This is a genomic window from Streptomyces sp. NPDC007856, assembly GCF_042868225.1.
GTDB lineage: Bacteria > Actinomycetota > Actinomycetes > Streptomycetales > Streptomycetaceae > Streptomyces.
In genome coordinates, this window is record NZ_JBIAEC010000010.1 from 55305 (window position 1) to 166745 (window position 111441).

The 111441-nt window shown below is 70.6% G+C and carries 97 protein-coding genes and 16 pseudogenes (2 of these 113 running past the window's edge); 53 read left to right on the forward strand and 60 right to left on the reverse strand.

What is annotated here, in order from left to right; translation table 11 throughout:
- Positions 1 to 1046 carry the 3' portion of an NAD(+)/NADH kinase gene (locus ACFYOH_RS23535; protein ID WP_388628604.1) on the forward strand. Its footprint begins 28 nt before the window's first position, so only the last 1046 of its 1074 coding nucleotides appear in the window; its start codon lies beyond the left edge, outside the window; its stop codon occupies positions 1044 to 1046.
- Between the two features lie 35 nt (positions 1047 to 1081).
- On the opposite strand, the gene msrA is transcribed toward ACFYOH_RS23535, so the two are convergent.
- Positions 1082 to 1603, reverse strand: coding sequence for a peptide-methionine (S)-S-oxide reductase MsrA (gene msrA / locus ACFYOH_RS23540; protein ID WP_388628607.1), 522 nt, complete (start codon positions 1601 to 1603; stop codon positions 1082 to 1084).
- Positions 1604 to 1859: 256 nt separating this feature from the next.
- Here msrA and ACFYOH_RS23545 point away from each other — a divergent pair, with 256 nt between their 5' ends.
- A complete protein-coding gene (locus ACFYOH_RS23545) occupies positions 1860 to 3566 on the forward strand; it encodes a carbohydrate binding domain-containing protein (RefSeq protein WP_388628610.1) in 1707 nt (568 codons plus the stop codon).
- Between the two features lie 223 nt (positions 3567 to 3789).
- On the opposite strand, the gene ACFYOH_RS23550 is transcribed toward ACFYOH_RS23545, so the two are convergent.
- Both ACFYOH_RS23550 and ACFYOH_RS23555 read right to left on the reverse strand, forming a co-directional pair.
- Positions 3790 to 4701 (reverse strand): SDR family oxidoreductase, encoded by a 912-nt coding sequence (locus tag ACFYOH_RS23550; RefSeq protein ID WP_388628613.1) that lies wholly within the window; start codon positions 4699 to 4701, stop codon positions 3790 to 3792.
- A 36-nt stretch (positions 4702 to 4737) separates the two neighbouring features.
- Complete coding sequence (locus ACFYOH_RS23555) at positions 4738 to 5514, reverse strand: SDR family oxidoreductase (protein ID WP_388628616.1); 777 nt, start codon at positions 5512 to 5514, stop codon at positions 4738 to 4740.
- A gap of 79 nt (positions 5515 to 5593) precedes the next feature.
- Here ACFYOH_RS23555 and ACFYOH_RS23560 point away from each other — a divergent pair, with 79 nt between their 5' ends.
- The 4 genes from ACFYOH_RS23560 to ACFYOH_RS23575 are packed head-to-tail and all read left to right on the forward strand — an operon-like array spanning position 5594 to position 9090.
- Positions 5594 to 6391, forward strand: a complete 798-nt coding sequence (locus tag ACFYOH_RS23560) for an enoyl-CoA hydratase family protein (RefSeq protein ID WP_388628619.1) — start codon at positions 5594 to 5596, stop codon at positions 6389 to 6391.
- A gap of 14 nt (positions 6392 to 6405) precedes the next feature.
- The gene (locus tag ACFYOH_RS23565; protein WP_388629244.1) at positions 6406 to 7263 is read left to right on the forward strand and encodes a CoA transferase subunit A; all 858 of its coding nucleotides are present in this window, start codon (positions 6406 to 6408) and stop codon (positions 7261 to 7263) included.
- Positions 7256 to 8029 (forward strand): CoA-transferase subunit beta, encoded by a 774-nt coding sequence (locus ACFYOH_RS23570; RefSeq protein WP_388628622.1) that lies wholly within the window; start codon positions 7256 to 7258, stop codon positions 8027 to 8029. Before ACFYOH_RS23565 ends, ACFYOH_RS23570 begins: the two co-directional genes overlap by 8 nt.
- An 11-nt stretch (positions 8030 to 8040) precedes the next feature.
- Positions 8041 to 9090 (forward strand): NAD(P)H-dependent flavin oxidoreductase, encoded by a 1050-nt coding sequence (locus tag ACFYOH_RS23575; RefSeq protein ID WP_388629247.1) that lies wholly within the window; start codon positions 8041 to 8043, stop codon positions 9088 to 9090.
- Positions 9091 to 9104: 14 nt separating this feature from the next.
- On the opposite strand, the gene ACFYOH_RS23580 is transcribed toward ACFYOH_RS23575, so the two are convergent.
- Positions 9105 to 10262 carry an acetyl-CoA C-acetyltransferase gene (locus ACFYOH_RS23580; protein WP_388628624.1) on the reverse strand — a complete coding sequence of 386 codons (1158 nt, stop codon included), beginning with the start codon at positions 10260 to 10262 and terminating at the stop codon, positions 9105 to 9107.
- 99 nt (positions 10263 to 10361) lie between these two features.
- Complete coding sequence (locus tag ACFYOH_RS23585; RefSeq protein ID WP_388628627.1) at positions 10362 to 11150, reverse strand: SDR family oxidoreductase; 789 nt, start codon at positions 11148 to 11150, stop codon at positions 10362 to 10364.
- 221 nt (positions 11151 to 11371) lie between these two features.
- Between ACFYOH_RS23585 and ACFYOH_RS23590 the strand changes: the two genes are divergently transcribed.
- Both ACFYOH_RS23590 and ACFYOH_RS23595 read left to right on the forward strand, forming a co-directional pair.
- Entirely contained in the window at positions 11372 to 12541 is a 1170-nt protein-coding gene (locus tag ACFYOH_RS23590; protein ID WP_388628630.1) for an acyl-CoA dehydrogenase family protein, read from the forward strand.
- Positions 12541 to 13530 (forward strand): acyl-CoA dehydrogenase family protein, encoded by a 990-nt coding sequence (locus ACFYOH_RS23595; RefSeq protein WP_388628633.1) that lies wholly within the window; start codon positions 12541 to 12543, stop codon positions 13528 to 13530. Before ACFYOH_RS23590 ends, ACFYOH_RS23595 begins: the two co-directional genes overlap by 1 nt.
- Positions 13531 to 13608: 78 nt before the next feature.
- Here ACFYOH_RS23595 and ACFYOH_RS23600 read toward each other — a convergent pair whose 3' ends face one another.
- Positions 13609 to 14034: a CBS domain-containing protein gene (locus tag ACFYOH_RS23600; protein WP_388628636.1), complete on the reverse strand. Its 426-nt coding sequence runs from the start codon at positions 14032 to 14034 to the stop codon at positions 13609 to 13611.
- Positions 14035 to 14207: 173 nt separating this feature from the next.
- Between ACFYOH_RS23600 and ACFYOH_RS23605 the strand changes: the two genes are divergently transcribed.
- Positions 14208 to 14666 (forward strand): archease, encoded by a 459-nt coding sequence (locus ACFYOH_RS23605; protein WP_388628639.1) that lies wholly within the window; start codon positions 14208 to 14210, stop codon positions 14664 to 14666.
- A 46-nt stretch (positions 14667 to 14712) separates the two neighbouring features.
- Here ACFYOH_RS23605 and ACFYOH_RS23610 read toward each other — a convergent pair whose 3' ends face one another.
- Together ACFYOH_RS23610 and ACFYOH_RS23615 are read right to left on the reverse strand one after the other, a co-directional pair.
- A complete protein-coding gene (locus ACFYOH_RS23610) occupies positions 14713 to 16125 on the reverse strand; it encodes an RtcB family protein (RefSeq protein WP_388628642.1) in 1413 nt (470 codons plus the stop codon).
- Positions 16126 to 16158: 33 nt separating this feature from the next.
- Entirely contained in the window at positions 16159 to 16800 is a 642-nt protein-coding gene (locus tag ACFYOH_RS23615; RefSeq protein WP_388628645.1) for a phosphoribosyltransferase, read from the reverse strand.
- Between the two features lie 284 nt (positions 16801 to 17084).
- On the opposite strand from ACFYOH_RS23615, the gene ACFYOH_RS23620 reads away from it, so the two are divergent.
- On the forward strand, positions 17085 to 17570 hold the full coding sequence (locus ACFYOH_RS23620; protein ID WP_388628648.1) for a hypothetical protein: 486 nt from the start codon (positions 17085 to 17087) through the stop codon (positions 17568 to 17570).
- Positions 17571 to 17696: 126 nt separating this feature from the next.
- Here the strand turns inward: ACFYOH_RS23620 and ACFYOH_RS23625 are convergent, their stop codons facing one another.
- Together ACFYOH_RS23625 and ACFYOH_RS23630 are read right to left on the reverse strand one after the other, a co-directional pair.
- Entirely contained in the window at positions 17697 to 18917 is a 1221-nt protein-coding gene (locus ACFYOH_RS23625; protein WP_388628650.1) for an acyl-CoA dehydrogenase family protein, read from the reverse strand.
- 41 nt (positions 18918 to 18958) lie between these two features.
- Positions 18959 to 19615 carry an HAD family hydrolase gene (locus ACFYOH_RS23630; protein WP_388628653.1) on the reverse strand — a complete coding sequence of 219 codons (657 nt, stop codon included), beginning with the start codon at positions 19613 to 19615 and terminating at the stop codon, positions 18959 to 18961.
- A gap of 143 nt (positions 19616 to 19758) precedes the next feature.
- Between ACFYOH_RS23630 and ACFYOH_RS23635 the strand changes: the two genes are divergently transcribed.
- Both ACFYOH_RS23635 and ACFYOH_RS23640 read left to right on the forward strand, forming a co-directional pair.
- A complete protein-coding gene (locus ACFYOH_RS23635; protein ID WP_388628656.1) occupies positions 19759 to 20709 on the forward strand; it encodes an alpha/beta fold hydrolase in 951 nt (316 codons plus the stop codon).
- 84 nt (positions 20710 to 20793) lie between these two features.
- Positions 20794 to 21444, forward strand: a complete 651-nt coding sequence (locus tag ACFYOH_RS23640) for a TetR/AcrR family transcriptional regulator (protein ID WP_388628659.1) — start codon at positions 20794 to 20796, stop codon at positions 21442 to 21444.
- A gap of 49 nt (positions 21445 to 21493) precedes the next feature.
- On the opposite strand, the gene ACFYOH_RS23645 is transcribed toward ACFYOH_RS23640, so the two are convergent.
- Together ACFYOH_RS23645 and ACFYOH_RS23650 are read right to left on the reverse strand one after the other, a co-directional pair.
- Positions 21494 to 21970: a (2Fe-2S)-binding protein gene (locus ACFYOH_RS23645; protein WP_388628662.1), complete on the reverse strand. Its 477-nt coding sequence runs from the start codon at positions 21968 to 21970 to the stop codon at positions 21494 to 21496.
- A 9-nt stretch (positions 21971 to 21979) separates the two neighbouring features.
- Positions 21980 to 24298, reverse strand: a complete 2319-nt coding sequence (locus ACFYOH_RS23650) for a molybdopterin cofactor-binding domain-containing protein (RefSeq protein ID WP_388628665.1) — start codon at positions 24296 to 24298, stop codon at positions 21980 to 21982.
- 173 nt (positions 24299 to 24471) lie between these two features.
- On the opposite strand from ACFYOH_RS23650, the gene ACFYOH_RS23655 reads away from it, so the two are divergent.
- From ACFYOH_RS23655 to ACFYOH_RS23670, 4 genes are all read left to right on the forward strand, one after another.
- Complete coding sequence (locus tag ACFYOH_RS23655; RefSeq protein WP_388628668.1) at positions 24472 to 25686, forward strand: PucR family transcriptional regulator; 1215 nt, start codon at positions 24472 to 24474, stop codon at positions 25684 to 25686.
- Between the two features lie 703 nt (positions 25687 to 26389).
- Positions 26390 to 26599: a ferredoxin gene (locus tag ACFYOH_RS23660; protein ID WP_388628671.1), complete on the forward strand. Its 210-nt coding sequence runs from the start codon at positions 26390 to 26392 to the stop codon at positions 26597 to 26599.
- Complete coding sequence (locus ACFYOH_RS23665; RefSeq protein WP_388628674.1) at positions 26589 to 27944, forward strand: NAD(P)/FAD-dependent oxidoreductase; 1356 nt, start codon at positions 26589 to 26591, stop codon at positions 27942 to 27944. Before ACFYOH_RS23660 ends, ACFYOH_RS23665 begins: the two co-directional genes overlap by 11 nt.
- 42 nt (positions 27945 to 27986) lie before the next feature.
- On the forward strand, positions 27987 to 29168 hold the full coding sequence (locus tag ACFYOH_RS23670; protein WP_388628677.1) for a cytochrome P450: 1182 nt from the start codon (positions 27987 to 27989) through the stop codon (positions 29166 to 29168).
- A gap of 79 nt (positions 29169 to 29247) precedes the next feature.
- Here the strand turns inward: ACFYOH_RS23670 and ACFYOH_RS23675 are convergent, their stop codons facing one another.
- The 3 genes and pseudogenes from ACFYOH_RS23675 to ACFYOH_RS23685 form a co-directional block, all read right to left on the reverse strand.
- Complete coding sequence (locus ACFYOH_RS23675; protein WP_388628680.1) at positions 29248 to 30117, reverse strand: NAD(P)H-binding protein; 870 nt, start codon at positions 30115 to 30117, stop codon at positions 29248 to 29250.
- 3 nt (positions 30118 to 30120) lie between these two features.
- Complete coding sequence (locus ACFYOH_RS23680; protein ID WP_388628683.1) at positions 30121 to 30552, reverse strand: hypothetical protein; 432 nt, start codon at positions 30550 to 30552, stop codon at positions 30121 to 30123.
- A 140-nt stretch (positions 30553 to 30692) separates the two neighbouring features.
- Positions 30693 to 31010: pseudogene (locus ACFYOH_RS23685) on the reverse strand (BTAD domain-containing putative transcriptional regulator); the annotation flags it as partial.
- A gap of 288 nt (positions 31011 to 31298) precedes the next feature.
- Between ACFYOH_RS23685 and ACFYOH_RS23690 the strand changes: the two are divergent.
- From ACFYOH_RS23690 to ACFYOH_RS23710, 5 genes are read left to right on the forward strand one after another with little or no spacing between them, the layout of a single operon-like run.
- Positions 31299 to 32315, forward strand: coding sequence for a GlxA family transcriptional regulator (locus ACFYOH_RS23690; protein ID WP_388628686.1), 1017 nt, complete (start codon positions 31299 to 31301; stop codon positions 32313 to 32315).
- A complete protein-coding gene (locus ACFYOH_RS23695) occupies positions 32312 to 34063 on the forward strand; it encodes a thiamine pyrophosphate-binding protein (RefSeq protein WP_388628689.1) in 1752 nt (583 codons plus the stop codon). Before ACFYOH_RS23690 ends, ACFYOH_RS23695 begins: the two co-directional genes overlap by 4 nt.
- Positions 34035 to 34688: an SRPBCC family protein gene (locus ACFYOH_RS23700; RefSeq protein ID WP_388628692.1), complete on the forward strand. Its 654-nt coding sequence runs from the start codon at positions 34035 to 34037 to the stop codon at positions 34686 to 34688. Before ACFYOH_RS23695 ends, ACFYOH_RS23700 begins: the two co-directional genes overlap by 29 nt.
- On the forward strand, positions 34685 to 35704 hold the full coding sequence (locus ACFYOH_RS23705) for a ketoacyl-ACP synthase III family protein (protein WP_388628695.1): 1020 nt from the start codon (positions 34685 to 34687) through the stop codon (positions 35702 to 35704). The genes ACFYOH_RS23700 and ACFYOH_RS23705 overlap by 4 nt, the downstream gene beginning before the upstream one ends.
- Before the next feature lie 3 nt (positions 35705 to 35707).
- A complete protein-coding gene (locus ACFYOH_RS23710) occupies positions 35708 to 36721 on the forward strand; it encodes a histidinol-phosphate transaminase (protein ID WP_388628698.1) in 1014 nt (337 codons plus the stop codon).
- 27 nt (positions 36722 to 36748) lie between these two features.
- Here ACFYOH_RS23710 and ACFYOH_RS23715 read toward each other — a convergent pair whose 3' ends face one another.
- Together ACFYOH_RS23715 and ACFYOH_RS23720 are read right to left on the reverse strand one after the other, a co-directional pair.
- Positions 36749 to 37552, reverse strand: coding sequence for an SDR family NAD(P)-dependent oxidoreductase (locus ACFYOH_RS23715; RefSeq protein ID WP_388628701.1), 804 nt, complete (start codon positions 37550 to 37552; stop codon positions 36749 to 36751).
- On the reverse strand, positions 37549 to 38556 hold the full coding sequence (locus tag ACFYOH_RS23720; RefSeq protein WP_388628704.1) for an NADP-dependent oxidoreductase: 1008 nt from the start codon (positions 38554 to 38556) through the stop codon (positions 37549 to 37551). Before ACFYOH_RS23720 ends, ACFYOH_RS23715 begins: the two co-directional genes overlap by 4 nt.
- Before the next feature lie 226 nt (positions 38557 to 38782).
- Between ACFYOH_RS23720 and ACFYOH_RS23725 the strand changes: the two genes are divergently transcribed.
- Both ACFYOH_RS23725 and ACFYOH_RS23730 read left to right on the forward strand, forming a co-directional pair.
- Positions 38783 to 40483 (forward strand): GAF domain-containing protein, encoded by a 1701-nt coding sequence (locus ACFYOH_RS23725; RefSeq protein ID WP_388629250.1) that lies wholly within the window; start codon positions 38783 to 38785, stop codon positions 40481 to 40483.
- 307 nt (positions 40484 to 40790) lie between these two features.
- The gene (locus ACFYOH_RS23730; protein WP_388628706.1) at positions 40791 to 42032 is read left to right on the forward strand and encodes a SpoIIE family protein phosphatase; all 1242 of its coding nucleotides are present in this window, start codon (positions 40791 to 40793) and stop codon (positions 42030 to 42032) included.
- A gap of 64 nt (positions 42033 to 42096) precedes the next feature.
- Here the strand turns inward: ACFYOH_RS23730 and ACFYOH_RS23735 are convergent, their stop codons facing one another.
- From ACFYOH_RS23735 to ACFYOH_RS23745, 3 genes are all read right to left on the reverse strand, one after another.
- Positions 42097 to 43830 (reverse strand): SpoIIE family protein phosphatase, encoded by a 1734-nt coding sequence (locus ACFYOH_RS23735; protein ID WP_388628709.1) that lies wholly within the window; start codon positions 43828 to 43830, stop codon positions 42097 to 42099.
- Between the two features lie 105 nt (positions 43831 to 43935).
- Positions 43936 to 44598 (reverse strand): hemerythrin domain-containing protein, encoded by a 663-nt coding sequence (locus ACFYOH_RS23740; protein ID WP_388628711.1) that lies wholly within the window; start codon positions 44596 to 44598, stop codon positions 43936 to 43938.
- Between the two features lie 104 nt (positions 44599 to 44702).
- Positions 44703 to 45461 carry a YqjF family protein gene (locus ACFYOH_RS23745; protein ID WP_388628714.1) on the reverse strand — a complete coding sequence of 253 codons (759 nt, stop codon included), beginning with the start codon at positions 45459 to 45461 and terminating at the stop codon, positions 44703 to 44705.
- Positions 45462 to 45560: 99 nt separating this feature from the next.
- Here ACFYOH_RS23745 and ACFYOH_RS23750 point away from each other — a divergent pair.
- Positions 45561 to 45689: pseudogene (locus tag ACFYOH_RS23750) on the forward strand (pyridoxamine 5'-phosphate oxidase family protein); the annotation flags it as partial.
- Between the two features lie 278 nt (positions 45690 to 45967).
- On the opposite strand, the pseudogene ACFYOH_RS23755 reads toward ACFYOH_RS23750, so the two are convergent.
- The 3 genes and pseudogenes from ACFYOH_RS23755 to ACFYOH_RS23765 form a co-directional block, all read right to left on the reverse strand.
- Positions 45968 to 46305 (reverse strand): annotated as a pseudogene (locus tag ACFYOH_RS23755) (MepB family protein); the annotation flags it as partial.
- Positions 46306 to 46348: 43 nt separating this feature from the next.
- On the reverse strand, positions 46349 to 46849 hold the full coding sequence (locus ACFYOH_RS23760) for a DUF3291 domain-containing protein (RefSeq protein WP_388628717.1): 501 nt from the start codon (positions 46847 to 46849) through the stop codon (positions 46349 to 46351).
- A gap of 31 nt (positions 46850 to 46880) precedes the next feature.
- Complete coding sequence (locus tag ACFYOH_RS23765; RefSeq protein ID WP_388628720.1) at positions 46881 to 47597, reverse strand: helix-turn-helix transcriptional regulator; 717 nt, start codon at positions 47595 to 47597, stop codon at positions 46881 to 46883.
- 157 nt (positions 47598 to 47754) lie between these two features.
- On the opposite strand from ACFYOH_RS23765, the pseudogene ACFYOH_RS23770 reads away from it, so the two are divergent.
- The 3 genes and pseudogenes from ACFYOH_RS23770 to ACFYOH_RS23780 form a co-directional block, all read left to right on the forward strand.
- A pseudogene (locus ACFYOH_RS23770) lies at positions 47755 to 47841 on the forward strand (regulator); the annotation flags it as partial.
- Between the two features lie 39 nt (positions 47842 to 47880).
- A pseudogene (locus tag ACFYOH_RS23775) lies at positions 47881 to 47974 on the forward strand (CBS domain-containing protein); the annotation flags it as partial.
- 396 nt (positions 47975 to 48370) lie between these two features.
- Positions 48371 to 48835: a pyridoxamine 5'-phosphate oxidase family protein gene (locus ACFYOH_RS23780; protein ID WP_388628723.1), complete on the forward strand. Its 465-nt coding sequence runs from the start codon at positions 48371 to 48373 to the stop codon at positions 48833 to 48835.
- 186 nt (positions 48836 to 49021) lie between these two features.
- Here ACFYOH_RS23780 and ACFYOH_RS23785 read toward each other — a convergent pair.
- Positions 49022 to 49123, reverse strand: a pseudogene (locus ACFYOH_RS23785) (universal stress protein); the annotation flags it as partial.
- A gap of 63 nt (positions 49124 to 49186) precedes the next feature.
- On the opposite strand from ACFYOH_RS23785, the gene ACFYOH_RS23790 reads away from it, so the two are divergent.
- From ACFYOH_RS23790 to ACFYOH_RS23810, 5 genes and pseudogenes are all read left to right on the forward strand, one after another.
- Positions 49187 to 49768 carry a TetR/AcrR family transcriptional regulator gene (locus ACFYOH_RS23790; RefSeq protein ID WP_388628726.1) on the forward strand — a complete coding sequence of 194 codons (582 nt, stop codon included), beginning with the start codon at positions 49187 to 49189 and terminating at the stop codon, positions 49766 to 49768.
- A gap of 125 nt (positions 49769 to 49893) precedes the next feature.
- Positions 49894 to 50193, forward strand: a pseudogene (locus ACFYOH_RS23795) (glycoside hydrolase family 15 protein); the annotation flags it as partial.
- A complete protein-coding gene (locus ACFYOH_RS23800; RefSeq protein ID WP_388628729.1) occupies positions 50159 to 50329 on the forward strand; it encodes a ferredoxin in 171 nt (56 codons plus the stop codon). The pseudogene ACFYOH_RS23795 and the gene ACFYOH_RS23800, both read left to right, overlap by 35 nt.
- Positions 50314 to 50664: pseudogene (locus ACFYOH_RS23805) on the forward strand (FAD-dependent oxidoreductase); the annotation flags it as partial. The gene ACFYOH_RS23800 and the pseudogene ACFYOH_RS23805, both read left to right, overlap by 16 nt.
- Before the next feature lie 53 nt (positions 50665 to 50717).
- Positions 50718 to 51061 (forward strand): annotated as a pseudogene (locus ACFYOH_RS23810) (cytochrome P450); the annotation flags it as partial.
- 89 nt (positions 51062 to 51150) lie between these two features.
- Here ACFYOH_RS23810 and ACFYOH_RS23815 read toward each other — a convergent pair.
- Complete coding sequence (locus tag ACFYOH_RS23815) at positions 51151 to 51783, reverse strand: TetR family transcriptional regulator (RefSeq protein ID WP_388629253.1); 633 nt, start codon at positions 51781 to 51783, stop codon at positions 51151 to 51153.
- A gap of 209 nt (positions 51784 to 51992) precedes the next feature.
- Between ACFYOH_RS23815 and ACFYOH_RS23820 the strand changes: the two genes are divergently transcribed.
- From ACFYOH_RS23820 to ACFYOH_RS23830, 3 genes are all read left to right on the forward strand, one after another.
- Entirely contained in the window at positions 51993 to 54461 is a 2469-nt protein-coding gene (locus ACFYOH_RS23820) for a SpoIIE family protein phosphatase (RefSeq protein WP_388628732.1), read from the forward strand.
- Positions 54462 to 54581: 120 nt separating this feature from the next.
- The gene (locus ACFYOH_RS23825) at positions 54582 to 54941 is read left to right on the forward strand and encodes a PAS domain-containing protein (protein ID WP_388628735.1); all 360 of its coding nucleotides are present in this window, start codon (positions 54582 to 54584) and stop codon (positions 54939 to 54941) included.
- A gap of 1 nt (position 54942) precedes the next feature.
- Complete coding sequence (locus tag ACFYOH_RS23830) at positions 54943 to 55620, forward strand: CBS domain-containing protein (protein WP_388628738.1); 678 nt, start codon at positions 54943 to 54945, stop codon at positions 55618 to 55620.
- A gap of 23 nt (positions 55621 to 55643) precedes the next feature.
- Here ACFYOH_RS23830 and ACFYOH_RS23835 read toward each other — a convergent pair whose 3' ends face one another.
- The 4 genes from ACFYOH_RS23835 to ACFYOH_RS23850 all read right to left on the reverse strand — a co-directional run bounded on the left by ACFYOH_RS23835 (position 55644) and on the right by ACFYOH_RS23850 (position 61447).
- Positions 55644 to 56561 carry a DUF1918 domain-containing protein gene (locus tag ACFYOH_RS23835; protein ID WP_388628741.1) on the reverse strand — a complete coding sequence of 306 codons (918 nt, stop codon included), beginning with the start codon at positions 56559 to 56561 and terminating at the stop codon, positions 55644 to 55646.
- Positions 56562 to 56734: 173 nt separating this feature from the next.
- Positions 56735 to 57034, reverse strand: coding sequence for an SHOCT domain-containing protein (locus tag ACFYOH_RS23840; protein ID WP_388628744.1), 300 nt, complete (start codon positions 57032 to 57034; stop codon positions 56735 to 56737).
- A 440-nt stretch (positions 57035 to 57474) separates the two neighbouring features.
- A complete protein-coding gene (locus tag ACFYOH_RS23845) occupies positions 57475 to 59859 on the reverse strand; it encodes a phosphoketolase (RefSeq protein ID WP_388628747.1) in 2385 nt (794 codons plus the stop codon).
- Between the two features lie 472 nt (positions 59860 to 60331).
- Entirely contained in the window at positions 60332 to 61447 is a 1116-nt protein-coding gene (locus ACFYOH_RS23850; RefSeq protein ID WP_388628750.1) for an MFS transporter, read from the reverse strand.
- Positions 61448 to 61763: 316 nt separating this feature from the next.
- Here ACFYOH_RS23850 and ACFYOH_RS23855 point away from each other — a divergent pair, with 316 nt between their 5' ends.
- From ACFYOH_RS23855 to ACFYOH_RS23865, 3 genes and pseudogenes are all read left to right on the forward strand, one after another.
- A complete protein-coding gene (locus tag ACFYOH_RS23855) occupies positions 61764 to 62195 on the forward strand; it encodes a phage holin family protein (protein WP_388628753.1) in 432 nt (143 codons plus the stop codon).
- On the forward strand, positions 62192 to 62671 hold the full coding sequence (locus ACFYOH_RS23860) for a DUF3618 domain-containing protein (RefSeq protein ID WP_388628756.1): 480 nt from the start codon (positions 62192 to 62194) through the stop codon (positions 62669 to 62671). Before ACFYOH_RS23855 ends, ACFYOH_RS23860 begins: the two co-directional genes overlap by 4 nt.
- A 4-nt stretch (positions 62672 to 62675) precedes the next feature.
- Positions 62676 to 62945 (forward strand): annotated as a pseudogene (locus tag ACFYOH_RS23865) (DUF4235 domain-containing protein).
- Positions 62946 to 63073: 128 nt separating this feature from the next.
- Here the strand turns inward: ACFYOH_RS23865 and ACFYOH_RS23870 are convergent.
- A complete protein-coding gene (locus tag ACFYOH_RS23870; RefSeq protein WP_388628759.1) occupies positions 63074 to 63454 on the reverse strand; it encodes a hypothetical protein in 381 nt (126 codons plus the stop codon).
- Between the two features lie 65 nt (positions 63455 to 63519).
- Positions 63520 to 63774 carry a hypothetical protein gene (locus ACFYOH_RS23875; protein ID WP_388628762.1) on the reverse strand — a complete coding sequence of 85 codons (255 nt, stop codon included), beginning with the start codon at positions 63772 to 63774 and terminating at the stop codon, positions 63520 to 63522.
- Between the two features lie 102 nt (positions 63775 to 63876).
- Between ACFYOH_RS23875 and ACFYOH_RS23880 the strand changes: the two genes are divergently transcribed.
- Complete coding sequence (locus ACFYOH_RS23880) at positions 63877 to 64047, forward strand: sigma factor-like helix-turn-helix DNA-binding protein (protein ID WP_388628765.1); 171 nt, start codon at positions 63877 to 63879, stop codon at positions 64045 to 64047.
- A gap of 14 nt (positions 64048 to 64061) precedes the next feature.
- Here the strand turns inward: ACFYOH_RS23880 and ACFYOH_RS23885 are convergent, their stop codons facing one another.
- The 5 genes and pseudogenes from ACFYOH_RS23885 to ACFYOH_RS23905 form a co-directional block, all read right to left on the reverse strand.
- Positions 64062 to 66605, reverse strand: coding sequence for an ABC transporter substrate-binding protein (locus ACFYOH_RS23885; protein ID WP_388628768.1), 2544 nt, complete (start codon positions 66603 to 66605; stop codon positions 64062 to 64064).
- 564 nt (positions 66606 to 67169) lie between these two features.
- Positions 67170 to 67277, reverse strand: a pseudogene (locus tag ACFYOH_RS23890) (DUF2267 domain-containing protein); the annotation flags it as partial.
- Between the two features lie 7 nt (positions 67278 to 67284).
- Positions 67285 to 67830: a nucleotide exchange factor GrpE gene (gene grpE / locus ACFYOH_RS23895; RefSeq protein WP_388628771.1), complete on the reverse strand. Its 546-nt coding sequence runs from the start codon at positions 67828 to 67830 to the stop codon at positions 67285 to 67287.
- 2 nt (positions 67831 to 67832) lie between these two features.
- Positions 67833 to 69701 carry a molecular chaperone DnaK gene (gene dnaK / locus ACFYOH_RS23900; protein WP_388628774.1) on the reverse strand — a complete coding sequence of 623 codons (1869 nt, stop codon included), beginning with the start codon at positions 69699 to 69701 and terminating at the stop codon, positions 67833 to 67835.
- Between the two features lie 38 nt (positions 69702 to 69739).
- Positions 69740 to 70102: a J domain-containing protein gene (locus tag ACFYOH_RS23905; RefSeq protein ID WP_388628776.1), complete on the reverse strand. Its 363-nt coding sequence runs from the start codon at positions 70100 to 70102 to the stop codon at positions 69740 to 69742.
- 246 nt (positions 70103 to 70348) lie between these two features.
- Here ACFYOH_RS23905 and ACFYOH_RS23910 point away from each other — a divergent pair, with 246 nt between their 5' ends.
- The 4 genes from ACFYOH_RS23910 (at position 70349) to ACFYOH_RS23925 (ending at position 71650) form a co-directional block, all read left to right on the forward strand.
- Complete coding sequence (locus ACFYOH_RS23910; RefSeq protein WP_388628778.1) at positions 70349 to 70654, forward strand: STAS domain-containing protein; 306 nt, start codon at positions 70349 to 70351, stop codon at positions 70652 to 70654.
- Positions 70651 to 71040: a hypothetical protein gene (locus tag ACFYOH_RS23915; protein WP_388628781.1), complete on the forward strand. Its 390-nt coding sequence runs from the start codon at positions 70651 to 70653 to the stop codon at positions 71038 to 71040. The genes ACFYOH_RS23910 and ACFYOH_RS23915 overlap by 4 nt, the downstream gene beginning before the upstream one ends.
- Before the next feature lie 199 nt (positions 71041 to 71239).
- Positions 71240 to 71392 (forward strand): hypothetical protein, encoded by a 153-nt coding sequence (locus ACFYOH_RS23920; protein ID WP_388628783.1) that lies wholly within the window; start codon positions 71240 to 71242, stop codon positions 71390 to 71392.
- Between the two features lie 48 nt (positions 71393 to 71440).
- Positions 71441 to 71650, forward strand: coding sequence for a hypothetical protein (locus ACFYOH_RS23925; protein ID WP_388629295.1), 210 nt, complete (start codon positions 71441 to 71443; stop codon positions 71648 to 71650).
- Between the two features lie 182 nt (positions 71651 to 71832).
- Here ACFYOH_RS23925 and ACFYOH_RS23930 read toward each other — a convergent pair.
- The 5 genes and pseudogenes from ACFYOH_RS23930 to ACFYOH_RS23950 form a co-directional block, all read right to left on the reverse strand.
- Positions 71833 to 72202, reverse strand: a pseudogene (locus ACFYOH_RS23930) (AAA family ATPase); the annotation flags it as partial.
- Positions 72203 to 72281: 79 nt separating this feature from the next.
- Entirely contained in the window at positions 72282 to 72704 is a 423-nt protein-coding gene (locus tag ACFYOH_RS23935) for an Hsp20/alpha crystallin family protein (protein ID WP_388628786.1), read from the reverse strand.
- 478 nt (positions 72705 to 73182) lie between these two features.
- Entirely contained in the window at positions 73183 to 73611 is a 429-nt protein-coding gene (locus ACFYOH_RS23940) for a Tn3 family transposase (protein WP_388629255.1), read from the reverse strand.
- A gap of 62 nt (positions 73612 to 73673) precedes the next feature.
- A complete protein-coding gene (locus ACFYOH_RS23945) occupies positions 73674 to 74651 on the reverse strand; it encodes an L-threonylcarbamoyladenylate synthase (RefSeq protein ID WP_388628788.1) in 978 nt (325 codons plus the stop codon).
- 215 nt (positions 74652 to 74866) lie between these two features.
- Positions 74867 to 75862: an Acg family FMN-binding oxidoreductase gene (locus ACFYOH_RS23950; RefSeq protein ID WP_388628791.1), complete on the reverse strand. Its 996-nt coding sequence runs from the start codon at positions 75860 to 75862 to the stop codon at positions 74867 to 74869.
- 200 nt (positions 75863 to 76062) lie between these two features.
- Here ACFYOH_RS23950 and ACFYOH_RS23955 point away from each other — a divergent pair, with 200 nt between their 5' ends.
- Positions 76063 to 76380 (forward strand): ATP-binding protein, encoded by a 318-nt coding sequence (locus ACFYOH_RS23955; RefSeq protein ID WP_388629258.1) that lies wholly within the window; start codon positions 76063 to 76065, stop codon positions 76378 to 76380.
- Between the two features lie 78 nt (positions 76381 to 76458).
- Here the strand turns inward: ACFYOH_RS23955 and ACFYOH_RS23960 are convergent, their stop codons facing one another.
- The 3 genes from ACFYOH_RS23960 to ACFYOH_RS23970 form a co-directional block, all read right to left on the reverse strand.
- Entirely contained in the window at positions 76459 to 77472 is a 1014-nt protein-coding gene (locus ACFYOH_RS23960) for a 2-hydroxyacid dehydrogenase (RefSeq protein ID WP_388628794.1), read from the reverse strand.
- A gap of 294 nt (positions 77473 to 77766) precedes the next feature.
- On the reverse strand, positions 77767 to 80451 hold the full coding sequence (ppdK, locus tag ACFYOH_RS23965; RefSeq protein WP_388628797.1) for a pyruvate, phosphate dikinase: 2685 nt from the start codon (positions 80449 to 80451) through the stop codon (positions 77767 to 77769).
- A gap of 16 nt (positions 80452 to 80467) precedes the next feature.
- Complete coding sequence (locus tag ACFYOH_RS23970; protein ID WP_388628799.1) at positions 80468 to 81370, reverse strand: universal stress protein; 903 nt, start codon at positions 81368 to 81370, stop codon at positions 80468 to 80470.
- A gap of 323 nt (positions 81371 to 81693) precedes the next feature.
- Here ACFYOH_RS23970 and ACFYOH_RS23975 point away from each other — a divergent pair.
- Positions 81694 to 82170, forward strand: a pseudogene (locus ACFYOH_RS23975) (universal stress protein); the annotation flags it as partial.
- A 121-nt stretch (positions 82171 to 82291) separates the two neighbouring features.
- On the opposite strand, the gene ACFYOH_RS23980 reads toward ACFYOH_RS23975, so the two are convergent.
- Genes ACFYOH_RS23980 through ACFYOH_RS23990 form a run of 3 tightly spaced genes read right to left on the reverse strand, consistent with a single transcriptional unit; the run spans position 82292 to position 86255 of the window.
- On the reverse strand, positions 82292 to 82789 hold the full coding sequence (locus tag ACFYOH_RS23980) for a flavodoxin domain-containing protein (protein WP_388628801.1): 498 nt from the start codon (positions 82787 to 82789) through the stop codon (positions 82292 to 82294).
- A 16-nt stretch (positions 82790 to 82805) separates the two neighbouring features.
- Positions 82806 to 83537, reverse strand: a complete 732-nt coding sequence (locus tag ACFYOH_RS23985) for a CBS domain-containing protein (RefSeq protein ID WP_388628803.1) — start codon at positions 83535 to 83537, stop codon at positions 82806 to 82808.
- A 24-nt stretch (positions 83538 to 83561) separates the two neighbouring features.
- Entirely contained in the window at positions 83562 to 86255 is a 2694-nt protein-coding gene (locus tag ACFYOH_RS23990) for a GNAT family N-acetyltransferase (protein ID WP_388628806.1), read from the reverse strand.
- Positions 86256 to 86600: 345 nt separating this feature from the next.
- Between ACFYOH_RS23990 and ACFYOH_RS23995 the strand changes: the two genes are divergently transcribed.
- On the forward strand, positions 86601 to 88508 hold the full coding sequence (locus ACFYOH_RS23995; protein ID WP_388628808.1) for a PAS domain S-box protein: 1908 nt from the start codon (positions 86601 to 86603) through the stop codon (positions 88506 to 88508).
- 40 nt (positions 88509 to 88548) lie between these two features.
- Here ACFYOH_RS23995 and gap read toward each other — a convergent pair whose 3' ends face one another.
- Entirely contained in the window at positions 88549 to 89562 is a 1014-nt protein-coding gene (gap, locus tag ACFYOH_RS24000) for a type I glyceraldehyde-3-phosphate dehydrogenase (RefSeq protein WP_388628811.1), read from the reverse strand.
- A 76-nt stretch (positions 89563 to 89638) separates the two neighbouring features.
- Here gap and ACFYOH_RS24005 point away from each other — a divergent pair.
- Positions 89639 to 90366: pseudogene (locus tag ACFYOH_RS24005) on the forward strand (polyphosphate kinase 2).
- Between the two features lie 17 nt (positions 90367 to 90383).
- Here ACFYOH_RS24005 and ACFYOH_RS24010 read toward each other — a convergent pair.
- From ACFYOH_RS24010 to ACFYOH_RS24025, 4 genes are all read right to left on the reverse strand, one after another.
- Entirely contained in the window at positions 90384 to 91256 is an 873-nt protein-coding gene (locus ACFYOH_RS24010) for a universal stress protein (protein ID WP_388628815.1), read from the reverse strand.
- A 5-nt stretch (positions 91257 to 91261) separates the two neighbouring features.
- Positions 91262 to 92284, reverse strand: a complete 1023-nt coding sequence (gene adhP, locus ACFYOH_RS24015; protein WP_388628818.1) for an alcohol dehydrogenase AdhP — start codon at positions 92282 to 92284, stop codon at positions 91262 to 91264.
- 28 nt (positions 92285 to 92312) lie between these two features.
- Positions 92313 to 93257 carry a universal stress protein gene (locus ACFYOH_RS24020; RefSeq protein ID WP_388628821.1) on the reverse strand — a complete coding sequence of 315 codons (945 nt, stop codon included), beginning with the start codon at positions 93255 to 93257 and terminating at the stop codon, positions 92313 to 92315.
- A gap of 161 nt (positions 93258 to 93418) precedes the next feature.
- Complete coding sequence (locus tag ACFYOH_RS24025; RefSeq protein ID WP_388628823.1) at positions 93419 to 94045, reverse strand: hypothetical protein; 627 nt, start codon at positions 94043 to 94045, stop codon at positions 93419 to 93421.
- Between the two features lie 232 nt (positions 94046 to 94277).
- On the opposite strand from ACFYOH_RS24025, the gene ACFYOH_RS24030 reads away from it, so the two are divergent.
- The gene (locus tag ACFYOH_RS24030) at positions 94278 to 95990 is read left to right on the forward strand and encodes a SulP family inorganic anion transporter (RefSeq protein ID WP_388628826.1); all 1713 of its coding nucleotides are present in this window, start codon (positions 94278 to 94280) and stop codon (positions 95988 to 95990) included.
- A 49-nt stretch (positions 95991 to 96039) separates the two neighbouring features.
- On the opposite strand, the gene ACFYOH_RS24035 is transcribed toward ACFYOH_RS24030, so the two are convergent.
- From ACFYOH_RS24035 to ACFYOH_RS24050, 4 genes are read right to left on the reverse strand one after another with little or no spacing between them, the layout of a single operon-like run.
- Positions 96040 to 96963: a carbamate kinase gene (locus tag ACFYOH_RS24035; protein WP_388628828.1), complete on the reverse strand. Its 924-nt coding sequence runs from the start codon at positions 96961 to 96963 to the stop codon at positions 96040 to 96042.
- 3 nt (positions 96964 to 96966) lie between these two features.
- Entirely contained in the window at positions 96967 to 97968 is a 1002-nt protein-coding gene (gene argF, locus ACFYOH_RS24040) for an ornithine carbamoyltransferase (protein ID WP_388628830.1), read from the reverse strand.
- Positions 97969 to 97987: 19 nt separating this feature from the next.
- On the reverse strand, positions 97988 to 99202 hold the full coding sequence (locus ACFYOH_RS24045) for an arginine deiminase (RefSeq protein ID WP_388628833.1): 1215 nt from the start codon (positions 99200 to 99202) through the stop codon (positions 97988 to 97990).
- 28 nt (positions 99203 to 99230) lie between these two features.
- A complete protein-coding gene (locus ACFYOH_RS24050; RefSeq protein ID WP_388628836.1) occupies positions 99231 to 100721 on the reverse strand; it encodes an APC family permease in 1491 nt (496 codons plus the stop codon).
- Between the two features lie 553 nt (positions 100722 to 101274).
- Here ACFYOH_RS24050 and ACFYOH_RS24055 point away from each other — a divergent pair.
- Together ACFYOH_RS24055 and ACFYOH_RS24060 are read left to right on the forward strand one after the other, a co-directional pair.
- Positions 101275 to 101730: a cyclic nucleotide-binding domain-containing protein gene (locus ACFYOH_RS24055; protein WP_388628839.1), complete on the forward strand. Its 456-nt coding sequence runs from the start codon at positions 101275 to 101277 to the stop codon at positions 101728 to 101730.
- Positions 101731 to 101790: 60 nt separating this feature from the next.
- Positions 101791 to 102463: pseudogene (locus tag ACFYOH_RS24060) on the forward strand (CBS domain-containing protein).
- A 185-nt stretch (positions 102464 to 102648) separates the two neighbouring features.
- Here the strand turns inward: ACFYOH_RS24060 and ACFYOH_RS24065 are convergent.
- Positions 102649 to 103341: a response regulator gene (locus ACFYOH_RS24065; protein WP_388628842.1), complete on the reverse strand. Its 693-nt coding sequence runs from the start codon at positions 103339 to 103341 to the stop codon at positions 102649 to 102651.
- Positions 103342 to 103755: 414 nt separating this feature from the next.
- Between ACFYOH_RS24065 and ACFYOH_RS24070 the strand changes: the two genes are divergently transcribed.
- The 3 genes and pseudogenes from ACFYOH_RS24070 to ACFYOH_RS24080 all read left to right on the forward strand — a co-directional run.
- Entirely contained in the window at positions 103756 to 104154 is a 399-nt protein-coding gene (locus ACFYOH_RS24070; protein WP_388628845.1) for a hypothetical protein, read from the forward strand.
- 268 nt (positions 104155 to 104422) lie between these two features.
- On the forward strand, positions 104423 to 107110 hold the full coding sequence (gene adhE, locus ACFYOH_RS24075) for a bifunctional acetaldehyde-CoA/alcohol dehydrogenase (protein ID WP_388628848.1): 2688 nt from the start codon (positions 104423 to 104425) through the stop codon (positions 107108 to 107110).
- Between the two features lie 110 nt (positions 107111 to 107220).
- Positions 107221 to 107388 (forward strand): annotated as a pseudogene (locus ACFYOH_RS24080) (pyridoxamine 5'-phosphate oxidase family protein); the annotation flags it as partial.
- A gap of 95 nt (positions 107389 to 107483) precedes the next feature.
- Here ACFYOH_RS24080 and ACFYOH_RS24085 read toward each other — a convergent pair.
- From ACFYOH_RS24085 to pflB, 3 genes are all read right to left on the reverse strand, one after another.
- Positions 107484 to 108395, reverse strand: a complete 912-nt coding sequence (locus ACFYOH_RS24085) for a universal stress protein (protein ID WP_388629261.1) — start codon at positions 108393 to 108395, stop codon at positions 107484 to 107486.
- 127 nt (positions 108396 to 108522) lie between these two features.
- Complete coding sequence (pflA, locus tag ACFYOH_RS24090; protein ID WP_388628851.1) at positions 108523 to 109302, reverse strand: pyruvate formate-lyase-activating protein; 780 nt, start codon at positions 109300 to 109302, stop codon at positions 108523 to 108525.
- Positions 109299 to 111441 carry the 3' portion of a formate C-acetyltransferase gene (pflB, locus tag ACFYOH_RS24095; protein ID WP_388628853.1) on the reverse strand. It continues 146 nt past the right edge of the window, so 2143 of the gene's 2289 nt are visible here — the last part of the coding sequence; its start codon lies off the right edge, out of view — the gene reads right to left on this strand; it ends in the stop codon at positions 109299 to 109301. Before pflB ends, pflA begins: the two co-directional genes overlap by 4 nt.

A 111441-nucleotide genomic window follows, 5' to 3' on the forward strand; every position in this document is an offset into this window, starting at 1 on the left:
TGCACGGCGGCCGTGCCGAGGCCGTGGCCGCCGCGCGAGTGGTGCGCGAGTGGTGCGCGGAGCACGCCGTGGGGTGCGCGGACATCGACGTGTGGCGGGAAGGGGCGCGGCACAGTGCCCGGGAGGAGGTCGACTCGGCGGGCGATCCCGACCTCATCCTCACCCTCGGCGGGGACGGCACCTTTCTGCGCGGCGCACGGCTGGCGGCCGAGAACGACGCCCTGGTCCTCGGCGTCGACCTCGGCCGCGTCGGCTTTCTCACCGAGGTCCCGGCCTCGGGGGTGCGGGAGGCGCTGGACGCGGTCCGGTCCGAGCGGATCACCGTGGAGAGCCGGATGCTCCTCACCATGCGGGCGTCCTGCCGGCTGGAGGTGCCCGCACAGATGGAGGCGCTGTTGCGGTACGGCCGCGGGCCGATGCTGCCGCCGCCCCGGGTGCGTGGGGAGTGCGAGGCGGGCGGCGAGTGGGGCGTCGCGCTGGACGTCACCGCGCTCAACGACGTCGTCGTGGAGAAGCTCGCCAGGGACCGGCAGGTGTCGGTCGGTGTCTATCTGGCCGGCCGGCTCCTGGCCAGCTACTCCGCCGACGCGCTGCTGGTGGCCACGCCCACGGGCTCCACCGCGTACAGCTTCGCCGCCGGCGGGCCGGTGGTCTCGCCGCGCGCGGAGGGCCTGATCTTCACGCCGGTGGCCCCGCACATGGTGTTCAACCGCTCGGTGGTGGCCGCCCCCGACGAGCCCGTCGCGCTGCGGATCCTCGATCGGTCGGGCCAGGCGGCCGTCAGTATCGACGGCCAGTTGCGCGGTGTGCTGAGCCCCGGGGACTGGATCGGCGTGTACGCCGCACCGCGCCGGCTGAAGGCGGTCCGGCTGGGCCCGATGGACTTCTACGGCCGGCTGCGCGAGCGGATGAACCTCACCGACGCGCCTGCCGCGCTCGCCGACGGGGAAGCCGCTCCGCTGTGGCCGGTGACCACACCCCGGCCGGGCGACCTGGCCCACCTCGCGCTGCCGCCGGGTCCCGAGGACGGACGTCGGCTGTCCTGAGATCCGGCGGTGTACGGCGCTGCCGTGACGCCGTGTCAGTCCGTCGAGGACGCCTCTCGCTTGGGCAGCTTCCAGTTCGGTCGCGGGAAGTGGCAGGTGTAGCCGTTGGGGTAGCGCTCCAGATAGTCCTGGTGCTCGGGCTCCGCCTCCCAGAAGTCGCCCACGGGCTCCACCTCCGTGACCACCTTGCCCGGCCACAGCCCGCTCGCCTCCACGTCCGCGATCGTGTCCACGGCGACGCGGTGCTGCTCCTCGTCGCCGTAGAAGATGGCGGACCGGTAGCTGCGCCCGATGTCGTTGCCCTGGCGGTCCCGCGTGGTCGGGTCGTGGATCTGGAAGAAGAACTCCAGGATGTCGCGGTAGCTCGTCACCGTGGGATCGAAGACGATCTCGATGGCCTCGGCGTGGTCGCCGTGGTCGCGGTACGTGGCGTTCGGCGTGTCACCGCCGCTGTAGCCGACGCGTGTGGACACCACGCCGGGCTGCTTGCGGACCAGATCCTGCATGCCCCAGAAACAACCGCCCGCCAGGACGGCCCGCTCGGTTCCCACGGTCATCGGTCACTCCCTGAAGCTCCAGCCCGGCGCGGTCGTCGACACGCCGGTTCGATGGTCACCCAGCCTAATACGGCCCGCGCGCGACCGACTTTCACCGCCCTGGGCACGCAGTCCCCGGCAACGGGAGTCCAGATGGACGAGTTGGTCTAGTCCTCTTGACGGGGCGACTCACCGGCGCTTTGGTATGTACCAACTCGGCTCGCACGGCACCATCCCACCACTCCACGCCCGAGGCATCCCCAGAAGGGGCACTGTCATGCACCTGGCAAAATTTGCGGCTTCCGCCTGCGCGCTCGCGCTCGCCGCCACCGGCGCCGCCGTGGCTCTGGCACCGGCCGGCAGCGCCGCGGCGGCGAGCAGCGTCTACTCCGTGGCTCCCTACGTCGACATGTCCAACAGTCAGGAAGGACTCCTCGACACCGCCATCACCGGACACCAACTCAAGGCCTACACCGCGGCGTTCGTCCTCGGCGAGGGCTGCAACCAGATCTGGGGCGACACGCTCCCGATCGGCAACGACTCCTACACCGACCCCGAGTTGGCCAAGGCGAAGTCCGAGGGCGCCTCGGTCATCATCTCCTCCGGCGGGGCGAGCGGCGAACCGCTCGCCTGGACCTGCTCCACCCAGAGCAGCATCGACGCCGGGTACCAGGCCCTCATCAACGACTACGGCGTCACCCGGCTCGACTTCGACGTCGAGGGCGCCGCCGTCGCGGACACCTCGGCCGCGGCCCGCCAGATGCAGGCGATGAAGGACCTCAAGGCGTCCAACCCCGGCCTGCAGTTCTCCATGACCCTGCCGGTCCTGACCAGCGGCCTCACCAACGACGGCGTCAACATCCTCAAGGCCGCGAAGAACGCGGGCATCAGGATCGACGTGGTCAACATCATGGCGATGGACTACTACGCCGGCACGGGCACCGAGATGGGCCAGGGCGCGATCGACGCGGCCAGGGCCACACTGGCGCAGATGCAGTCCGTCGACTCCGGTTACACCTACGCCAACCTCGGCATCACCCCGATGATCGGCAAGAACGACGACGGCTCCACGTTCACCCTGGCCGACGCCCGGACCGTGGAGAACTTCGCCGCGCAGAACGGCGTCGGGCGGCTCGCCTTCTGGTCCGTCAACCGGGACCAGCCGTGCGGCGGAAGCGCCAACTCGCTGCCCACGTGCAGCGAGATCAGCCAGAACAGCCTGGCGTTCACGGACGCGTTCGTGCCCTACGAAGGCAGCTCGGGCGGCGGCGGAGGCACGACGAGTGACTTCTCCCTGTCCCTGTCGCCGGGCTCCGCCTCGGTTGCCCAGGGCGGCTCGGCGACCGCGACCGTCGCCACGGCCGTCACCTCGGGCAGCTCCGAATCCGTCAGCCTCTCCGCCTCCGGCGCGCCCTCCGGCGTCAGCATCTCCTTCAGCCCCGCGTCCGTGACATCCGGCGGCACCTCGACGCTGACGGCGACGGCCGGCTCGTCCGCGGCCGCGGGCACCTACCCCATCACCGTCACCGGCAGCGCGGCCGGCGGCAGCCACAGCGCCACCTACACGCTCACCGTCACCTCCAGCGGCGGTGGGGGCGGAGGCGGCGGGGGCTCCCTGACCAACGCCGGTTTCGAAACCGGCAGCCTGAGCCCCTGGACCTGCACGGGCGGCAGCACGGTGGTGACCGGCCCGGTCCACAGCGGCAGCCACGCCCTCCAGGTCACGCCGAGCTCCAGCAGCACCGGCGAATGCGACCAGACCGTCATCCTGTCCCCCAACCACAGCTACACGCTCACCGGTTGGGTCCAGGGCCCCTACGCATACATCGGGGTCAGCGGCGGCGCCAGCACCTGGTCCAGCAACACGAGTTGGAACCAGCTGACGGTCAACTTCACCACGGGCAGCAGCGGAACCGTCACCGTCTACGTCCACGGCTGGTACGGCCAGGGCAACGTCCACGCCGACGACTTCACCCTCGGCTAGGCATCACCCACCCCACCACACATGCGGCGCACCTCCTCCAGGGGCGGTGCGCCGCAGCCGACTGCCACTTGTGGCGGCCGCCGACGTGCCCGAATCCCGCCGTGTCCTTGGACGGCGGCCGGGTCTCCGGAACTGGTCGCGGCGATGGCGGACTTCCTCGCCGAGCACCGGTGAGTACCCAGAATTTCCATGCTCGGGGCGGTCGCTGACGACCCGTCCAAGGCTACTGTGCGCCGTACACCGGCTGCGGGGGCCTCGTCTCGGCGAGTAGCTTCAGGGTTGCCTCGCCCGCCTCCGTCGGGGTCCAGCGGGCACCCTTGTCGGTCGTGGGCCCCCGGCGCCAGCCCTCCATGACGGTGATGCGGCCGCCCTCTGACTCGAAGACCCGGCCCGTGACCCCGGCGGAGGCGGCGGAGCCGAGCCAGACCACGAGCGGGGAGACGTTCTCCGGAGCCATGGTGTCGAAACCGCCGTCCTGCGGGGCGGCCATGGTCTCGGCGAAGGTCCGCTCCGTCATCCGGGTCCGCGCGGCCGGGGCGATGGCGTTGACCTGGACGCCGTAGCGGCCCAGTTCGGCGGCGGCGACCAGGGTCAGGCCGACGATCCCGGCCTTGGCGGCGGAGTAGTTGCCCTGGCCGACGCTGCCCAGCAGCCCCGCTCCGGAGCTGGTGTTGATCACCCGGGCCTCGGGCATGCGGCCCGCCTTGGCCTCGGCGCGCCAGTGTGCGGCGGCGTGCCTGAGCGACAGGAAGTGACCCTTGAGATGGACCCGGACAACCGCGTCCCAGGCGTCCTCGTCGAGGTTGACGAGCATGCGGTCCCGCAGGAATCCGGCGTTGTTGACCAGCGTGTCCAGGCGGCCGTAGGTCTCCAGGGCGGTGGCCACGAGGGAGGCCGCGCCCTCAGTGGTGGTGATGTCGCCTCCGTGCGCGACCGCCTCGCCGCCGAGCGCGCGGATCTCGTCCACGACCTGCTGAGCCGGTCCGCCGGTCCCGCCCGTGCCGTCGAGACCGACACCGAGGTCGTTGACGACCACCTTGGCTCCCTCGGCGGCGAAGGCGAGGGCATGGGCGCGGCCCAGGCCGCGGCCCGCACCGGTGATCACGGCCACGCGGCCGGTGCACAGTCCGGTCATAGGGGACAGTCCTTTCGTCGAATCCGGCAGGATGCGCTACTTGTTGACGCCGGCCGCGTCGAGGAACGCCGGGCGCTCCCCTCCACCGTGGACGTGCAGGCTCGCCCCGCTGATGTAGCCGGCCCGGTCGCAGGCGAGGAAGACGCAGGCGTCGCCGATGTCGGCGGGCGCGGCCAGGCGGCCGAGCGGGACGGTGCGGCCGACGGCGGCGATGCCGTCCTCGTCCCCGTAGTGCAGGTGCGACAGTTCGGTGCGGACCATGCCGGGGACGACCGTGTTGACCCGCACCCGCGGCGCCCATTCCACGGCCATGGAGCGGGCGAGGCTGTCCAGGCCGGCCTTGGCCGCGCCGTACGCCGCGGTGCCCGGTGACGGGCGGGTTCCGCTGACGCTGCCGATCATCACGATGGAGCCGCCGCTCCGCTGCTCGCGCATCACCTCGTACGCGGCGAGCGACGCGGCGAGGGGGGCGAGGAGGTTCAGCTCCACGACCCGGGCGTGCCGTACGGCTCCGCCCTCGCCGAGCATCCGGAAGGGGGTGCCCCCGGCGTTGTTGACGAGGGTGTCGAGGCGGCCGTACTCGCCTCGCACCTGCTCGAAGAAGGCGCCGACCGCGTCCTCGTCGCGCAGGTCGACGGGGAGGAAGCGAGCCGTGCGGCCGGCCGCCTCGACCGGCTCGTCCGGGGGCCGGCGCGCGCAGGTCACGACGTCGGCGCCGGCCTCCAGGAACGCCCGGGCGATGCCGGCGCCGACGCCCCGGGTTCCGCCGGTGACGACCGTGACGCGTCCGGTGAGATCGATGACCGCCGCCAAAGGACACCTCCCGCAGCACGCGCTCCGCTGCTACCTTCTCGCCTAACAAACGTTTGGTGGAAAGGTAGCTGATCTGCTCATGGGTGTCTCCACCTCCGTCCCCGAAGAAGGCGTCGCCGTCGTCACCGTGGACTTCCCGCCGGTCAACGCCCTTCCCGTGCAGGGCTGGTACGAACTGGCCGCCTGCGTGCGCGCCGTCGGCGCCGATCCGAAGGTCCGGTGCGCTGTACTCACCGCCGAGGGCCGCGGCTTCAACGCCGGTGTCGACATCAAGGAGATGCAGCGCACGGCCGGGCACGAGGCCCTCGTCGGCGCCAACCGGGGCTGCTACGAGGCGTTCGCCGCCGTGTACGACTGCGAGGTCCCGGTGATCGCCGCCGTACAGGGCTTCTGTCTGGGCGGCGGCATCGGGCTGGCCGGAAACGCCGACGCGATCGTGGCCGCCGACGACGCGGTGTTCGGCCTGCCCGAGCTGGACCGTGGCGCTCTCGGCGCGGCCACCCATCTCGCCCGGCTGGTGCCCCAGCACCTGATGCGGGCCCTGTACTACACCTCCCGCACCGTCACCGCCGAGGAGCTGCACCGGCACGGCTCGGTGTGGCGGGTGGTCCCGCGCGCGCAACTCTACGCCGCCACCCTGGAGTTGGCCCGGGAGATCGCCGCCAAGGACGGGTCCCTGATCCGGCTGGCCAAGGCTGCGATCAACGGCATCGACCCGGTCGACGTGCGCCGCAGCTACCGGTTCGAGCAGGGCTTCACCTTCGAGGCCAATCTCAGCGGCGTCGCCGACCGCGTCCGCGACACCTTCGGCAAGGACGGGGAATCCGTCGGCAAGGGCCGCGAATCCGTCGGCACGGACCGGGAGCAGCGGTCGTGAGCAGGGACAAGACGATGACCGCCGAAGAGGTCGTCGGCCGGCTGGACAGCGGCATGACGATCGGCATCGGCGGCTGGGGTTCGCGACGCAAGCCGATGGCGCTGGTGCGGGCGCTGCTGCGCTCGGACGTCACCGATCTGACCGTCGTCTCCTACGGCGGCCCCGACGTAGGTCTGCTGGCCGCCGCGGGCAGGATCCGCACACTGGTCGCGGCCTTCGCCACCCTCGACTCCATCCCCCTGGAGCCGCACTTCACTGCGGCCCGGCAGCGGGGCGCGCTGGAACTGGTGGAGCTGGACGAGGCCATGTTCATGTGGGGGCTGACGGCCGCCGCGCACCGGCTGCCCTTCATGCCGGTCCGGGCCGGTCTCGGATCCGATGTGATGAGGGTCAACCCCCGCCTGCGGACGGTGCGTTCGCCGTACGAGGACGGCGAGGAGCTCGTCGCCGTCCCGGCCCTGCGCCTGGACGCCGCGCTGGTGCACCTCAACCGGGCGGACGTACACGGCAACGCGCAGTACCTCGGTCCCGACCCGTACTTCGACGACCTGTTCTGCGAGGCCGCCGACGCCGCGTACGTCTCCTGCGAGCGGATCGTGGACAGCTCCGATCTGCTCAAGGCCGCCGGGCCACAGACGCTGCTGGTCAAGCGCGCGTTCGTGAACGGCGTCGTGGAGACACCGCACGGCGCCCACTTCACCTCCTGCGTCCCCGACCACGACCGTGACGAGGCGTTCCAGCGGGCCTACGCGCGGGCCGCCCGCGACCCGGAGGCCTGGCGGGCCTTCGGCGAGCGGTTCCTGTCCGGCGACGAGGCCGCGTACCAGGCCGCGGTGGCGGCGTTCCACGAGGAGGTCGCGGCAGATGAGTGAGGCCCGTACGGCGACGACGGCGACGCGCGCCGAGTACTGCGTCCTGGCCTGCGCCGAGGTCTGGCGCGGTGCGGGGGAGGTTCTGGCCAGCCCGATGGGCACCGTCCCGACGATCGGGGCCCGGCTGGCGAAGCTGACCTTCTCCCCCGACCTGCTGCTGACCGACGGCGAGGCGCTGCTGATCGGTGACGTCCCGGCGGTCGGTGCCAGGGCCGGGGTGGTCGAGGGCTGGCTTCCGTTCCGGCAGCACCTGGCGCTGGTGGCGACCGGGCGGCGGCACGTGATGATGGGCGCGAGCCAGCTCGACCCGTACGGCAACCAGAACATCTCCTGCATCGGCGACTGGGCGAGGCCCACCAGGCAGCTGCTGGGCGTACGTGGTGCCCCCGCCAACACCCTCAACCATCCGACCAGTTACTGGGTGCCGCGACACTCGAAGCGGGTGTTCGTCGAGCGGGTGGACATGGTCTGCGGCGTCGGCCACGACCGTGCCGCCGCGGCCGGTCCCTCCGCGTCCCGCCACCACCGCATCGCCGATGTCGTCACCGACCTGGGCGTCCTCGACTTCCGGACGCCCGACCGGACGATGCGGCTGCGCTCCCTGCACCCCGGGGTCACGGTCGAGCAGGTGGCCGAGGCCACCGGCTTCGCGCTCACGGTCCCGGACGAGGTGCCGTACACCCGGGACCCCACCTCCGCAGAGCTGCGGCTGATCCGCGAGGTCATCGACCCGAGGGCGCTGCGCGACCGCGAGGTGCCGGCGTGAGCGACTTCGCGATCGCCACCCCACTGACCGAGCTCGTCGGTGTGCGGCACCCCATCGTGCAGACCGGCATGGGCTGGGTGGCCGGTCCGCGGCTGGTGTCGGCCACCGCCGACGCGGGCGCGCTCGGGATCCTCGCCTCGGCCACCATGACGACCGACCAGCTGCGCGCGGCCGTCCGCGAGGTCAAGTCCCGTACCGACGCGCCCTTCGGGGTCAATCTGCGGGCGGACGCCTCGAACGCGGCCGAACGGGTGCGGATCGTCATCGAGGAGGGGGTGCGGGTCGCCTCGTTCGCGCTCGCGCCCTCACGGGAACTGATCGCCCGGCTCAAGGACGCGGGAGTGGTGGTCATCCCGTCCATCGGCGCGCGGCGGCACGCGGAGAAGGTGGCCGCGTGGGGCGCCGACGCGGTGGTGGTGCAGGGCGGGGAGGGCGGCGGGCACACCGGGAAGGTCGCCACCAGCGTTCTGCTCCCGCAGGTGGTGGACGCGGTCGGTATCCCGGTCGTCGCGGCCGGCGGCTTCCACGACGGACGCGGCCTGGTCGCCGCGCTCGCCTACGGTGCCGCCGGGATCGCCATGGGCACCCGCTTCCTGCTCACGTCCGACAGCACGGTGCCCGACGCGGTCAAGGCCCGGTATCTGGCGGCCACGGTGGACGACATCATCGTCACGACCAAGGTCGACGGACTCCCCCACCGGATGCTGCGCACCCAGCTGGTCGACTCCCTCGAACGGTCGGGCCGGGCGACCGCGCTGCTGCGCGCCGTACGTCACGCGGCGTCCTTCAAGGCGCTGTCCGGCATGAGCTGGGCGCGGATGGTCCGCGACGGTATGGCGATGAGGCACGGCAAGGACCTGACGTGGAGCCAGGTCCTGCTGGCCGCCAACACCCCCATGCTGCTCAGGGCGTCGATGGTCGAGGGCCGGACCGACCTCGGTGTGATGGCCTCCGGCCAGGTCGCCGGTCTGATCGACGATCTGCCGTCCTGTGTCGAGCTCGTCGACCGGATCATGGCGGAGGCCCGGGCCGCGCTCCGCGGACTGCCGCCGGCCGAGTAGCGGACTCCCTGGTGTCAGAGCCGCTCGATGATGGTGACGTTGGCCTGGCCGCCGCCCTCGCACATGGTCTGCAGGCCGTAGCGTCCGCCGGTGCGTTCCAGTTCGTGCAGCAGCGTGGTCATGAGCTTGGTACCGGTGGCGCCCAGCGGGTGGCCGAGGGCGATGGCACCGCCGTTGACGTTGACCCTCTCCGGGTCGGCGCCGGTCTCCTTCAGCCAGGCGAGCACCACCGGGGCGAAGGCCTCGTTGATCTCCACGAGGTCGATCTCGTCGAGGGTCATCCCGGCCTTCTTCAGCGCGTACGCCGTGGCCGGGATCGGCGCGGACAGCATCCGGATGGGGTCCTCGCCGCGCACCGACAGGTGGTGGACACGGGCGCGGGGCGTCAGACCGTGTTCCCGTACGGCCCGTTCGCTCGCGATCAGCAGGGCCGAGGCGCCGTCGGAGACCTGGGAGGAGACGGCGGCGGTCAGCCGGCCGCCGTCGACCACCGGCTTCAGGGCCGCCATCTTCTCCAGTGTGGTGTCGCGACGGGGGCCCTCGTCCCGGGTCACCTCGCCATAGGGGACGAGTTCGCGGTCGAAGCGGCCCTCGTCGATGGCGCGGACGGCCCGCCGATGGGAGCGCAACGCGAACTCCTCCATGTCCCGGCGGGAGATGCCCCACTTCTCGGCGATCATCTCGGCGCCGGCGAACTGGTTGACCGGCCGGTCGCCGTAGCGGGCCCGCCAGCCCTCGGAGCCGGCGTAGGGGCCCTGGGTGAGCCCGAGGGGTTCGGCGGCCTGGCGGGTGGCGAAGGCGATCGGGATCATCGACATGTTCTGCACACCGCCGGCGACCACCAGGTCCTGGGTGCCCGAGAGCACCCCCTGTGCGGCGAAGTGCAGGGCCTGCTGGGAGGAGCCGCACTGGCGGTCCACCGTCACCCCCGGCACCTCCTCGGGCAGCCCGGCGGCCAGCCAGCAGGTGCGGGCGATGTCGCCGGCCTGCGGGCCGACGGTGTCCACGCAGCCGAGGACGACGTCCTCGACGGCGGCCGGGTCGACGCCCGAGCGCTCCATCAGCGCCGTCAGCGCATGGGCGCCGAGATCGGCCGGGTGGACGCACGCGAGCCCGCCGCCGCGCCTGCCGACCGGCGTGCGGACCGCTTCGACGATGTATGCCTCCGTCATGGCCACTCCTTGGGTGATCGGTGGTGTCTGCGGTGTCAGTGGAAACGCGGTCGGCTCACCTGGTACCCGGACCCTTCCGGCACACGGCGCCCGCAGGGTTCAGGCGTGCTGACTGCTGACGGACAGGACCTCGCCGGTCAGGTACGAGGAGTAGCCGCTGGCCAGGAAGACGATGACGTTGGCCACCTCCCACGGCTCGGCCCAGCGGCCGAACGCCTCGCGGGTGGTCAGTTCCTCCAGCAGTTCCGGCGTGGTGACCTTCGCCAGGTGCGGGTGCATGGCGAGGCTGGGCGAGACGGCGTTGACCCGCACGCCGTACTCCGCGGCCTCCACGGCGGCGCAGCGGGTGAGGGCCATGACCCCGGCCTTGGCGGCGGCGTAGTGCGCCTGGCCCCGCTGCGCCCGCCAGCCGATCACCGAGGCGTTGTTGACGACGACGCCCCCGGCGCCCGCCGCCCTCATCCGGCGCAGCGCGGCGCGGGTGCAGCGGAAGGTGCCGGTGAGGGTGACGTCGAGGACCTTGGCCCACTGCTCGTCGGTCATCTCGACCAGGTCGGCGGTGCCGCCGAGTCCGGCGTTGTTGACGACGACGTCCAGGCGCCCGTGCCGCTCCGCCACGAAGTCGAAGAGCGCGGCGACCTGCTCCTCGTCGGTGACGTCGCAGGGCAGTGCGGCGACGCGGTCCGCGCCGAACTCCGCGGCCAGCGCCGCCTCCGACTCCTTGAGCCTGCGGGCGTGGGCGTCGGAGAGCACGATCTGGGCGCCTTCCTCCAGCAGCCGGCGGGCGGTCGCCCCGCCGATACCGGCGCCCGCGGCGGCGGTGACCACGGCGGTACGGCCGTGCAGGAGGGCGTGCGCGGGGACGTAGGACGGTGGGGGCGTGGTCACGGGCGGGCCTCCTTCGACAGGCCGAGGACGCACTCGGCGATGAGGGCGAACTCGCCGGTCGCAGCTCATGGGCGGCTCCGGACACCCCTCGACGGCTGACGGGACGTCAGGTTAATCTACCAAACACTTGTTAGGGAAGGAGAGCGAATGCCCGCCCCCCGCACCGCGCCCATGGAGCCCGTCCGCCGCCTACGCCCCGGACCAGTCGCCGTGGGCCGCTGATGGACCTCGACTTCTCCGCCGCGGACGACGCCTTCCGCGCCGAGGCCCGCGCCTGGCTCGCCGACCATGTGCCCTCCACCCCGCTGCCCTCGCTGGAGACGGCGGAGGGGTTCGCGGCCCACCGGGAGTGGGAGCGGGCCCTGTTCGCCGACCGCTGGTCGGTGGTCTCCTGGCCCGAGGAGTACGGCGGCCGGGCTGTCTCGATCCTGCAGTGGCTGATCTTCGAGGAGGAGTACTACGCGGCCGGTGCGCCCGGCCGGGTCGGCCAGAACGGCATCAACCTCCTCGCGCCCACCCTCTTCGAGCACGGCACACCGGAGCAGTGCGCGCGCGTCCTGCCGTCCATGGCGAGCGGCGAGGTCGTCTGGGCCCAGGCCTGGTCCGAGCCGGAAGCCGGCTCCGACCTCGCCTCGCTGCGCTCCACAGCCGTACGCACCGCCGGCGGCTGGCGCGTGAGCGGCCAGAAGACCTGGTCGTCGCGGGCGGCGTTCGCCGACCGCGCCTTCGGACTGTTCCGCAGCGACCCGGACGCCGAGCGGCCGCACCGGGGCCTGACGTACCTGATGTTCCCGCTGGACGCGGACGGGGTGACGGTGCGGCCGATCGGGCGGCTCGACGGCAAGCCCGCCTTCGCCGAACTCTTCCTGGACGAGGTGTACGTGCCCGACGGGGACGTCATCGGCGAGCCCGGACAGGGCTGGCGGGTGGCGATGAGCACGGCGGGCAACGAGCGCGGCCTCACCCTGCGCAGCCCCGGCCGCTTCATGGCCGCCGCCGACCGGCTGACCCGGCTGTGGCACGAGCACGCCGACCCTTCCGACACCGCGCTGCGCGACCGGGTCGCCGACGCGGTGATCGGCGCCCGCGCCTACCAGCTGTTCGCCTACGCCGCCGCCTCACGTCTGGCGGCGGGAGGTTCCATCGGAGCGGAGTCGAGCCTCAACAAGGTGTTCTGGTCCGAACTGGACATCGCCCTGCACGAGACCGCCCTCGACCTCCTCGGCCCCTACGGCGATCTCGCCGACGACGCCGCGGACGCCCCCGCGCACGGCGGCTGGGCCGAGGGATACGTCTTCTCGCTGGCCGGTCCCATCTACGCGGGCACCAACGAGATCCAGCGCGACATCATCGCCGAGCGGCTGCTCGGCCTGCCGAAGGGACGCCGGTGATGCGCTTCCTCCTCGACGCCGAGCAGCGCGACTTCGCTCGCTCGCTGGACGCCATGCTGACGGCGGCGGCCACGCCGGACGTCGTACGGTCCTGGGCCGCCGGGGACACAGAGCCGGGCCGCGCGCTGTGGTCCAGGCTGGCCGAGGCGGGGCTGTTCGCGCTCGGGATACCGGAGCGGTACGACGGCCTGGGCCCACTTCCGGTCGAACTGGCTGTGGCCTTCGTGGAGTTGGGCCGCCACGCGGTGCCGGGCCCGCTGGCGGAGACAATCGCGGCGGCGGCCCTCCTGGACCGTCTGGGCGACGCGACGACGGCCGCCGCATGGCTGCCGGGGATCGCCGCCGGCAAGGTCGTCGCCTCGGTGTGCCTGCTCTCCCCCGACAGTCCCTACGCCCTGGACGCGGACACCGCCGACGCGGTGTTCGTCGTCGAGGGCCACATCCTGCGCCGGGCCGAGGCGCACGGTCCCGTTCAGCACTCGCTCGACCCGTCCCGGCGGCCGGCCCGCCCGCTCGGCGGCACCGTGCTGGCCCAGGGGCCGGCCGTCGCCGCCGCGGCCGCGCACGCCGCCGAGGTAGCGGCGCTCACCACGGCGGCGCAGGCCCTCGGACTGGGCCGTGCCCTGCTGGACCGGACCGTCGAACACGCCCGGCAGCGCAGGCAGTTCGGGGTCACCATCGGCTCGTTCCAGGCGGTCAAGCACCGGCTGGCCGACTCGCTGATCGCCCTGGAGTTCGCCCAACCGCTGCTCCACGCCGCCGCGTTGGCGATGGAGCGGGGCGACGCCGGGTGCGGGCGCGAGATCGCCGCGGCGAAGGTCTCCGCCTGCGAGGCCGCGTACGCCGCGGCGCGCACCGCCCTGCAGTTGCACGGCGCCCTCGGCTACACCGAGGAACTGGACCTGTCCCTGTGGATCCGCAAGGCCCACGCGCTACGGACCTCCTGGGGCACGCCGTCGGCCTGCCGGGCCCGGGCACTCGCGCCCTGACCGGCCTGTCACCCGCTCGACACCCACGGTCACCCGACCCCGTCACGGGGGCCCCTCCGCGAAGGCCACCGCGACGGTTCAGTGGTTCGGTGCCGCCGTGCTGATCTCCGCCAGCGCCGAGTGCGGATCCTCGACGGCCGCCAGGTCACCGAGGCTGACGAAGCCGACCGGGCAGCCGCCGTGTTCCACGACGGGGAGTCGGCGCAGGCCGTGCCGGCGCATCAGCTCGACCGCGTGGTCCGTGGTGTCCTCGGGGGTCAGGGTCAGCAACGGCGGCCGGCTGCACACCCTGCCGACCGTGGTGGAGTGCGGGTCCAGTCCCGCGGCGAGCGTCCGCACCACGATGTCGCGGTCGGTGAGGACACCGAACAGATCGCAGTCGTAGGCGACCAGGACGTCACCGATGTCGTGCTCCCGCATGAGACGCGCCGCCCGTTCCACCGTGGTCATGGGCTCCACCGCCACCGCGCCGGGCGACATGACCTCACATATCCGCCGTGTCATCGGGCACCTCCGGGATCCGAAATGGTGAGGCGTACGGCCTCGCCCGCCCGCGTAGCCAGGGACGGCTCGGGCAAACCGGATTTTCCGTCGTCCGCCGCGCACGGCGTGGCGCCGCCGGTCCCGGCGAGTGACGATGGAAGCCGAGGGGGGTCGCAGAAGGGATCACGGCGGCCATGGTGGGTGACATCAGCGACGAGCTGCGGGCACGGCGTGAGGGCGAGAACGGTCACCGCTCGATGCCGCACACCGCCGACACCCGTCTGCAGGCCTGGGGCACGACCCGGGAACAGTGCCTGGCGGAGGCGGTACGCGCCATGGTCGAGGCCTTCGCCGATGTGTCCGAGGCACACCCCGCCACCATGGAACGGGTCCGTCTCGCCCCCGGCGACGACGCGGATCTGCTGGTCGCGCTGCTGGAGGAGGTGGTCTACCGGCTGGAGGTGGCGGGCCGGATCCCCGTCGACGTGGAAGCGGAGCCCACCTACGACGGTGGACTGGCGGTACGGCTGTCCCTCGCCGACCTCGCGGACGTCACCGTCATCGGTGCCGCACCCAAGGGTGTCTCCTGGCAGGAGTTGCACATCGGTCCGGACGCGTACGGGTGGTCCTGCACGGTGATCGTGGACGTGTGATCGCACGGGCGCACCCTGCCGCACGGGCACCCGCAGGCCACCGGCGTCAGCCCTTCACCACCCCGAGCGGCACCAGCCGGGCGACCTTCCGGCACAGTCCCGCCCCCTCGCTCGCGGCGACGACCGCGTCGACGTCCTTGTACGCCTCCGGCGTCTCCTCCGTCAGGCCGCGCCAGGACTTCGGGCGCGCGGCGATGCCGGCGTTGCGCAGCCGCGCCCGCAGCTCGCTGCCGGTGATGCTGCGCGCGGCCTGATGACGGCTCATGGTGCGGCCCGCACCATGGCAGGTGGAGTGGAAGGCGTCGCCCCCGGACACGCCGGTCAGCACGTACGACGCCGTCCCGAGGGTGCCGGGGATCAGCACCGGCTGTCCGAACTCCCTTATGTCCTCCGGCAGTTCGGGATGCCCGGGCGGGAAGGCGCGGGTGGCGCCCTTGCGGTGCACGCACAGCCGTCGTCGCCGGCCGTCCACCGGATGGGTCTCGATCTTGGCGAGGTTGTGGGAGACGTCGTACACCAGCGTCAGTCCGGTGCCGGCGGTGCGCCGGAACACGCCGCGTGCCGCGTCGGACAGCAACTGCCGGTTCGCCCGGCCGTAGTTGGCGGCAGCGGCCATGGCCCCGAGATAGTCCTGCCCCTCGGGCGAGTCGACCGGTGTACAGGCCAGTTGCCGGTCGGGCACGGAGATGCCGTAGCGGGCCATGGCGCGGTCCATGAGCCGCACATGGTCGGTGCATATCTGGTGTCCGAGCCCGCGCGAGCCACAGTGGATCATGACGCACACCTGGCCCGGCCCGATCCCGAAGGCGGCAGCGGCCTGGGCGTCGTACACCTCGGCGACCCGCTGCACCTCCAGGAAATGGTTGGCGGAGCCCAGGCTGCCCACCTGGCCGAGGCCACGCTCCCGGGCCCGCTGCCCGACCTGGGTCACGTCCGCGTCGGCGACCGCGCCGGCGTCCTCACAGCGCAACAGGTCGCGCTCCTCCCCGTGGCCCTGCTCCACGGCGTAGCGGGAGCCGCCGTCCAGCAGCCGCTCCAGTTCTCCGGGGCCGGTGAGGTGCCACACACCGCCGGGACCGGCCCCGCGCGGAATCGCCCGGTCCAGGCCGTCCATCACGGCGGTCAGCGCGGGCCGGAGCGTATCGGCGTCGCAGTCGGCGGCCAGCAGCCGCACCCCGCAGGAGATGTCGAAGCCGACGCCGCCCGGCGAGACCACCCCGCCGGCGTCCACGTCGGTGGCGGCGACACCGCCGATGGGAAAGCCGTACCCCCAGTGGATGTCCGGCATGGCGTACGAGGCGGCGACGATGCCGGGCAGCGTGGCCACGTGCGCGACCTGCTCCAGGGACTGCTCGGCATCCCCGAGCAGCTCCCGGGACGCGAAGACGACCCCGGGCACCCGCATGCCCGCGTGCGGCTCGATGCGATAGCGGAAGGAACGTTCCTCGACCAACTCCATCGCGGTCTCCGCCCCGGCTCGGCGCGCACTGGGTCACTGCCCCTGCAGCGCGGCGAGCACGTCGTCGTCGGTCAGCTGCTCGAAGTCCTCGTACCACTCCCCCACGGCCAGGAAGACGGTCGGCCGCTGCAGGCAGAGCACCTCGTCGGCCTCGCCGCGCAGCAGGTCCGCCGCCTGCGGCGAGCACACCGGCACCGCCAGCACGACCCGCTCCGGCGACTGGCGGCGCAGCCAGCGCAGCGCCGCCCGTGCGGTCGCCCCGGTGGCGACCCCATCGTCCACCAGGATCACGGTGCGGTCCCGCAGCTCGGGCGCGGGACGGCCCTGCCGGTACCGCTCCTCCCGGCGGTGCAGCTCCGCCCGCTCCCGCTCCACCACGTCGTCCAGGGCCGCCTCGTCCAGGCCGAGGTCGTCCAGGGTCCGCTCGTCGAACAGCGGAGGGTCGTCACCCGCGAGCGCCCCGACGCCCAGCTCCTCCTGGAACGGCGCGCCGATCTTGCGTGCGACCAGCACGTCGAGCGGTGCCTCCAGCGCCCGCGCCACCTCCCGGGCCACCGTCACCCCGCCACGCGGCAGGGCCAGCACGACCGGATGCGTCAGCGCCCCCGCCTCCTGCCGGATGCGCAGCCGCTCGGCCAGCTCCCGGCCGGCATGGACGCGATCATGAAACCGCATGCCCAGTCGACTCCTTCCACGCCTGCGCCGTGCTCGTCACCGGGCCACGGCGTGCGGTCGTACGACGGCTCGCGCCCGGCGGGTGCGCCCGCTCGCACTCGGACCACCGGACCGGCACGACGGCACGTCCCTCCGGCGCCCCGGCCGGGTACCCGGACCGGGCCGCGACGACACGGGACACGCCGAGGTCCGCGCTCCGGGCCCGGGTGACGAGCGGCGGCGCCCGCAGCGGTGTCCGGCGGCCGCCCGGAGAAGCGACGAGTATGGAACGGAGGAGCTGAGAAATGGCACGCATTCTCGTCGACGGGGACGACGTGGTCGTACACCTGTCGTGGTGGCAGCGGGTGGCCGCCCGCCGCGGTGATGTGCGGGTGCCGCTGACGGCGGTGTGCCGGGTGACGGTCGAAGCCGACTGGTGGCGCGCCCTGCGCGGAGTGCGGCAGCGCGGCACCTGGATTCCCGGCGGCTGGTCCATCGGCACGCGCGGCCATCCCGGCGGGACGGACTTCGTGGCCCTGCGGCCCGGCCGGCCCGTCGTGGACGTCGAACTGCGGCCCTCGGCTCCCTTCCAGCTCCTCGCGGTGTCCGTGCCGGACGACGAGGAGGCGAGGGCCACGGCTCAGCGGCTCGGCCGGACCGCACCGGGGATCGACACCTCCACGCGCTACCGGCAGCCGGTCCCGGTCGCCGAGGAGACTTCCGACGGGAGCACCCCTCGCGCCCTGCCCATGGCCGCCGAGAGGCGTCCGGACGGAAAGCGCGAGCGCTGAGCGAACCCCGCCGCCTCCGCCCCGCTCGCCGCCGAGCTGCTGAAGAAGCTGGGCTGAACCGTGGGCGTGTCCCGGTCAGCGGTCCAGCCGTAGGTCGCACCGAGGAGACGGCGCCCTCCGCCGTCCTCACCGCGGGCCCCGCTCGGCCTCACGGCGGCGGAGTTCCCGGTGGGCGATGGTGCGCTTGTGGACCTCGTCGGGGCCGTCCGCCAGGCGCAGCGTGCGCAGGTGGGCGTACATGCCGGCCAGAGGGAAGTCGTCGGAGACGCCGGCGCCGCCGTGGACCTGGATGGCGCGGTCGACGACTCTGAGGGCGATGTCCGGTGCGGCCACCTTGATGGCGGCGATCTCCGTCCGCGCGACCTTGTTGCCCACGGTGTCCATCAGATGGGCCGCCTGGAGGGTCAGCAGCCGGGCCATGTCGATCTCGATACGAGCCTCGGCGATCCAGTCCTGGATGTTGGCCCGCTCGGCGAGCGGCGCCCCGAACGTCGTCCGCTCCTGGGCCCGGTCGATCATCAGGTCCAGGGCCCGCTCGGCCATGCCGATGCTGCGCATGCAGTGGTGGATGCGCCCGGGACCCAGCCGGGCCTGACTGATCATGAAGCCGTCGCCCTCGTGGGCGAGCAGGGCCGTGGACGGTACCCGCACGTTCTCGAAGAGGACCTCACCGTGGCCTTCCCGGTCCTGGTAGCCGAACACGGGCAGGCTGCGCACCACGGTGATGCCGGGGGTGTCCAGCGGCACGACCATCATGCTCTGCTGACGGTGGCTGGGCGCGTCCGGGTCGGTCTTGCCCATGACGATGAGGACCCTGCAGTTCTTGTGCAGGACGTTGGAGGTCCACCACTTGCGTCCGTCGAGTATGTAGTCGTCACCGTCGCGCCGCATGCGCAGCTGGATGTTGCGTGCGTCGGAACTGGCGACGGCCGGTTCGGTCATCGCGAACGCGGAGGCGATCTCTCCGGCGAGCAGCGGCTTGAGCCACCTCTCCTTGTGCTCCTCGGTGCCGAAGAGCGTCAGCACCTCCATGTTCCCGGTGTCCGGCGCGTTGCAGTTGGTGGCCTCCGGCGCCAGGTGCGGGCTGCGGCCCATGATCTCGGCGAGCGGGGCGTACTCCAGGTTGGTCAGGCCCGGTCCCCACTCGGGATGCGGGTGGAAGAGGTTCCACAGTCCCTGCTTCCTGGCCTCGGCCTTCAGCTCCTCCAGGACGGGCGGGTGGAAGTGCGGATCGCCCGACTGCGCCATCTGCGCCTCGTAGACGGGTTCCGCGGGGTAGATGTGCTCGTCCATGAAGGCCAGCAGCTTCTCCTGGTACGCCTTGGCCCTGTCGGTCGTCTGGAACACGGGTTCACCTCGGTGTGTTCGTGGTGGGGGAACGAGGAAGGTCACCGCGTCCGCGCGGGCGGGTGGAGCACGGACTTCAGCGCCGCGGCCGTCGCGGCGGCGTCCGTGTGCACGATCCCGGCGAGACCCGCGCGTTCGGCCGCGGTGATGTTCTGCTCCAGGTCGTCCACCATCACCGCGTCCCGCGGGCGGACGCCCAGCCGTTCGCAGGCGATCTCGTAGGCCCGGCGCGAGGGTTTGCGGACGCCCACCTCTCGCGAGATGGTGACGGCGTCGAACATGCCCGGCAGGTCGAACCCGGCGTAGCAGTCGTCGCCGAGCGAGTTGGACAGCAGCCCCACGCGGTGTCCGGCCTCCCGCACCCGTGCGACCAGGTCGATCATGGCGCGGTCGGGCTCCATCGCGCTCTGCACCCGGCGTACGATGCCCGGCTCGGCGGGGTCGATCGCCACTCCGTGGGCTCGGAGCCGCTCGGCGAAGCCCTGTTCGAACTGCAGCTCGCCGATCCGGCCTTCCTCGTGCGCCACGAGCAGGGCGCCGCTCGCCCGGTCCCTGGCCAGCAGGCGCAACGGCAGCCGTGGGTCGCAGCCCAGGGCGGAGCCCAGCTGCTCGAAGGCCGCGAGCACGCTGGTGGTGAGCACCCCTCCGAAGTCGAACAGGACGGCAGTGCGGGTCCCGGGCGGGATGGTTCGGGTCACCTGCGTGTCCTCCTCGTGCCGTCGGTGCGCGGGGGCCACAGCCCTGTATAGTTGAATCCAACGTCAAGTTCAATACTTACAACACCCGGCTGAGCAGGGCAGGTTCGCTCGGTGGGATCGGCTGATTGGCGGTGTGGTGACACATGACGACGAAGGTTTCGCTCGCGGACTGGGAGCGCCTCAAGTCGCGTGACGTCGAGACGAACGGCATCACACTGCGCGTCTTCGAGCACGGCGAGCACAGGCCCGGCACACCGCCGGTCGTGCTGTGCCACGGCTTCCCCGAACTCGCCTTCTCCTGGCGCCATCAGGTCTTCGCCCTCGCCGAGGCCGGACACCGGGTCCTCGCGCCCGACATGCGCGGTTACGGAGGAAGCTCACGGCCACGGGACGTCGAGGCCTACGACGTGGTGAACCTGTGCGCGGACCTCGCGGGTCTCCTGGACGACGTGGGCGCCGAGGACGCGGTCTTCGTGGGACACGACTGGGGAGCGAACGTCGTGTGGCACATGGCCTGGCTGCACCCCGGACGGGTGCGTGCCGTGGCCGGCCTGAGCGTTCCCGCCACCCCGCGCTCCCCCGTCCCGCCGCTGCCCGTCCTTCGTTCGCGGCTGGGCGCCGACTTCTACATGGTGTGGTTCCAGGAGCCCGAAGTCGCGGACCGGGCGCTGGCGCGGAACGTCCGCAGGACCCTTGTCGCACGGGAGATCTACTCCGCCGAGTGGGCGTCCCGCGACGAGGCCGAACTCGCGCCCCCGCCGTGGCTCGGCGAGGAGGAGCTGGCCCATTACGTCAGGACGTTCGAGGAGACCGGGTTCACTGGCGGCCTCAACTACTACCGCAACATGGACCGCAACTGGGCGCTGACCCGCGAACTCCAGGGCCGCCCCATCACACAGCCGTCCTTCTTCCTCACCGGCTCCAGGGATCCCGTCGCCCGGTTCATGCCCGCCGACAACCTGGGGACGGTCCTCACCGATCTGCGCGAGCACGTCGTCCTGGAAGGCGCCGGCCACTGGGTCCAGCAGGAGCGCCCCCAGGAGGTCAACGCAGCGCTGCTCCGCTTCCTGGGATCCCTCGGCCTGGGCCGGTGATGCGGCTGCCGGGGCCGATCCGCCGGGCGGCGACTATCATCGGCTGCCACCTGCACGTGTGCGAACGACGGCGAATGGACTGCATTGGCTTCCCAGGCCCCGGCTCATGACGGCTCCCGGCAACCGCTCGCCCCGCGCAGCCGGCGGGGCGAGCGCACGCGCAACGCGCTCATCACCGCGGCGCGCGAGGTCTTCGAGCGCGACGGCTATCTCGACGCCCGGATCACCGACATCACCGCTGCCGCCCATGTCGCCTCCGGCTCGTTCTACACGTACTTCAACGACAAAGAGGATGTCTTCCGGGCGCTCGTGGACATCGTGCAGGAGGAGATGCTCCACCCGCACCTGCGCGAGCGCACCGGCATCACCGACACCCGGCAGCTCATCGACGCGGCCAACCGTGACTATCTGCGCTCGTACAAGAAGAACGCCCGCCTGATGGCCCTGTTCGAGCAGGTCGCCCACATCGACGACAACTTCCGGGCGCTGCGCATCGAACGCGGCAACGCCTTCGCGCGACGCAACGCCAAGATGATCCGCGCCCTGCAGGACGGCGGCGAGGCCGATCCCACGCTCGATCCCCTGGTGACGGCCCACGCCCTGTCCGGCATGGTGAGCCGCATGGCCTACAGCGTGTTCGTGCTCGGACAGCGGATCCCCTTCGAACGGCTGGTGACCACGCTCAACAAGATCTGGGAGAACGCGCTCCAGCTGAAGCCCACCGGCGACGAATAGGACCGTCGCCGGGAGGCGCCGGCTGCTCGGCGAGGCCCAGCGCCATGCCTCAGTACTTCTTCGCGCCGGCCTGGATCGCCTCGCGGATGCGGTGGTAGGTGCCGCACCGGCAGACGTTGCGGATCTCGTCGAGGTCGGCCTCCGTGATCTCCCGGCCCTCCTCGCGGACCTGGCGGACCTTGGCGACGGCGGCCATGATCTGACCGGGCTGGCAGTAGCCGCACTGCGCGACGTCGTACTCCAGCCAGGCCTCCTGCATCGGATGCAGGTCACGGCCGACGGTGGCGGGCAGGCCCTCGATGGTGGTGATCTCGTCATCGGCGCCGATGTCCTGCACCGGCACCGAACACGGGTTGAACGCCTTGCCGTTGACGTGGCTGGTGCAGGCCTGGCAGACGCCGAGACCGCAGCCGTACTTCGGTCCGGTGACACCGAGGACGTCTCTGAGCACCCACAGCAGCCGGACGTCGTCCTCGATGTCGACGGTCACCCGCTTGCCGTTGAGGATGAAGGTGTGTTCGGGCACAGGGGTCTCCTAGTAGGCGCGGTCGAGGCCGTCGGTGGGCGACGCGGGGATCGGCGGCGTGGTGGGCAGCGGCTCGAAACCGAGCGGTCCGGCGTGGTTGAGCGGAAAGTTGGTCGGCATGGTACCGGTGGCCCGGCCGTAGGCGCAGGCCACGGCGGCGGCCGCACCCGCCACCGCCAGCTCGCCCGCACCGCCGGGCTGCCCGGTGGTCGGCGGCATGACGACGATCTCCAGCTCGGGCGGGGTGTTCCACTGCCGGGCGTAGAAGTAGTTGTCCCAACTCCCTTCCAGGAAGTGGCCGTTGTCCAGATGGAGGCCGGAGCTGAGAGTGATCGCGATGCCGTCCATGATGCCGCCCATCATCTGCGCCTCAAGACCCCGAGGGTTGACGGCCAGACCCACGTCGACGACGCACACGACCTTGGTGACGCGAGGGCCGGTGTAGGCGTCGCGGACCGTGCGGCCGGTGGTCTCCGGCCGGCAGTCGATCTCGGCGAGGACAGCGACGTACGCATGGTATTCGGGATGGAGCGCGATGCCCTGCGCCGTCCCGGCGGGCATGCTCCGCCCCCAGTTCCCGACGTCGACCACCTTGTCGAGGACGGCCCGCGCCCGCTCGTCCTTGAGGAACTCCCGGCGGAACCGGTAGGGATCCTTGCCCATCCGCCTGGCCAGCTCGTCCACGACGAGTTCCTGCGCACAGCGCACATTGGGCGAGTAGATGTTGCGCATCGAGCCGGTGTTGAAGCCCTTGTCGGTCTCGCCCAGCGTCTGGGTGACGACACCGAAGTTGTACGGGGTCTGCTGGCTGAGCGCGAAGATCGTCTCGGAGAAGGTGAGGCCGCCGACGGGCAGCCGCGCGGCCTCCGCGGTGATGATCTCGCCGACGCCGTGGCCGAAGTCGGTGGCGACGGAGGTGTGCCGCTGGTCGTAGGTGAGGACCTGGCCGAGCGCATAGGTGGCGCGGACCCGCGAGGTGGCCATCGGGTGGGTACGGCCCTGCCGGAAGTCGTCGGTGCGGTGCCACATCAGCTTGACCGGCTTGCCCATCGCCCGGGAGATCTCGGCGGCCTCGGCGGCGGCGTCGTGGAAGAGCTTGCGCCCGAAGGAGCCGCCGCCCTCGGTGACATGGACCTTCACGGCCGAGACCGGCAGCCCCAGCTTCAGCGCGATCTGCTCCTGGGCGGCGATCGGGGACTTCAGGCTTCCCCAAATCTCGGCGGAGTCGTCTCGTACGTCGGCGATGGCGCAGTTGGTCTCCAGCGCGCTGTTGCTCGCGAAGTGGAAGGTGAACCGGGCGTCGACCGACTTGGTCAGCAGGTCCAGTGCCGGAAGCGGGAGTTCGGTCCTGCGGAGTTCGTCGTGGACGGTGTCGTCGCTCTTTCCGTCGGCCGTTCCGGCGCCCCAGGATACCTTCAGCGCGCGTACGGCGTCGATGCACTGGCCGAACGTACGGCCGCGGACGGCGACGCCGGTGGAGACAGCCACGACGTCCGTGACGCCGGGCATCGACCGCACCTCGGCGAGATTCTCCACCGAGCGCACCGTGCCGTTGATCGTCGGCGGCCGGCACACCATCGTCGGCAGGGCGTCGGGGATCTTCAGGTCCATGGCGAACGTCTTGCGCCCGGTCACCGCTTCCCGCGCGTCGATACGGCCCTGCGCGGTGCCGATGACCTCGAACTCCGCGGCGTCCTTGAGCGCGACGGACACCTGACTGGACGTCATCGCGGCAGCTTTCTCGGCGAGTTCGCCGTAGGTGAGACTGCGACCGCCCGCCGCCGAGGTGATGACCCCGGCCTTGGTGGTCAGGGTGTTCAGGGCCGCCCCGAGTTCCAGGGCCGCCGCCTGCAACAGCCGGCCCCGGGCCACCGCCGCCGCCACCCGGATCGGCGTGAAGGTCGAGATCGTGGTGTTGGAGCCACCCGTGAGCTGGTTGAACAGCAGTTCCGGCCGCGCGTCGGCGAGCGTGACCCGGATCCGCTCCAGCGGCAGGTCCAGTTCCTCGGCGATCAGCATGGCGCTGGACGTCGTGATGCCCTGCCCGACCTCCGCCCGGGGCAGCGCGAAGGAGGCCGTGCCGTCGGTGTCGACGCGGATCGTGATCAGGTTCGCCGTCGGCAGTGCCGCATCGGTGAGCATGTCGTTGAGGTCGTAGATCTCCGCCGGGCCCGGCACGGAGGGGACGACGGCCGCCGCCTCGTCCGGTGCGAACACCACCTCACCGAGTTCGGCGGCCACGGTCAGCGTCGAGGCGGCCAGCACATACCCGAGGAATCTGCGCCGCCCGATCCCGGCCGCCGCGGGTATGTGTCCGGAGCTGTCCATGCGATCTCCTTCGATCCGCCACGAGTTGTGCACATGCCCGATCCGCGCGAGGACGGTGCGACACGCCGCCGGTGATTCCACCGCTCACCACCGGTTTCGGCCATAGGCAGGCGACGGGAAAAGGCGTCGCGGGACTGTGCCGGCGCACAGTCCCGTCGGCCTACACTGCGCCCGTGACGACGCAGCTGAGGGCCGCCGACCGGGTCGTCGAACTGGTCGGCCGGCTGCTGACCGAGGTGGACCGGCTCGCGGAGGACCTCACCGACGAGATCCTCGGAGGCGAGCACTCGTACGCCGAGAGCACGCTGCTCGCCCGGGAACAGTTGCGTTCCCTGGTGCGCGACAACCTGACCACGATGTTCGCGTCACTGCAGGGGCGGCCCACGACCCTTGAGGCGCCCCGCGCCGCCGGGCGCCTGAAGGCCGCGCAGGGCATCCCGCTGGCCGCTCTCCTGCACGCCTACCGGCTGGCCGGCCGCTTCATCTGGGACCGGCTGCTCGCGGCCGCCGTGGACGAGGAGAGCACCGTCGAGCTGCTGCACATGGCCTCCGACATCTGGGCGGCCATCGACGACTACTCCAGTGCGGCCGCCGACGCCTATCGGGCCACCGTCGAGGAACAGTCGCGGCGCGACACCACGACCCGGAGCATGATGCTCACCACCCTGCTCGACGGCAGGGCCGGCACCGGAGCGAGCGCATGGGAGATCGCACGGGTCCTGGACCTCGACCGGCAGGGCCCCTTTCTGGTGGTCTGCGCCGAGGTCCACGACGAGGTGGAGCCACTGCCCAGCGTGCGCAGCCGGCTGCGTGCCGCCGGAATCGGCTCCGAATGGATCAAGCCGATAGGGGCCTGGGTTGGCCTGCTGGCCCTGCCGCACGAGCAGGCCATCGCGCATGCGGTCGACCAGCTGTCCGGCATCGCGCTGTCCCGGGTCGGGATCAGCCGCGCCTTCACCTCGCCAGTGAACGCCCCGACCGCCTGGCGGCAGGCCCAACTGGCCGTACAGTGCCTGCCCCGTGGAGCGGGCGGCACCCACCTGTACGGCAGCGCTCCGGTGTCGCTCCTGGCGGCCGCCTCCCCCGACATGGCGCAGGAAGTCGCCCGGGCTGTCCTCGGCCCCCTTCTCGCCCTGCCCCCGCAGGAACGGGCCACCCTGCTGGCGACCCTGCACGCCTGGTTCGCCGGCGGCGGATCGACGACGGCGGCGGCCGGCCGGCTGCACTGTCACCGCAACACGGTCCTGTACCGCCTCAACCGCATCGCCGAACTGACCGGCCGCCGTACCACCGACGCGGAGTCCTCCGCCGAGCTGTACATCGCCCTGGAGGCCGTACGCCTGAGCGGGCGGCCGGGTCCGTACGACGGACACGGCACGCTGGACTGAGCCCGGCGATCCCCGGCCACGCCGGACCGGACGAACCCCGTGCTCACGACACCGTCCAGTCACCCATGGGCGTCGAGCGCCGTACGGACCAGGCCTTCGACGGCCTCGGGGTCGCCCGCGTCGGACGGACATGCCAGTGCGCCGGTCTCCCGCTCCAGCCGCCACAGCGGCTCCACCCGGCGCTCACAGGGGTTCAGCTGTCTGTTCCGGGTAGATCGTGGCCTGGTAGCGGCCGCAACCATCGAGCCACAGACGAACCTGGACAGCCGACCGTTCATGCGTCTCGGAAGCGGAGCAGCAGGCCGCCGGCGGTGAGTGCGGCGAGGGCCCACAGGGCCAGTACGCCGAGCCCCTACCAGGGGCCGATGGGCAGATTGCCGATGTCGACGGTGACCTGGACGGCGAGGCCGGCCGTCATCGGGGAGATCTGCTGGAGGTGGCGCTGCCAGTGTGTTGAGAGTCATCTGGAACCGGATAGCCGGTCTGTCCGCCTGACTTCCGGCGAGGATCCTCGCCACACCGAACCAACTGGGCCCATCATCCGAGGAGATCAGCCACGGAGGCGAGAAACCCCTTCCGTCTCCACCGCGCCCCGGGGTCGACGACTGCACGGCCGCGTTCCTCGCGCAGTCGTCGTGCGAGCGTGCGGATCTCCCCCCATGCTGGAGACGAGGGGGGTGTGACAACGGAGGAAGTGGTGACGATGCGGACCGTTGTCGACCTCACACGGTGCCAGGGCTATGCACAGTGCGTGTTCCTCGCGCCCGAGGTGTTCGAGCTGCACGGCGAGGAGGGGCTGCTGTACGCCACGGCCGTGCCCGACGATCAGATCGAGCGCGTGCGCCAGGCCGCCGCGGCATGCCCGGTGCAGGCGATCCTCCTCGGCGAGGGGGTGAGCAGTGGTGTCCGCTGACCTCAAGGACGGCCGGATCGTCATCGTCGGTGCGTCGCTGGCCGGGCTGCGGGCCGCGGAGGCGTTGCGCGAGGAGGGTTTCACCGGCTCGCTGACCATGGTCGGGGACGAGCCGCACGCGCCCTACGACCGGCCGCCGCTGTCCAAGCAGGTGCTGCTCGGGCAGGCGACGGCGGACACCACCGAGCTCCCGATGCGCCGGGATCCGGACGCCGAGTGGCGCCTAGGCGTACCCGCCACCGGTGTGGACCCGCTGGCGAGACGCGTGGTGCTGGAAGACGGCGAGTCACTGCCGTACGACAGGCTGCTGATCGCCACCGGAACCCGCGCGCGTCCCTGGCCCAACCCGGAGGAAGCCGCCCTGGACGGGGTCTTCACTCTGCGCACCCGTGAGGACGCGGGCGGGCTGTCCGAGCGGCTGGCCGCCGGGCCGAAGCGGGTGCTGGTGATCGGCGCCGGTTTCACCGGTTCGGAGATCGCCTCGGCATGCCGGGAACTCGGGCTGGCCGTGACCGTCGCCGAACGCGGCCCCGCGCCCCTGGTGGGCGCGCTCGGCGGCACCCTGTCCAAGCTCGCGGCCGTCATGCACCGCAATCACGGCGTGGATCTGCGCACCGGTGTGACGGTCACCGCCCTGCGCGGGAACGGCAGCTTCACCGGTGCGGAGCTGTCGGACGGCAGCCGCGTCGACGCCGATGTGTGCGTCGTGGCGCTGGGGGCGGTCCGCAACGTCGAGTGGCTGGCGGAGTCCGGGCTGGCGGCGGGCCCTCGCGGGGTCGCCTGCGACGCCGGGTGCCGCGCGTTCAACATGTACGGGATCGTCACCGATGACATCTTCGTGGCCGGTGACGTCTCCCGCTTCCCCCACCCACTGTTCGGCTACCAGATGCTGTCCCTGGAGCACTGGGGGAACGCGGTCGAGCAGGCCCAGGTGGCGGCCCACAACATGGTCAGCCCAGGGCCCCTGCGGCGCCCGCACCTGGCCGTCCCGGTGTTCTGGTCGACCCAGTTCGGGCTCAACATCAAGTCGGTCGGCGTGCCCACCTACTCCGACTACGTGGTCATCGCCCAGGGCTCCTTGGAGGCGCGCCGCCTGGCGATGGTCTACGGCTACCGAGGACGGGTGACGGCCGCGGTCACCGTCGACATGGCGAAGTCCCTCGACTACTACCGGCACTTGATCGAGACGGCTGCCGCGTTCCCGCCCCCGCCGGGCGCGGCGGACCGTGCGATCGCGGCCGACATCCCGATTCCCTCCGATGTGCCGGACCCGTCGGTGCTGTCGCACGGACCGACCGTAGCGCTCACCGGACACCTCCCCGATCGCCGGCTGACGATGGTGTGACGCACCGGCCGTCCACGTCCTGCCCCCACCCGAGGAGCCACCATGGACTCCGAGACCCTGCTGGCACGCATCACCGACTACGCCAGCCGCCCCGATCCCTACCCGCTGTACGCAGAACTCCGCGAGGCCGGTCCCGTGGTGCGCCAGGCAAGCGGCAGCTACCTGGTCGGCACCTACCACGAGATCGCGGCTCTGCTCCACGACCCTCGGATGAGTGCCGATCCCCGCACCCGCGGCGAGGTGACCCACAAGCCGCCGTTCCTGCGCCTCGACGACCCCGAACACCACAGGCTGCGCAGGCTGGCCATGCGGCCGTTCGGCCCGCCGCACAGCCCCGCCCGGGTCGACGGCATGCGCGGCGAGATCGACCGGATCGTCGAGAACCTGCTGGAGCCCTTCGAGGCGGGCCGGCAGATCGACATCGTCGACGACTTCGCCTATCCGCTGCCCGTCACGGTGATCTGCCGCCTGCTCGGTGTGCCACGCGAGGACGAGCCGCTGTTCCGGGCCTGGTCCGACGCGATCGTCGCGGCCGCGGACGTCAGGCCCGACGAGGACACCGACACGGACAAGGCGGGGGACCAGGCTCGCATGGAAATGGGCGGGTACCTGGTGAACCTCGCCGAACAGCGCCGTGGCCAGCCGAGCGACGACATGCTCTCCGCCTTCGTCAACGAGCCGGACCCGGCTCTGCGGCTCACTCAGGAGGAACTCGCCGAGACCTCCGTACTGCTCCTCATCGCCGGACACGAGACCACGGTCAACCTCATCGCCAACGGGGTGCTCACCTTGCTGCGCCGGCCCGAGCAGCTGGACCGTCTGCGCCGGGAACCCGGCCTGCTGCCGCAGGCGGTCGAGGAGCTGCTGCGCTACGAACCCCCGGTCCACATGCGCGAGCGCATCCCGCACGCCGACATCGACGTCGCCGGCACCCGCATCAGCCAAGGCTCAACCGTCATCCTGGTCCTCGGCTCGGGCAACCGCGACCCGAAGCGGTTCCACGAGCCCGACCGGTTCGACCCCACCCGCCCGGACATCGAGCACCTCGGCTTCGGCAGCGGCATCCACCTCTGCTACGGCGCCCCACTCGCCCGTCTCGAAGCCCAGGCGGCGCTCCGCGCGCTGCTCCCCCACCTCGGCACCGCGAGCCTGGTCGAGGACCCGCCCCCCTACCGCCAGAACGCCATGCTCCGCGGTCCCCGCCACCTGCCCATCCAACTTTGAGGTGGGAATCCGGCAGCAGACCACACCCCGTACACCTCGCCGGACCTCCGCCGCTCGTCACCGTTTGCGGATCCAGTTGTCACAGCTGGGGACGGAGGACGTCGTAGGCCCACGCCGCCAGAGTGGTGGGCGTGGTGGTGTGCGGAGTTCGAGGCTGTTCCGGGACGAAGCCGTCCCGCAGGCCGGTCGACATCCCCATGACCGCTTCGACCAGGCCGTCGGTCATCCCGGATGTGCGCAGCAGGTTCCGCATCGCGTCGTCGCTGACGCGCTCTGCGCGAAACGGGCGACCGATGGCGGCGGACACGATCTCGGCGGCCTGCGGCCAGGTGAGGTCGGCCGGGCCGTGCACGGCCTGGACACAGCGTCCGGACCAGTCGGTCGACAGCAGCCGTGTCGTGGCGACCTCCGCGATGTCACGCGGCGCGACCCAGGCAAGAGGCTGGTCCAACGGCAGGATCACGGGAATGACACCGGCCCGTACGGCATCGAGCTGGAGCTCCAGGTTGGTGAAGAAGTAGCCGCAGCGCAGGTGCGTGACCGTGGCACCGAGGTTGTCGAGGGCGAGCTCGGTTGCCGCGAGGCCGTCGATCTCGCCGGCTCCGTGGCGCTTTTCCGCGCCGACGCTGCTCTGGAAGACCGTCCGCTCGACGCCGTTCGACTTGACGGCGCGCACCACGCTCGCCGTGGCCAACGCGTAGTCTCCCAGCGGATCTTCACCGGTCGACGGAGGATCCACCCAGAACAGGGCGTCGACCCCGGCGGTCGCGGCGACGACGGCGTCCGGGTCACGCTGGTCCACTGCCACCGCATCCACCTCGCGGCGGACGTCGGGATCGAGCCGGCCGGGATCGCGGACCAGTACCCGTGGACGGACTCCTGCGCGCAAGAGCATGACGACCACATGCCGTCCGACGTTCCCGGTGGGTGTCGTGACTGCGATACGCATGGCTCAGTGTTCCTTTCGCCGGTTTCCAGCATGACGGTAGAAGCCAATCCGGACACCTTGTGTCGCCATATCGCACCGCGGACGTGCGCGTGTGCGCCGGAAAACCCGGGAGTCCTGAGGCCTGCCGCCCCAGGTGGTCGCGGACGTGTCGTAGAAGGGGTGGATCCAGATGCGGTCCGGCGAAATCGTGTCGTGGGTGGACAGGTAGCGTTCCTGGCCGCCGTCGACCAGGATCCGGTAGCCCTCGTCCAGGTGCAGCCGGAGCAAGGGGCTCTCGAACTCGTAGAAGCACGGCTTGTCGTCCGGTCCGATACGGATGTGTGTGGAACCTTGGTTGAAGCCGTAGAACGGATCCGTCACCGCCTTGTCGATACCGGCGGTGCTGCCGGCGTATCCGCGTACGTAGATGATCGGCACCCTTGAGGCCGGTGTCATGCGGTCCTCCAGAGGGTGACGGGCGCCGCTGGGCCACACTGGCCGGGCGTCCCGGAGTCGGGCTCGGTGGTGAGGTGAGGGCGTCCGGAATGTCCCGCTCGACGCTACGGACGCACCGTCAGCCCGGCGTCAGCCTGGCGTCACCCACCAGGGAAGACGGCGACCCCGTGGCGGGCCAACAGATGCGCGAACCGAGGGGAAGGCTCCACTCCCAGCACCTCCCGGAGCAACCGCCGGAACGAGTGATAGTGACCGACCGCCTCGCTGACGTTGCCCTCGGCGAGATGTGCGGACACGGCGGCACGGTTCGCGCTCTCCCGCAGCGGTTCCGTACGCACGCTCTCCCACGCCGCCTCGAGCGCGAGGGCCGGCTTCCCCTCTCGTACGAGCGTCTCGGCCAGTGCATCGAGGGCGTGCAGCCGCAGCTGCCGCAGGCATTCGCGCTCCAGCAGGACCCACTACGCCATGACCGGGGAACCATCTTCTGCGAGCCGGCATGGTGGCCGAGTTGCGCACATGGCCTGCGCAGCGGCATCCGCTCTTTCAACCCCCGCCAGCCTCCCCCGCATCGTCACCGCCGGCCGCATCGGCACCGGCGTCCTGTGAGCTGCCTCACCCATCACCGCCTGCTCGGCGCGTGAACTGCCTCACCAGCGCCCCGCGTACCCGTGCGACGCCGCTCGTTGGCCGGATGCGTCACTAATCTGTCATTGCAGCCAGTGCGACATCCGATACAGGCTGTGACCGTGTTGGAACGACGAGTTGTTGTCGTGGTGTACGCGGGCGCGATGGCCCTGGACATCACCGGACCGATTGAAGTGTTCGATACGGCGAACCGGCTGCTGGGCGTCTCGGGCACCCCCTACCGGACCGAGTTCATCTCCGCCGACGCACCACTGGTACGCATGAGTTCGGGGGTGGTGGTGGAGGCCTCGCCGCTGGAGGCGGGACAGGGCCCGATCGACACGCTCCTCGTGCCGGGTGGATGGAGTCTCAACGAGGCGCTGCGGGACCAGTCGCTCGTGTCCTGGATCGGCCAGGCAGCGGCCCGCTCGCGCAGGGTCGCCTCCGTATGCGGCGGTTCCTTTCTGCTGGCCGAGGCGGGCCTTCTCGACGGCAGGCGCGCCACCACGCACTGGGCGTACAGCGAGGCGATGGCGTGCCGCTATCCGGATGTGACGGTGGACGCCGAGCCGATCTTCGTCTGGGACGGCCCCTTCGTGACCTCCGCGGGCGTGTCGACGGGCATCGACATGGCGCTGGCTCTCGTGGAGGCCGATCACGGATCGGCGCTCGCTCTGGAGACGGCACGGTTTCTGGTGCTGTTCCTCAAGCGACACGGAGGACAGTCCCAGTACAGCGCCGTCCTCGACGCCCAGTTGGCCGACCATCCGCCGATCCGGACGGCACAGGAGTGGATCCTGGAGAACCTGGACAGTCCGCTGCCCGTGGCCGACATCGCGCGGCAGGCCAACATGAGTCAGCGCAACTTCGCCCGGGTCTTCCGGCGCGAGGTGGGCACGACACCCGGCCAGTACGTCGAGCGGACGCGTATCGCCCGCGCGCGCGAACTGCTGGAGACCACAGACCTGACGATCAGCCAGATTGCCGGCCGCTGCGGATTCGCCACCACGGAGACGTTCTTCCGTTCCTTCGGACGAACCCTGGGGCTCACCCCCAAGGAGTACCGGCACCGCTTTCAGGTCGTCTCGCCGGCCGGCCTCATCGACCGGCACCACGAGCGGGAGGGGAGCCCCGCATGACCCCCACGACCTCGGCATTACGCGAGGCGGAAACGGTACGCCTGGTCGACCACCTGGCCGGGGAACTCGCCGCGGCCGGCGTCACCCACATGTTCGGTGTCGGCGGTGCGAACATCGAGGACCTGTTTGACGCGGTGCATCGCGGCGGCGCCATCCGCGGTGTCGTCGCGAAACACGAGTTCTCCGCCGTCACCATGGCCGATGGATACGCACGTACCACCAGGCGCCTCGGCGTCGTTGCCGCCACCTCGGGCGGTGGGGCGATGAATCTCGTACCGGGTCTGGCCGAGGCGTACGCCTCCCGGGTGCCCGTGCTGGCTTTGGTGGGCCAGCCCCCGACCGGCCAGGAAGGGCAAGGAGCGTTCCAGGACTCCAGCGGCAAGGCGGGCTCCTTCGACGCAACCGAGGTCTTCGCGCCCGTCTCCCGGTTCTGCGCCCGGGTCGATGACCCGGACTTGCTCACGGAGTTGCTGCCCCGGGCAGTGGCGGCGGCGCAGGCAGATCCTCGCGGGCCGGCCGTGCTGTTGCTGCCCAAGGACGTGCAGCAGGCGCGGATCCAGGTGCCCGTCCGCGCGCCGGCCCCGACACCTGGCGGTTCGGCGACGGCATCCGTGGCGCGGCTCGACACCACTGCCGTCAGGGCCGTTTCGGACGCCCTTCGCGGGGCCGGTCGCGTCCTCGTCATCGCCGGTGAGGATGTTGCCGCCGCCGATGCGCGTGGGGATCTGGCCGAACTGGCCCGATGCGTCGGGGCATGGGTGGCGGTCACCCCGGACGCCAAGGACGTCTTCGACAACCGTGATCCACGGTTCGCGGGCGTGGCCGGGGTGATGGGCCACGCCAACGTCGAGGACTGTCTGCGCCGGGCCGACCTGTGCCTGCTGGTCGGTACCCGGCTGCCGCTCCTGGCACGCGGCGGCCTCGACCGGGCCCTCGCCACCACCGAAGTCGTGGCCCTGGGCCCCGAACCACCGTTCGTGGCAGGCACCGCCCTGGGTGGGAACCTGCGGGACGCGCTGCGCGCGGTCACCCGCCGACTGCCGTCCCGCCCACGCCCCTGCCCGCCGCACGCCGGCCCCCTTCCCACGCCCATGCCGGGAAGGCTCTTCCCGGCCCGGGAGCAAACCGTGCCCCACGCCCAGGCGGTCGCCGCGGTGGAGGCGGCACTCCCTCAGGACGCACACGTCTTCGTGGACGCCGGCAACGCGGGTGCCAGCGCGATCCACCTCCTCCCTGCACCGCGCCACGGCCGGTTCGTGGTGGCGGTCGGCATGGGCGGCATGGGCTACACCTTCGGCGCCGGCATCGGCGCCGCGCTCGCCACCGGCCGGCGCACCTACGTCCTCGCCGGCGACGGGGCCTTCTTCATGCACGGGATGGAAGTGCACACCGCCGTGGAGTACGGCGCACCCGTGACGTTCGTGATCTTCAACAACAACGCCCACGCCATGTGCGCGCTGCGGGAGGAGTTCCTCCAGGGCGGCGTCCGCAGCGACGACCTGTTCGCCCGGAGCGATCTCGCCGCCGGAGTGGCCGCCGCCTTCCCGTCCCTTCAGGCCACGGGAGCCGCCGACGCGGCGCACCTGCGGACGGCACTGCTGCGCGGCAACGCGAGCGGCGGCCCGGCGTTCGTCGCGGTGGCCTGCGACCCACGGGAGATCCCGCCGTTCCTTCCCTTCCAGTCCTTCACCGAAGCCACCGACAGCAAGGAGGGTTCAGATGAGCGAGGAGTCGTCCACGTTGGCTGACATCCCCGGCCTGGTCCGGATCGAGAACGCCGACAAGGAGGAACTGACCGCCCACTGCATGGAGTTGACCCACGCGGTCTACCCCCACCATCAGGTCTACGGGCAGTACTGCACCATCCACGAGTACGTCGACTGCCCCCCGGAGCAGGCCTACGACTACCTGCGCCAGGGGCACCACCTGGAGGAGTGGACCTGCAGTCTGCGGGGCTTCGCGCCCACCGGCACACCGGGGCTGTGGGTCGGTCACGACCGGCTGGAGGACGACACCAGGATCTACTGCAAGGTGGTCTCGAACCCCGAGGCCATGACCGTCGACTACCACTGCTCCTGGGACCAGGGCGAGAAGCTGTGGATGATCTACCTGATGCGTGTCGTCCCGGCCTCGCTGGTCCTCGACAAGCCCGGTTCCGTGATCACCTGGACCAACTGCCGGCACCCCTACTACGACGACAATCCGCAACCCGACCTGGCTCCGCGCCCGGACCGGCCCTGGGTGGGTGACTACTGGGACCTCTTCTACGCGGGGCACACCGTGGAGATGCACAACCTCAAGGCCATCCTGGAACACCGCCACCGGAGCGGCCTGCCGGTCAGCTCCGCTCCGGCGAGGGCGGTGACGCGGTGACCACGGTCAGTCTCACCGACGTCGCGAGCTATCTGCCCGGCGAGCCGGTCCCCGCGGCGTTCTACACGGAGTTCCCCGGAGCCGAGGACAAGCTCCGCAACCACCCCATGTTCAAGGTCCCGCCGTTACGGCACCACGTGGCCAGGGACGAGACCAACGCGGACATGGTCGAGCGCGCCGTACAGCCCCTGATCGAACGGCACGGCGCGGCGGAGATCCGGGGCGTCGACGTGCTGTTGGTGCACAGCCAGTTGCCGGACCTGCCGTTCGTCGGAGCGGGGACCGAGGTGGCGCGTCGGCTGGGCCTGAACCCGGAGTGGCTGGTCGACGTGGCCAACGCGGGCTGCGCGTCCTTCGTGTACATGGTGAAGCTGGCCCGGCAGATCCTCACCACCACCGACGCGAGGACCGCGCTGATTTGCAACGCGCAGAGCGCGGCCGGGCAGTGGTTCACCCAGTCCGAGGTGCGCAAACTCGCCCAGGCGGCGATCCCGGGCGACGGGTGCGGTGTGGGGTACGTGACCACGTCGGCACGGTCGCCGGTCCTCGACGTGGAGACCCGGCACATCGGCGCGTACGCCGGCGACATGACCGTGGCGGTCGACGACGGTCGCAAGTACTGGGAACCGGGACAGTCCCAGCTGCGGATCGGGTTCACCGACGCAAGCGTCGCCAAGGTCCTGGCCCGCGGGAACCGCCTCGTCCCCGAGGTGGTCACGGAGCTGTGCCGGCGGCTCGGCGTGGCGAGCACCGACATCGACGCTCTCATCACCAACCAGCCCAACCGCACCTTCCTGCGGAACTGGCGAGAGGCGCTGCAACTGCCGGACGAACGGCACCTGGACACCTTCGACGAGTGCGGGAATCTGTTCGGAGCGGCGATCCCGGTCACATTGGACCGCGCGATCAGCTCCCGTCAGGTGGCGGACGGCGACCTGATCGTGCTCGGGGGATTCGCCCACGCCGGCGACTTCGCCGGTGCCGTCGCCGTTCGCTGGCACGGCGGGCGGGACTGAGCCATGGACCTCCCCGTGCTGCACCGGCTCGCCCTGAACGAGAGCCCCTATCCCCCACTGCCCTCGGTACGCGAGGCCATGCGACGGGCCGTCGCACAGGCCCACCGCTACCCGCAGTTCCACCCCGACGACCTCACCGAGCGGATCGCCGCGTGGTGCCGGGTGCCCTCCGACCGCGTCGCGGTCGGCAGCGGATCGGTCGGCGTGGCCCTGCAGTTGCTCCGGGCAGTGGTCCGGCCCGGCGACACCGTGGCCTACGCCTGGCGCACGTTCGACGCCTACCCGCTCCTGGCCGCCATGGTCGGCGCCCAACCGGTCCCCGTGCCCCTGTCGCCGGACGGACACCAGGACCTGGGCGCCCTGCTCGCGGCGCTCGACCACCGCACCCGCGTCGTGGTGCTGTGCAATCCGCACAACCCCACGGGAAGTCTCGTCACCGCCGACGCACTGGCGGTGTTCCTGCCTCAGGTACCCCGACATGTCACCGTGCTCCTCGACGAGGCGTACATCGAGTTCGCCCGCGACACCGACCTGCCGGATACCCTCGCGCTCCTGGACGCACACCCCAACCTGCTGGTGCTGCGCACCTTCTCCAAGGCCTACGGCCTCGCCGCCCTGCGGGTCGGCTACGCACTCGGCGCCGCCGGCCTGGTGGCGCGGATCCGCCGGCAGCAGTTGCCCTTCGGGATCAACGGGGTGGCGACAGCGGCGGTGAAGGCCTCACTGCGGGCCGAGAGCCAGCTGCGCCAACGCGTGGACACCGTCGTCGCCGAACGCGAACGGCTCCGGGGTGAACTCGTCTCCCTCGGCTGGTGCGTACCCCCCGGCCACGCCAATTCCGTCTGGCTCGCCGCGCCCGGTCCGATCGACGAGGGCGCGGCGGCACTCGCCGACGCCGGTGTCCAGGCACGTCACTACCCCGGCGAGGGACTGCGGCTCACCGTCGGCAACCGGAGGGCCAACGACACCGTGCTGACCGCACTGGCGGGACTGCGCGCGCACCACCCCCGCCAGTGACGCCTGAGGCCTGGGGCCTTTCCGTTCTCATGTGCCGACGAGCTTCCCCGGACCGGGGACAGTACGGAAACGGAACGGCTCCGGGTCGCGGCCGGGCTGGATGAACCAGCACTCCCCGGTGCCGTCGCCGGTGACGATCCGCAGCACCGTGTCCGCCACGACCTGGGCCGGGATGATCGGCAGTGACTGCTCGGAGAGCATGTCGCGCAGCGGGTCGATGATCCGCGACTCGGCGAACCCGGGGCAGACGGCGTTGAAGCGCACGTTCTCCGGGGCAAGAGCCGGCCCCAGGGAGCGAGCAAGTCCCACGACCGCATGCTTGTTGGCCGCGTACAGGGGGTCGAGCGGTACGGCCGCCAGGCCCGCCAGCGACGAGGTCGCCACGATCGCCCCGCCACCGCGGGCCCGCAGTGCCGGCAGCAGCGCATGGGTGCCGAAGACCACGCCGTCGAGGTTGGCTCCCATCGCGCGACGGTAGCGTGCCAGGTCGAAGTCGTCACCGAGGCCGCATCCGGTCGTCACCCCGGCGTTGAGCAACGCGATGTCGACGCCACCGCAGGTCTCCCGGGTGTAGTCCACCAGCGCACGGTTGGCGTCCGGGTCGGAGACGTCACAGGCACGGAAATGACCGTCCACCATCTCGGCCACCTCCTGGCCGCCCCGCGCGTCGAGGTCCGCGACCACCACGCGCGCCCCCGCCTTCGCCAGCGTCAGTGCCGTGGCCCGGCCCAGTCCACTGGCACCGCCGGTGACGATGGCGACCTTGCCCCGGAGCACCGCGCCGTCCGTCTGCCCCGGCCGGACTGCGGTGTCCCTCTCGACGGTGATCATGACAGCTCCAGAACGAGCTTGCCGACGTTGTCCCCGCGGAAGAGCATCTGCAGTGTCTCGGGGAAGTCGTCCACGCTCCCCCGCACCACGTGTTCCTTCACCTTGATGCGGCCCGCTGCGATCCAGGTGGAGATGTCCTGCGCGGCCTGCGCGTAGCGCTGGGCGTAGTCGAAGACGACGAAGCCCTCCATGCGGGCGCGGCGCACCAGCAGCGAGAGGTAGTTGGACGGGCCCTTGACCGGCGTGGCGTTGTTGTACTGGCTGATCGCACCGCAGACCACGACTCGTGCGTGCATCGCCAGTCGCGTCAGGGCCGCGTCGAGGATGTCCCCTCCGACATTGTCGAAGTAGACGTCGATGCCGTCGGGGGCCTCCCGGCGCAGCGCCTTCCTGACGTCTTCGGCGCGGTAGTCGATCGCCGCGTCGAATCCCAGTTCGTCGATGAGCATGGCGCACTTCTCCGGGCCGCCGGCAATGCCGACCACCCTGCAGCCCTTGGCCTTCGCGATCTGGCCGGCGATGCTGCCGACCGCCCCGGCCGCCCCCGACACCACGACGGTCTCGCCGTCCTTCAGTGACCCGACGTCCAGCAGGCCGAAGTAGGCGGTCATGCCGGGCATGCCCAGCGCGCCGAGATACGTGGAGGGCGGGGCGAGGGAGGTGTCGATCTTCATGGCGCCCCTGCCGTCCGAGACCACGTACTCCTGGACGCCGAACATGCCGACCACATGATCGCCCGGCTGGAAGTCGGGGTGGTCCGACGCGGTGACCTCGATGACCGAGCCGGCGCGCATCACCTCCCCGATGCCCACCGGCGGCAGGTAGGAGGGACGGTCGTCCAGCCAGCCCCGCATCGCCGGGTCCAGGGAGATGACGCGCGTCCGGCCCGCGAACCGGCCCGGGCCCGGCTCGTCGACGGGGTCTGAACAGTGCTGCCAGTCCTCGGGTTTGACCTCGCCCACGGGTCGGGCTGCCAGACGGATCCGGCGGTTGGTCGCAGACATCGCGCCTCCTGTCGCTCATGACTTCGCCGCAGCGTACCGACCAGTAGGTATGCCGAGACATGTGTCGTTCGCCACACAGCGCGTGAATACGTCGTGAGCCGTGCCCGCGCTACCCGCCGGGTGCTGTCCAACGGATTCGGTTCGTCGGGCATCCTTGGGGGGATGCCGGGAGACGGCGAGGGGAGCTGTGGTGGACGAACGCGCGCGGGGTTCGCGTGAGGTGGAGATGTCCGGGACGTCTCCACAGCTGCGGCTGGACGTACTGCTGGACGACCTGCAGCAGCAGGTCGCGCAGGTGCGGGCGGCCCGGGACCGGGTCCACACGCTCCTCGACGCGGTGCTGGCCGTCGGCTCCGACCTCGACCTGGAGGTGGTGCTGCACCGCATCGTGGAGTCGGCGGTCACCCTGGTCGACGCCCAGTACGGCGCGCTCGGCGTGCTGGGCGAGGAAGGCACGATCAAGCAGTTCGTCACCGTCGGCATCGACGAGGAGGCCATCGCCCGCATCGGGCACTACCCACGCGGCGAAGGCATCCTCGGCCTGCTCATCCGGCACCCGGAGCCACTGCGCCTGCCCGACCTGGCGCAGCACCCGGCATCCGCCGGCTTCCCGGACGGCCACCCACCGATGACCAGCTTCCTCGGCGCCCCCGTCCGGATCCGCGACCAGGTCTTCGGCAACCTCTACCTGACCAACAAGAAGAGCGGCGCGGAGTTCGACAGCGACGACGAGGCGGTGCTGCGCACCCTGGCCGCTGCGGCCGGCGTGGCGATCGACAACGCCCGGCTGTACGAGGACGCCCACCGCCGGCAGCGATGGCTGGCCGCCAGCAACGAACTGACCCGCAGCCTCCTGTCCGGCGCGGAGCCCGCCACCGTACTGGACTCCTTCACCACCACCCTGCGCGAGATCGCCGACGCGGACCTGGTCACCCTGGCCGTGCCCGTCGGCGACAAGGGCGAACTCGTCATCGAGGCCGCCTCGGGCGCGCCGGCCCAAGAGGTCCGCGGGCTGCTGCTGCCCGCCACGGCACTGGCCGCCAAGGTCTACTCCTCCGGCGAGACGATCACCAGCGAGGCCGTCAGCGCCGACCCGCGCGCCAAGGGCGGCAGCGCCTCGGTGGTGGAACTCGGCCCGGCCTTCTTCGTCCCCCTCGGCACCCGCGAGCACGTCCGCGGCGTCCTCCAGGTCGCGAACCTGCCCGGCGGCACCCCCTTCACCGACGCCGTCATCGACATGGTCACCGGCTTCGGCAACCAGGCCGCCCTGGCACTCGACGTCGCCGAGCACCGGCGCGACACCGAACGCATGGTCGTCCTCAACGACCGTGACCGCATCGCCCGGGACCTGCACGACCTGGTCATCCAGCGGCTGTTCGCCGGCGCCCTGTCACTCCAGTCCACGCTCGGCCGGGTCTCCGACCGGCCGCAGGTCAGCGAACGGATCCAACGGGTCGTGGACGACCTCGACGACACCATCAAGATCATCCGCTCCACCATCTACGCCCTGCGCGAGCACGACCACTCCCGCCGCGGCAGCGGACTGCGCGCCCAGCTGGTGGCGGCCACCGAACGCGCCACCGAATCGCTCGGCTTCACCCCCGCGCTGCGCATGACCGGGCTGCTGGACACGGCCGTGTCCGCCGACCAGGCCGAGCAACTGCTGGCCGTGCTCGGCGAGACCCTGTCCAACGCCGCCCGACACGCCCACGCCGGCACCGTCGACGTCACCGCCGAGGTCACCGACACCAAGCTGAAGCTCCGGGTCGCGGACAACGGCCGCGGCATCGACCCGGCGATCACCCGCCGCAGCGGCTTGGCCAACCTGCACAATCGCGCAGAGGAGCTGGGCGGCAGCTTCAGCCTCTCCGCGAACCAACCAAGCGGCACCGTCGTCGAGTGGGTCGTCCCGCTTTCCAGGAAGTGACGGCCAAGCGGCAGGCTCCGGATGCGGGATACGCCCACAGCTGCCACCGTATGGGTGAAGTGGTGGGTCCGTACGGGTCGGCCGGAAGGAGGGAAGCCGTGCTCACGGCACAGCCTTCGCTGCTGCGAGAGCTGGTCGCATGATGACCGAGGCGATCAGACGAGGTCAGCGCCTCCTCCGCTGACGGGCTCATGCAGATCGAACGGTGTTTCTCCGACGCTCCGAGGCCATACAAGCCGGGGCGGGGTGATCACGACACCCGGAGTGGGACGGGCGAAAGCCACCGGACGGGAAGGGGAGAGGGCCTGTGACCACGCCGCCGATCGACTACCACGCGCTGTTCGCCGCCTTTCCCAGCCCCTCCCTGGTGCTGGGGCCCGACCTCGTGATCCTCGACGTCAACACGGCCTACTGCCGGGCGACCGGCCGCACGCCGGAAGGCCTCATCGGGCAGTATCTCTTCGACGCCTTCCCCGACAACCCGGCAGACCCCAACGCCGACGGGGTACAGAACCTCAGCGCCTCCCTGCACCGGGTCCTGCGCACGCAGCAGCCGGACACGATGGCCGTGCAGAAGTACGACATCCCCGCACCCGCCCGCCCGGGAGAATTCGAGGAACGGTGGTGGTCCCCGACCAACACCCCCGTGCTCGGGCCCGACGGCCAGGTGGCATGGATCATCCACCGGGTGAAGGACGTCACCGAGTTCGTGCTCTCCCATTCCGCCCGTACACGCGCGGGCCAGGCGCTCAACGAGCGCGAAGCCGTGGAGGCCGAACTCTACGCGCGTGCGCGGGAACTCCAGATGGTGAACGAGCAGCTGCGGCAGGCCCACGCCCGGGAACGGAAGGTCGCCGTCACCCTCCAGGAGGCGATGATGCAGTCGCCGGACCTGGCCGGGCATCCGAACATAGCCGTGCGCTACCTGCCCGCCGCCAAAGGGCTCAATGTGTGCGGCGACTGGTACGACGTGGTGGACCTGCCCGACGACGCCTTCTCCGTCGCGGTGGGCGACGTGGTCGGCCACGGTCTGGAAGCGACCGCCGCCATGGGCATGCTGCGCAGCGCCCTGTCCGCCGCCGTGCGCGCTCTGCACGAGCCGGCAAAGGCGATGGAGGTCTTGGGCCTGTACGCCCGCTCGGTCGAAGGAGCCCTGGCCACCACCGCGGTCAAAGCCGTCATCGACACCCACCGCCGACACGTCACCTATAGCAGTGCCGGCCACCCGCCACCCGTCCTGCTTCATCCGGACGGCACCTTCGTACTGCTCGACCAGGCCACCGACCCACCCCTGGGAGTCCGCCCGCATCACGTCCCGCGCCCCCAGGCAGCCCTGCCGTACACGCCCGGCGACACCCTCGTCCTCTACACCGACGGGCTCATCGAACGCCGTGACGAGGACATCGACACCGGCCTGAACCACCTCACCGACACCCTCACCGACAACCCCCGGCTCAGCCCGGAACACCTGGCCGACGTCCTCCTGTCCCGCCTCGGCGTCAGCGGCGGCGGACACGACGACATCGCCTTGATCGTCGCCCGCCTGTAGCGCTTCCCCCAAAGCCGGAGCACCTCGCGGCAGCGTCGAGCACCCCCGGCAAGGATGGGAGGTCCTATTCACCCTTCATCGGGGCTGGCCCGGTGGGTTCTCGTGTGGGTGTGCGAAGGGCGAGGAGGGCGACGTCGTCGTGGCCTGGCGGCTGGATGCGGCGCAGGAGCTCGTCGGCGAAGGACGGCAGGGGACGGTGGGCGAGGGCGGCGGCGTGCTGGCGCAGTCGGTTCAGGCCGTCGTCGAGCGGGCGACCGGGTACTTCGACGAGACCGTCGGTGTAGAGCACGAGGGTGCAGCCGGGTGGCAGGGGGACGGTGGCGTCGGGGCGGGGTGTGTGGAGGCCGGTGCCGAGCAGGAGGCCGTGACCCTCGGTGAGGTAGTCGGCGAGGCCGTCCCGGGTGACGAGTAGGGGCGGTGGGTGGCCGGCGTTCGTCCAGGTCAGCCGCCAGTGGTCGTCGCCGGTCCGGATGACCCGGGCGAGGATGAGGGTGGCCATGGTGACGTCCGTGATCGGCTCGATCGCCGCGTCGAGACGGTCCACGATCCGGCTGGGGGGTTCTTGCTGGGACCAGGCGTAGGCGCGAAGCATGTTGCGTAGCTGGGCCATGCCTGCGGCAGCCTCCAGATCGTGGCCGACGACGTCGCCGATGGCGAGCGCGGTGGCGCCGTCGGAGAGGGTGAAGGCGTCGTACCAGTCGCCGCCGACCTGGGAGGCGTCGGGGGCGGGCAGGTAGCGGACGGCCATCTGCAGTCCGGGTACGCGCGGCATCTGGGGCAGGAGGTGGTTCTGCATGGTCTCGGCCACGGCGCGCTGGCGCTGGTAGAGGCGGGCGTTGTCCAGCGCGAGGCCGGCGCGGCGCGCGATGTCCTCCAGCAGAGGCAGGTCGGCGACGGTGAAGTTCCCCGGCTTCTTGGCACGGCCCAGGGTGAGGGCGCCCAGCACGTCCCGGGTGCTGCGCAGGGGCGCCACGGCCGCGGAGCGAATGCCGGTGACGTCGAACAGGCGGCGCTGCTCGGCGGTGATGCCGGAGTCCGGTGCCTGTCGGTAGGTGGCGGGGCCGGCCAGGGTGGAGGCGACACCTCGCAAGGCTTTCGACAAGGGCGTCACGGATTCTTCCGGGACCGGCGGCATGGGCCCTTCGAGATCCTCGTGGTGGACCAGGGTGTCGCCGTCGGCCTGGACGACGGCGGTGCGCCATACCTCCTCGTGCTCGGTGATCAGGTCGATGACGGCCCAGTCCGCCAGGCGCGGCAGGACCAGGCCCACCAGTCGGCGCAGCGCCTCGTCGACGTCGAGGGTGGAGGTCAGCTGGGTGGTGGTCTCGGCGAGCAGGGCGAGTCGCTCGAAGTCGGTCAGCGTCCCGGCGGCCTGCTCCGGACCTGGTGCGCTGACCGGCGCCTGCCCGTGGCTGTAGAAGACGACGAGGGTGCCGGCGCGTCCCTCGCCGATGTCGTACGGCATGATCGTCCAGGAGATCGGGAGCAGGTAGCCGTCGGCGCGCTCGAAGTACACGTCCCTACCCTGGGCCGGGCTCCCGGCGTGGAACGCCTGCCGCATGCCGCACTGCGACGTCGGCAGACGCTGCCCCTGCGGCCCGCGATGCAGCAGATCGTGGGCGTCCTGCCCGAGGAGTTCGCTGGCCGGGCGGCCCAGCAGGTGTTCGGCCCGGCTGTTGACGGCGACGATGCAGCCCTGCTCCTCCACGACATAGGCCGCGGCGCCGATGGCCTCCAGCGCCGCGGTGAGCCAAGGAGAAGGCACCGCGGCAAACCGCGGACTCTCCGGTCCCGCCACGTCCTCGCCTCCCTGGGTATCGGGCTTTCACCCTCGGTCGCTCCGGTGTACGGGCGGGGCACCCGCACCGCCTCCTATACCCATATGCCCCACTCCAGTGCAGAGCTAGCTGTATCGGCCCGCAGGGTTCTTCACGCGGGCGGTCGGCCGGGAGAGGGTGCTGCCCCCCTTGGCGCGCGTGGCCTCGACCGCTTCCCAGTCCTCGGTGCTGAGGTTGGCCAGTGCGGCCGGGAAGACGCCGTCCTGTTCCTTGAGGATGTGGTCGCGCAGCATGGCCGTCGCCTCGATCAGCCGGTCCGGCCAGGTCGGGTCCGCGGGTGTCACGCCGTCGGCGGCCTCGGCCAGCACCGCTTCGACGCGGCGGTGCTCGGCCTCCAGAGCGGCGATCTGGTCGGGGAAGTCGGCGGCCAGGGCGGGAAACAGGCCATGCTCCTCGACCTGGGTGTGCGGTTCGAGCATCCTTGCGATCTCCCGGGCGACCTGTGCCATCCGGGCAGCCCCGCCCTCCTGATGGGCCGGCCGAAGGTGGCTGATGGAGAAGGCGACGTAGCCGCCGAACGCGACCGCGTACAGCGCGGACGCCCGATCGCGGCCAGCGCCAGCATCAGCCAGGCCCGGCCCCGCACCGGCTCGTGCGCCGACGGCGTTGCGTCGCTTCTCCCAGACCGTTGGACCACCATCGTGAACCTCCTGATCACAGTGATCCGGCCGTCCGCGCCCTGACGGCTCGGCGGCCCGTGTCCAGATTTTGCGATCCGGGGCTGTCATGCACGGGGCCAACGGTGCCTCCTACCGGCCCGACCGGTCCTCGCGCGGGGACCGTATGGGCCGCCCGAAGAGGCAAGCTGTCAGGGCCGATGGTCCCCGCCCGGCTACTTGGAGGAGTTCGGCTGGCGGACGGGGCGGCCGAGGCGGACCGGGACACCCGGTGAGTACAGGACACTGACCGGGGCGGTGCTCGGTGCGGGCAGGCCGGCCGCGGTGAGCAGGTTCTCCTCGCAGGTGATCAGCTCGGCGCGGTGCAGGGGCCAGCGCGGGTGGTGGTTGGGCAGGTACGCCGCACCACCGGCGAAGGGGTTGTGCATGCCCCAACGGGCAGTGAGAAAGAGCTCCAACTCGGTGGGTTCCTCTATGCGTTCGCCTGGGCGGACGGTGACGCGGCTGTACGCGCCGCGCACACCCGGCCAGCGGCGCGAGCTGGTGTAGGTGACGGTGTCACCGGTGGTGCGCAAGGACATACGCGACCACAGGTAGGGAAGGCGGAAGCCGATGCGTCCCATCACCACGGGGATCAGACGCGAGGCGTCCATCGAGCGGAAGACAACACCGCGGCGGCCGTGCGCGTCCACCGAGTACAGGCGGACGTTGGTCTCCGGGAACGAGCCCAGGTAGGGCAGCCCGGGCAGCCGGAACCAGCCGACCTTGTGCATGCGGAAAGCGACGAGCCCGATGTAGGTGACCCCACCGTGGATGTCGGGGACGGTCCCGGGTGGCATCAGCTTTTCCACTAAGGCCGGTTCGACGGCCCAGTGGATGAACGTCAAGTCCAGCCACTGCTGGGTGAGCAGCGGGAAGCGTATGTCGACAGGAGCGTCCGGGGAACGGGGAGCGTCGGTGACCGGCTTCTGCATGACTCGAGGATGACAGGCGACCGGCCCCGACGAGTAGGCCGATCCGAACGGAGCACCCCTGCCGCTGAGGCGCGTGGCGATGCCGAGAAGCCCGCACACCTGCGCCAGCCGGCCAAGGTGCCGGTCGGTCGCATCGTGTACACCCGGCAGGCACTGCCCGCCGTCCTCCCGGTCAACTTCAGCCCGGACACGGACTCCTGTCTGCTGGTGCGCACGTCGGCGTGGTCGTCACCGGGCGGGAGATCACCGGCGCGGCGGGCGCAGACTGATCGCAGCAGCGTGGTCGCCAGGCCCTGTCTGGCCCCCTCAGTCCGCGCGATGCCGGACCGGCTGCGCGAAGGCGCGCGGTGTACGGCCGCCGTCCGGTCCGTAGCCGAACCGGATCAGCGCCTGGGGGCAACAGCGCCGTGGCGACAGGCAGGCCCCCGCCCGCGGTCCGGCCACTCCATCGTTCTCCCTCGACGCCCGCGTCCGTGAGCAGGTGTCGTTCTGTGATTCGGCGGGACTGAGCGTCGTGCGGTCGTGGCCCCCCACGGCGGACAGACGCGGAATCCACGCTCTCCGCCGGAGCCGCTGCGGGAGACGATGTCGCGGTCGCGCAACACCTCGCGCGGGAACACGAACTGTCCGAAGCGGTCGTCGTCGCGGCTGCTGATGACGAAGAGGTCCACCCCGTCGCAGGCGTCGAAGGGCCGGATCGGCGGCTCCTCGGACCGCTGCCGCACGGGCCGAACCGACCCACCTTCGTCGGGGTGGTCTTGGCCACGCGGAACCGAACCGAGCGGCCATCGAGCGTGAACGCGCAAGCCGTGTACTCGCCACTCTCCGGTTCCGGCACCGGCACGCAACCGCAGCCCTCGGATCCGAGATCCGTCCCCGGGCAGAGGCTAGGGCTGTCCCTGCGGCGCGGTCTGAAAGTACTGGGCGGCCTCAGCGGAGTTGTAGGAGGAGGCGAAGGTGAACGCGCGGGGGGACGGCCCGTTGGCCCGTAGGTCCGCCAGCCGTTCCAAGGCCTCGTCGACGGTCGGGAGATGACCGGCCGGGAGCCACCAGAGCACCAGGTGTGCCTCGACATGCCGTTCGAACCATTCGCGGCGCCGCCGCATCACCTCCAAGTGCCCGCTGCGGTAGGTGAAGTCCCACAGCGCCTCCTGGGTCTCCCACACCGTCAGGTTGACGATGACGTCCTCGCCCGAGGGGCGCAGGGCGGTGGCATCGGCCGCGCCTTCCTCCTTGAGCCGCCACACGAAGCCCTGCGCGCCGTCGGCGGCGGTGTTCACCGGGTCGAGCATCTCGACGAACGGCGCCATGCGCGGGTCGTCGAGGGGGTGGAGGAGCGTGGCGACGTTGAGCTGGGCAAGGTGGGCGGCATGCTCGGATGCAGTCATGGCCACATCCCAGCACGGGCACCTTTCTAAGTCAATCCGCATTGTTTTTAGAAGCTTCGACCACCACACAGCACTCCCCCGGCCGGGCGTCCATGCGGGCGCGGACGGGACCGTCCGTGCCGAGCAACCCCTCCAACAGCGCGAGATTCATGCCGCATACGAGCGGCGGGAAGCGTTCGGCAACGGCATGGAAGGGACAGTTGCGCATGCGCACGACCGGCGCGGCTTCTCCGGGCACCTCCTCCGCGCATTCGGTGTCCTGGACGCCCGCGATGCCTTTCAGCTGCGGTTCGTACGGTTCGTAGCCACGAGCCGCCAGCATCGCCATGGCCTCTTCGAGGCCACCGCAGGGCGCCGCCGAGCCGCGTAGGGCCTCGCCCCGGCGGCGCGCCGCCGCGTAGAGCCCGGCGTCGAGCCCGGCCTGCTCGGCGGCCTCGGCGAGCAGTTCGGCGGCGGTGCGGTAGTCGCGGGCGGGCAATGACACCGCCCGTTCGACCCGCGCCCGCGTGTACACCTTGGCAGGACGGCCCGCTCCCGGCCCCGACCGCCCCGTCAGCCGTCGGCTGCCGCTCTCCAGCAGGCCGGCCTCGGTCAGCCTGTCCAGGTGGTGCGCGGCGAGCGTGCGCGCCACCCCGACCGCCTCGGCGGCCTCGTTGCGGCCGACCTCACGGCCCTGTGCCACCACGTACTCGTACAGTCGGCGCCGGACCGGATCCTGCAGCGCCGCGATCGCGTCGATGTCCTCCACCCCGCCATTCTAGGAACAACGCAGGTACGAGATAGAAGGGCGGGACGCGGCCCCACCGGACCGTACTCGCCCCGTCGGACACGCCCTGGACGACGGCGAGGACGTCACGAACAGGGTGGCGGGGCGTAGCGGGCCCTTGCGGTCCATGGCCAGGCGCGGCAGCGTACTGGCCCACCGCCTCCGTACCACCAGGACCCGGCTGCTGGACCTCTACGCCCCCTGCGGCGCCGGCAGCGCCGTGTGAACGGGCCGACGCGGCGAAGGAGTCACCATCGTGCAGCTCATGCAGGACTGGAGGGTCAGTGCCCTGCCCGTGCTGGAGGGCGAGGGCCGCGTGGGTCGGCGTCGTCTCCGAGGCCGACCTGCTGCCGAAGGAGTAGTTCCGCGACAGCGCCCCCGCCCTCGCCGTCCACCAGCCGTTGGTGGGCTGGCCGACCGGTCTGGCCGGACCAGTGCCGGTCAAAACCCGGGAAGGGACCATAGGCACCTGGGAGTCGGGGTCCGGCAGGACGAGAGTGGAGGCCGACCGGTCACGGACAAGGGCCGAACGGCCCTGGCGTGAGGAAGTCCCGTGCCGGTCCAATGACCTGATCACGCCTGTCCGTGGCTCCCAACCGGTTGCCCCGGACAGGTAACCGGCCACATCTTGAAGGGACGAGGGACATGCCGTACCGGCGCACCGTCCGCGACCGCGTTGGCAGGCCGTGCAGCCGCCTCGCCGCCCCGGCCGAAGACACGCAGCAGTGAGCCACGACACCGCACGGAAGCCTCCCATGACCATCGACACCGCCCAGTCCCTCCCTGCCGGGCCGCGCCGGAGCATCGAGCTGGACAGCGACGAAGCCCTGCGACTGCTGGGCAGCGTGTCCTTCGGCAGGATCGTCTTCACCCGCCAGGCACTGCCGACCGTCCGTCCGGTCAACCATGTCCTGGACAACGGCGACATCATCATCCGCACCCACGAGGGCGCGGCTCTGACCGCACGCGCCGGGCAGGCCGACGGCCAGGGCGTCGTGGTGGCCTACGAGGCCGACGCCATCGACCCCGACACGCACCTCGGCTGGAGCGTCGTGGTCACCGGCTACGCGCACCTGGTGACCGACTCGGAGGAACTGGCCCGTTACCAGGCACTGCTCAGCCCCTGGGTGAAACGGACCATGGACTACGCGGTGCGCATCCGCCCGGATCTGATCACCGGCGTCCGGCTCACCGCCGGCAACGAGTCCGACGGCGCCTGATCGCGGTCCGGCTTCGAACTCATCGCGGCGCCAGAAACTGCTGGACAGCGCCCATCCCGTTTGCGCGCATCCGGTTCACCGGATGGCCGGAGGACACCCCGGCCATCCGCCCGCTGCGGTTGCCGCCGATGAAGGCCGAAAGCTGTGCGTCATGCTCCCGAGCATCGCTCGCCGAGTGGCCTGTCGATCGTGCGGGACCACCGCGACCGGTGCGGTGGCGTGATACAGCAGCGCGTGGGTGACGGGGCCGATCGCCGCGCCGACCGGCGTCCGATCAGGCCGCCGACCGGATCCGGCGCGGCAGGGCCGGGGCGGCCGGCCCGATCCGGCTCCGGACACGATCGGCCGGCCATGGCGTTGCAGCTCATCGACGCCGACGGGGTCGAGGCGCTCACCATGCGCAAACTCGCGGCAGCGCTCGATGCGAATCCTATGTCGCTGTACCACCACGTACCGAACAAGGACGCCGTGCTGCGCGGCGCGGCCCAGCGTGTCGGCTCACAGTTCCGCGCCGGGGAGCGGGAAGACATCCCCTGGCAGGACCGGCTGCGCGAACTGGCCCTGGACTTCTGGGAACTGTCCCACCGGCATCCAAAACTGATGGCCTATTCGTTCGCGCGACCCGACTACATCCAGCCGGAGGATCCCTTCTGGCAGGGACTCGTCGACCTTCTGACCGCTGCGAAACTGCCGGCACCGGAGATCCCGCGCGTGGCCGCCACCCTGTGCGCCGTGTTCACGGGGCTGTTGTACGGCGAAGTGACCGGCGCACTGCAGCGGTGGAGCACCCTCTCTGCGGCGTCGGCAGGCCCGGACGGAGAAGGCTCTCCCCCGCTGACCAAGGACATGGTCGACAGCATGTTCAACTGTGCGCTGGATGCAGCGATCGTCGGCGTGGAAGGCCACGTCGCACGGTTCCCCGACGGGGCGTGACCGAGAGTCGAGAGCGGGCGGCTTCGCGGGGGCTCGCGGCGGTTACGGCGATCCCCCTGCCGGGCCCTCCTGATGCCGCTGCGACAAGGGAGGATCGCAGTGGAGGGAGGAGGGAGACTGCCGCGATGTCCGGAACATCCGCACAGGAGACGTCCGCCCGGTATCTCCCGATCGCTGATCACGGCCTGATCGGCGATCTGCGCACAGCTGCCCTCGTGGGCACCGACGGGACCATCGACTCGAATGCCCTGATCACCCGGTTCTTCACCGAGGACGGGCTGGGGGAGATCCAGGATTTCATGCCGGTGGGGGATGCTGCCGATGTCGACCGCCACAGGCTGATCCGGCGGGTGGTCTGCGTCCGCGGGAGGATCCGGTTCCGGGCCCGGGTTGCCCCCCGGTTCGGCTACGGCACCCAACCGCACAAATCTCACTCGCTGTCAGGGCTACGCCCAGTGCGTGTTCCTCGCTCCGGACGTGTTCGAGCTGCACGGCGAGGAAGGCCTGCTGTACGCCACGGCCGTACCCGACGACCAGGTCGAGCGGTGCCCGATGACCTGAAGGGGGGCAGGATCGTCATCGTCGGAGCGTCACCGGCCGGGCTGCGGGCCGCGGAGGCACTGCGCGACGAAGGCTCACCGGCTCACTGACCGTGGTCGGGGACGAACCCCGAGCGCCCTACGACCGGCCGCCGCTGTCCAAGCAGGCTGCTCGGGCAGGCGACGGCGGACACCACCGAGCTGCCTACGCGCCGCGACCCCGAGGTCGAGTGGCGACTGGGCGTCCGCGCCACCGGTGTGGACCTGCTGGCCAAACGGGTGCTGTTGGAAGACGGCGAGTCGCTGCCGTACGACCGGCTGCTGATCGCCACCGAAATCCGGGCGCGCCCCTGGCCCACCCGGAGCAAGTAGCTCCACATGCGCGAGCGGATCCCGCACGCCGACACTCCCTCATCCTGGTACTGGCCTCGGGCAACCGCGACCCCAAGCGGTTCCACGAGCCCGACCGGTTCGACCCCACCCGCCCCGACAACCAGCACCTCGGCTTCGGCAGCGGCATCCACCTCTGCTGCGGCGTACCCCTCGCACGTCTCGAGGCCCAGAGCGCACTCGGCGCGCCGACCCCCCGCCTGGTCCAGGTCCGCCGCCGTACCGGCAGAACGCCATGCTCCGCGGCCCCGGCACCTGCTCGTCCACCTGTGATCGGAGGATGTGGTCGACCGCGCCGGGATTCGCTTCATCGCCCCTGGCTCCGGAGCGGCGTGCACCATCTCACCGGGTCGGCTTTCTATGACGCGTGCAGGAACTTTGTGTGGGGTGTGTGCCGGCAGCGGCATCCCCGCCCGGCCTGTCGCACGACGATGTCGGCGCAGAGTCCGGGATTCAGGCCGCAGCGGGCAGCGGACGTCGGGCGACCTCGCAGGCCTCGTCCGGTGGCAGACCGAGCATGTGCATGAGCATCTGCGCCATCGTGTCCGCGGCCTGGTGGATATCGACCTCCGGCCGGTTGAACCACAGCTCCAGGAGCGCCAACACGCTGCCGTTGAGCACCGTCAGCGCGACGACCGGATCGACCACGGCGAAGCGGCCCGACGTCATACCCTGCTCCATGTCGCGCCTCGCGCGCGGGGCCAGTCCATGGCCGGTGCCTATGCGGCCGAGCTCGCTGTGACACAGGATCCGCATGATTTCCGAGTGCGAGTCGGCCAGCCGTGCACTGAGCCGCAAGCCGCCGGCGAGGCGCTCGGCGGGATCGGCGACGCCGTGCAGGCGTGCGTCGATGGCCCGGCCGTACTCCTCCAGCGCATCGGCCACGGCCGCGGCGAACAGATCCGGCTTGCACGTGAAGTGGTTGTAGAAGGAGCCGAAGCCGACGTCCGCGCGCTCGGCGATGGCCCGAATGCTGGCGGTGTCGCCGGATTCGGCCAGGATCTCCCGCGCTGCGCGGACGAGTGCCTGCCGGGTCTCAGCCCGACGGCGTTCGAATCGGTTCGTGAGTGACGCTGCCATCTGAATGCACCACGACAACTCCGACAGTTCTGATGAATCCATCATTGCACTCCCTCGACCTAGCGCAACTGATCGACTCATCACTTCTGAGCAACTCTTGACGAGCGGCTCCTTATGTCTGATTATTTCATCAGAAGTGGGCAAATGGCCCGAACCAGACATGTCACGTCGCCGGCCCGCTCGGCCGGCAACGAGGTCTCCGACGGAGGAACCACATGACGAACATTGACCACACGCCGCTCACCGAGCAGGTGAGGACCCGGGAGACACCCGACGCTGCCATAGCGATGATCGATGCCATCGGCACGGTGGTCGGCTGGACGCAGGCCGCCGAGCAGCTCGTGGGGTACTCGGCCCGCGAGGTGGTGGGCCGGCCCGGCGCACAGGTGTTGGCGTCGGCCGAGGATGGCGTGCGCGCTTCGGTGCACGGCGAGCAGTGCCGGGCCCGGGGCGGCTGGTCCGGGCCCATGGCCGTCCGCCACCGCGACGGTCACGTGCTCAAGATGACTCTGCGTGTCTCGCTGCTGCGGGGACAGGACGCCGACACTCGGTGGCTGGTGTCCGTGACCGACATCGGCACCCTGTCCTCGGGGACAGCCCGTGGGCCGTTGCGGGAATCGCTCCTTGCCCACACGCCGATCGGCATCGTCGTCCGTGACCCGCAGCTGCGCTGCACCTGGGTGAACGACGCCATGGAGCTCTACGACGGCGTTCCCCGTGACCGACGTTTCGGTTCCCGCCTGAAGGATTCGCTGCCCGGTTTCGAGGCCGAAGCGCTCGAGGTGGTGATGCAGCAGGTGCTGGAAAGCGGCACCACCATGGTCCACGAGTACCGGGCGTGGCCGCCGACCGCTGAGCGCCGGGAGCACGTGTTCTCGGCCTCCTTCTTCTGCCTCCAGGACGCGGAGGGCGAGCCAATGGGGGTGTGCTCCATCAGCGTGGACGTCACGGGCAACCGACGGGCACGCGAGCGCCTTGCCATCCTGAGCGAAGCCAGCACGCGCATCGGCAGCACCCTCGACGTCATGCAGACCGGGCAGGAACTGGCCGACCTTACCGTGCCCCTGCTGGCCGACCATGCCCTCGTCGACCTTGTGGAGTCGGTTCCGTTCGCCCTGGAGCCCTCGGCACGGATCGGCACGGGGAACGGCCGCCCGCCCGCGCTGCGCCGTGCCGGTCTGGCCTCTGTCGAGCTGGGTGTCCTGGAACTTCCCTGGGTGCGCGAGGAGTTGATCCACGTTCACCCGGCCTCGCCCTTCGCCGACGTGCTGCGCACGGGAAGGTCCCACCTGGTACCGGTGCTGGACATGGAGGCCCATCTCGGCCCGTGGGTCCACCACGACCCGGCGCGGGCGCAAAAGGTGCGTGACAGCGGCGTCCATTCCTTGATGGTCGTACCCATCCGCGCGCGACGCTGCGTGCTGGGACTGGCGCTGTTCGGCCGCTCCAGGGAACAGGCACCCTTCCAGGAGGACGACCTGCTCCTGGCCGAGGAACTCGTCACCCGGGCCGCGCTCAGTCTGGACAACGCGCTCCGGTACGCGCGCGAACGCTCCGCCGCCCTCACACTGCAACGCGACCTCCTCCCCCACCGGGTGCGAGGCGGGGTCGCCGTCGAGGTCGCCTCGCGCTACGTGCCGGCCGACATGGCTCATGGCGTGGGAGGAGACTGGTTCGACGTGATCGAGCTGTCCGGTGCGCGGGTCGCCCTCGTCGTCGGTGACGTGGTCGGACACGGCATCAAAGCCGCGGCGACCATGGGCCGGCTCCGCACCGCCGTGCGCACACTCGCGGACCTGGACCTGCCCCCCGACGAACTGCTGGCGCACCTCGACGACACGGTCCGGCGGCTGAACGACGAAGACGATGACGTCTCCGACGAAGTCCCCGAGGTGGTGGGCGCCACCTGTCTCTACGCCGTCTACGACCCTGTCACCCGGCGGTGCACCATAGCCCGGGCAGGACACCCACCGCCCCTGATCGTCGACCCGACGGGCCGGGTCACCATACCCGACCTGCCCGCCGGAACCCCCCTCGGCCTCGGCCTCGGGCTCGTGCCCTTCGAAGCCGTGGAAGTCCAACTGCCCGAGGGAAGTCTGCTCGCGCTCTACTCCGACGGCCTGGTCGAGTCCCGGGACCACGACCTCGACGTCGGCATGAACCGCCTGGGCGCTGCCCTGACACACCCCGGTTCATCGCTCCAAGACCTCTGCTCACAGGTGATCGAGACCCTGCCGACCCAGGCACAGCCCGACGACGTCACCTTGCTCCTGGCGCGCACTCGTGCACTCGAACCGACCCAGATCGCCTCCTGGGAACTGCCGAACGAACCGGCCGCCGTCTCCACTGCCCGGCACCTGGCCACCCATCAGCTCAGGCAATGGGGACTGGAGCATCTCGTGAGCCCGGTGGAGCAGATCATCAGTGAACTGGTCACCAACGCGATCCACCACGGCGACGGCCCGAGCCGCCTGCGGCTCATCCAGCACCAGGTCCTGACCTGCGAAGTCTTCGACACCAACACCGGCCACCCACGTCCCCGCCAACCCCGCACCCTCGACGAGAACGGCCGCGGCCTCTATCTGGTCGCGCGGCTGTCCCGCAGGTGGGGCTCCCGCTCCGCGACGGACGGCAAGGTCGTCTGGGCCGAACAGGATCTGCTCCCCAAGGCCGTTGCCCGGTGAGGAGCGGGGCTCGGTCTTCCGAGACCACCGAGCCGTGATCACTGAGCCACTGAACAGAGCTACATGGGCATGGCGCCTCCCCCGTCACCGCAGCCCCGACAAGGAAAGTGCGAATGAGAGATGAGCCACGAAGCTTTCGACGCCTCCGAAGGCAACCACCGAAAGACAGGACGCCTTTTCCCTACGGGCCCCGTCGGCACACCGCACGTGTTCGACGGCGTGGCAGCCGCCGTGCTCGATGATCGGGGCACGGTGCTGCGGTGGACCGGAACGGCCAGGGACCTGACGGGGTTCGCCGCCGAAGAGGTCTGCGGCCGCTCGGTGCCGGAGCTGCTGGCCGGATTCCCGGGCGAGGTGCGCAGCGTCACGGATGGGCCGACCTCCGGCCAGGTCCGGCTGGGGCGCCGGGAGCAAGGCGAAGTGCCGTCCTGTACAGCGCGCAGGCCCGGTGCTGTGATGAGGCGAGTGGAGGAGGTCTGAGATGCCCGAGACTCCGCGCCTCGTGAGCGATGTGATGACCCTGACGGTCGTGGCTGTCGGTCGCGACACACCCTTCAAGGAGATCGTCCGGACCATGGAGCAATGGAAGGTCAGTGCACTGCCGGTCCTGGATGGCGAGAGACGCGTCATCGGTGTGGTCTCCGAGGCCGATCTACTGCCCAAGGAGCAGTTCCGTGACAGCGCCTCGGGTCTCAGTGACCAACTCGGGCGCCAGTGCGAACTCGCCAAGGCGAGGGCGGTGACCGCAGCAGAGCTCATGAGCGCCCCTGCGGTCACGGTGCACCCCGGGGCCACCTTGGCTCAGGCAGCCCGGATCATGGCCGTGCGCCACGTCAAGAGGCTGCCTGTGGTCGATGACGCGGGCATGCTGCGGGGCGTCGTCAGCCGCGGCGATCTGCTGAAAGTGTTCCTGCGGTCGGACGAGGACATCGCGGAAGAGGTCCGCCGCACCGTGGTGTCCTGCCTGTTCCCCGCCCTCAGTCACACGATCCATGTGCACGTGCACGAGGGAGTCGTCACCCTCCGCGGAGAGCTCCGCGACACCTCGCTCATCTCGGTTGCCACGCGTCTCGCCCGTGCTGTGGAGGGCGTGGTCGATGTCGAGGCGCAACTGACCGGCCGCCCCACCACACCTGCTGGACCAGAGAGCACGCGGTGACGGGTGTGTGGATGGGCGGCCTCTCACTGGTCGGCCGGCCTGATGCGGCGGCCTGTGAGCCGCTTGGGCTGGATCGACACCCACATCTCACGCTTGCCGCCCGCCCACGGCTCGGTGTGGACCTGCTCGGCCGGCCGTCGCACGACGTCGTGCTCCGTGACGACTCGCGCGGGACCGACGACGAGAACGCTCCAGCCCTGGCTCATCACCTCGTCCACATGGTCGACCTCGAAGGCGACCTCCGCGCCCACAGCCGCCGCAGGCACCGAGTCGGGCATCGTCCGGTAGACGATCGCGTCACCGATGACCTCGTAGTTCACCGGGACGACCGCCGGACCGTCGGGGGTCGACACCGCTACGCGCCCCACACCGTGCGTGGAGAGCAGAGCGCGGCATTCGTCGGCGCTGAGATCCCGAAGCTCGGGGTGCAGGAAGGCGTGTCCCTGGCCCAGCGGCAGATCGACACCGCCCCCGCGCAGGGCTGCGACGCTGGTACCAAGAGCCGAGGCGAGCCGGATCAGTGTCGCCAGGCTCGGATCGGCCTGGCGTTCTTCCAGGTACGCGAGGTAGTCCGGAGCCATCGCAGCACGGCGGGCAGTCTCTTCCCTGCTCAAGCCCTGTCGCTCGCGCTCGGCAGCCACACGCCGGCCGATGTCGCCGGGGTTCGCTCCCGTCTCCCGTGGAGTGCTGTCGGACGGGCCTCCCCTCTCCACAGCGATCCGCCCGGAAGACTCGTTTGTACTCCCCTGCCCATGCCCAAGATGGCGGACGTGCGCGTCGGGCCCGGGGAACACCAGCGTCACCTCGTCTGTGTCCGACCAACGCACGTCGTACGGCGGTGTTCCATCCGCATGGTGCAGTCCGACGATTTCTCCGTCACGCCGGGTGGTGCCCGTCTTCGGACTCTCGATGACGAGTTGATCGCCGAGTTCAGCTCGCATGATCGCCACGTCTCCTCAAGGGTGATTTCGTAGTCCAACGTGTCACGAGCGGTGTGCCGCCGCATGTGGTCCGGCACTCGGGTGGCCGAGTGGACCGGTCTCGGGACCACGGCCACGAAGACGGGACGAGGGCTTACCGCTTCTACGAGTTCCAACCGCCGTGGGGCGATCGGCTACGGGGCCGCGGGCTTGGCCGCGTCCGTGGATGATCCACGGAGGGTGGCCAGACGGCGGTGGTATTCCTCGTCGTCGATCTCGCCGCGCGCGTACCGCTCGGCGAGGATCTGTTCAGGGCCGCTGCCCGAAGGCGCCTTCTGCCAGGAGCTGTGGCCTCCGCCGGGAGGCGTGGGACGGGCCAGAGCCCGGAAGAGCAGGACGCCGACTGTGAGGATCAACGCCCAGAACAGCAGCGTGCTGAGCGACATCACGAACCAGCCCCAGCCGTTCATGCCGTGGCCATACCAGAACATCATTTTCTGCCTCGCCTTCCCAGGTCGTCCGCGGCACGACGGCCGTGGCGGCAGCTCTCTCGGCATCCATCGTCACCCCCCGCCGGGCGTACGTGCGACGGGCCGGACGGCCCTGCTACAAGGACCACCGAGCCCTGCTCGGAACGAGTCGGTCCGGCAGCTCAGGCCCTTCCGGCGAAGGGCGATGACCAGCCCTAACGTGGAATCTGCAGCACCGCGACGACCGGGCTGCCCGCTCCATCACGAAGGGGCGCGCCATGAAGCCGGACCAACAGCCGCTCCCACCCCGACTGCACCTGCGCGTGGACGCCGAGCCGGGGCGCGTCACAGAGCAGCTCAACGCGCTCGCCCGGGCGCAGGAACGATTGCAGGGCCTGCTGGACGCCAGCAGGCCCCGGCTGCCCTGTCGGGCGGCCGGGGCGTCTGAGACGGAAGACGGCTGGTCAGCCATCCCACGTCCAGTCGGCGACCTCGGGCAGGTCCATGCCGCGCTCGCGGATCCAGGTGTGGTGGCGCTGCCGGGCGTCCTCCATGCGCTGACGTACGGCCGCCGCGCGGACTGCGAGGTCGGGGACGCGGTCGATGACGTCCATGACCAGGCGGTAGCGGTCGAGGTCGTTGCGGACCACCATGTCGAACGGCGTGGTGGTGGTGCCGATCTCCTTGTAGCCGCGTACATGCAGGTTCTTGTGGCCGGTGCGGCGGTAGGTGAGCCGGTGGATCAGCCACGGGTAGCCGTGATAGGCGAAGATGACCGGCTTGTCGGCGGTGAACAGTCCGTCGTACTCGAAGTCGGTCATCCCGTGCGGGTGTTCCTCACTCGGGAGCAACCGAGCGATGTCGACGACATTTACCACCCGCACGGCCAGCTCGGGCAGGTGCCGGCGCAGCAACTGCGCGGCGGCCAGCACCTCCTGGGTCGGCACGTCGCCCGCGCACGCCAGCACCACGTCCGGTTCACGGGAGCCGTCCTCCGTGCCGGCCCACTCCCAGATGCCGGCGCCGCGTCCGCAGTGGACCTTCGCATCCTCCATGGAGAGCCAATCGAAGCAAGGCTGCTTGCCCGCCACGATCACGTTGACGTAGTCCTTGCTGCGCAGGGCGTGGTCGGCCACGGACAGCAGCGTGTTGGCGTCCGGCGGGAAGTAGACCCGCACGGCCTCGGGGCTCTTGTTGAGGATGTGGTCGACGAAGCCGGGGTCCTGGTGGGAGAAGCCGTTGTGGTCCTGGCACCACACGTGTGAGGTGAGCAGGTAGTTGAGGGAGGCGATGGGGGCACGCCAGGACAGGTGGCGCGTGGTGCGGAGCCATTTGATGTGCTGGTTGACCATGGAGTCGACGATGTGGACGAACGCCTCGTAGCAGGAGAACAGTCCGTGCCGACCGGTGAGGAGATATCCCTCCAGCCAGCCCTGACAGGTGTGTTCGGAGAGGATCTCCATCACGCGGCCGTGACGTTCGAGGTGCTCGTCCACTTGGAGCACCTGGGCTTGCCAGGCCTTGCCGCTGGCCTCGTAGACCGCCTGGAGGCGGTTGGAGGCGGTCTCGTCGGGGCCGACGAGACGGAAGTCGCGCCGCCCGCTCGTGGCGCGCATGACGTCCTGGAGCATGTCGCCGAGAACACGGGTGGGTTCGTGCAGGGTCGCACCAGGCTTGTCGACCTCGACGGCGTACCTCTCCAGGGGCGGCAGGGGCAGCTCGTGCAGCAGTAGGCCGCCGTTGGCGTGGGGGTTGGCGCCCAGTCGCCGCTTGCCCTCGGGGGTGCATGTGAGCACGTCGGCGCGAGGGGCGCCGTGCTCGTCGAACAGCTCCTCCGGCCGGTAGGAGCGCAGCCACTGCTCCAGTTGCCGCAGGTGCTCGGGGTTCTCGCGCACGGCGGCGAGCGGCACCTGGTGGGCGCGCCAAGTGCCCTCCACAGGAAGGCCGTCGACCTCCGCCGGACCAGTCCAGCCCTTGGGGGTGCGCAGCACGATCACCGGCCAGTGCGGCCGCTCCCCGACCCCATCCTCACGGGCACTGCTCTGGATGGCCGCGATGCGCTCCAGTGCGTCGTCCATCGCGGCGGCCATCGCCCGGTGGACGGCCATCGGGTCGTCGCCGGTGACATGGATGGGGGCGTGTCCGTAGCCGCGCAGCAGGTCGTCGAGCTCGTGCTCGGGCAGGCGGGACAGCACGGTCGGGTTGGCGATCTTGTAGCCGTTGAGGTGCAGGATCGGCAGGACCGCGCCGTCGTGGACGGGGTCGAGGAACTTGTTGGAGTGCCAGGAGGCGGCCAGCGGCCCGGTCTCCGCCTCGCCGTCGCCGATGACGCAGGCGACCAGCAGGTCCGGGTTGTCGAGGGCGGCGCCGTAGGCGTGGGAGAGCGAGTAGCCGAGCTCGCCGCCCTCGTGGATCGAGCCCGGCGTCTCCGGTGCGACGTGGCTGGGCACCCCACCTGGGAAGGAGAACTGCCTGAACAGCCGCTCCATGCCGGCCGCGTCGCGCGTGATGTCCGGATACGTCTCGGTGTACGAGCCCTCCAGCCAGGAGTTGGCCAGCACGGCCGGGCCACCGTGACCCGGCCCCCAGATGCACAGGGCGTCCAGCTCGCGGGCCTTGATGACGCGGTTGAGGTGGGTGTGCACCAGGTTCAGGCCGGGCGACGTACCCCAGTGACCCAGCAGCCGCGGTTTGACGTGCTCGGGACGCAGAGGCTCGGTGAGCAGTGGGTTTGCCATGAGGTAGATCTGGCCGACGGACAGATAGTTCGCGGCGCGCCAGTGGGCGTCCAGCGACCTCAGCTCGTCCTCCTCCAGCTGGGCGGGCGCCTGCTGCGTGTCGACGGGCATCGGGGATCCTTTCCGAGTCGGGGCAGGGCTCCGGGTGCCGTACATGCCGGCCTGTACGCCCCACTTTCTGCCGCCACGCCGGGTAGTCGACAGGGCCGTTCGGGCCACACCTGCCGCGCAGTGGGCCGATCGGAGCATCCGTCGAAAGGAGTCCGGAGCCCTTCGTCACGAACACGCCCCGCTGAGCCAGAAGGCCAGGACTCACCCCGTTTACCTCACAGGAGGCCGGAAAGGCGTCCGCACACACGACCCGAAGGAGGCGCGCCCGTGGGAGCACTGGTCTGGCTGTTGATACCAGTCGTCGTCGGGGTGTGGGCCGGTATCTGGTCCCTACTCGTGCAACGCGTCCACAGGCCGCCGCTGGGGCGTGACTTCGCCCGCCACCAGCGGATGAAGGAAGTGTTGGAGCGGAACTCGGTCCCTGACAGGCGCTGAGGTCACAAGCCTTCGGCGGAATGCCTGCACGCATTGGTCAGCCCACACGCTCCCAGCCGCAGCGGGGAGGGCGAGCACCGAGCTGGGTGTCGCGGCTCCGATAGACGATGTTGCGCTCGCTGCCTTCGGTTGCCGCGCGGACACCGGTGAGGGTGTAGACCAGCGCGGCGGCGGCCACCACGGCGAGCAGGGCGAGGCCGGCCGCGTACGTCCCGTACTCGCCGTACAGCGAGCCCATCGCCAGCGGCGGCAGGAAGCCACCAAGTCCTCCCGCGGCGCCGACCACGCCGGTGACCGAGCCGACCTTGCCGGCCGGAGTCCGCAGGGCCACCAGGGCGAACGTCGCACCGCTGCCCGCCCCGAGCGCGGCGGCCATGGCCAGGAAGGCGATGGTTCCCACCGGCGCCAGGTCCGGAGTGAACGACTGCACGACCGCCCCCGCCACGACCACGGACAGCGCCGCGGCCAGCACCCGGACCGGGCCCAGCCGGTCGGACAGCCAGCCCCCGACCGGGCGCATCGCCACCGCGAGGAGCACGAACCCGGCCATGCGGTTCGCCGCGTCCGCCTGGGTCAGGCCGTAACCGGTCTTGAGGTAGGTGGGCAGGTACACGGAGAAGGCGACGTAGCCGCCGAACGCGACCGCGTACAGCACGGACGCCTGCCAGGTGATCCCGAGCTGCAGAGTGGCACCCAGCCGGCGGGCCAGCGGCTCGGTGGGCACGGTACGGCCGGGCGCGTCACGCAGCAGCACCGCGGCGATCAGAGCGTAGACGCCCAGGACCACGACGGTGATCAGGAACGGGGTGGACATGCTGTGCGCCTTGACCAGCTTGACCGTGGTCAGCGCGCTGATGGCGGTGCCTCCCATACCGGCACCGAAGATACCGATGGCCAGACCACGCCGCTCGGGCGGGAACCAGGCGTCCACCTGGGCCGTGTTGCCGGGGGTGCCGAGGTAGAGCTCGGAGGAAACCAGCACATACTCGTGGTCGACCTTCTTCAGGCCGGGAGGGTCGATGACGACGGCGCCGTACATGCCGTTGCCCATGTGCTGCAGCATCGGTGCCGCACTGCAGTGGTAGAGCCACGCACCGGCCCTGTCGGCCCGGAAGCGGTAGACCAGGCGCTGACCGGGCTGGATGGTGCGCATGGCCTGGTCGGGAGCGAGGGGGGCCGAACGGCCGGGTGCGCGAGGGCGCTTCGGCCCAGGCGCGGCCGGTACGGCTCGTCCAGCCTCCGCTCCCACGCACCACGGCAACCACACCCACCCGGCGGACCTCCCCACCTGGCCAACCCCCGCGCGCTCCGTACAACGCTCGTGGCGGGGCGGTCCTCGACCTCGTCGTGCAGGCTGGCGGGACGGGCACAGTGATGCCGGACGCACCGGCAGGCGCAGGCAGGTGTCCTGAAATGGTCTGCTCGGGGTACTCGCGCCGTCACAAGCCAAGTGACGGGAGGTGACGTTCATGTCGTCGGGTTCGCAGCAGCCTCACGGCCCGGCCCGGCAGTCGCCGGGGACGGAACCGGTGGGCGAGCTGGTGCAGCGTGCCTCGCAGCAGCTGACAGAACTGGTGCGCGGGGAAATGCGCCTGGCCCAGGCGGAGATGAAGGAGAAGGGCAGGCGTTACGGCAAGGGAGGCGGCCTGTTCGGCGGCGCCGGCCTGGTCGGGTTCCTGATGCTTCAGGCTCTGGTGGCTACCGTGATCGCCGCACTTGCGGTGGTGCTGCCGGTGTGGGCCGCAGCCCTCATCGTGACCGCCGTCCTCGGTGCGGTCGCCGCGGTGATGGCGTTGACAGGGAAGAAGGAGGTCGCCCATGCAGCGCCGCCCGCCCCTAAGGAGTCGATGGAGAGCGTGAAGGCCGACGTGGCCGAGATCAAGGAGCGTGCGCACCGATGACCCAGCCGCCTCACCACGAGCCGACCGCCCAGACCCCGCAGGAGCTGCGCGAGCAGGTCGAGCAGACCCGCCACGAGCTCGGGGAAACGGTGGAGGCGCTCGCGGCCGAGACCGACCCGAAGGCCCGCGCCCAGCAGAAGGCCGCCGACGTCAAGGACCAGGCCGCCGCCAAGGCCGGTGAACTGAAAGAACAGGCCGCCTCGAAGGCCGGTCAGTTGAAGGAAAAGGCTGCCGAGGCCGCATCCCTGGCGGCGGACCGGGTGCCCGGGCCGGTCAGGGACAAGGCCGCCCAGGCCGCCGGGCAGGCCCGCGCGCAGGCAGCCAAGGCCGGTCAGCTGTGGCAGGACAAGGCCCCCGAGCCGGTACGAGCCAAGACGTCCGAGGCCGCCAAGGTGGCTCGGGACAACCGTCTGCTGCTGGCCGCCGCGGGCGCGGCCGCCGCGCTCTGGGTGGTGTGCCGACGCCGGAAAGGATGAGGCCATGAAAGCGTCCAAGATCGCCTACAAGCCAGTTGGTCTGGTCCTCGGTGCGGTCAGCGGCATGCTCGCCGGTGCCCTGTTCAAGGGGGGCGTGGAAGATGCTGGGACATGAGGACGACGCCCCCGATGCCACCGATGAAGAGCGTGGCTGGGGGGGGGAGTGGTGACGGCCGCCGTGCTGCAGGGGGCAATCTTCGCCGGGACGAAGGCGGTCGTGGACCGTGCTGGGGCAGCCGCCACCCGCAGCCTGACCGGCACCTGGCCCGGCTGATCCCCTACAAGGATGCGGGGCCGGTACGACCCGGTACCGGCCCCGCGTTTGCCCGGTATCTCCACGAAAGCCCTTTGCGCAGATGTCTGATCAGAACGCGGCTACCACGCTGACCGCCGCAGCAGTCATCACGATGATCCTGATGGCCCGGGCAGCAGTCCTGCACCGCGGAAGACTTTGACCGCGATTTCGTCGCGGTCGTCGGCGAAGGTGTCTGGAAGCCCGGCGAGTAGTTCGAAGTCTTGCTTGCCAGTCGCCGCGTCGGCCACGGCGCTGAGGGGCAGGGTCTCGAACTCTGCTGCCGGCAAGGAAGTGTCCACGGCGACAGCGTGGGCGGCCAAGGCCGCGAAGACCTCAATGAGGCGTTCCCCCACCGCCACGTCAATGCCCCAGGACTGCAGCCGCTCTCGGCGGCGATCCTGGCGCCATGGCTCCTGGTCCAGCAGTGGCAGCAGGACGCGGCCCAGGTACGCCCAGCGACGCCACAGCGTGTCGTGGTCCGAGGTCATGATCGAGCCTCTCTGCAGAAGTTGGAGGGCCTGCCGCCCGAGCGGTGCAAGCCTCCGACTTCCCACTACACGCAGGCCAGGTACAGCACGGGGCTGTGCGCAGAGCCGCTGCTCGCAGAGCCGCCCGAGCCCACGAGGGTCCCGTACGTCGTCGTCCGGAAGGCATGGGTCGGGTCACCGGAGTGGTGCTCGCAGGATGCCCCTGCGGTCGACGATCGCAGCGGAGGCGCGCACTTGGACTGGCGCGCGGTCCCGATCGTCGTCCACTGGTTCGAGCAGTCGTTGAAGAGCTGCAGGTCCACCTCGCTGGTGCAGGCCATGGGACCGGCAGCGCGAGGAGGGCGAGGTTGTGCCGGCGGTCTTCATCGGCGACGAGGACGCCACCTCCAACTCGTCGAGACCTCCCCACGCCCTCGCCCCCAGTGATCGCCGAACTTGCCGAACGGGACTGCGAGATCAACCACTGGCGGTTCGGCGAGGAACTCACCAAGGCCCAGCTCGGCGAGCGCCCCGGGGTGTCCCAGATGCATGTCTCCCGGCTGATCTCCCGCCTGTTGACTCGCCTGCGCGAAGGCATGGTCAACGCCCACTGACGTCCGGAGCCGGGTCAGTCGGACGGTGATCCCGCGCCCTCGCGGGGGCACGGGAAGGTGGCAGGCGGTGTGCCCCACTTCGCGCGGTTCTGCCGGTCGGGCAGGATGCCGCAGCTGAGCAGGGTGGACGTGGCGCCGCCCGGCTGGGTGATCTCGCGGATGTAGACGGCCTTGTCGGGTGGGTACTTGTTCTTGGCGTCCAGTTGCAGCACGCCAGAGGCGCCGGGGTACTGGGACACGCCGTGGGCGGTGAGCCACAGGTAGATGTCGTTGGGCTGGACGTCCTGGGACGCCGGCAGCAGGTTCTCGATGACCTTGGAGACGATGCCGACGGTGTCGAAGCCGCCGGCCGCGTCGGCGTCGGCGCTCAGGTGCCCGAAGACGGCGGCGAAGTCCTGGGTGAACTGGGCGTAGGGATCCCGAGGGTCCGACGTGGGGGCGTTCGTCGTCTCGTAGAAGAGCGTCATGTACGGGTAGGCCCCTGCCGTCCGGGCGGGATGGAGCTGGAAGTCGATGGGGGCGCTCTCGGCGATCAGGGGAATGGTCGTGCCCTCGGGTGGCTGGCACTGGCCGCCGGCGCTCTGCATGGCGTTGAGGAGGCTCGGCAGCACGCCCGACCGTGCGAGGTAGACGACGATGCCGTGCGTGGCGGAGACCTTGTTGCACACGTCGGTGGCGATGCTGTCCGGTGTGGTGGCTCCGGGCTTTTCGCTGTAGGTGACCTCGTCGATGCCGCCGTAGGGCCGGTAGGCGCGCAGGAAGACGTTTCTGAGGTCCGTGCTGAAGGAGGTGTCGGTCGGGTCGTAGACGACGACGGCGTGGGGCCTGCCGCTGGTGAGGTGGTGGATCTCGGGGGAGCGGCGGACGAAGTCGGCGAAGATGGGGCCCAGGCGCGTGTCGGGAGCCGAGATCTGGAAGTAGCGCTGTGGGGAGTCGGGTCCGACCATGGTGCTGCCGGACACGCCGTTGGCGATGACCGGGATGCCGGCCTGGTCGAGTTCCTGGACCGCCTTGAGTGACTGGGGACGGCTCTGCGTGATGCCGATGACCGCCGCGATGTGGTCCTCGCGTTGCCGACTGATGATCATCTGTGCGACGTCCGGGTCCTTCGGTGTCGCGTCGTTGTGCGCGCCGTACTGGAAGTACTGGCCGGTGTTGGCGATGAGCAGGCGGATGGGCACTTTGTTCTGGCGGACGCCGGCGTTCAGCTTGTGCTGCTGGGCGATCGCGCCGCGCAGGATCTGCAGGCCGAGCGGAGGGTCGTCGTACACACCCTTCTGCAGGCTCAAGGGTGCGAGGAAGACCAGGGTGCGGTACCGCCCGTCGGGGATCCGGGCGTTCTCCTCGGCCACCTGGCGTTCCAGATCTCGCAGTTCCTTCCCCGGACCTCCGGGCACGGCCAGATCGCACTGCTCGCCGTCAGAGACACCCACCCGCTCACCGGTGGGGACGGTGACGCACGAGGGCGGTGCGGGACGCGCGGTCCCTGGCCAGAGAGAGACAGGGGCCAGGTAGAAGGCGGCGGTCGCCAGGGCCAGGGCCGGCAGCACCGATGGACGAACCCAGTCGAGGGGGTGGTCCTTGCGGACCGTGATGCCCGTGCCCTTCTCGATCTTGTTCTTCGCCGTGCCTTCCGTGTCGTCGTCGGCTGGCAGTGTGACGAGGCGTACGGGCTCGGGGCTGTCCTCGCTGAGGACGGCGAACACCTTGTCGGCGATGCCGTTCGGCCGGTCGAGGTCGGCGCCGAGCGGGACGGCGTAGTCAGGCGGCGGGCCCGCGCACCCGGCCAGGACGAGCAGCGGCCGGGAGGGATGGTCGCCGGCCAGTTCCGCGAACGTGCCGAGAAACGCCCGGCCGGGTCCGTCCGCGCCGTCGATCTCCGGGATAAGGACGACGAAGGACCACCGTCGTCGGGCCCACAGGTGACTCAGCCGGGTCCTGTCCCGAGTCGCTCTGCGCAGGTCGGTCAGGAGGGCGCGCAGCAGGATGCGTCGCACGCGGGCGTCCTCACGATCCAGTTCGCCGTCCCGGCAGAAGGAGAGAGCTGCGTCCAGGAAGTTGGCGGCATGGCACTCGTCCGCCACCCACCTGAGGCCCCAGTGCCGTAAGAACCACCGATAGCAAAGCTTGGGAACACCGACGACCATGGCGGCGACGAGCCCCTGGAGCCAGCCGGTGAGGACATGCTGCCCCAAGAAGTCCGCCGTGTACGCGCCGGCGCGAAGCGTCCTTCGTCGCTTCAGGAGTTCCGCGTAAAGGCTGTCGACGATGGGCTGCTGCTGGGACTGGAGGTCTCCCGTGCCGCGCTCCGACTCCAGCACGGCCCGGCACGTGTGGAAGGCGCGCAGCGACAGGCGCCCTGAAGACATGGTGAGCTGGAATCTCAGCGCCACTCGGTCGACCGCCGCGAGGAAACCGCCGGTCAGTTCCGCGTCGTCGACGACCGCGTGCGGCGCCTGGCCGTGTGCGTTGCCGTGCCCTCGTGCCAGTCGGTGTTCGTACTCCCGGATGACGAAGGCGGCCCATCGGGGATCACCGCCGTCCTGCCTGCCGAGCACCAGAGCAGGTACTCTCTCGGCCCCGGACCTCCTGGCCGCGAAGGTGTCGAGCTGGCGTATCAGGCGGTCCGACCACCTGGGGTAGGCCGGCGTCGAGTCCGCAGATGCAGGAGAGTTGGGCACACGTGCCTCCCGGGAAGAAGTAGGGAGGTCAACATGCCATGAGCACATGGCTCGCAAGCGCTTCGTATCCGCCAGTGACTCCTACTGCCTGGTTCGGATCATTTCTATGTCGGCGGGTGGCAGCGCCGTGCTGCGAGAGTTCCGCGCCTTGACGGCATTACGTCACAGATCTCGCGCAGGTACGTCGGCTGGATCAAGAGTGGTTCGGCCGCCGACTGATTGCTTCCTGGTCCGGAGCCACGGCCCCGCGTCGTGACGGTGGGACAGGCTCGACGGTACGGAATGATCACTGGGCGATGCGCGACCTTCCTGCCTTGTCAGGGCATCTCAATCTTGCAGTTTCCGCGTGGGGGGCACCGATGGACGGCGAACCGTGCGATCAGAGCGGCGGCGCCCGTGGCGTCCGTCGACGTGGGTGAGGAGGTCAGACCGGGATGCGGGCGGAAGGGGGCGGCCGAAGAGCAGGTCGTAGCCTGCGGGGAGCTGGAGCAGGACCTGGCTTGGGAGGTCGTGGCCCGCAGCGTCGGCGACGATGCTGGCGCTGACGTCCAGCCTGTCAGCTACGCGCGACAGGCCAGGGCGGCTTGTCTGCCGGGGCGGATGCCCCCCGGACGCCACACTCCCGCCCCGGTACGCTCCTCGCCGGCGGGGCCGGCCCGGTGACCTCCACAGTCGCCGGGCGCAGCAGGTTCTCGCCCAGACGGTAGCCGGGACGCAGAACCGCCGAGCACACCAGGCGGTCCGCAGCGGCGCAGACATGGTGGGTGAGAGCGTCGTGGCACGCGGGATCGAACAGATCGCCCACCTCACCGAAGGACGTGACGCCCAACGAGCCGAGCTGCTCCTGCAGGCTGTCGGCGATGTCCTTCAGACCGGGCGTCAGCGGCTCGTGCGCCAACGCCCGGTCGACGGCGTCCAGCACGGGCAGCAGCGCCCGCACCACGTTGGCCACCGCGATCTCGCGCACGGCCAGGCGGTCCCGCCGCACCCGCTTGCGGTAGTTGTCGTACTCGGCCTTCACCCGCTGCAGGTCGGCGGTCCGCTCCTTCACCAGGCGCCGCAGCTTGTCCAGCTCGGTGCTCCGCGGACCGCTCCTGGTCATCGTCAACCAGCCTCCGGCTTGTCGTCGTCGACGATCTCGGCGTCCACCACGTCATCATCGGACGAACCACCGCTCGTACCGCCGCCCGCGGACGCGCCGGCCGCACCCGCCGGCTGCTCGGCCCGGGACTGCTGATACAGGGCGGTGCCGATCTTCTGCGCGGCCTGTGCGGTGCGATCGATCGCCTGCCGGATCGCGGCGGTGTCCTCTCCCTTCAGCTTCTCCTTCAGTTCGGCCAGCGCCGTCTCCGTCTCGGACTTGGCGTCCGCCGGGATGTGCTCGGCGTTGTCCTTCAGGAGCTTCTCGGTCGAGTAGACGAGCTGCTCACCCTGGTTGCGGGTCTCGGCCGCCTCCCGGCGCCGGCGGTCCTCCTCGGCGTGCTGCTCGGCCTCGCGGACCATGCGGTCGATGTCGTCCCTGGGCAGCGCCGAGCCGCCGGTCACCGTCATCTTCTGCTCCTTGCCGGTGCCCAGGTCCTTGGCCGAGACGTGCATGATGCCGTTGGCGTCGATGTCGAAGGTCACCTCGATCTGCGGCACTCCGCGCGGCGCCGGGGCGATGCCGGTCAGCTCGAACATGCCGAGTTTCTTGTTGTACGCGGCGATCTCCCGTTCGCCCTGGAAGACCTGGATCGTCACGGAGGGCTGGTTGTCCTCGGCGGTGGTGAAGATCTCCGAACGGCGGGTCGGGATGGTGGTGTTGCGCTCGATCAGCTTGGTCATGATGCCGCCCTTGGTCTCGATGCCGAGGGACAGCGGGGTGACGTCGAGCAGCAGGACGTCCTTGACCTCGCCCTTGAGGACACCGGCCTGGAGCGAGGCGCCGACGGCGACGACCTCGTCGGGGTTGACGCCCTTGTGCGGGTCCTTGCCGGTCAGCTCCTTCACCAGCTCGGTCACCGCGGGCATGCGGGTGGAGCCGCCCACCAGGACGACGTGGTCGATGTCTGAGACCTTGATCCCGGCGTCCTTGATCGCGTTGTGGAACGGCGCCTTGCACCGCTCCAGCAGGTCGGCAGTGAGCTGCTGGAACTGGGCGCGGGTGAGCTTCTCGTCCAGGTGCAGCGGGCCCTCGGCCGAGGCGGTGATGTAGGGCAGGTTGATGGTCGTCTCGGTGGACGACGACAGCTCGACCTTCGCCTTCTCCGCCGCCTCCCTGAGGCGCTGCACGGCCATCTTGTCCTTGGACAGGTCGACGCCGTAGTGGTTCTTGAACTGCGTCACCAGATGGTCGACGATCCGCTGGTCCCAGTCGTCACCGCCCAGGTGGGTGTCGCCGTTGGTGGCCTTGACCTCGATGACGCCCTCGCCCATCTCCAGCAGCGACACGTCGAAGGTGCCGCCGCCCAGGTCGAAGACCAGGACCGTCTGGTCGTTCTCCTTGTCCAGCCCGTACGCCAGCGCGGCGGCCGTCGGCTCGTTGATGATCCGCAGCACGTTCAGGCCCGCGATCTCACCGGCCTCCTTCGTCGCCTGCCGCTGGGCGTCGTCGAAGTAGGCGGGCACGGTGATCACCGCGTCGGTGACGTCCTCGCCCAGGTACGCCCCCGCGTCCCGCTTCAGCTTCTGCAGCACGCGCGCGGAGATCTCCTGCGCGGTGTACCGCTTGCCGTCGACGTCCCCGTGCTCGGGAAAGCGCCAGGCGTGATCGCCCATGTGCCGCTTGACCGAGCGCGCGGTGCGCTCGACGTTCGTCACGGCCTGCCGCTTGGCCACCTCGCCGACGAGGACCTCGCCGTTCTTGGAGAACGCCACCACCGACGGGGTCGTCCGCGCGCCTTCGGTGTTGGTGATGACGGTGGGTTCGCCGCCCTCCAGTACCGAGACCACCGAGTTCGTCGTTCCCAGGTCGATACCAACCGCACGTGCCATCTGTGCTCTCCTCCTCGTCCTCACCCTCGTTCTTCGTCTCACCGGCCGGGAATCCACCGGACCGGACCCGCACGCAGCGGCGGCTCGGGACGCACGTCCCCGAGCACCACCGCGTACCGCCATGCGGACCGCGCCGGCACGGTAGGGACAGCGCCTCGATCAGGCGCCGGCAGCGTGTGCTCGAGGCGCTGGTCGTAGGCCGCCCGCAGGATGGGGTCGCGCAGCGTCTCGTAAGCCGACCGCACTTCACCGAACCGTGCGGCGGTGTCCGCGTCCACTCGGGTGTCGGGGCGCAGTTCCCGCACCCGGGCGCGGAAGGCCGAGGTGATCGCCTCGGCCGTCGCCGAGGGCTGCACCCCCAGCACCGCGTACAGCTCGTGTTCCTGCTCCCGCACCCGCATGTCCGGCCACCTCCTCGCCCGTCCTGAGCTGCGGTTTCCTACCCACTTGCCTACCTTTCTGAAATAAAACTTGAGTCTTGCCTTGTCAAGTCTGGGCGAGGTATAGGTGAGGTGTCCGCGTTACTGCCGTGACTGCGCGGAACGCAGAGCGGCGCAGTGGGCGAAGGAGTGGAAGCAGAGGTCCAAGGACGCCGACCGTGGCGGCTCGCGCGCAGACACTGAGACGCAGAGAGCGGGGTGCGGATCATGGCACTGTTCCTCGCCGCGGACTTCGCGGCGTCCGTCCACGCGCAGCACCGGCATCATCTGACTCTGGACCTGTCCGGACTGACCCATGCCGACGCCGACGGACTCACCGCTCTGATGTCCGTGTGGACGCTGCTGGACCGGGACCAGGGAGAGCTACGCCTGGTATGCCCTCAAGGACGGACGGAGCGGCTGCTGCACAGCAGCGGCGACGCTTCAGACCTGCCCGTGTATCCCTCCCTCGACGCGGCCCTGTCAGCACCCCGGATCGTTCCTGCGCACCGGATGGGAGGTGCAGTGCAGTGATCACCGAACTCGCTGTCGAACGTGTGGAGTTCACCTGCGGCTCGTGCTGGCACAGCTGGAGCGTCGACTACGACGTCCAGCGCTACCGAGACGCTCTCGACGCCGAGTGGGAGGTCTTCTACCGCGACAACACCGCCGTTGCCTCCCCGTATACGCCGCAGGGCTCCCCGCCCTGCGAGCACTGCGGCCGCCGCTGGGTCGGACGCCTGGTGGCGCGCCGGCCCGTGCCGCTGCCCGGTGACGCCGAGGCGCCGCGCAGCCGTGTCCCGGTCGAGGGCGGCCATCGTCCCGAGCGGCACACCGCGCCGATGCTGCACGCCGCCGGTCACTCGCAGCCGCAACCCGGCGAACGAGCAGCCCAGCAGTCCAGGAAGCCGTCCGGGTGATCCGGACAGTGCGCGCCTGCCCCTTGAAGGCGGGCGCGCACTGTGGGCCAGGGACCTCGCACGCCGATTTCCTGGGCGCTGCGGCGGGACCCTCGGGGGCGTCACGATCGGCACTCACGTGTGAGCTGCGGCATTGTCGGTTCACGTGGTCGGCCTCCACGATGACCGGACCAGACGAGGTCGAGAAAGGCAGCTCCTCATGGGTGATCATGTGCACGTGCGGCTCAGCCAGGGGCTGAGCGTGTCGGCCGAGGGAGAACTGATCGAGCACTCCCGCTGCCGGTGCGGGGCCACCTTCACCAAGGTGTTCGACGCGGACGGCAGGAAGCCGCAGGGCCCGGCCCCGTCCTGATGCGCTCCCGGCGCCGGACGCGAGAGGCCGGCAAGGACCCTGTTCGTTGTGCTGCTGGTCTACCGGCGGGTGGTCCGGGAGAGTATGCACGTCGAGGGGTCGATCGCCATGCTGGAGCGACTGCTGCCCTGGTGGCCGGGGAAGATCTTCGTCCTGGTGCTCCTCGGGTTCGCGTACACCAGCACATCCCATCCGCCCTCAGGTTTGCGCTGGGCGGCGGATTCCAGCAGCGGTACCCGGTGCCGCTCGTTGAGGTAGCGTCTCGCACACCAGGTCCACTTCCCGGCGCAACTCAGGGCTGACGTGCCCGGCCAGCAGCGCCGCAAGGCCACGGTCCACCACGGCGGCGGCCACCTGGCTCGGCAGCCCCCGACGTCACGACCCCCACACGCCGCACGGCATCGTCCGCTGCCCGGGCGACCGCGTCCGGGTGGACGCCGCAGCAGCAGGTCGGCAAGGCGGTCGTCGAGCTCGCGCTGGATGGTCCGGCGCAGCGGGCGGGCGCCGAACTCGGGCTGGTGGCCGAGGTTGGCCAGCAGGTCGGCCGCGCCGGCGCTGATGTCCAGGGTGATGTCCTGGGCGTGCAGACGCCGGCGGGTGTGTTCCAGCTGCAGGAGCTGCCCGGCTTCCTCGTAGCCGACGTAGCCGGGGGGCGCCGACCAGGCGGGAGACGGTGTGCTTCTCCTGGAACTCGCTCATGTCAAAGCGGATCATCCGTCCCTCGTCGCCGAACAGGGCGGCGGCCAGCGCGCGGGAGAGTTCGGTCTTGCCCACCCCGGTGGGGCCGAGGAAGAGGAAGGAGCCGACCGGCACGCCGACGGAGGCCAGGGACGGCAGCAGGGCCCTGGACTGATGCCCGAGGCCCTGAAGTCGCGGTGTCGCTGTGGCGTCAGCTGCCCAGTTCCTTGCGGTCGCTGCCGCCGCTGATGGCGATCTTGCGTGGCTTGGCCTGCTCGGCGACCGGGATCTGCAGCCTCAGCACACCGGCCTCGTAGGAGGCTTCGATCTTGTCGGTGTCGAGGGTCTCGCCGAGGAACAGCTGTCGGCTGAACGTCCCCGCGGGCCGCTCGGTGATCACCGTGTCACAGTTCTCGCCGTACGCCGGCTTGCGTTCGGCCTTCACCGTCAGGACGTTGCGCTCGACATCGAGGTCGATCGACTCAGGGTCCACGCCCGGCAGGTCCAGCTCCACGAAGAACGTCTCGCCCTCGCGCCAGGCGTCCATCGGCATGCCCGCCGGGTGCGCGGTCGTGCCCCAGACCCGCTCGACGAGCCGGTCAAGCTCGCGGAAGGGATCCGTACGCATCAGCATCTGTCGGCCCTCCTTCACGTCGTCCCGCGTCCTTTCGCTCTACTTCTGATGTACCACTGCGCCGAAAAGTTGACAACTATCGGCTCAACTTTTTTCGGGCGTTGGTGGCGGTGGCCTGCCGCCGCCTGGCCGCACACGCCAAGCCCCGCAAGATCGCCACCTCCGGCGGCACACCCAAGCAGCTCACGCGCCTTGCCCGGGCAGAACGAGCAGACCTCCAGCATTGGCCGGATCAGACCCTCCAGCGTCTTAGGCGAGAGTCCTGCTACATCCCGTGCCCACACGTACTCGGCAAGGGAGTCCTGGTACAGAGCGCGCTCGTCCTCTGCCGTGGACGTCGCGGCTGCGCCGTTGCAGTGACTACGTCAGCGAGGCCCGACTCGAGTTGCGCGGGCCGCCGGGCCGCTCCTCGACTGTGGTGCCGCCCCCTGTGACGAGAGAGAAGCGACGGGTCCCGGAATCCGAACAAGACCGCAAGTCACGGAAGGAACTCCTGGAATCGCCCCGAGGGCATTCCGGCCGACGTGTCCAACGCGCCACCCTCCACGCCACTGCCACCATCGCGCGACACCGGCAGCACTACGGCGCGCTGATCGTCGTCGTCCTGCCTGACACCGGTGAGCGGTACCTCAGCATGGACCTGTTCGACTGACCGGGCATAGGCCCACTCGTCGCGCCGGTTCGAGGCGATCTCTCCGCCCTTGCCGTAGGCGATCACGGAGTTGGCGCCGTTGGAGGAGTGCATCACGTTCAGGCCCTCCTCGATCTCCCGCTGAAGATCCCGAAGCCGCAGATAGCGGGCGACGAAGATGGTCTTCTGAGCACGGCTGACCTCCAGCATCGCCGCACAGGTGGGGCCCCCTCGGCACTGTGCCAGGCCGGGGCGGCGCCGCGACCATCGCCGAATAGGCCGAGTTTCCGGGGCGCCGTGAGCGTTCCGACAGGATCATCGGACGGCATCGGTGCTGTTCACTCGGCGGACCGGGGCCCCGCGGCGCGGCGCAGCCGGTTGGCGATCGCCAGCCCCAGCCCCACCTCCACGGGCACGGAGGCGATGATGAGGTCGCACCCCTGCTGGTCGAGTTTGCGCAGGAACCCGTACAGCCCGCGCGCGTAGGCGGCCGGCGAACCGGGGACCGTCACCACAGCGTGCGCCTTCACCGGAGCGTCGGCGAAGGAGGCGGGAAGAAGGACGCCCACGCGGTGGCCCAGCTCCTGCGCGGCCTCGGCTTCGGCGATGATCTTCTCGGGCTCGACGAGGACGACTCGCGCACGCGGCGCGTAGTGGGACGGATGCTGGCCCGGCACCCGGACACGGCTGGTCGAGTGGACCGCAAGCGGGCGCCCCAGCACCGCTTCGAGGTCCTCGCGCGTCACCCCGCCGGGCCGCAGGATGCTCGGGATCTCGCCCGTGGTGTCGACGATGGTCGACTCGACGCCGACCGCGCAGGGACCGCCGTCCAGCACGAAATCGACGGCATCACCAAGCTCCGCACGGACGTGCTGCGCCGTTGTGGGGCTTACCTGGCCGAAGCGGTTGGCGGACGGGGCCGTGACACCGTCGCCGAAGGCCGAGAGCAGCGCGAGTGCGACGGGGTGGTCGGGCACGCGCACGGCCACTGTCTCCAGGCCACCAGTTGCCTCGAGGGGCACCCGGCGGCCCCGCCGCAGGACCAGCGTGAGTGGCCCTGGCCAGAAGCGTTCTGCCAGCAGGCGCGCCGTCGCCGGCACGTCCTCGACCCAGTCGTCCAGGTACTCCGCGCCGCCAATGTGGACGATCAGCGGATGGGAGGGCGGACGCCCCTTGACCTGGAAGATGCGCGAGACAGCGGCAGGATCCTCGGCGTTGGCGCCCAGACCGTAGACGGTTTCGGTCGGGAAGGCCACCAGCCCTCCGGCGCGCAGCACACCGGCCGCCTTCTCGATATCACTGGTTCGTGCCGTCACGCTCGCATCCTCTCACCGTCCTGCTCTTCCACATTCCGTGGCCTCCTCAGCGCATAACGACGCGACCACGGCCGAGGCACCGCATCCAAGAACGCGCCCGTAGCGCCCATCGCGGTTCCGTCATTCCTGGACTGACCGAGGTCCCTGGTACGGAGGCAAGAGTTCACAGCCGAAGTAGCCTCCGAACGGGCCAGAGCCTTTACCTGGCTCCATTCCTAGACGACTTCTAGGACGTCACGAACAGGGCGGCGGGGCGTGGCGGGCCCCTGCGGTCCATAGCCCAGGCGCAGCACCATCTGTACGTGGCCTCCGCCGGCCACCGGTTCACGGGCCAGCAGGCGCAGGTCCGGGCTCTCCAGAGCGTGGGAGGTCAGGGAGGTGGCGAGCCCGGTCAGGGTCGCCTCCAGCAGGACGCGTTCCAGCGCCTGGCCCGCGCGCAGCCAGTCGGCGGGGGCATCTCCTGGTGTGCTGAGCAGCGCCAGGTGCGGGTTCTTCTCGAAGGCGGTGGCGCCGCGGTCTGCCACCGGGCGGCGACCGGCGAAGTCGCGCAGCGGAGCCTTGCCGTCCCGCATCCGGGGCCCGAACGCGTACTCCGGGACGCCGTCGGTGGCGATGTCCGCTTCTGGGCCGAGCCGGGTCCAGCGGTGCAGATCCTCCATGCCCGCGGGGTTCAGGGCGTCGCGGCTCTCGGCGTCGTGGACCAGGTCCAGGACGGTTTCCACGTGCCAGGGGCCGGGGAACAGCAGGTCGGCTCCCTCGAGGCTGGCTGCTCTCTGCAATGCGGCCCGGACGTCCTCGGGGATGTCCTTTTCGTCGAAGGGATGCCGGCTGGTGTGCCTCTCGCGGATGGCCGGGTGCAGGCGCGCCAGGTCGTCCTCGTGCGTCGTGGGACGGCGCGCCTCGCCCAGCTGCACAGCGGCGAGCAACAGCGGCTCCGCAGGATCCGGCAGCAGCCGGACCACCGGGGTGAATCCGGCATGGGCCGCGGCGACGCGGAGATTGAACAGCGCCGCTCCGCAGCCGATGTGCAACGCCCGGTTCCCCGGGTCGGAGCGGGTCATGGCCCGGTCGAGATCGGCAAGCAGCAGGAGAGCACGATCATGGGCCACGTAGCGGAAGCGCCATGGCTGGGCATTGTGCATGGAAGGGGCGAACACGGCCTCGGCGACCAGCGCGGCGGCGGTCTTCGCATCCAGTTGCCGTGTGTCCATCGTGCCCTCCTCACAACACACCACGCGCCCTCGACTCACGTGGCGAGTACCCAGGCTCCACATGCACACGTCCGGTGGGGTGGTGAGACCGCCGTCGGTCGCATCGCCCCACGCTCGGTGAGCCAGGTCCCGGTATCCGGTGGGGCATCGGCAGCTTTGTGGATCTCTACGCAGTGGATCAGCAGAGATCAGCCGCCGCGGTGCTGAGCTCGGCGCGCACCCTTCTTGCGCCCTCTGGTGGGGATGAGGCGGACGCGGTGCTGCTGGTAGTGACCGAGCTGATCAGCAACGCGGTCCGCCACGCCGGCGGCGTGACCGGTTTCGGGCTCAGAACCGGCCCGGGGACGGTGACGGTCACAGTGCACGACGCCAGCCGCCAGCCCCCGCGGCCACAGCTCACGGATCCGAGAGAGCCCGCCGGGTTCGGCCGGCTTCGGAAGTGCCCTGGTGCGGGTATGGACCTGGCGCCTTCCCGGCCGCCGCTCCATGATCGTCGGAGGGGTACCCGGGCCGGATAGGGCCGAACAGCCCCGGGCCGGCCGACGGATGGGGCCCAACGGCCCCCTTTCGCGTCGCGCGGCGGAAGCAGACGTGGATCAGGATGTCTCGGGGTGGACGAGCACGTTGTCGCCGGAGCGGCCGGCGAAGTAGTCCTCGATGTTGGCCACGGTGGTCTGGGCGATCTGCCCGACCGCGTCTCGGGTGAAGTAGGCCTGGTGGGACGTGATCAGGACGTTGTTGAAGGTCATCAGCCGCGCGAGGCGTTCGTCGGTCATCACCTCCAGCGACTTGTCCAGGAAGAACACCCCGGCCTCCTCCTCGTACACGTCGAGGCCGACACCGCTCAGCCGGCCGGCGCGCAGCGTCTCCAGCAGGGCGTCGGTGTCCACCAGGCCGCCGCGGCTGGAGTTGACCAGAATCGCGTCGTCCTTCATCAGGCCCAGGGCCTTGGCGTCGACGAGGTGATGGGTCTCGGGCAGCAGCGGCACGTGCAGGCTGATCAGGTCCGCCTCGGCGAACAGCCGCTCGCGCGGCACGTACTCCATCCCGAGGGCGAGGCAGTCGGGATTCTCGGCGACGTCCCAGCCCAGCAGCCGCATCCCGAACCCGTGGGCGATCCGGGCGAACGCCGCGCCGATCTTTCCGGTGCCCGCCACTCCGGCCGTCCGGCCGCGCAGGTCCCGGCCCATCAGCCCGTCGAGTCGGAAGTCGAACTCCCGGGTGCGGTGCGCGGCCCGGACGATCCGACGGTTGACCGCCAGGGCCAGGGTCCAGGCGAACTCGGCAACCGAGTACGGCGAGTAGTACGAGACCCGGGCAACCGTGAGCCCCAGTTCCTTGGCGGCGGTCAGGTCGATGTTGTTGTAGCCGGTGGACCGCTGGGCGATCAGTCGGGTGCCGCCCTTGGTCAGCGAGCGCAGAACGCCGGCGTCCAGGGTGTCGTTGACGCTGCTGAGGACGACCTCGCTGCCCGCGGCCGTCGGGACGGTGTCCCCGTCCAGGAACAGCCCCAGACACCGCAGCTCATGCCGACCCGCGAAGGCCTTGTCGAACGCGTCCCTCAGCAGCGGCTCCTCGTCCGCGAGGACGCCATAGGCGACGATCTCCACCTGCTCTCCTCCCGTCGATCGGTGATCACCTCCACCGTAGGCCGGGATCGCAGAAGGGAAGAGGGCCGATCGGCTCCGGGCGTGGGTCCCGTCGTCCCAGGACACCGGGCCGGCGCTCTGACTGCGGAGGTCGTGGGGAGAGGACGACGCGCTTCCCCTCCGCGAGAGTCCCCACACCCGTCCTCACCGGCGGCGCGAGCGTGCCCCCGTTCGGGCAGCGGGACCGAAGGGGCGGAGCTGCGGATCCACGCCCCCCGGTGGATGCGGTTCCGGTCGCCGAGCCGGACGTGACCGTCACCGGCTCTCGCTGGTTTCGGTTTCCGTGAGGGCTGCTCGTCCCGCCTCCAGCCGGGCGGCCGGGATGCGGAAGGGGGAGCAGGAGACGTAGTCGAGGCCCGCCCGGTGGAAGAAGTGGATGGACTCCGGGTCGCCGCCGTGTTCGCCGCACACCCCGGTCTCCAGCCCGGGGTTGACGGCGCGGCCCGCCTCCACGGCCAGCTCCACGAGCTTGCCTACGCCCTCCTGGTCGATCGTCTCGAAGGGGGACACGCTGAAGATGCCCTTCTCCAGGTACAGCGGGAAGAAGGACGCTTCGGCGTCGTCGCGGGACAGTCCCCAGGTGGTCTGGGTGAGGTCGTTGGTGCCGAAGGAGAAGAAGTCGGCGGCGTCGGCGATGCGTCCGGCGGTGAGGGCCGCGCGGGGCAGTTCGATCATTGTGCCGATCGGGAGGTGCAGGGACTCCCCTGTCTCCGCCGTGACTTCGGCGAGCACGCGCTCTGCTTCCGTACGGGCCAGGCGCAGTTCCTCGACCGTTCCGACGAGCGGGATCATGATCTCGGCGCGCGGCCGGCCGCCCGCGCGCAGTCGGTGGACGAGGGCCTCGGCGATGGCGCGGACCTGCATGGCCATGAGGCCGGGAACGGCCAGTCCGAGCCGTACGCCGCGCAATCCCAGCATCGGGTTCTGCTCATGCAGACGCTCGACGGCATCGAGCAGTTCGCGGTCGTGGACGTCTGGATGGGTGGCGCTCGCCAGGCGGACGGCCAGCGCGGTGCGGTCGGGCAGGAACTCGTGCAGCGGCGGGTCGATGAGCCGAATGGTCACCGGCAGCCCGTCCATGGCTGTGAGGATGCCGATGAAGTCCTCGCGCTGCAGCGGCAGCAGCGTCGCGAGAGCCTCCTCGCGGGCCGTGTCGTCGCGGGCCAGGATCATCGCCTCGACCAGCGTCCTGCGGTCACCGAGGAACATGTGCTCGGTGCGGCACAGGCCGATGCCCCGGGCGCCGAGCCGGCGGGCGCGTGCGGCGTCCTCAGGCGTGTCGGCGTTCGCCCGTACCTGAAGGCGGCGGACGGAGTCCGCGTGCGCGAGTGCCGTCAGGACCGCCTCTGTCAGCGGGCCCGTCCTCTCACCGGTCTCCAGCGCGCGCCCGACGTCGGAGGCGGTGAGCGGCAGCGCACCGAGGTGCACGGTGCCGGCGGTTCCGTCGACGGACAGGATGTCGCCCTCGCGTACGACGACTCCTGTGTCCGTGGTGAGCCGGCGGGCGACCGGGTCGACGGTCAGCGACTCGGCCCCGCACACGCACACCTTGCCCATGCCGCGCGCGACGACGGCGGCGTGGCTGGTCTTGCCGCCCCGGCTGGTGAGGACGGCCTGAGCGGCGATCATTCCGGGCAGGTCGTCGGGGGTCGTCTCACGGCGCACGAGGATCGTCTTCTCTCCGGCAGCGGCTCGGCGCTGCGCCTCGGCGGAGTCGAAGACGACGACCCCGACCGCTGCGCCCGGTGAGGCCGGTACGCCGTGCGCGAGAGGCACGTCGGCGGGGGTGATGTCGAAGCGGGGGAACATCAGCCGGGTCAGCTCGGCTCCGTCCACGCGGGCCAGCGCCTCGTCGGCCGTGATCGTCTTCTCCTCGCGCAGGTCGTGGGCGATACGGAAGGCGGCCTCGGCGGTGCGCTTGCCGACCCGCGTCTGGAGGATCCACAGCCGGCCGCGCTCGACGGTGAACTCCACGTCGCACAGATCCCGGTAGCGGTTCTCCAGCGTGCGCAGGTGGTCTCCGAGCTCGGCGTACGAGCGGGGATCGAGGGTCTTCAGCTCGCTCAGGGGCACGGCGTCGCGGACTCCCGAGACGACGTCCTCGCCCTGGGCGTCGGGCAGGTAGTCGCCGTACATGCCGCGGGCGCCGGTGGCGGGGTCCCGGGTGAAGGCGACGCCGGTACCGGAGTCGGGACCGAGGTTGCCGAACACCATCGCCTGGACGTTGACGGCGGTGCCGAGGTCGTCGGGGATGTGCTCGCGGCGGCGGTATACACGGGCGCGTTCGCCGTTCCAGGAATCGAAGACCGCACGGATGGCGCGCTGGAGCTGCTCGACGGGATCCTGGGGGAAGTCCTCGCCCGTCTCCCGGCGGACGATCGCCTTGAACTCCTCAGTGAGCAGCGCGAGTTCACCGGCGTCGAGGTCGTGGTCGTCGCGCGTCCCGCGCTGCGCCTTGTGCGCGGCGATGGCCTGCTCGAAGAGGTCACCGTCGACGCCCAGCACCGTGCGGCCGAACATCTGCACGAGCCTTCGATAGGAGTCCCAGGCGAACCGCTCCTGTCCGGACGCCTTGGCGAGGCCGGCGACGGACTCGTCGTTGAGGCCGATGTCGAGGATGGTCTCCATCATGCCGGGCATCGAGAAGCGGGCGCCGGAGCGTACGGACACCAGGAGCGGATCGTCGGGCGCACCGAGCGTGCGTCCCATGGCCCGTTCCAGGCCGGCCAGGGCACGGGCCTCCTCGATGCCGAGTTCGGGTGGTTCCTCCCCCGTGGCGAGGTAGACCTTGCAGGCTTCGGTCGTGACGGTGAAGCCCGGTGGCACGGGCAGTCCGAGCCGGGTCATCTCGGCCAGGCCGGCTCCCTTGCCGCCGAGCAGTCCGGCCATCTCCCGGCTGCCCTCGGCGAAGGCGTACACGTACGTTGTCGGTGTGCTCATCGCGCTCTCCGGTCTCTCACTCGTGGGGCACGACGGCCAGCGGGCAGCCGACGTGGTGGACGGCGGCATGGGTGACGGGACCGATGCGCGGAACCGTCGGCCGCTCGGACAGGCGGCGGCCGACGACGAGGAGGCTCGCCGCGGAGGCGGCCCGCACCAGCGCGGTGGAGGCCTTGCCCTCCACAACGGTCTCCAGGACCTCGGTCTCGGGGTACTTGTCCCGCCACACCTTCAGGACAGCGGACAGGAAGCCCTGCCACTCCTCGGCCCGCGCGGGATCGTTGACCAGAGCGATGTCTCCGGGGCCGAGGCTGATGGCGGAAGGCGGCTGCCAGGCGTACACGACCCGCAGCCGGGCCTGCCGCAACTGGGCTTCCTCGAACGCGAACTCGATCACTTCGTCGCAGGCGTCGGCGAGGTCGATGCCGAGCACTACATCGAGGTAGCCGGTCCGGGTGGACGGGCTGCCGTCGTCCGCCGGGAAGTGCTCGTCCTCGGCCTCCTCCCCTGTCCGTACGAGGATCACGGGACGGGTGGCCTTCGCGACCACCCCTTGGGCGACGGAGCCGACGAGAAGTCCGGTGAAGCCGCTCAGGCCGCGCGAGCCCAGGACCAGCAGTTCGGCCTGTTCAGCGGCCTTCAGCAAGGCCGCGGTCGCCGGGCCCTCGACCTGCTCGTCGGTGACGTGTACGCCGGGTACGGCGGTGCGGATGCGCTCCTCCGCCTGCCGCAGAACGCGGCGCGCCAGATGCCGCTGCGCGGCGTTCGCCGGCTCCCCTTCCGTCTGGCGGGGATGCCAGTTCCAGGCGTGCACCAGTCGCAGCGGTCGGTCACGACGCACGGCCTCGCGGGCGGCCCACTCGGCGGCGGCGAGGCTCTCGGTCGATCCGTCTACTGCGGCGATGACGGGCGACAGCATGGTGCGCACCTCCTGCGCTTGTTCTGCCTGGTACTGCCAGCGTCTTCCTGAGGGGACCCGGTCGGATATGGGCCGCAAGGGCTCTCGCAGGTCCATTCGGCCCCTGCGCCGGCCCTGGGGCGGTCGGCACGGTAGGAGGCGTGAGAGCGGGTCACCCGGGTGCCAGGGAGGCGATCGTCGTGAGCCAAGTCATCATTGCCTGCGCCAACGGGACAGGCCGTAGTCATACGGCCGTGCACTGGGCGGCGCACGAGGCGTCTCTGCACGACCTGCCGCTCGAGGTGCGGTACGGCTCACCGCCGAACGATCTGAGTAGCACGGCGATGCTCGTACTCGACCTGTCCGCGGCGGGGGACGACACCACCGGCCTGGCAACGGGCCCGGCCGCACTCGCCGTTACGGCCGCCTCCGCGTGCCCCGTGGTACTCGTACCGGACGCCACCGTCCCCGTCGCGGCTCCGGCACGCCGGGTCACGCAGGTCACCCTCGGGATCGACGCCCGTCACCCGGCGGAGCGGGCCATCGACTTCCCCTTCGACGCCGCCCAGGCCCGGGGTGTACGGCTGCACGCCGTACACGCCTGGGAACTTCCCTCCTGCGCCGCCGGGTTGCCCTTCGGCACTTCCGAGGAGGACCGTGCCATTTGGGAAGACCATGAAGTGCAGTTGCTGGCCGACGCGCTGCGGCCTTGGCGGGTGAAGTACCCGCGGGTTCCGGTGCTTGAGGACGTCGTACTGCTCGACCCCGCCGATGCGTTGCTCCACCATGCTGAGGGCGCCGCACTGCTGGTCGTGGGAGGCGGCTCCGGCGGGGACGCGGGCTTCGTGCGAGCCTTGCTGCGCGAAGCCCGGTGTCCGGTGTCGGGTGTCCGGTGGCCATCGTGCCGTGAAACGTGGGCGAGCCAGGCGAGGAAGCGATGGCCTAAGCAGTCGTCAGTTCCTGTGCGACCCGCTGCGCCCACGCCTCGATCGCGGGGAAGTCACGGAAGTCACCGCCCTTGCCGTTGCGGAGGATCATCCGTGCGACTCTTCCGCTCGCGCCCTCCTGCACGCAGCCGCCGAAGGTGACGTGCTCCCTGACGCCGAGCCGGTCCATGGCGCGCCTGACGCCGGACACGGGCGGGATGTTCCGCTCCGAGGGTGAAGCGTCCAGCGGCCCGCTGCTGAAGAACCACAGCGGGCGCTCGGCCAGGGCGCGGCGGTGGCGGCGGACGAAGCGGCGCGCGTCCTTGTGCCAGCGGCCGGCGTACAGTGCGCCCCCGACCACCACAGCGTCGTACATCTCGATGCTCGCCACCGATGGTGCAGGCCGTGCCTCGGCCGTCATCCCCTCCTTGCCCAGGACCTGGGCGACGGCCTCGGCGATCTGCGCGGTCGATCCGTTCGTCGTCCCGTAGGCGACCAGGACCCTGCCGGTCATGGCGGTCCGCCTCCCCTCAGAGTTTGCGCAGCCAGTCTTCGGCCACGCCGTGCAGGGCCTGTTCGGCGGGCTGGACGTGGCTGTCGTCCAGGCGGTAGGTGAGGTTGTCGACCACCGCGACCACGCCGTCGATCTGCTTGGTCATGGAGACGGCGATCTCCGTCTCACTCTTGCGCTCCAGATGGCCGGCGAGCGTGACCACACCCTCCACCACGGAGACGTCGACGCTCTGCGGCGGCAGCCACAGCGCGCGGACAAGGACTTCCTCGACCACCTCGTCGCGGATCCGGGTGTCCGGCCGAAGGAAGACCTGGAGCAGGTCCCGACGGGTGACGATGCCGACGAGCCGGTCCTCCTCGTCCACGACCGGCAGCCGCTCCACCCGCCGCTGGGCCATGGTCCGCGCGGCCTCGACGATGGTGTCCTCGGCGCGCACGGTGACGGGCGGTTCGGTCATCAGCTGGCCGGCGGTGCGGGCCGCCGCCTTCGCGGCCCTCCGCCTTTCGCCCGGTGTCAACGCCACGGCCCGGAAGCGGCGCTTCGGCGCGTACGGGTCGGGTGTTTCGGCCTGGCGGGCCATCAGGTCGGTCTCGGAGATGACGCCGATGACCTTCTGGTCCTCGTCCACGACCGGCAGTCCGCTGATCCTGTGGTGAGCGAGCAGCCGGGCGACTTCCTTGAAGGGGGTGCCGTACGAGGCGCGAACGACGTCCGTGGCCATCACGGAGCCGACCTTGTCGTGCTTCATCTCTGGTTCCTCCTCGGTGGTGACTCAACGGAGTCGGCGTAGATAGGGGTCCTGCGGCCTGCGCGGCACCAGCCGCACCCGAGCGTCGAGCACGGAGACATCGGCCGTGGTCGCGAGCACGGGGTTGAAGTCGACCTCGGCGAGCTGCGGCACGTCGGCCGCCATCCGGGACAGGCGCAGGAGCAGCTGCTCCAGGCCTTCAAGATCGACCGGCCCGTTGCCGCGGGCGCCGAACAGCAGCGGTGCGCAGCGCGGCGCGGTGATCAGGTCGTGCACATCGTGGTCGGTGAGCGGGGCGAGGCGGGCGGCGTGGTCGCCGAGGACCTCGGTCGCGGTGCCGCCGAGCCCGAACAGCACGAGCGGGCCGAAGACCTCGTCCTGGACGACGCCCGCGAACAGTTCGGTGCCGCGCGCGGCAAGCGGCTGTACGACCACACCGGTGAGCAGTCCCGCGAACCGGGTCTCGAAGTCCCGGAAGGCGGCGCGGACTTGGGCATCGCCATGGAGGTCGAGATGCACGGCATGCTGCTCGCTCTTGTGGACCAGTCCGGGCCAGTGGGCCTTCATCACCACCCGGTCGTCCGGGCCGCGCAGTCGCTGGGCCGCGAGGACGGCCTCATCCTCGGTCTCCGCCCACGCCCAGAGCAGTTGGGGGATGCCGTAGCAGGTCAGCAGGTCGGCGCAGGTGCGCGGGTCGAGCCAGCCTCCGTCCGGATGCGCGGCCAGGAAGGTGTCAGTGATCTCCTGGGCATGGGCGGTGTCGATGCCGTCGAGTTCCGGGACCGTGCCTACGGGCCGGGCGAGCCAGGCCGCACGGCGTGCGGCGTGAGCCAGGGCCCGTGCCGCCGCCTGGGGTTCGGCGTATGAGGGGATGGTGCCCGCATCGGCGGCGGGCAGAAGCTTGACCGGCAGGTCCTGTTCGAGGCGTACGGCCACAACTGGCTTGGCCCGGTGCGCGGGGGCGTCGGTGAGTGCCCGGATGAGGTCGTCGCCCGTCGCGGCGGCGACCGCCGTGGGTACGAGGGCCACCAGGACGGCGTCGATGCCCGGGTGGTGCGTCAGCCGGTCCAGGCAGTCCGCGAGCTGTTCCTCCGTGACGGCCGCGGTGGCGTCGACGGGGTTGCCGACCGCCGCACCCCGCGGGAGCACGGCGAGCAGGTCGTCGACGACTTCTGCGGGCAGCGGCGGCAGGGCCAGTCCCGCCTCTGTGCAGGCGTCGGCGGCGAGGACGCCTGCACCGCCCGCGTTGGTGACGATCGCGACGCGGGTGCCCGCGGGGAGCGACTGGGAGTGCATCAGGGCGGCGGTTTCGAGGAGTTCGCCGACCGACCGGGTGGCGGTGATGCCGGCCTGGGTGAACAGCGCCTGCCGGGTCATGGTGCGGGTGGCGGCGGCCGCGGTGTGGGAGGCGGCGGCCCGGCGCCCCGCCTCGGTACGGCCTGCGTCGACGGTCAGGACCGGCATACGACGGGTGACGCGGCGGGCCGTGCGGGAGAACGCGCGCGGGCTGCCGAAGGACTCCAGGTGCAGCAGCGCCAGTTCGGTGCGGCCGTCGCTCTCCCACCACTGGAGCATGTCGTTGCCGCTGACGTCGTATTTGTCGCCGAGGGAGGCGAAGGACGAGACGCCGATGCCGAGCCGGGACAGCCCGTCGAGCAGGGCGATACCGACCCCGCCGGACTGCACGGCGACGCCCGCGGTGCCGGGGCGGGGGTGGTCGGCTGCGAAGGTGGCGTCCAGGCGCAGGTCGGGGTCGGTGTTGGAGATGCCGAGGCAGTTGGGTCCCACCAGGCGCATGCCGTAGGTGCGGCAGGTGGCCAGCAGCGCCTGCGCCTGCTCGACGTCGAGGCCGGAGGTGACAACGAGCAGCGCCCGGGCACCGGCCTTGCCGCACTCCTCCGCGGTGTCCGGGACCGCCGCCGCGGGGACGGCCACGACCACCAGGTCGGGGGTCTTCGGCAGCGCGCTCACGGACGGGTATGACGGCACGCCGAGGATGTGGTTGACACTCGGGTTCACGGCGAACAGGCGGCCGGTGTAACCGCCCGCCTTCAGGTGGTGCAGGATCGCCCGGCCGACCGAGCCGGGTTTGCGTCCGGCACCGACAACAGCGACCACGTTCGGGCACAGCAGCGGCTCGAGGCTGGCCACGTCGGCGGCCCGGCCCCGGGCCTCCACGGCCGACAGATAGGCGTCGTCCGCGTCGAGCCGGATGGTGCAGCGGACCTCGGGGCCCTCGAAGCGGCGGGCGGTGCGCAGGCCGATGTCGGCGAAGAGCCGGAGTATCTCGCGGTTCTCGCTGAGGGCGTCGGCGGTGAAGGTGGTGATGCCGTCGGCCCGGGCCGCGGATACCAGGTGCTCGACGAGCAGGGTGCCCACTCCGCGGTGGTGCAGGCCGTCACAGACAGCGATGGAGATCTCGGCCTCGTCCTTCTCCCCCGCCGTGTCGTACTCGGCGAGCCCGATCACCTGACCCTGCGTCTCGGCCAGCAGGGCCCGGTAGCCGGGGTGCGCCGGGGCGCAGGCCCGGTCGGCGGCCAGGGCGGCGGACCGCGGGCTCAATGAGAAGAACCGGCGACGGAGGTTCTCCGGGGACATCTCCTCGTAGAGCCCCTGCACCTGGTCGTGGTCGGCCTGGGTCACAGGACGGATGCACACAGTGGTGCCGTCCACGAGCAGGGCGTGAACCGGGGGGCGGTTGAGCACGGCGTCCGACATCGGGGATCTCCTCCAAGCCTCTCGATGGTTCGAGCATCAGACGGATCACGACGGGATCCCATGGGCTGTGTGGAGGTCCTTCGAGGGCCGGTAGGCCCTTCTTCCCCGGGGTGCGCGTCCATGGATCGCCGCTCTGGTAGTGAAGTGACCGGACGGACGCCGCCAAGGAACGGTCACCGCGGTCGTCGTCTGCGCACAAGTTCGGGCACTGGGGGCCACTAGACGACTTGTCACGGCAGAACCGCGTGGTTTGCGTTTGGATCACCTGTCTCAAGGTGAGCCTGGGGGGCGAGGACGAGATTGAACCACTTGATCGAAACAGCACCATCTGATCCAGTCTCCACGGTGGAACCTGGCGCCTGCCAGTGCGGCGCCCGGATCCCCGTGGGCGTTCCGGGCGCCGCCGAGGAGAGGTTCAGGGGGCTGCTCGAGGCGGCGCCGGATGCCATGGTCATCGTCGACGACACCGGCACCATCCGCCTCGTCAACGCCCAGACAGAGGCCCTCTTCGGCTACCGGCGCGAGGAACTCCTGGGCCACCCCGTCGAACTCCTCGTCCCCGGCCGCTTCCGCACCCACCACACCGCACACCGCAACGGCTACGCCCACAACCAGCAGGTGCGTCCCATGGGTGCCGGACTCGACCTCTACGGACTACGCAAAGACGGCACCGAGTTCCCCGTCGAAATCAGCCTCAGCCCCCTGGAAACCACCGACGGCCTCCTCGTCTCCGCCGCCGTACGCGACGTCAGCGAACGCAAAGCCGCCGAGGAGCGCATCAACGAGCTCGCCGCGCTGGTCGAGTCATCGCAGGACGCGATCCTCGCGAAGACCCTGGACGGCCACATCACGTACTGGAACGCCGCCGCGCAGCGGCTGTACGGGTTCACGGCGGACGAGGTCCTGGGACGGCACGTCTCCATGCTGGCACCCTCCGCGAGGAACCACGAGATCACCGCGCTCCTGGAGCGGCTGCGCCAGGGCGAGAAGGTCGAGCACTTCGAGACGTTGCGGCTCACCCGCTCCGGAGAGCTGCTCGACGTCGACGTCACCCTGTGGCCGACCCGGGCGGCGGACGGCACCGTCGTCGGGGCGTGCGCGATCGTCCGGGACATCAGCGACCGCAAGCGCGCCGAGGCGGAGCTGACGGAGCTGTACGAGCAGCAGCGGCACATCGCCCTGACCCTGCAGCGCAGCCTGATGGGCACGCCGCCCGCCATCCCGGGCCTCACCACCGCCAGCCGCTACCGGCCCGCGACCCAGGGGGCCGGTGTCGGCGGCGACTGGTTCGACCTGATCCCGCTGGGCGCCGGCCGAGTGGGTGTGCTGATCGGCGATGTGATGGGGCGGGGTCTCGAGGCCGCGGCCGTCATGGGTCAACTTCGGTCGGCGGCACACGCGTTGGCCAAGACCGGGCTTCAGCCGCGGCAACTGATGCAGGCGATGGACACCGTCGTCGCCGATCTCGATGTCCCCGACCAGCTGGTCACCTGCTGCTATCTGGTCATAGCCGCCGACACAGGGGAGGTGACCGTGTGTTCCGCCGGCCACCTGCCGGGTCTCGTAGCCGTCCCCGGTGCACGCACCCGGCCGCTTCCGGCACCCGTGAACGCCCCCCTCGGCGTCGGTGGGGTGATCTACGAGCAGTGCTGCGGCACCATCGAGCCCGGCGCCACCCTCGTGCTCTACACCGACGGTCTGATAGAAACCCCCGGAACCGACATCGAGGACAAGCTCACCCAGCTCGTCGCCACCCTGGACGAGCTCCCGACCACGGTGCCCGACCTGGAGAGCGCCGCCGACCACGTCCTGTCGACGCTGCTGCCCGACGCGGACGGCCACGACGACGTCACGTTGCTGCTGACCCAGCTCCCTGCGGCTCCGCTGGCCACGGCCACCACCGACCTGCCCGCCGCGCCCGAATCCGTGCCGGCGGGCCGCGAGTTTCTCGCCAAAGCTCTGAGCACGTGGGACTGCGCGGGCACGACGGACGACGCGCTCCTGCTGCTCTCCGAGGTCCTCACCAACGCCGTGCAGCACGCCCAGGGCCCCATCGGGGTGCACGTGGTCCGCACGGACACCGATCTCACCGTGGAGATCAGCGACCGCAGCCCCCACCTGCCCCAGCCGCGCCTCGCGGCGGAGGACGAGGAGTCCGGGCGCGGCCTGCTGCTGGTTCGCGCCCTCGCCGACGACTGGGGGGTACGGCCGATGGACGAGGGGAAGACGACTTGGTTCAGCCTCAAGTTGTGAGAAGGCGGCGGGAGCCGGCCCCTGCGGGCTCCCCTTGGCGTCAGCCGTCGGAGACCAGTTCCGTCAGGTCCAGCAGCCGGTTGGTGTAGCCCCACTCGTTGTCGTACCAGCCGAAGACCTTGGCGAGGGTGCCGTTGGCCTGGGTGAGCGCGGCGTCGAAGATGCAAGAGGCCGGGTCGCCGATGACGTCGCGGGAGACGATGGGCGCCGTCGAGATACGCAGGATGCCGTTCAGCGGGCCCTCGGCCGCCGCCGCGAAGGCGGCGTTGATCTCGTCGGGCGTGGCCTCGCGGTTCAGCACCACCGTGAGGTCGGTCAGCGAACCGTCCTCCACGGGCACCCGGACGGCGATCCCGTCCAGCGCACCGGCCAGTTCCGGCAGTACGAGGCCGACGGCGCGGGCGGCACCGGTGCTCGTCGGGATGATGCTCAGTGCCGCCGAGCGGGCGCGGCGCAGGTCCTTGTGCGGGCCGTCGAGCAGGGACTGGTCGTTGGTGTAGCCGTGGACGGTGGTCAGCAGGCCGCGGTCGATGCCGAAGTTCTCGTCGAGCACCTTGACCATCGGCGCGAGGCAGTTGGTGGTGCAGGAGGCGGCCGAGATGATCCGGTCACGGTGTCGATCGTAGGTGTCGTCGTTGACGCCCATCACGAGGGTGGCGTCCACGCCCTTGCCGGGCGCCGACAGGAGCACTGTGTGGGCGCCTGCCTTCAGGTGCAGGGCCGCGGCGTCGCGGTCGCGGAAGCGGCCGGTGGACTCGATGACGATGTCGGCTCCGTAGTCGGACCAGTGCAGGGAGGCGGGGTCTCGCTCGGCGGTGACGGCGATACGCCGACCGTCGACGGTGAGGGTGCTGTCGTCGTGAATGACCTCGCGTCCGATGTGCCCGAACGTCGAGTCGTACTCCAGGAGGTGGGCGAGGGTGGCGGGTGGCGCGATGTCGTTGATGGCGACGACGTGGACGTCCTGGGTTCCCGCCTCCGCGCGGTCGAGGGCCGCGCGGAGATAGGTGCGGCCGATGCGGCCGAAGCCGTTGATGCCGACGCGTACGGTCATGGTGAGGAGCTCCTTTACAGTCAGGGGCCTACCGTGGGCGGAAGTGGCTCAGTGAGTCGTCGGTGGTGGAGGCGGCATGGCCGGTAAGAAGGAGGCGAACCTGCCGCGCGAGGTGTATGAGAAGGAACTGCTGCGTCTGCAGACCCAGTTGGTGAAGCTGCAGGAGGGGGTGCGGGCGGAGGGCGTCCGGCTGGTCGTGATCTTCGAGGGGCGGGACGCGGCGGGCAAGGGCGGCACCATCAAGCGGGTCGCCGAGCACCTGAACCCGCGGGTGGCCGGATCGCGGCACTGCCGAAGCCGACCGAGCGTGAGCGCACGCAGTGGTACTTCCAGCGGTATGTGGAGCATCTGCCGGCGGCCGGGGAGATCGCGCTGTTCGACCGGTCCTGGTACAACCTGGGCCGGGGCGAGCACGTGATGGGCTTCTGCCTGCTGCGCAAGTACTGGTTCTCGGTGAGCGACACCGAGCAGCAGGAGCGGTTCCGGCATCGTCTGGAGGATCCGCTGCGCCGTTGGAAGCTGTCGCCGATGGACCTGGAGTCGATCATCCGCTAGGAGGCCTACTCGCGGGCCAAGGACGAGATGCTGGTTCACATGGACATCAGCGAGGCGCCCTGGTATGTCGTGGACAGCGACGACAAGCGCCGGGCGCGGCTGAAGATGATGGCCCACCGGCTGAGCTCGGTCGCGTATCACGAGGTGTCGCCGCCGGTGTTGGAGCTTCCGCATCGGCCGCCGTCGACCGGCTACGAGCGCCCGCCGCGTGATCGGACCTACGTGCCCGATCACGCGGCGCGCCTCTGAGCAGCCGGTCACCTCGCTCACGCCCGCTGGGGGACGACGGCGACGGGGCAGACGGCGTGGTGCAGCACCGCGTGGGCGACACGGCCGAGTTGGAGGCCGTAGTGGCCCTCGCGGCGCCGGGCCCCGACCACGAGCAGGTCGGCGTCGGCCGAGGCACCGAGCAGCACCTGGCGGGGGTGCCCCTCGACGGTGCGCCGATGCACCTCCACATCAGCCGGGACGTCCCGCAGCGCCACTTCCAGCATCTCCGCGGCCCGCTCCTCGTGCAGTCGGGCCGGTTCACCCGCCAGCAGGGGGTGGTCGGTCGTCTCGTGAGCGGGGCAGCGCCAGGCCCGCACGGCCTCCAGCGGCACACCTCGGCGCCGTGCCTCCTCGGCGGCGAAGCGCATCGCAGCCGCGTCCGCCGGCTCCTCGCCCACGCCCACGACGATGCGGCCGTGCCTGCCGGGTACGGCCCGGTTGTCGTGGCCGCCGCGCAGCACGATCACGGGGCAGTGCGCGTGGCCGGCCACCGTCACGCTGACGGAGCCGAGGAGCGCCTCGGCCAGGCTGCTCCGGCCCCGAGAGCCCAGAACCATGGCAGCGGCGGTGCGGCTTTCGCGTACCAGCGCGTACTCGGGTTCCTCGGGCAGCACGTCGACGGTGACCTTCACGTCGGGTCGGCGGGTGCGGACCCGACGTGCGGCGGTCTCGACGATGTCCTCGGCCATCACTTGGTCCGAGGGCTTGCCGAGGTCGTCCGCGAGTGAGGTGCCTTCGTACCGTTCCCAGAGCGAGGCGTACACCAGCCGCAGCGGCAGCCCGCGCAGGGCGGCTTCGTCGGCCGCCCAGTCGACGGCGCGAAGGCTCGGCTCGGAACCGTCGACGCCGACGACCAGGGGCAGTTCCATCGTGCTCACCTTCCCGCGTCCAGGTCGAAGACGATCCGGGCCTTGATGTCACCGCGCAGCACGGCGTCGATGGACTCGTTCACGGAGGCGAGCGGGCGGGTCTCGTAGATGACCTTGGTCCGCTCGGCGGCGTGGAGCTGGAAGACCTCGGCGAGATCCTGCCGCGTGCCCACGATCGAACCGATCACCGAAGTGCCGTTCAGAACGGTGTCGAAGATCGGGAGCTGGAGCGTGCCGTGTGCGGGCAGGGCCACCATGACGAGCTTGCCGCCACGCCGCAGACCGGAGTTGACCGCCTCGAACGCGGCCGGGTTCACTGCGAGCGCGATCGCGGCGTGGGCGCCGCCGTGCTTCTTCAGCTCCTTGCCGATGTCCCGCTTGCGGGCGTCGATGACGAGGTCGGCGCCGAGCTCGCGGGCGAGTTCGAGCTTGTCGTCGGTGACGTCGATGGCCGCGACGGTGGCTCCGGCGATCTTGGCGTACTGCAGGGCGAGGTGGCCGAGGCCGCCGACGCCGGAGATCGCGACGAGCTGGGTGGGGCGGACGTCGGCGACCTTGAGGGCCTTGTACGTGGTGACGCCGGCGCAGGTCAGCGGGGCCGCTTCGAACGGGGTGACGCCGTCGGGCACGGGCTGGGCGAAGTCGGCCCAGGCCAGCATCTTCTCGGCGTAGCCGCCGTCGCAGCCGTACCCGGTGTTGACCTGCTGCTCGCACAGTGTCTCCCAGCCGGACAGGCAGTGCTCGCACCGCCCGCACGCCCTGCCGAGCCACGGCACCGCGACGCGCTGCCCGACGGACAGGTGGGTGACGCCCTCGCCGAGCTTCTCGACGATGCCGACACCTTCGTGGCCTGGGACGAACGGTGGGGTGGGCTTGACGGGCCAGTCGCCGTGGGCGGCGTGGATGTCGGTGTGGCACAGCCCTGAGGCCTCGACGCGGATGCGGACCTGGCCGGGTCCGGGTTCGGGGTCGGGGCGTTCCTCGATGACCAGAGGCTCGCCGAAGGCTCGTACGACCGCTGCCTTCATGATCTGCTCTCCTCGGGAGTGGGACGCATCAGTCGTGGGCGACGACGGCGACGGGGGCGGTGGAGTGGTGCAGGACGGCGTGGGTGACGGTGCCGATGTGGGCGCCGACGGAGGAGCGGCGGACGCGGCGGCCGACGACGACCAGGGAGGCCTCGTGGGAGGCGTCGATCAGGAGGAGCGACGGGCTGCCGTACTGCGACTGCTCGACGACCTCGACGTCGGGGTACTTGTGCCGCCAGGGACGCAGCACCTCGCTCAGGAGGGTGGCGTCGCCCTTCGCCATCTCCCGCTCGACCGCGGGCTCCAGGGCCATGCCATAGGCGTAGTAGGGCGGCGGGTTCCAGACGTGCACGACCCGCAGCGGCACCGAACGTCGCGCCGCGGCCTCGAAGGCGAACCCGATCAGCGCCTCGTCGGCGCCGGCGACGTCGAGCCCGAGGACGACGGGACGGAACGCTGTGGCCGCGGACGGGATGCCCGCGGGATCCATCTCGTGCTCGTCCGCGGCCTGCTCGCCGGCGTGGACGAGTACGACGGGCCGCTCGGTGTGCGCCACGACCGCGAGGCCGACCGAGCCGACCAGGAAGCCGCCGATGCCGCCCAGGCGGCGTGAGCCGAGGACGAGCAGTTCGGCGTCCTGCGCCGCCCGGGCCAGGGTCTCGGAGGGGAGTCCGGTGAGCTGCTCCGTGGTCACCTCGACGCCGGGGTGGCGCAGCCGCAGTCCCTCGGCGGCCTCGCGGGGAATCCTCCCCCAGCCTTCGGCCGGGGGTACCCCCATCTCGCTTCGCTCGGTCCAGTGCTGGAGAGTCTCGGCGCCGCGATGCGTGGATTCGGCCAGGTGCTCGGGGATCGGCTCCCAGGCGTGGACGAGCTTCACCGGCAGTCCGCGCAGCTCCGCCTCGCGGGCCGCCCATTCCGCGGCGGCGCGGCTCTCGGGCGAGCCGTCGAGACCCACCATGATGGTGCAGGGCATGTTCTCCACCTCCTGAACCGGGACCCGAAGGGGCCCGGTTCCAGCGTCGTGTTGGGGGTTTGCTCGGGACAGGGGCCGCTGGTCCTTCAGCGGGGACCGTGGGCCCCGGGAACGGGGCGGCGGAACGGGCCCGGGGCGAGGTCCATCCCGCCGCGTGCGGGTCAGCGCAGCCAGGTGTGGTCGCGGACGATCGGCAGCCGAGCCCACAGCCGGCCCAGGCCCCAGGTGGCGCCCGCGCCCGCTGCCGCCACGGCGATCAGCGCGACAGCGTAGATCACGTGGTAGTCGGCGAACGGATTCGTCGACATGCTCGGCGAGCCATCCGACAGGTGCCTGGCCGGCGGCCACTCGGCCATCCACATCAGCGCCATCATCGCCGTGCCCGCCACCGCGGCCGGCCACAGCGCCACACCGGCCATCACAGCCAGGCCGATGCCGAGCAGGCCCAGCATGAACAGCCACTCCGCCCATGTGTCGCCGGCCCAGGAATGGAACGTCGACTCCATCGGCCCGGCGGCGACGGAGTTGAGGAAGCCCTTCGTCGGCGATCCGCCGTCGATCCAGCCCTTGCCGGAGGCGGTCGCGTAACCCAGGCCGAAGGCCTTGTCCAGGAACGCCCAGAGGAAGACGAAGCCGGTCAGGATGCGCAGGGACGCGAGTGCGTAAGCCTGCGCGGTGTGCGTGCCGAGACGTGCCGACACAGCGGACTCGGAGCCGGTCCGGTGCCGGCGGAAGGCGGCCGACAGGTGGAAGCCCGGGCTCCGGTGCGGGTGCTCGTGCACGGCCATGATGGTGATCCCTTCGGGGATGTATGAATCGTCTTCTCCTTGACGTGTCTCACTCTCGTCCGATGCCTGACGCCACGCCGGATGCCGAAGGTCTCCATCCGTTGGGCTGAACGTCCCTGCGTGCGAGGCCCGTTGGGCTGGAGGTGGTGGACCGGGCAGGTTGGACACCGGGCAAGTGTCACGGTTGATCGCTGGGCCATGGATGCTGGACCCAGGCAGAGAAGGGCGGCATATGGCTGAGGAAGCGGGCAGACGGTCTTCGTGGTGGCGTCGGCTGGTACCCGGCCTCGACGCCGTGCTCGGTTACCGGCGCTCGTGGCTGAGAGGCGACCTGCTGGCCGGCGTGACGGTGGCGGCGTACCTCGTGCCGCAGGTGATGGCGTACGCGGGGGTGGCCGGGCTGCCACCGGTCGCCGGGCTGTGGGCGATCCTGCCTGCCCTCGCGTTGTATGCGTTGTTCGGGTCCTCCCGGCTGTTGTCGGTGGGGCCCGAGTCGACGACCGCTTTGATGACGGCCACCGTGGTGGGCCCGCTCGCCGACGGGGACGTGGGGCGCTACGCATCGCTGGCCGCGGCCCTCGCGGTTACGGTCGGCCTGCTGTGCCTGGTGGCGCGGGTGGTGCGGCTGGGCTTCCTTGCGGACCTGCTCTCCCGCCCGGTGTTGCTCGGCTATCTGGCCGGGGTGGCCTTGATCATGATGGTGGACCAACTACCCAGGCTCACCGGCGTGCGGACAACCGAGTCACAGTTCTTCTCCCAACTGTGGTCCTTCGTCCGTCACCTGCCGGACGTCGATGCGGCCACGGTCGTCTTCTCCGCCGTCGCGCTGGTGTTCCTGTTCGCGGTGAAGCGGTACGTACCGGCGCTGCCGGGACCGCTGCTCGCGGTGATCCTCGGCACGGTGGCCGTCACCGTCTTCGACCTCGACCACCGGCACGGCATCAAGGTGATCGGCGAGGTGCCGTCGGGGCTGCCCTCGCTCGGGCTGCCGGACCTGGGCGAGCTGTCGCACCTCGTACTGCCCGCACTGGGCGTCCTGATCGTCGCGTACTCCGACTTCATCCTCACCGCGCGCGCCTTCACCGGGCGCACCGACGACGAGCCCGGCCTCGACGCCAACCAGGAGTTCCTGGCGCTGGGCGCGGCCAACCTCGGTGCGGGCGCCCTGCACGGCTTTCCGGTCAGCAGCAGCGCCAGCCGTACCGCGCTCGCCGCCTCGACGGGCGCCCGCAGCCAGGGCTATTCGCTGGTGGCCGGAGCGGTGGTCCTCGCCGTCCTGCTGTTCTTGAGCCCCCTGCTGAGCCGGACGCCTTCGGCGGTGCTGGGGGCGCTCGTCGTGTACGCGGCCGTCCGCATGATCGACCTGGCCGGGTTCCGCCGACTGGCGTCGTTCCGCCGCCGCGAACTCCTCCTCGCGCTCGGCTGCCTGGCCGGCGTACTCGTTCTTGACATCCTGTACGGGGTGATCGTGGCGGTCGGCCTGTCGGTGGCCGAACTGCTGACGCGGGTGGCGCGACCGCACGACGCGGTCGAAGGGCTGGTGCCCGGACTGGCGGGCATGCACGACATCGATGACTATCCGCAGGCCCGCACGATCCCGGGCCTGCTGGTCTACCGCTACGACTCCCCGCTGTTCTTCGCCAACGCGGAGAACTTCCGGCGCCGGGCCCTGGCCGCCGTCGACCGACAGACCGTTCCCGTCCGCTGGTTCGTGCTGAACACGGAGGCGAACGTCGAGGTCGACATCACGGCGCTCGACGCGGTCGACGAGCTGCGCCGCGAACTCGGCCACCGCGGCATCGTGTTCGCCCTGGCCCGGGTCAAGCAGGACCTGCTGGACGACCTGAAGGCGTACGGCCTGGCGGACTCCGTGGGCACGGACCTCATCTTCCCCACGCTGCCCACCGCGGTGGCCGCCTACCGCGAGTGGAATGGCGAGCGATAGGAACCGGTCCTGGACACGCGACACGGAGCGGGAGCGGCCACCCCCTCTGTCACCCGACCGTGAGGTCCGGCCGGATCAGCGTGCCCGACCTGCCGTGGACGATCTCGTAGGCCGCGTCCAGGGCCCCGATCGCGGCCAGACCGCCGGTGTGCTCGACGAACCGGGCAGCCGCCTCGGCCTTGGGGCCCATCGAGCCGGCCGGGAAACCACCGTGCCGCAGCTCCCGCGGGGTGGCGTCGGGCAACGGGCGCTGGTCGGGCGTCCCGTAGGCCTCGTAGACGTAGGGGACGTCGGTGAGGATGAGCAGGAAGTCCGCCTTGAGATCCTCGGCAAGCAGGGCTGCGGTGAGGTCCTTGTCGATGACGGCCTCCACGCCGGTCAGTGCGCCGGTGTCGCGGTCGGCGGTGACGGGTACCCCGCCTCCGCCGGCGCAGATCACAAGGGTCCCGCTGTTCAGGAGTTCGCGGATGGTGTCGGTCTCCAGGATGTGTTCGGGCGCGGGTGACGCGACGACGCGCCGCCAGCCGGTGGTGTCCCGGGCGATGTGCCAGCCCCGCTTGCGGGCCAGTGCCTTGGCCAGCGGCGCGGAGTACACCTGGCCGACGAACTTCGTGGGCCGTTCGAAGGCGGGATCGTCGGTCCGCACGAGGGTGTGGGTGACGAGGGCGGCGATCCGGTGCCCGGGCAGAGCGTCGTGCATGGCACGGGTGAGCAGGGAACCGATCATGCCCTCGGTCTGGGCACCGAGCAGGTCCAACGGGTAGGGGGCGCTGAGCGCGGGGTCGGCCTCGCTCTCCATGGCGAGGAGGCCGATCTGCGGGCCGTTGCCGTGGGTGATGACCAGCTCGTGCTCGTGGGCGAGGGCGGCCAGCGCGGTGGCGACCCGGTCGATGTTGGCCTGCTGGACGGCGGCGTCGGGGCGTTCGCCGCGGTGCAGCAGGGCGTTGCCGCCGAGGGCGACGACGATGCGCATGGTTCAGTCCCCCAGGGTGGCGACGAGCACGGCCTTGATGGTGTGCAGCCGGTTCTCCGCCTGGTCGAAGACGATCGAGGCGGGCGAGGAGAAGACCTCGTCGGTGACTTCGAGGCCGTTCAGGCCGTACGCCTCGAAGAGCTCCTGGCCGAGCCGGGTGCGGAGGTCGTGGAGGGACGGCAGACAGTGCATGAACTTCACGTCCGGGTTGCCGGTGAGGGCGAGCGTCTTGTCGTTGACCTGGTACGGGAGCAGCAGCTCGATCCGCTCGCGCCAGGTGTCGGCCGGTTCGCCCATGGAGACCCAGACGTCCGTGTGCAGGAAGTCGGCGCCGTGTACGGCGGTCTCGACGTCCTCGGTGAGGGAGATGCGCGCCCCGCTTCGGCCGGCCACTTCACGGCATGTGGCGACCAGCGCGGCTTCCGGCCACAGTGCCTGGGGCGCGGCGATGCGCACGTCCATGCCGAGCAGCGCACCCATCGACAGCAGCGAGTTGCCCATGTTGTCGCGGGCGTCGCCCAGGTAGCAGTAGCTGACGTCCGTGAGCGGCTTGCTGCTGTGCTCGCGCATGGTGAGCATGTCGCACAGGCTCTGGGTGGGGTGTGCGGTGTCGGTCAGGCCGTTGTAGACGGGGACGCCGGCGTGGGTGGCGAGTTCGGTGACGATCGACTGGGCGGAGCCCCGGTATTCGATGCCGTCGAACATGCGGCCGAGGACGCGGGCGGTGTCGGCGATGGACTCCTTGTGTCCGACGTGGGTGTCGCCGGGACCGAGGTAGGTGGTGCGGGCGCCCTGCTCGGCGGCGGCCACCTCGAAGGCGCAGCGGGTGCGGGTGGAGGTCTTCTCGAAGATCAGGGCGATGTGCCTGCCGGTCAGCTGTGGCTGTTCGGTACCGGCGCGCTTGGCCGCCTTGAGGTCATGGGCGAGATCGAGGAGACGATGGATCTCGCGGGCGGTGAAGTCGAGTTCGCTCAGGTAGGAGCGGCCTCGCAGGTCGACGGTCATGGTGGGTGTCCTTACGGGGTCAGGCAATCGGGTCGCGTTCGACGGGGCAGCTCATGCAGCGCGGGCCGCCCCGGCCGCGGCCGAGTTCGGCACCGGCGATCGTGACGATCTCGATGCCCTGCTTGCGCAGGTATGTGTTGGTGGTGACGTTGCGCTCGTAGCCGACGACCACACCGGGTGCGACGGCGAGGAAGTTGCTGCCGTCGTCCCACTGCTCGCGCTCGGCGTTGCGGATGTCCTGGGGAGCCGAGAGCATCCGCACCTTGTCCAGGTCGAGGGCCTCGGCGAGCGCGGTCGCGAGATCGGAGTTCACGGTGACGTCGAACCCGGTCTCACGCTCGGAGCTGGGCCGCAGCGTCCAGGAGCGCAGGGAGTCGGCGAGGCCGGGGTAGATGACGAAGGCGTCGCGGTCGACCATGGTCAGCACGGTGTCCAGGTGCATGTACGCGCGGGCCGCAGGTAGTTGGACGGCGATCAGCCTGCTCGCTGTGCCGGTCGCGAAGAGCCGGGCGGCCAGGTTCTCCACGGCCTGGGCCGTGGTGCGCTCTCCCATGCCGACCATGACGGTGCCGTTGCCGAGGACGTGGACGTCCCCGCCTTCGAGGGTGCCGACGGGGCCGTCGAGCAGCGGTGCGGGCGCGACGCCGGCGAACATCGGGTGGAACCGGTAGATCGCCTGCGCGTGCAGGCTCTCGCGTCGCCGGGCGGGCTTGGCCATCGGGTTGACCGACACCTGGTCGTACACCCAGCAGGAGTTGTCCCGCGGGAAGAGGTGGTTGGGCAGTGGGGTGAGGGCGAAGTCGTCGGGGCCGAGCGTGTTCCACACCAGGCTGTGCGGGGTGGCGAGCGGCAGGTCGCTCTTGAGGAGGCCGCCGATCAGATAGCCGGCGAGCGTCTCCCCGTCGAGTTCGCCGCACAGTTCGCGCACCGGGTCGATGAGGGCCGGGCCCACCGTGCCGGGAGTGACGACCCGGTCCAGGAGCCAGTCGCGGGCCTCTGCGACGTCGAGGGTCTGCGCCAGCAGGTCGGCGAAGTAGTGGACGCGGGCGCCGTGGTCGCGCAGGACCTGGGCGAAGGCGTCGTGCTCCTCGCGGGCGCGCTTGGCCCACAAGATGTCGTCGAAGAGCAGGGCGTCGACGTTGCGCGGGGTGAGGCGGGAGAGTTCGAGGCCGGGGCGGTGCAGGATGACCTGGCGCAGTGGGCCGGCTTCGGAGTCGACGTGGAAGGTGTTCATCGCGGAGGTTCCTCTGTGCTTGGGGCGGTCAGTCGTGGTGGCGGAAGTCGTTGCGCTTCCGGGCTCCGCTGATGCGGCTGGTACGGAGCGCTCGGGAGAGCCGCTGGGCCGGCGGGGGCGTCTCGGGTGCGCGTTCCGACCGGTCCACGGTCGCCGCGGTCCTCGGCGCCGTGGCCTCGCCGAAGGTGTCCTGTCCCCGCTTCAGCCAGACGTAGACGGGGACGCCGAGCAGCAGGACGAACAGGCCGTAGTAGACGGTCTGGTAGCCGCTTCCCTGGATCGACCAGTACGAGAAGACGAGGGCGAGCGCGGCGACGGTGATGTCACGGGCGAGTCTGCGGGGGCTGAGGCTGTCCCGGCCGCGGACCAGGAGCCAGTACAGCTGCGCGGCGGCGGAGAAGAGGTACGGGATCACGGCGGTCAGCACGCTCAGCAGCACGATCTTGGTGAAGACGTCGTCGAAGCGCGTGTAGCTGAACACGGTGATCAGCGAGGCCAGCACCGTCGAGGCGACGATGCCGAAGACCGGGACGCCATTCTCGCCGCGCAGCCGGGCGAAGGCCTGCGGGAACAGCCCGTCGCGAGCGGCCGCGTACGGCATCTCCGCGCACAGCATGGTCCACCCGTTGAGGGCGCCGATGCCCGAGATGATCGCGGCGACGGCCACGATGTCTCCGGCCCAGCTGCCGCCGAAGATGCTGTTCGCCGCGTCGGTGAAGGGAGCGGTGGATCCGCCGAGCTTGCCGTGCGCGACGGTGCCGAAGACGGCGAGGGTGCCCAGGATGTAGATGACGGCGCAGATGAGAGTCCCGTAGACGGTGGCGCGGGGAACGTTGCGCTCCGGCTCGCGGACCCGGCCGGCGACGACGGAGGCCGCTTCCAGGCCCAGGTAGCTGAACAGGGCGATGGCACCGGCGGCCGAGATCGCGCCCAGCGCCGACTGGCCGCTGGCGTTGAACGGGCCGAAGTTGTGGGAGTCGATGAACAGCAGCCCGACGGTGGCCATGAAGATCAGCGGAACGAACTTCAGCACGGTCGTGATCACCTGGAACGCGCCCATGTTCCGGATGCCGGTGAGGTTGATCGCGGCGGGAATCCACAGCCCGACCAGCGCGAGAAGCACCGAAATCCACTTGTGATGGCCCGTGTTGACGAACACCTCCACATAGCCGACCCAGGCGACGACGATCGCCGCATTCCCGGCCCACGCAGTGATCCAGTACGACCACGCGTTGAGGAACCCGGCGAACTCCCCGAAGGCCTCGCGAGCGTAGACGTACGGCCCACCGCTCGCCGGAACACGCTTGGACAGCGCCCCGAAGGTCAGGGCCAGCGCGAGCGCGCCGAGGGTGACGGCGATGAAAGCGACCAGGGAGATGGGCCCGTACGGGGCGAGGGCGGAGGGCAGCGCGAAGACTCCGGTACCGATGATGCTGCCGATGACGAGCGCGGAGGCGGCGGGAAGGCCGAGCGCCGCCGTGGGCGCTGTCCCCTTTCCGCCTCCTGTGGTTCTGGGCATGGCTGAGGCTCCTTACAGACCAGGGTGGGTGAGTCGATCCGCGACTGATCTTTCTGCCCCTCAGCCGCGCACGGTCAGCGGCCACACGGCCCATGCGCGACCCCGATGGTCCCGCCGCCCCAGGCCTGGACAGCCCAACTCGTCCGCTTCCCGGTGCTCCTGGTCACAGGACATGGGCCGTTCGGTCCACGGCATGGCCAGCCCAGCCCCATCGTCAGCACCATGCCGAGCTCGACAATCGAGGGCAGGAGCTGCGGCCGGGCTCGCGACGCGATGCCAACCGGCCGGCGGTGCCATGTCCTTACGGCTCGTTCGAGATGGGGCCCGCACACCCCATGAGCCGCGGGGGCTTCCGCGCGAGTCTCGTGTTGGGGAGGCACGGTCCTCGCGCCGCGGCCGCCGCCCTCACCGACACGGGGGCGGCGGCCGTCTTCGCTGCCATCCGCTCTGGGGCCGGATGGCCCTGCTCCGGCCCCGATGGCCCCTCCCCCGACTGGAGTCGGCGCCAGACGCTGGAGGTACCAGTTCGTACACCCTGACCGGGAGGCCGGCCATGAACACCCCGAGCATGCTGCGCGCGCTGCCCACCCAGCACCGGCAACGGCTCATGCGTCTCGCCCGGGAGGTGACCATCCCGCAGGGGACGCACATCTTCAACGAAGGTGGACGTGCGGACCGGTTCTGGATCATCCGCACCGGCTCCATCGATCTCGACACCCACGTACCCGGCCGACGCCGGGCCATCATCGAGACCCTCGGCCACAACGAACTCGTCGGAGTGTCCTGGCTGTTCGCGCCGCACGTGTGGCACATGGGCGCCACAGCGGCGACACCGGTACGGGCCTACGAGTTCGACGCCACGGCCGTCCGCTCCCTCTGCCAGGACGACCCGGCACTCGGCCATGCCGTCACCCAGTGGGTAGGCGACGTACTGGCCCACCGCCTCCGCACCACCAGGACCCGGCTGCTGGACCTCTACGCCCCCTACGGCGCCGGAAGCACCGTGTGAGCGGGCCGTCCCGACGAAGGAGTCACCGTGCCCAGCACCCCGCGCATCGTCAGCGACGTCATGTCCCACACGGTCGCCGCAGTCGGCCGACGTGCCGCCTTCAAGGAGATCGTGCAGCTCATGCAGGACTCGAAGGTCAGCGCCCTGCCCGTCCTGGAGGGAGAGGGCCGCGTGGTCGGCGTCGTCTCCGAGGCCGACCTGCTGCTCAAGGAAGAGTGCCGCGACAGCGACCCCGACCGGGCCACACAGCTGCGCCGTCTCGACGATCTGGCCAAGGCCGGCGGCCTCATCGCCGAGGACCTGATGACCTCCCTCGCCCTCACCGTCCGCGCGGACGCGACCCTGGCCCAGGCCGCACGGACGATGGCGCACGCCAAGGTCAAGCGCCTGCCCGTCGTCGACGACGTGGGCATGCTGCAAGGCATCGTCAGCCGCGCGGACCTGCTGAAGGTCTTCCTGCGGACGGATGAGGAGATTCGCCGAGGAGGTCCGGCGAGAGGTCGTGGCGTATCTCTTTGCTGCGCCGGTGTCAGCCGTGCGGGTGGAGGTGCGGAACGGCGTCGTGAAGCTCATCGGCCACGCCAGGGACACATCCCTGGTCCCGGTGGCCGCGCGCCTGGTCCGGGCCGTCGAAGGCGTCGTCGACGTGGAGTTCGAGCTGACGCGCCCCGAAGGCCCTACGGAGTCGACCGCCGCTCCCGCGGAGGGCGGCGAAACCCTGTCTCCGGCCTGACCGGCAACTCCTTGCAGAGCAACAGCGGGATCCTGACCGGGCCGTAATAGCCCTCCACCACCGGCGCCCATCAGGTCAGTCTCACTGGCCAGGCGCGGAGCGGCACCCGGTGGTGGAGGAGGCGACAAGCCGGGCGCTCAGCACGTTGCCCGCGATTCGTCCTCGTCCGCGCCGGTTCCGGGGTTTCAGATCCCTTCCTGCCGTTGTCGGTCCTGGACCTGGGTGGCGATGACGGCGGCCTGGATGCGGCGCTCGACGCCGAGCTTGGCCAGCAGACGGGAAATGTGGTTCTTGACCGTCTTCTCGGCCAGGTACAGCCGCTGGCCGATCTGACGGTTGGTCAGACCCTCACCGATCAGAGCCAGGATCTCCCGCTCCCGCTCGGTCAGGCCTTGCAGTCCGTCGGGCTGCTGCTCCTCCTGCCGGCCGCCGCGCAGCCGGGCCATCAGCTTGGTGGTGGCACTGGCATCGAGCAGGGACTGGCCGCCGGCCACGGTGCGCACGGCGGACACCAGGTCCGAGCCCTGGATCTGCTTCAGAACGTAACCGGACGCGCCCGCCATGATCGAGTCGAGCAGCGCCTCCTCGTCGTCGAAGGAGGTCAGCATGAGGCAGGCCAGCTCGGGCATGCGTGACCGCAGCTCCCGGCACACGGTCACGCCGTCGCCGTCGGGAAGCCGGACGTCCAGCACCGCCACCTGCGGGCGCAACGCGGGGACGCGCACCAGCGCCTGTTCCACCGTGCCGGCCTCGCCGATCACCTCGATGTCCGGCTCGTCGTTCAGCAGGTCGCGCACACCGCGCCGCACCACCTCGTGGTCGTCCAGCAGGAAGACCCGGATCGGGTTGCCGGCGTCGGGCTGCTCGCTGTCCGCCATCAAACTGCTCCCTGCTTCCGCGTTCCGTACCGATTCCGCTCGTGGACGGATCGGCCCTCCGTACCGAGACCCTTTCCCGTACGGTACCGAGATCCTTTCCCGTATCCGGGCCGAAGGGCCAGGGCCGGTCGGCCCTGTTGTCCACCCATAGGGTCCCGCCGCCGTGAGATACCGCTGCCGCCAGGGTACGAATGCCCCGCCACCCGTATTGAATCAGCCCGTCGCCCCCTCACCAGTCATGACCCTGACACTCCGATACGCCGAACGGGGCGCCGCACCGCCCAAACCCGAATCACGCCACCCCACACTGTGAAGGTCCAATGGCCCCGCTGCTGGGGCCCGACAGCCCTGGGCCAGGACCGGTGCTCGCAGAAGTCTGGAGCCGCTGCGAAACGATCAGAAGGAGCGGAGCACATGACTGCCAAGGACACCAGCACCCAGGTCACCAGCACCGCCACCGTGGAGGTGCGCGTGGAAGGCGATGTGGACGCGGAAGCCGTCGCATACCTCCGGGAGAAGGTCGACGCGGTCCTCGGCCGGCCCGGGGTTCCGGCCGTGAGCGGTGCGGTGAGGATCGCCAGGGCGGTGGCGCACCACGCCGAGCGGCCCTGGTCCGCCGGGGCCGAACTCGTCGTGGGGAACACCCTCGTGGTCGTGCATGCCCAGGAGGCCACGACACATGAACTGGCGGACCGGCTGCAGGACCGGCTGCGCAGCCAGGTGAACCGTGTCCTGCACCGCAAGGGGGAGGCCCGCAGGTCGGCCACTCCTCCTCCGTGGCGCGGCGGCCGTGCCGACAGCGGCAGGGAGTAGCGCCCTCACGATCCTCCGCTGCGAGGCGGTCACCTCCTCCCGCGTACGTGTGATTCCCGAACCTCGGCGAGGGAATTGCCCGGCCAGGCCGCCCGGTCTGGCCGGGCCAGTGCCGGTCAGCCCCCGGAAGGGACCATCGGCACCTGGGAGTCGGGATCAGGCGGGACGAGAGTGGAGGCGTGAGCGGCACCGAATCCCCCGCGGTGCCGCTCCCGTCCGCACACCGTCGGCCACCGCCGACGGCTCTCGTCAACGGAGGCGCTCCCCAATGACCCGTCATGAGGCCGGAACCCAGGCAACAGCAGCTGCCGACGCGCCGTCCGACATCACCATCGCCGTGGACCGGCTGGTCACGAACGGACTCAAGGCGCTCGCCGACTACGACGCCCTCACCCAGGAGGAGGTCGACCACATCGTCAAGAAGGCGTCGGTCGCCGCCCTGGACCAGCACACCGCGCTGGCCCGGCTCGCCGTGGAGGAGACCGGGCGTGGGGTCTTCGAGGACAAGGCGGCCAAGAACATGTTCGCATGCGAGCACGTCACGCACAGCATGGGCCCGATGAAGACCGTCGGCGTCATCGCCCGCGACGACATCGAGGACATGATCGAGGTGGCCGAGCCGGTCGGCGTGGTCTGCGCGATCACCCCCGTCACCAACCCGACCTCCACCACCGTCTTCAAGGCCTTGATGGCGCTGAAGACGCGCAACCCGATCGTGTTCGCCTTCCACCCCTCGGCCCAGCGGTGCAGTGTGGCGGCGGCCCGGATCGTACGGGACGCGGCCGTCGCCGCAGGCGCGCCGGAGCACTGCGTGCAGTGGATCGAGACCCCGTCGGTGGAGGCGACCGGCCTCCTGATGCGCCACCCCGGCGTCTCGCTGATCCTCGCCACCGGCGGCAACGCCATGGTCAGGGCCGCCTACTCGGCGGGCAAGCCCGCCCTGGGAGTCGGTGCGGGCAACGTCCCGGCATACGTGCACAAGAGCGCGAAGCTGCGCCGGGCCGTCAACGACCTGGTGCTCTCCAAGTCGTTCGACAACGGCATGATCTGCGCCTCCGAGCAGGCCGTCATCCTGGACGACGAGATCTACGACGCGGCGCTGGCCGAATTCCATACCCTGCACGCCCACCTGGCGACCGCCGAGGAGAAGGCGAAGCTGGAAGCCTTCCTGTTCCCGGCCGGCCGCACCAACGCGGGCTGCGAGCCCAAGGTCAACGCCGGAGCCGTCGGTCAGAGCCCGGCATGGATCGCCGAGCAGGCAGGCTTCACCGTCCCGGGCGACACCTCACTGATCCTGGTCGAGGCCGAACGGGTGGGCCGGGACGAACCGCTGACCCGCGAGAAGCTCTGCCCGGTGCTCGCGGTCCTGCGCGCCGACTCCGAACAGCAGGGCTTCGACCTCGCCGCCGACATGGTCGCCTTCCACGGCCAGGGCCACACCGCGGTCATCCACACCGAGGACGAGGCGCTGGCGGAGGCGTACGGCCGACACATGAAGACCGTACGGATCATCGTCAACGCCCCCTCCTCACAAGGCGCCATTGGCGGCATCTACAACGCTCTGCTGCCGTCGCTCACCCTGGGCTGCGGCTCGTGGGGTCACACCTCGGTGTCCAACAACGTCTCCGCAGTCCAGCTGCTGAACATCAAGCGGGTCAGCGCGCGCCGCAACAACCTGCAGTGGTTCAAGGTCCCGCCGAAGATCTACTTCGAGCCGCAGTCCCTGCGCTACCTGTCCTCCATGCCGGACGTCCACCGCGTCACGGTCGTCACCGACGCCACCATGACCCGCCTCGGCTTCGTCGACCGCGTCAGCCGCGTCCTGCAACGCCGTCACGAACCGGTCACCCTCCAGATCATCGACAACGTCGAACCCGAGCCGAGCATCGACTCCGTCCAGCGCGGCGCCCAGCTCATGCGCGACTTCCGCCCCGACACGATCATCGCGTTGGGCGGCGGCTCAGCGATGGACGCGGCCAAGGTGATGTGGCTGCTGCACGAGCACCCGGACGTCGACTTCGCCGACATGCGGCAGAAGTTCTCCGACATCCGCAAGCGCGCCTTCCGCTTCCCGGTCCTCGGTACCCGGGCCCGCCTCGTGTGCGTACCCACCACGTCCGGCACCGGCGCCGAGGTCACCCCCTTCGCGGTGATCTCCGACCCCGCGAGCGGCAAGAAGTACCCGCTCGCCGACTACGCACTCACCCCGAGCGTGGCCATCGTCGACCCACTGCTCACCGCGGACCTGCCCCCGGCGCTGGCGGCCGACAGCGGCTTCGACGCCCTCACCCACGCCATCGAGGCGTACGTGTCCGTCTACGCCAACGACTTCACCGACGGCCTGGCCCTGCACGCGATCCGCCTGATCTTCGACAACATCGAAGCGGCGGTGAACGACCGCAGGGGCCGACCCGACGCGCGGGAGAGGATGCACAACGCCGGCACGATCGCGGGCATGGCCTTCGGCAACGCCTTCCTCGGCATCGTCCACGCCATGTCGCACACCCTCGGCGCCACCTTCCACATCGCCCACGGCCGCACCAACGCGGTCCTGCTGCCGCACGTCATCCGCTACAACGGCACCATTCCGACGAAGCTCACGGGCTGGCCCAAGTACGAGAACTACCGCGCTCCCGAACGCTTCCAGGACATCGCCCGCGCCCTCGGCCTGCCCGCCTCCACCGCGATGGAGGGCGTGGAGTCGCTGGCCTGCGCAGTGGAGCGGCTACGCGACGCCGTGGGCATCGAGCCGTCGTTCCAGGCCCTCGGCGTCGACGAGCGCGCCTTCCTCGCCGCTCTGCCCCGACAGGCCTTGAACGCGTACGAAGACCAGTGTGCGCCCGCCAACCCACGCATGCCGATGCTCGACGACATGCAGGAGATCATGCGCATGGCCTACTACGGCGACGAACCGGGGCGGCCGGACACGGACAAGGGCCGAACGGCCCTGGCGTGAAGAGCCCCGAGGCCGTTCCAATGACCTGATCGAGCCTGCCCGCGGCCGCCCGACCTGGTACGCCGCGGACAGGCAGCCGCGCAGGCCTCGAACGGACGTCGTACATGCCCGTGGTCACCGGCTACGCCCAACTGGTGACCGACTCGCATGAGCTGGCTCGCTACCAGGAACTGCTCACCCCCAGGGTGAACCAGACCATGGACTTTGCCGTACGCATCCGGCCCGACCTGATCACCGGGGTCCGGCTCACTGCGGACGAGGAGGGCGGCCCCGCCTGATCACGGTCTCGTTTCCGACTGAAGGCGGCGTGAGAACCCTCCAGTTCTCACGCCGCCTTCAGTCGGAAACGGGCTCTGACTCGCCAGGCAACCTGTCAATCGTGGGGGACCACCCCGACCGGTGCGGTGGCATGGTGCAGCACCGCGTGGGCGACCGGGCCGATCACCGTGCCGATCGGTGTCCGGCGCCGGCGGCGGCCGATCACGACGAGGGACGCGTCGTGCGAGGCCTCCACGAGGTGCGAGCCGGCCTTGCCGATCACGGCCTGCTCTGTCACCTCGACGCCGGGGAACTTGTCCCGCCAGGGTTCCAGCGCCTCGGACAGGGCACGGTGCATCTCCCCGGTGAGTTCGTCGTGCAGTTCGGCGTTGAGGTCGCCGCCATTGTCGTAGTAGGGCAGTTCCGGGCTCCGGCCATGGACGACGCGCAGCCTCGCGGCACGCTGAGAGGCGGCTTCGAAGGCGAATTCGATCACGGTGTCGTTCGGAGCCGCAGAGTTGAGGCCCAGGACGACGTCCCGGAACGCTATGGCCCCGGACCCAACAGCACCAGGCTGGTGTTCGTCCTCGGAGCGCAGGCCGCCCCGCACGAGGACGACAGGCCGCCGGCTGCCCGCCACGACCGCCTGGGCGACGGACCCGACCAGGAATCCGGCTATACCGCCCAGGCCTCGAGAGCCCAGCACCAGTAGGTCGGCTGTCCGAGCCGCGCCAAGCAAGGCGGTGACGGGTTCTTCGGTGCGACGGTCGGTGGTGATCCGCAGGCCCGGGTGGCGCCGCGCGATCGTCGCTTCGGCCTCGCGAAGCATGTGGTCCGCCCAGCGAATCTGCTCGTCCGGGCCCGGGGACGGCTGGGGTGCCCCGCCCAGGGGTGCGTAGAGCTGCCGCCCAAGGGCGTGGACCAAGTGCAGCGGGAGGTCCCGGAGCAGGGCTTCCCTGGCTGCCCATTCAGCGGCGGCCAGGCTCGCCGGGGATCCGTCCAGGCCTGCGGTGATGGTGCGGGGCATCTCGGCCTCCTTCAGAGTCACGAATTCAGTGTCATGACCGGCTACTTGGGACAGGAGAGGCCCCAGGTCCCTGTGCGGAGGCCGAGTGGCCCCCTCGTGGGTGAACCGCGACGGCGATCGGCGCAATTCACAACGCCCGCAGCCCGTGCTCCCGGAACTGCTCACGCACGCGTTCCGTCAGCTCCGGATCGGGCACGGGCGTGTCGCGCAGCGGGAAGTCGATACCCAGGGCGTCGTACTTGTGGGCCCCGAGTTTGTGGAAGGGCAGGACGTCCACCCGGTCGACGTTGCTCAGCCCAGCCAGGAAGGCGCCGAGAGCGTCCACGGCGGACGGGTCGTCTGTCCACCCTGGGACAAGGACGTAACGGATGTACACGGGGACGGCCAGCCGGTCCAGGCGGGTGGCGAAGCTGAGCGTGGGGGCCAGCCGGCCGCCGGTGAGCTTGCGGTAGGTGGTGACGTCGAACGACTTGATGTCCAGTAGCACCAGCTCTGTGTCGGCGAGGAGTTCGTCGGAGGCACGCGTGCCGAGGAAGCCGGAGGTGTCCAGCGCCGTGTGAAGTCCTGCCTCCTTGCAGCGGTGCAGGAGGGAGCCGGTGAATGCCGGCTGGAGCAGCGGCTCCCCGCCGGTGATGGTCACCCCTCCCCCAGCCGTGGTCAGGAAGCCCCGGTACTTCTCGAGCTCCCCCATCACCTCATCGACCGAGGCCTCCCGCCCATCACGCATGTGCCAGGTGTCCGGATTGGCGCAGTACAGGCAGCGCAACGGGCAGCCGCTGACGAACAGGACGAACCGGGTCCCGGGACCGTCCACGCCGGTGGACAGGTCCCAGGAGTGCACCCGCCCCGTGAGCGGTCCCGTTGCCGGGACCGCCTGCCGTGACGCGGAGGTCGCCGCGGTGTTCACAGCGACCCGTGGAAGGTGCGGCTGATCACGTCGAGCTGCTGCTCACGCGTGAGCCGGACGAAATTGACCGCGTATCCGGAAACCCGAATCGTCAACTCGGGGTACTTCTCAGGGTGTTCCATGGCGTCCTCGAGCGTCGCCCGGTTCAGCACGTTGACGTTCATGTGGAACCCGCCGAAGGTCATGTACCCGTCGAGGATGCCGACCAGGTTTCCGGCCCGCTCAGTGGGATTGTGGCCCAGTCCCTCGGGCGTGATGGTCGTGGTCAGGGAGATGCCGTCGCGGGCCTCCTCGTACGGCAGCTTCGCCACCGACAGGGCCGAGGCGACGACACCGTGCCGGTCCCGGCCGTTCATCGGGTTGGCGCCGGGCGCGAAGGGCTGTCCGGCACGCCGCCCGTCGGGGGTGTTGCCGGTGTGCTTGCCGTAGACCACGTTCGAGGTGATCGTCAGGACCGACTGGGTGTGCTCGGCGTCCCGGTAGGTGGGGTGCTTGCGCACCTTGGCCATGAAGGATTCCACCAGGTCGACGGCGAGGCGGTCGGCGCGGTCGTCGTTGTTGCCGTACGCCGGGTACTCGCCCTCGACCTCGTAGTCCACGGCCAGCCCGGTTTCGTCCCGGATCACCTTCACACGGGCGTACTTGACGGCTGACAGGCTGTCGGCGGCCACGGAGAGCCCGGCGATGCCGCATGCCATGTAGCGGTGAACGGGGTGGTTGTGCAGGGCCATCTCGATGCGCTCGTAGGCGTACTTGTCGTGCATGTAGTGGATGACGTTGAGCGTGTTGACGTACGTCTTCGCCAGCCAGTCCAGCATCCGGTCGTAGGCCGCCGACAGTTCCTCGTAGCCCAGGTACTCCCCTGTCAGGGCGGGCATCTCGGGTGCGATCTGCTCGCCGGTCATCTCGTCCCGGCCGCCGTTGATCGCGTACAGCAGGGCCTTGGCGAGGTTGACGCGGGCGCCGAAGAACTGCATCTGCCTGCCCACCGCCATCGCCGACACGCAGCAGGCGATGGCCGTGTCGTCGCCGGTGCGCGGGCGCATCAGGTCGTCGGACTCGTACTGGATGGAGCTGGTGTCGATCGAGACCTGGGCGCAGAACCGCTTGAAGTCCTCGGGCAGCTGCGGCGACCACAGCACGGTCAGGTTCGGCTCCGGTGCGGGCCCGAGGTTGTAGAGCGTCTGCAGGAAGCGGAAGGAGCTGCGGGTGACGAGGGTGCGGCCGTCGGTGCCGATGCCGCCGATGGACTCCGTCACCCAGGTCGGGTCGCCGGAGAACAGTTGGTCGTACTCGGGTGTGCGCAGGAAGCGTACGATCCGCAGCTTGATGACGAAGTCGTCGATCAGCTCCTGCGCCCGGGTCTCGTCGATACGGCCCTCGTCGAGATCGCGCTGGACGTAGACGTCCAGGAAGGTCGAGGTGCGGCCCAGCGACATCGCGGCGCCGTTCTGCTCCTTCACCGCGGCCAGGAAGCCGAGGTAGAGCCACTGCACGGCCTCGTGGGCGGTGGACGCGGGGCGGGTGACGTCACAGCCGTAGGAGGCTGCCATTCGCGCAAGCTCGCCCAACGCCCGAATCTGCTCCGCGAGTTCCTCGCGGTCACGGATGACGTGCGGGGCGGACGGCCGGCTGTCCAGCAGGGCGCGCTCGGCCTGCTTGGCCTCGATCAGCCGGTCGGTGCCGTACAGGGCGACGCGCCGGTAGTCACCGATGATCCGGCCGCGGCCGTAGGCGTCCGGGAGCCCGGTGATGATGCCGGCCTTGCGGACGGCCCGCATCTCGGGGGTGTAGGCGTCGAAGACACCGTCGTTGTGGGTCTTCCGGTAGGTACCGAAGACCTTGGTCACGAACCGGTCGGGCTCGTATCCGTACGCCCTCAGGCCGTTCTCGACCATCCGGAGGCCGCCGTTCGGCATGATCGCGCGCTTCAGCGGGGCGTCGGTCTGGAGTCCGACGATCAGCTCACGCTCCCGGTCGATGTAGCCGGGAGCGTGCGAGGTGATCGTCGACGGGGTGGCGGTGTCCACGTCGAGGATGCCCTTGCGCCGCTCCTCGGGGAACAGGGCGCTGACCTTGCGCCAGACGGCGAGCGTGCGCTCGGTCGGACCGGTCAGGAACTCCGGACCGCCTTCGTAC

What these genes read in the sequence shown, in the direction of transcription:
- msrA (WP_388628607.1), bottom strand. Translation starts at nt 1,603, where the DNA reads ATGACCGTGGGAACCGAGCGGGCCGTCCTGGCGGGCGGTTGTTTCTGG.
- ACFYOH_RS23545 (WP_388628610.1), top strand. Translation starts at nt 1,860, where the DNA reads ATGCACCTGGCAAAATTTGCGGCTTCCGCCTGCGCGCTCGCGCTCGCC.
- ACFYOH_RS23550 (WP_388628613.1), bottom strand. Translation starts at nt 4,701, where the DNA reads ATGACCGGACTGTGCACCGGCCGCGTGGCCGTGATCACCGGTGCGGGC.
- ACFYOH_RS23560 (WP_388628619.1), top strand. Translation starts at nt 5,594, where the DNA reads ATGGGTGTCTCCACCTCCGTCCCCGAAGAAGGCGTCGCCGTCGTCACC.
- ACFYOH_RS23565 (WP_388629244.1), top strand. Translation starts at nt 6,406, where the DNA reads ATGACCGCCGAAGAGGTCGTCGGCCGGCTGGACAGCGGCATGACGATC.
- ACFYOH_RS23570 (WP_388628622.1), top strand. Translation starts at nt 7,256, where the DNA reads ATGAGTGAGGCCCGTACGGCGACGACGGCGACGCGCGCCGAGTACTGC.
- ACFYOH_RS23580 (WP_388628624.1), bottom strand. Translation starts at nt 10,262, where the DNA reads ATGACGGAGGCATACATCGTCGAAGCGGTCCGCACGCCGGTCGGCAGG.
- ACFYOH_RS23590 (WP_388628630.1), top strand. Translation starts at nt 11,372, where the DNA reads ATGGACCTCGACTTCTCCGCCGCGGACGACGCCTTCCGCGCCGAGGCC.
- ACFYOH_RS23595 (WP_388628633.1), top strand. Translation starts at nt 12,541, where the DNA reads ATGCGCTTCCTCCTCGACGCCGAGCAGCGCGACTTCGCTCGCTCGCTG.
- ACFYOH_RS23600 (WP_388628636.1), bottom strand. Translation starts at nt 14,034, where the DNA reads ATGACACGGCGGATATGTGAGGTCATGTCGCCCGGCGCGGTGGCGGTG.
- ACFYOH_RS23605 (WP_388628639.1), top strand. Translation starts at nt 14,208, where the DNA reads ATGGTGGGTGACATCAGCGACGAGCTGCGGGCACGGCGTGAGGGCGAG.
- ACFYOH_RS23610 (WP_388628642.1), bottom strand. Translation starts at nt 16,125, where the DNA reads ATGGAGTTGGTCGAGGAACGTTCCTTCCGCTATCGCATCGAGCCGCAC.
- ACFYOH_RS23615 (WP_388628645.1), bottom strand. Translation starts at nt 16,800, where the DNA reads ATGCGGTTTCATGATCGCGTCCATGCCGGCCGGGAGCTGGCCGAGCGG.
- ACFYOH_RS23620 (WP_388628648.1), top strand. Translation starts at nt 17,085, where the DNA reads ATGGCACGCATTCTCGTCGACGGGGACGACGTGGTCGTACACCTGTCG.
- ACFYOH_RS23635 (WP_388628656.1), top strand. Translation starts at nt 19,759, where the DNA reads ATGACGACGAAGGTTTCGCTCGCGGACTGGGAGCGCCTCAAGTCGCGT.
- ACFYOH_RS23650 (WP_388628665.1), bottom strand. Translation starts at nt 24,298, where the DNA reads ATGGACAGCTCCGGACACATACCCGCGGCGGCCGGGATCGGGCGGCGC.
- ACFYOH_RS23660 (WP_388628671.1), top strand. Translation starts at nt 26,390, where the DNA reads ATGCGGACCGTTGTCGACCTCACACGGTGCCAGGGCTATGCACAGTGC.
- ACFYOH_RS23670 (WP_388628677.1), top strand. Translation starts at nt 27,987, where the DNA reads ATGGACTCCGAGACCCTGCTGGCACGCATCACCGACTACGCCAGCCGC.
- ACFYOH_RS23675 (WP_388628680.1), bottom strand. Translation starts at nt 30,117, where the DNA reads ATGCGTATCGCAGTCACGACACCCACCGGGAACGTCGGACGGCATGTG.
- ACFYOH_RS23680 (WP_388628683.1), bottom strand. Translation starts at nt 30,552, where the DNA reads ATGACACCGGCCTCAAGGGTGCCGATCATCTACGTACGCGGATACGCC.
- ACFYOH_RS23695 (WP_388628689.1), top strand. Translation starts at nt 32,312, where the DNA reads ATGACCCCCACGACCTCGGCATTACGCGAGGCGGAAACGGTACGCCTG.
- ACFYOH_RS23700 (WP_388628692.1), top strand. Translation starts at nt 34,035, where the DNA reads ATGAGCGAGGAGTCGTCCACGTTGGCTGACATCCCCGGCCTGGTCCGG.
- ACFYOH_RS23710 (WP_388628698.1), top strand. Translation starts at nt 35,708, where the DNA reads ATGGACCTCCCCGTGCTGCACCGGCTCGCCCTGAACGAGAGCCCCTAT.
- ACFYOH_RS23715 (WP_388628701.1), bottom strand. Translation starts at nt 37,552, where the DNA reads ATGATCACCGTCGAGAGGGACACCGCAGTCCGGCCGGGGCAGACGGAC.
- ACFYOH_RS23720 (WP_388628704.1), bottom strand. Translation starts at nt 38,556, where the DNA reads ATGTCTGCGACCAACCGCCGGATCCGTCTGGCAGCCCGACCCGTGGGC.
- ACFYOH_RS23725 (WP_388629250.1), top strand. Translation starts at nt 38,783, where the DNA reads ATGTCCGGGACGTCTCCACAGCTGCGGCTGGACGTACTGCTGGACGAC.
- ACFYOH_RS23740 (WP_388628711.1), bottom strand. Translation starts at nt 44,598, where the DNA reads ATGACAGCCCCGGATCGCAAAATCTGGACACGGGCCGCCGAGCCGTCA.
- ACFYOH_RS23745 (WP_388628714.1), bottom strand. Translation starts at nt 45,461, where the DNA reads ATGCAGAAGCCGGTCACCGACGCTCCCCGTTCCCCGGACGCTCCTGTC.
- ACFYOH_RS23760 (WP_388628717.1), bottom strand. Translation starts at nt 46,849, where the DNA reads ATGACTGCATCCGAGCATGCCGCCCACCTTGCCCAGCTCAACGTCGCC.
- ACFYOH_RS23780 (WP_388628723.1), top strand. Translation starts at nt 48,371, where the DNA reads ATGACCATCGACACCGCCCAGTCCCTCCCTGCCGGGCCGCGCCGGAGC.
- ACFYOH_RS23790 (WP_388628726.1), top strand. Translation starts at nt 49,187, where the DNA reads ATGGCGTTGCAGCTCATCGACGCCGACGGGGTCGAGGCGCTCACCATG.
- ACFYOH_RS23820 (WP_388628732.1), top strand. Translation starts at nt 51,993, where the DNA reads ATGACGAACATTGACCACACGCCGCTCACCGAGCAGGTGAGGACCCGG.
- ACFYOH_RS23825 (WP_388628735.1), top strand. Translation starts at nt 54,582, where the DNA reads ATGAGCCACGAAGCTTTCGACGCCTCCGAAGGCAACCACCGAAAGACA.
- ACFYOH_RS23830 (WP_388628738.1), top strand. Translation starts at nt 54,943, where the DNA reads ATGCCCGAGACTCCGCGCCTCGTGAGCGATGTGATGACCCTGACGGTC.
- ACFYOH_RS23835 (WP_388628741.1), bottom strand. Translation starts at nt 56,561, where the DNA reads ATGCGAGCTGAACTCGGCGATCAACTCGTCATCGAGAGTCCGAAGACG.
- ACFYOH_RS23840 (WP_388628744.1), bottom strand. Translation starts at nt 57,034, where the DNA reads ATGATGTTCTGGTATGGCCACGGCATGAACGGCTGGGGCTGGTTCGTG.
- ACFYOH_RS23845 (WP_388628747.1), bottom strand. Translation starts at nt 59,859, where the DNA reads ATGCCCGTCGACACGCAGCAGGCGCCCGCCCAGCTGGAGGAGGACGAG.
- ACFYOH_RS23850 (WP_388628750.1), bottom strand. Translation starts at nt 61,447, where the DNA reads ATGCGCACCATCCAGCCCGGTCAGCGCCTGGTCTACCGCTTCCGGGCC.
- ACFYOH_RS23855 (WP_388628753.1), top strand. Translation starts at nt 61,764, where the DNA reads ATGTCGTCGGGTTCGCAGCAGCCTCACGGCCCGGCCCGGCAGTCGCCG.
- ACFYOH_RS23860 (WP_388628756.1), top strand. Translation starts at nt 62,192, where the DNA reads ATGACCCAGCCGCCTCACCACGAGCCGACCGCCCAGACCCCGCAGGAG.
- ACFYOH_RS23870 (WP_388628759.1), bottom strand. Translation starts at nt 63,454, where the DNA reads ATGACCTCGGACCACGACACGCTGTGGCGTCGCTGGGCGTACCTGGGC.
- ACFYOH_RS23875 (WP_388628762.1), bottom strand. Translation starts at nt 63,774, where the DNA reads ATGGCCTGCACCAGCGAGGTGGACCTGCAGCTCTTCAACGACTGCTCG.
- grpE (WP_388628771.1), bottom strand. Translation starts at nt 67,830, where the DNA reads ATGACCAGGAGCGGTCCGCGGAGCACCGAGCTGGACAAGCTGCGGCGC.
- dnaK (WP_388628774.1), bottom strand. Translation starts at nt 69,701, where the DNA reads ATGGCACGTGCGGTTGGTATCGACCTGGGAACGACGAACTCGGTGGTC.
- ACFYOH_RS23905 (WP_388628776.1), bottom strand. Translation starts at nt 70,102, where the DNA reads ATGCGGGTGCGGGAGCAGGAACACGAGCTGTACGCGGTGCTGGGGGTG.
- ACFYOH_RS23910 (WP_388628778.1), top strand. Translation starts at nt 70,349, where the DNA reads ATGGCACTGTTCCTCGCCGCGGACTTCGCGGCGTCCGTCCACGCGCAG.
- ACFYOH_RS23920 (WP_388628783.1), top strand. Translation starts at nt 71,240, where the DNA reads ATGGGTGATCATGTGCACGTGCGGCTCAGCCAGGGGCTGAGCGTGTCG.
- ACFYOH_RS23935 (WP_388628786.1), bottom strand. Translation starts at nt 72,704, where the DNA reads ATGCTGATGCGTACGGATCCCTTCCGCGAGCTTGACCGGCTCGTCGAG.
- ACFYOH_RS23950 (WP_388628791.1), bottom strand. Translation starts at nt 75,862, where the DNA reads ATGGACACACGGCAACTGGATGCGAAGACCGCCGCCGCGCTGGTCGCC.
- ppdK (WP_388628797.1), bottom strand. Translation starts at nt 80,451, where the DNA reads ATGAGCACACCGACAACGTACGTGTACGCCTTCGCCGAGGGCAGCCGG.
- ACFYOH_RS23970 (WP_388628799.1), bottom strand. Translation starts at nt 81,370, where the DNA reads ATGCTGTCGCCCGTCATCGCCGCAGTAGACGGATCGACCGAGAGCCTC.
- ACFYOH_RS23980 (WP_388628801.1), bottom strand. Translation starts at nt 82,789, where the DNA reads ATGACCGGCAGGGTCCTGGTCGCCTACGGGACGACGAACGGATCGACC.
- ACFYOH_RS23985 (WP_388628803.1), bottom strand. Translation starts at nt 83,537, where the DNA reads ATGAAGCACGACAAGGTCGGCTCCGTGATGGCCACGGACGTCGTTCGC.
- ACFYOH_RS23990 (WP_388628806.1), bottom strand. Translation starts at nt 86,255, where the DNA reads ATGTCGGACGCCGTGCTCAACCGCCCCCCGGTTCACGCCCTGCTCGTG.
- gap (WP_388628811.1), bottom strand. Translation starts at nt 89,562, where the DNA reads ATGACCGTACGCGTCGGCATCAACGGCTTCGGCCGCATCGGCCGCACC.
- ACFYOH_RS24010 (WP_388628815.1), bottom strand. Translation starts at nt 91,256, where the DNA reads ATGGAACTGCCCCTGGTCGTCGGCGTCGACGGTTCCGAGCCGAGCCTT.
- adhP (WP_388628818.1), bottom strand. Translation starts at nt 92,284, where the DNA reads ATGAAGGCAGCGGTCGTACGAGCCTTCGGCGAGCCTCTGGTCATCGAG.
- ACFYOH_RS24020 (WP_388628821.1), bottom strand. Translation starts at nt 93,257, where the DNA reads ATGCCCTGCACCATCATGGTGGGTCTCGACGGCTCGCCCGAGAGCCGC.
- ACFYOH_RS24025 (WP_388628823.1), bottom strand. Translation starts at nt 94,045, where the DNA reads ATGGCCGTGCACGAGCACCCGCACCGGAGCCCGGGCTTCCACCTGTCG.
- ACFYOH_RS24030 (WP_388628826.1), top strand. Translation starts at nt 94,278, where the DNA reads ATGGCTGAGGAAGCGGGCAGACGGTCTTCGTGGTGGCGTCGGCTGGTA.
- ACFYOH_RS24035 (WP_388628828.1), bottom strand. Translation starts at nt 96,963, where the DNA reads ATGCGCATCGTCGTCGCCCTCGGCGGCAACGCCCTGCTGCACCGCGGC.
- argF (WP_388628830.1), bottom strand. Translation starts at nt 97,968, where the DNA reads ATGACCGTCGACCTGCGAGGCCGCTCCTACCTGAGCGAACTCGACTTC.
- ACFYOH_RS24045 (WP_388628833.1), bottom strand. Translation starts at nt 99,202, where the DNA reads ATGAACACCTTCCACGTCGACTCCGAAGCCGGCCCACTGCGCCAGGTC.
- ACFYOH_RS24050 (WP_388628836.1), bottom strand. Translation starts at nt 100,721, where the DNA reads ATGCCCAGAACCACAGGAGGCGGAAAGGGGACAGCGCCCACGGCGGCG.
- ACFYOH_RS24055 (WP_388628839.1), top strand. Translation starts at nt 101,275, where the DNA reads ATGAACACCCCGAGCATGCTGCGCGCGCTGCCCACCCAGCACCGGCAA.
- ACFYOH_RS24065 (WP_388628842.1), bottom strand. Translation starts at nt 103,341, where the DNA reads ATGGCGGACAGCGAGCAGCCCGACGCCGGCAACCCGATCCGGGTCTTC.
- ACFYOH_RS24070 (WP_388628845.1), top strand. Translation starts at nt 103,756, where the DNA reads ATGACTGCCAAGGACACCAGCACCCAGGTCACCAGCACCGCCACCGTG.
- adhE (WP_388628848.1), top strand. Translation starts at nt 104,423, where the DNA reads ATGACCCGTCATGAGGCCGGAACCCAGGCAACAGCAGCTGCCGACGCG.
- ACFYOH_RS24085 (WP_388629261.1), bottom strand. Translation starts at nt 108,395, where the DNA reads ATGCCCCGCACCATCACCGCAGGCCTGGACGGATCCCCGGCGAGCCTG.